Source organism: Nocardioides sp. T2.26MG-1, from assembly GCF_950101795.1.
Classification (GTDB): domain Bacteria; phylum Actinomycetota; class Actinomycetes; order Propionibacteriales; family Nocardioidaceae; genus Nocardioides.
The window spans coordinates 57672-152491 of sequence record NZ_CATNLZ010000002.1; the positions used below are offsets into that span (position 1 = coordinate 57672).

At 72.9% G+C, this 94820-nt stretch carries 88 protein-coding genes, 1 tRNA gene and 1 riboswitch (1 of these 90 only partly in view); of the genes, 60 read left to right on the top strand and 29 right to left on the bottom strand.

Annotated elements, in window-relative coordinates; genetic code table 11:
• Both QQZ14_RS05165 and QQZ14_RS05170 read left to right on the top strand, forming a co-directional pair.
• Window positions 1-140, top strand: the 3' end of a protein-coding gene (locus QQZ14_RS05165) for an NAD(P)/FAD-dependent oxidoreductase (protein ID WP_284533146.1). The gene continues 1330 nt to the left of window position 1, outside the view; the window shows 140 of its 1470 coding nt (coding positions 1331-1470); the start codon falls outside the window, past its left edge; its stop codon occupies window positions 138-140.
• Between the two features lie 5 nt (window positions 141-145).
• Window positions 146-319 (top strand): hypothetical protein, encoded by a 174-nt coding sequence (locus QQZ14_RS05170; protein ID WP_284533147.1) that lies wholly within the window; start codon window positions 146-148, stop codon window positions 317-319.
• On the opposite strand, the gene QQZ14_RS05175 is transcribed toward QQZ14_RS05170, so the two are convergent.
• Both QQZ14_RS05175 and QQZ14_RS05180 read right to left on the bottom strand, forming a co-directional pair.
• A complete protein-coding gene (locus QQZ14_RS05175; protein WP_284533148.1) occupies window positions 309-1322 on the bottom strand; it encodes a TIGR03617 family F420-dependent LLM class oxidoreductase in 1014 nt (337 codons plus the stop codon). The two genes, QQZ14_RS05170 and QQZ14_RS05175, sit on opposite strands and share 11 nt — an antisense overlap.
• 27 nt (window positions 1323-1349) lie before the next feature.
• A complete protein-coding gene (locus QQZ14_RS05180) occupies window positions 1350-2504 on the bottom strand; it encodes an ROK family transcriptional regulator (protein ID WP_284533149.1) in 1155 nt (384 codons plus the stop codon).
• Between the two features lie 167 nt (window positions 2505-2671).
• Between QQZ14_RS05180 and QQZ14_RS05185 the strand changes: the two genes are divergently transcribed.
• The 9 genes from QQZ14_RS05185 to QQZ14_RS05225 are packed head-to-tail and all read left to right on the top strand — an operon-like array spanning window position 2672 to window position 13312.
• Window positions 2672-4081, top strand: a complete 1410-nt coding sequence (locus tag QQZ14_RS05185) for an ABC transporter substrate-binding protein (protein WP_284533150.1) — start codon at window positions 2672-2674, stop codon at window positions 4079-4081.
• A complete protein-coding gene (locus tag QQZ14_RS05190; RefSeq protein ID WP_284533151.1) occupies window positions 4078-5085 on the top strand; it encodes a carbohydrate ABC transporter permease in 1008 nt (335 codons plus the stop codon). The genes QQZ14_RS05185 and QQZ14_RS05190 overlap by 4 nt, the downstream gene beginning before the upstream one ends.
• Window positions 5082-5990, top strand: coding sequence for a carbohydrate ABC transporter permease (locus tag QQZ14_RS05195; RefSeq protein ID WP_284533152.1), 909 nt, complete (start codon window positions 5082-5084; stop codon window positions 5988-5990). Before QQZ14_RS05190 ends, QQZ14_RS05195 begins: the two co-directional genes overlap by 4 nt.
• Window positions 5991-6032: 42 nt before the next feature.
• Window positions 6033-7088: a zinc-dependent alcohol dehydrogenase gene (locus QQZ14_RS05200; RefSeq protein ID WP_284533153.1), complete on the top strand. Its 1056-nt coding sequence runs from the start codon at window positions 6033-6035 to the stop codon at window positions 7086-7088.
• 5 nt (window positions 7089-7093) lie between these two features.
• On the top strand, window positions 7094-8188 hold the full coding sequence (locus QQZ14_RS05205; protein WP_284533154.1) for a Gfo/Idh/MocA family protein: 1095 nt from the start codon (window positions 7094-7096) through the stop codon (window positions 8186-8188).
• Window positions 8185-9528 carry a glycoside hydrolase family 36 protein gene (locus QQZ14_RS05210; protein WP_284533155.1) on the top strand — a complete coding sequence of 448 codons (1344 nt, stop codon included), beginning with the start codon at window positions 8185-8187 and terminating at the stop codon, window positions 9526-9528. Before QQZ14_RS05205 ends, QQZ14_RS05210 begins: the two co-directional genes overlap by 4 nt.
• Window positions 9525-11201, top strand: a complete 1677-nt coding sequence (locus QQZ14_RS05215; RefSeq protein WP_284533156.1) for a sugar phosphorylase — start codon at window positions 9525-9527, stop codon at window positions 11199-11201. Before QQZ14_RS05210 ends, QQZ14_RS05215 begins: the two co-directional genes overlap by 4 nt.
• 4 nt (window positions 11202-11205) lie before the next feature.
• Window positions 11206-12357: a glycerate kinase family protein gene (locus QQZ14_RS05220; protein ID WP_284533157.1), complete on the top strand. Its 1152-nt coding sequence runs from the start codon at window positions 11206-11208 to the stop codon at window positions 12355-12357.
• Window positions 12347-13312, top strand: a complete 966-nt coding sequence (locus QQZ14_RS05225) for a hypothetical protein (RefSeq protein WP_284533158.1) — start codon at window positions 12347-12349, stop codon at window positions 13310-13312. The genes QQZ14_RS05220 and QQZ14_RS05225 overlap by 11 nt, the downstream gene beginning before the upstream one ends.
• A 45-nt stretch (window positions 13313-13357) precedes the next feature.
• On the opposite strand, the gene QQZ14_RS05230 is transcribed toward QQZ14_RS05225, so the two are convergent.
• Window positions 13358-13876 (bottom strand): thioesterase family protein, encoded by a 519-nt coding sequence (locus QQZ14_RS05230; protein ID WP_284533159.1) that lies wholly within the window; start codon window positions 13874-13876, stop codon window positions 13358-13360.
• A 208-nt stretch (window positions 13877-14084) separates the two neighbouring features.
• Entirely contained in the window at window positions 14085-15998 is a 1914-nt protein-coding gene (gene typA / locus QQZ14_RS05235) for a translational GTPase TypA (protein ID WP_284533160.1), read from the bottom strand.
• A gap of 178 nt (window positions 15999-16176) precedes the next feature.
• Here typA and QQZ14_RS05240 point away from each other — a divergent pair, with 178 nt between their 5' ends.
• The 3 genes from QQZ14_RS05240 to QQZ14_RS05250 all read left to right on the top strand — a co-directional run bounded on the left by QQZ14_RS05240 (window position 16177) and on the right by QQZ14_RS05250 (window position 20750).
• On the top strand, window positions 16177-16650 hold the full coding sequence (locus QQZ14_RS05240; RefSeq protein WP_284533161.1) for a PPOX class F420-dependent oxidoreductase: 474 nt from the start codon (window positions 16177-16179) through the stop codon (window positions 16648-16650).
• Between the two features lie 89 nt (window positions 16651-16739).
• Window positions 16740-19460: a hypothetical protein gene (locus tag QQZ14_RS05245; RefSeq protein ID WP_284533162.1), complete on the top strand. Its 2721-nt coding sequence runs from the start codon at window positions 16740-16742 to the stop codon at window positions 19458-19460.
• A gap of 12 nt (window positions 19461-19472) precedes the next feature.
• A complete protein-coding gene (locus QQZ14_RS05250) occupies window positions 19473-20750 on the top strand; it encodes a protealysin inhibitor emfourin (protein WP_284533163.1) in 1278 nt (425 codons plus the stop codon).
• 59 nt (window positions 20751-20809) lie between these two features.
• Here QQZ14_RS05250 and QQZ14_RS05255 read toward each other — a convergent pair whose 3' ends face one another.
• The gene (locus QQZ14_RS05255) at window positions 20810-21499 is read right to left on the bottom strand and encodes an aspartate/glutamate racemase family protein (protein ID WP_284533164.1); all 690 of its coding nucleotides are present in this window, start codon (window positions 21497-21499) and stop codon (window positions 20810-20812) included.
• Between QQZ14_RS05255 and QQZ14_RS05260 the strand changes: the two genes are divergently transcribed.
• Together QQZ14_RS05260 and QQZ14_RS05265 are read left to right on the top strand one after the other, a co-directional pair.
• Window positions 21498-22163 (top strand): DUF6318 family protein, encoded by a 666-nt coding sequence (locus QQZ14_RS05260; protein WP_284533165.1) that lies wholly within the window; start codon window positions 21498-21500, stop codon window positions 22161-22163. The two genes, QQZ14_RS05255 and QQZ14_RS05260, sit on opposite strands and share 2 nt — an antisense overlap.
• 2 nt (window positions 22164-22165) lie before the next feature.
• Window positions 22166-22957, top strand: coding sequence for a hypothetical protein (locus QQZ14_RS05265; protein WP_284533166.1), 792 nt, complete (start codon window positions 22166-22168; stop codon window positions 22955-22957).
• Window positions 22958-23267: 310 nt separating this feature from the next.
• Here QQZ14_RS05265 and QQZ14_RS05270 read toward each other — a convergent pair whose 3' ends face one another.
• Window positions 23268-24014 (bottom strand): SDR family NAD(P)-dependent oxidoreductase, encoded by a 747-nt coding sequence (locus tag QQZ14_RS05270; RefSeq protein WP_284533167.1) that lies wholly within the window; start codon window positions 24012-24014, stop codon window positions 23268-23270.
• A gap of 66 nt (window positions 24015-24080) precedes the next feature.
• Here QQZ14_RS05270 and QQZ14_RS05275 point away from each other — a divergent pair, with 66 nt between their 5' ends.
• The 3 genes from QQZ14_RS05275 to QQZ14_RS05285 all read left to right on the top strand — a co-directional run bounded on the left by QQZ14_RS05275 (window position 24081) and on the right by QQZ14_RS05285 (window position 26362).
• Window positions 24081-24482 (top strand): hypothetical protein, encoded by a 402-nt coding sequence (locus tag QQZ14_RS05275; RefSeq protein ID WP_284533168.1) that lies wholly within the window; start codon window positions 24081-24083, stop codon window positions 24480-24482.
• Window positions 24483-24578: 96 nt separating this feature from the next.
• Window positions 24579-25850: a D-inositol-3-phosphate glycosyltransferase gene (mshA, locus tag QQZ14_RS05280; RefSeq protein WP_446740475.1), complete on the top strand. Its 1272-nt coding sequence runs from the start codon at window positions 24579-24581 to the stop codon at window positions 25848-25850.
• Window positions 25847-26362 carry a YbjN domain-containing protein gene (locus tag QQZ14_RS05285; RefSeq protein WP_284533169.1) on the top strand — a complete coding sequence of 172 codons (516 nt, stop codon included), beginning with the start codon at window positions 25847-25849 and terminating at the stop codon, window positions 26360-26362. Before mshA ends, QQZ14_RS05285 begins: the two co-directional genes overlap by 4 nt.
• Here QQZ14_RS05285 and QQZ14_RS05290 read toward each other — a convergent pair.
• The 4 genes from QQZ14_RS05290 to QQZ14_RS05305 form a co-directional block, all read right to left on the bottom strand.
• Entirely contained in the window at window positions 26344-28017 is a 1674-nt protein-coding gene (locus QQZ14_RS05290; protein WP_284533170.1) for an ABC1 kinase family protein, read from the bottom strand. The genes QQZ14_RS05285 and QQZ14_RS05290 overlap by 19 nt on opposite strands.
• A 66-nt stretch (window positions 28018-28083) precedes the next feature.
• A complete protein-coding gene (locus tag QQZ14_RS05295) occupies window positions 28084-29022 on the bottom strand; it encodes a DMT family transporter (protein WP_284533171.1) in 939 nt (312 codons plus the stop codon).
• 93 nt (window positions 29023-29115) lie between these two features.
• Entirely contained in the window at window positions 29116-29793 is a 678-nt protein-coding gene (locus QQZ14_RS05300; protein WP_284533172.1) for a response regulator transcription factor, read from the bottom strand.
• Window positions 29790-30944 carry a sensor histidine kinase gene (locus QQZ14_RS05305; RefSeq protein ID WP_284533173.1) on the bottom strand — a complete coding sequence of 385 codons (1155 nt, stop codon included), beginning with the start codon at window positions 30942-30944 and terminating at the stop codon, window positions 29790-29792. The genes QQZ14_RS05300 and QQZ14_RS05305 overlap by 4 nt, the downstream gene beginning before the upstream one ends.
• 120 nt (window positions 30945-31064) lie before the next feature.
• Between QQZ14_RS05305 and phoU the strand changes: the two genes are divergently transcribed.
• Window positions 31065-31718 carry a phosphate signaling complex protein PhoU gene (gene phoU / locus QQZ14_RS05310; RefSeq protein WP_284533174.1) on the top strand — a complete coding sequence of 218 codons (654 nt, stop codon included), beginning with the start codon at window positions 31065-31067 and terminating at the stop codon, window positions 31716-31718.
• Window positions 31719-31855: 137 nt separating this feature from the next.
• On the opposite strand, the gene QQZ14_RS05315 is transcribed toward phoU, so the two are convergent.
• From QQZ14_RS05315 to QQZ14_RS05325, 3 genes are all read right to left on the bottom strand, one after another.
• A complete protein-coding gene (locus tag QQZ14_RS05315; protein ID WP_284533175.1) occupies window positions 31856-32596 on the bottom strand; it encodes a phosphoglyceromutase in 741 nt (246 codons plus the stop codon).
• Between the two features lie 28 nt (window positions 32597-32624).
• Window positions 32625-33167: a hypothetical protein gene (locus QQZ14_RS05320; RefSeq protein ID WP_284533176.1), complete on the bottom strand. Its 543-nt coding sequence runs from the start codon at window positions 33165-33167 to the stop codon at window positions 32625-32627.
• An 83-nt stretch (window positions 33168-33250) separates the two neighbouring features.
• The gene (locus QQZ14_RS05325; protein ID WP_284533177.1) at window positions 33251-34117 is read right to left on the bottom strand and encodes a UbiA family prenyltransferase; all 867 of its coding nucleotides are present in this window, start codon (window positions 34115-34117) and stop codon (window positions 33251-33253) included.
• A 211-nt stretch (window positions 34118-34328) separates the two neighbouring features.
• Here QQZ14_RS05325 and QQZ14_RS05330 point away from each other — a divergent pair, with 211 nt between their 5' ends.
• Together QQZ14_RS05330 and QQZ14_RS05335 are read left to right on the top strand one after the other, a co-directional pair.
• On the top strand, window positions 34329-34814 hold the full coding sequence (locus tag QQZ14_RS05330) for a CarD family transcriptional regulator (protein ID WP_011757466.1): 486 nt from the start codon (window positions 34329-34331) through the stop codon (window positions 34812-34814).
• Window positions 34815-34905: 91 nt separating this feature from the next.
• A complete protein-coding gene (locus QQZ14_RS05335; RefSeq protein WP_284533178.1) occupies window positions 34906-35520 on the top strand; it encodes a 2-C-methyl-D-erythritol 4-phosphate cytidylyltransferase in 615 nt (204 codons plus the stop codon).
• Here QQZ14_RS05335 and QQZ14_RS05340 read toward each other — a convergent pair.
• Window positions 35465-36145, bottom strand: coding sequence for an IspD/TarI family cytidylyltransferase (locus tag QQZ14_RS05340; RefSeq protein WP_284533180.1), 681 nt, complete (start codon window positions 36143-36145; stop codon window positions 35465-35467). The two genes, QQZ14_RS05335 and QQZ14_RS05340, sit on opposite strands and share 56 nt — an antisense overlap.
• 281 nt (window positions 36146-36426) lie before the next feature.
• On the opposite strand from QQZ14_RS05340, the gene nirD reads away from it, so the two are divergent.
• A complete protein-coding gene (gene nirD / locus QQZ14_RS05345) occupies window positions 36427-36852 on the top strand; it encodes a nitrite reductase small subunit NirD (protein WP_284533181.1) in 426 nt (141 codons plus the stop codon).
• Here the strand turns inward: nirD and ispF are convergent.
• Window positions 36824-37330, bottom strand: a complete 507-nt coding sequence (ispF, locus tag QQZ14_RS05350; RefSeq protein ID WP_284533183.1) for a 2-C-methyl-D-erythritol 2,4-cyclodiphosphate synthase — start codon at window positions 37328-37330, stop codon at window positions 36824-36826. The genes nirD and ispF overlap by 29 nt on opposite strands.
• Window positions 37331-37356: 26 nt before the next feature.
• Here ispF and QQZ14_RS05355 point away from each other — a divergent pair, with 26 nt between their 5' ends.
• Both QQZ14_RS05355 and QQZ14_RS05360 read left to right on the top strand, forming a co-directional pair.
• Entirely contained in the window at window positions 37357-38931 is a 1575-nt protein-coding gene (locus QQZ14_RS05355; protein ID WP_284533184.1) for a molybdopterin-dependent oxidoreductase, read from the top strand.
• The gene (locus QQZ14_RS05360) at window positions 38928-39707 is read left to right on the top strand and encodes an SDR family NAD(P)-dependent oxidoreductase (RefSeq protein ID WP_284533186.1); all 780 of its coding nucleotides are present in this window, start codon (window positions 38928-38930) and stop codon (window positions 39705-39707) included. Before QQZ14_RS05355 ends, QQZ14_RS05360 begins: the two co-directional genes overlap by 4 nt.
• Before the next feature lie 19 nt (window positions 39708-39726).
• Here QQZ14_RS05360 and QQZ14_RS05365 read toward each other — a convergent pair whose 3' ends face one another.
• Window positions 39727-40923, bottom strand: a complete 1197-nt coding sequence (locus QQZ14_RS05365) for a C39 family peptidase (protein WP_284533187.1) — start codon at window positions 40921-40923, stop codon at window positions 39727-39729.
• A gap of 22 nt (window positions 40924-40945) precedes the next feature.
• Here QQZ14_RS05365 and cysS point away from each other — a divergent pair, with 22 nt between their 5' ends.
• The 10 genes from cysS (at window position 40946) to QQZ14_RS05415 (ending at window position 53810) form a co-directional block, all read left to right on the top strand.
• Entirely contained in the window at window positions 40946-42370 is a 1425-nt protein-coding gene (gene cysS / locus QQZ14_RS05370; protein ID WP_284533188.1) for a cysteine--tRNA ligase, read from the top strand.
• A gap of 66 nt (window positions 42371-42436) precedes the next feature.
• Window positions 42437-43381: a 23S rRNA (guanosine(2251)-2'-O)-methyltransferase RlmB gene (gene rlmB, locus QQZ14_RS05375; protein WP_284533189.1), complete on the top strand. Its 945-nt coding sequence runs from the start codon at window positions 42437-42439 to the stop codon at window positions 43379-43381.
• 56 nt (window positions 43382-43437) lie between these two features.
• Entirely contained in the window at window positions 43438-44925 is a 1488-nt protein-coding gene (locus QQZ14_RS05380; protein ID WP_284533190.1) for a metallophosphoesterase, read from the top strand.
• A gap of 112 nt (window positions 44926-45037) precedes the next feature.
• Window positions 45038-46483, top strand: coding sequence for an ABC transporter substrate-binding protein (locus QQZ14_RS05385; RefSeq protein ID WP_284533191.1), 1446 nt, complete (start codon window positions 45038-45040; stop codon window positions 46481-46483).
• A gap of 89 nt (window positions 46484-46572) precedes the next feature.
• A complete protein-coding gene (locus tag QQZ14_RS05390; RefSeq protein WP_284533192.1) occupies window positions 46573-48027 on the top strand; it encodes an ABC transporter substrate-binding protein in 1455 nt (484 codons plus the stop codon).
• A gap of 4 nt (window positions 48028-48031) precedes the next feature.
• Window positions 48032-50074 (top strand): branched-chain amino acid ABC transporter permease, encoded by a 2043-nt coding sequence (locus QQZ14_RS05395; protein ID WP_284533193.1) that lies wholly within the window; start codon window positions 48032-48034, stop codon window positions 50072-50074.
• On the top strand, window positions 50061-50882 hold the full coding sequence (locus QQZ14_RS05400) for an ABC transporter ATP-binding protein (RefSeq protein WP_284533194.1): 822 nt from the start codon (window positions 50061-50063) through the stop codon (window positions 50880-50882). Before QQZ14_RS05395 ends, QQZ14_RS05400 begins: the two co-directional genes overlap by 14 nt.
• Window positions 50879-51586, top strand: coding sequence for an ABC transporter ATP-binding protein (locus QQZ14_RS05405; protein WP_284533195.1), 708 nt, complete (start codon window positions 50879-50881; stop codon window positions 51584-51586). Before QQZ14_RS05400 ends, QQZ14_RS05405 begins: the two co-directional genes overlap by 4 nt.
• A complete protein-coding gene (locus QQZ14_RS05410) occupies window positions 51583-53229 on the top strand; it encodes a choice-of-anchor P family protein (RefSeq protein ID WP_284533196.1) in 1647 nt (548 codons plus the stop codon). Before QQZ14_RS05405 ends, QQZ14_RS05410 begins: the two co-directional genes overlap by 4 nt.
• 11 nt (window positions 53230-53240) lie before the next feature.
• Complete coding sequence (locus QQZ14_RS05415; RefSeq protein WP_284533197.1) at window positions 53241-53810, top strand: hypothetical protein; 570 nt, start codon at window positions 53241-53243, stop codon at window positions 53808-53810.
• 16 nt (window positions 53811-53826) lie between these two features.
• Here QQZ14_RS05415 and QQZ14_RS05420 read toward each other — a convergent pair whose 3' ends face one another.
• Window positions 53827-55038 (bottom strand): DUF4032 domain-containing protein, encoded by a 1212-nt coding sequence (locus QQZ14_RS05420; RefSeq protein WP_284533198.1) that lies wholly within the window; start codon window positions 55036-55038, stop codon window positions 53827-53829.
• A gap of 62 nt (window positions 55039-55100) precedes the next feature.
• On the opposite strand from QQZ14_RS05420, the gene QQZ14_RS05425 reads away from it, so the two are divergent.
• The 3 genes from QQZ14_RS05425 to QQZ14_RS05435 all read left to right on the top strand — a co-directional run bounded on the left by QQZ14_RS05425 (window position 55101) and on the right by QQZ14_RS05435 (window position 56434).
• Window positions 55101-55550 carry a nuclear transport factor 2 family protein gene (locus tag QQZ14_RS05425; protein ID WP_284533199.1) on the top strand — a complete coding sequence of 150 codons (450 nt, stop codon included), beginning with the start codon at window positions 55101-55103 and terminating at the stop codon, window positions 55548-55550.
• A 33-nt stretch (window positions 55551-55583) separates the two neighbouring features.
• Window positions 55584-56306, top strand: a complete 723-nt coding sequence (locus tag QQZ14_RS05430) for an SDR family NAD(P)-dependent oxidoreductase (protein ID WP_284533200.1) — start codon at window positions 55584-55586, stop codon at window positions 56304-56306.
• Window positions 56307-56361: 55 nt separating this feature from the next.
• Window positions 56362-56434: transfer RNA gene (locus QQZ14_RS05435), tRNA-Thr, on the top strand.
• A 14-nt stretch (window positions 56435-56448) separates the two neighbouring features.
• Here the strand turns inward: QQZ14_RS05435 and QQZ14_RS05440 are convergent.
• Window positions 56449-57096 (bottom strand): DUF305 domain-containing protein, encoded by a 648-nt coding sequence (locus QQZ14_RS05440; RefSeq protein ID WP_284533201.1) that lies wholly within the window; start codon window positions 57094-57096, stop codon window positions 56449-56451.
• 89 nt (window positions 57097-57185) lie between these two features.
• Window positions 57186-58037, bottom strand: a complete 852-nt coding sequence (pdxY, locus tag QQZ14_RS05445; protein WP_284533202.1) for a pyridoxal kinase PdxY — start codon at window positions 58035-58037, stop codon at window positions 57186-57188.
• A 277-nt stretch (window positions 58038-58314) separates the two neighbouring features.
• On the opposite strand from pdxY, the gene QQZ14_RS05450 reads away from it, so the two are divergent.
• Together QQZ14_RS05450 and QQZ14_RS05455 are read left to right on the top strand one after the other, a co-directional pair.
• A complete protein-coding gene (locus QQZ14_RS05450; protein ID WP_284533203.1) occupies window positions 58315-59949 on the top strand; it encodes a GMC family oxidoreductase in 1635 nt (544 codons plus the stop codon).
• A 5-nt stretch (window positions 59950-59954) separates the two neighbouring features.
• Entirely contained in the window at window positions 59955-61514 is a 1560-nt protein-coding gene (locus tag QQZ14_RS05455; protein WP_284533204.1) for a succinic semialdehyde dehydrogenase, read from the top strand.
• Window positions 61515-61640: 126 nt separating this feature from the next.
• Here QQZ14_RS05455 and QQZ14_RS05460 read toward each other — a convergent pair whose 3' ends face one another.
• The 4 genes from QQZ14_RS05460 to QQZ14_RS05475 form a co-directional block, all read right to left on the bottom strand.
• Complete coding sequence (locus tag QQZ14_RS05460) at window positions 61641-62417, bottom strand: dioxygenase family protein (protein ID WP_284533205.1); 777 nt, start codon at window positions 62415-62417, stop codon at window positions 61641-61643.
• A 28-nt stretch (window positions 62418-62445) separates the two neighbouring features.
• The gene (locus QQZ14_RS05465) at window positions 62446-63102 is read right to left on the bottom strand and encodes a uracil-DNA glycosylase (RefSeq protein ID WP_284533237.1); all 657 of its coding nucleotides are present in this window, start codon (window positions 63100-63102) and stop codon (window positions 62446-62448) included.
• Window positions 63103-63179: 77 nt separating this feature from the next.
• Window positions 63180-64211, bottom strand: coding sequence for a hypothetical protein (locus QQZ14_RS05470; protein WP_284533206.1), 1032 nt, complete (start codon window positions 64209-64211; stop codon window positions 63180-63182).
• Window positions 64208-65731: a flavin monoamine oxidase family protein gene (locus QQZ14_RS05475; RefSeq protein WP_284533207.1), complete on the bottom strand. Its 1524-nt coding sequence runs from the start codon at window positions 65729-65731 to the stop codon at window positions 64208-64210. Before QQZ14_RS05475 ends, QQZ14_RS05470 begins: the two co-directional genes overlap by 4 nt.
• A gap of 67 nt (window positions 65732-65798) precedes the next feature.
• On the opposite strand from QQZ14_RS05475, the gene QQZ14_RS05480 reads away from it, so the two are divergent.
• Both QQZ14_RS05480 and QQZ14_RS05485 read left to right on the top strand, forming a co-directional pair.
• A complete protein-coding gene (locus QQZ14_RS05480) occupies window positions 65799-66482 on the top strand; it encodes a TetR/AcrR family transcriptional regulator (protein ID WP_284533208.1) in 684 nt (227 codons plus the stop codon).
• A complete protein-coding gene (locus QQZ14_RS05485; protein WP_284533209.1) occupies window positions 66479-67396 on the top strand; it encodes a carbohydrate kinase family protein in 918 nt (305 codons plus the stop codon). Before QQZ14_RS05480 ends, QQZ14_RS05485 begins: the two co-directional genes overlap by 4 nt.
• 202 nt (window positions 67397-67598) lie before the next feature.
• Here QQZ14_RS05485 and QQZ14_RS05490 read toward each other — a convergent pair whose 3' ends face one another.
• From QQZ14_RS05490 to QQZ14_RS05500, 3 genes are read right to left on the bottom strand one after another with little or no spacing between them, the layout of a single operon-like run.
• Complete coding sequence (locus tag QQZ14_RS05490; protein WP_284533210.1) at window positions 67599-69332, bottom strand: hypothetical protein; 1734 nt, start codon at window positions 69330-69332, stop codon at window positions 67599-67601.
• 32 nt (window positions 69333-69364) lie between these two features.
• Complete coding sequence (locus QQZ14_RS05495; RefSeq protein ID WP_284533211.1) at window positions 69365-70825, bottom strand: pyridoxal phosphate-dependent decarboxylase family protein; 1461 nt, start codon at window positions 70823-70825, stop codon at window positions 69365-69367.
• Window positions 70822-72153, bottom strand: coding sequence for an MFS transporter (locus QQZ14_RS05500; protein ID WP_284533212.1), 1332 nt, complete (start codon window positions 72151-72153; stop codon window positions 70822-70824). The genes QQZ14_RS05495 and QQZ14_RS05500 overlap by 4 nt, the downstream gene beginning before the upstream one ends.
• Before the next feature lie 127 nt (window positions 72154-72280).
• Between QQZ14_RS05500 and QQZ14_RS05505 the strand changes: the two genes are divergently transcribed.
• Genes QQZ14_RS05505 through QQZ14_RS05520 form a run of 4 tightly spaced genes read left to right on the top strand, consistent with a single transcriptional unit; the run spans window position 72281 to window position 74937 of the window.
• Window positions 72281-72577 carry a hypothetical protein gene (locus QQZ14_RS05505; protein ID WP_284533213.1) on the top strand — a complete coding sequence of 99 codons (297 nt, stop codon included), beginning with the start codon at window positions 72281-72283 and terminating at the stop codon, window positions 72575-72577.
• Window positions 72574-73074: a hypothetical protein gene (locus tag QQZ14_RS05510; RefSeq protein WP_284533214.1), complete on the top strand. Its 501-nt coding sequence runs from the start codon at window positions 72574-72576 to the stop codon at window positions 73072-73074. The genes QQZ14_RS05505 and QQZ14_RS05510 overlap by 4 nt, the downstream gene beginning before the upstream one ends.
• Window positions 73075-73111: 37 nt before the next feature.
• A complete protein-coding gene (locus tag QQZ14_RS05515; protein WP_284533215.1) occupies window positions 73112-73807 on the top strand; it encodes a response regulator transcription factor in 696 nt (231 codons plus the stop codon).
• The gene (locus QQZ14_RS05520) at window positions 73804-74937 is read left to right on the top strand and encodes a HAMP domain-containing sensor histidine kinase (protein ID WP_284533216.1); all 1134 of its coding nucleotides are present in this window, start codon (window positions 73804-73806) and stop codon (window positions 74935-74937) included. The genes QQZ14_RS05515 and QQZ14_RS05520 overlap by 4 nt, the downstream gene beginning before the upstream one ends.
• A gap of 17 nt (window positions 74938-74954) precedes the next feature.
• Here QQZ14_RS05520 and QQZ14_RS05525 read toward each other — a convergent pair whose 3' ends face one another.
• Together QQZ14_RS05525 and QQZ14_RS05530 are read right to left on the bottom strand one after the other, a co-directional pair.
• Window positions 74955-76337 carry an alpha/beta fold hydrolase gene (locus tag QQZ14_RS05525; protein WP_284533217.1) on the bottom strand — a complete coding sequence of 461 codons (1383 nt, stop codon included), beginning with the start codon at window positions 76335-76337 and terminating at the stop codon, window positions 74955-74957.
• Window positions 76338-76407: 70 nt separating this feature from the next.
• The gene (locus tag QQZ14_RS05530) at window positions 76408-77847 is read right to left on the bottom strand and encodes an alpha,alpha-trehalose-phosphate synthase (UDP-forming) (protein WP_284533218.1); all 1440 of its coding nucleotides are present in this window, start codon (window positions 77845-77847) and stop codon (window positions 76408-76410) included.
• Between the two features lie 101 nt (window positions 77848-77948).
• On the opposite strand from QQZ14_RS05530, the gene QQZ14_RS05535 reads away from it, so the two are divergent.
• The gene (locus tag QQZ14_RS05535; protein WP_284533219.1) at window positions 77949-79253 is read left to right on the top strand and encodes a sensor histidine kinase; all 1305 of its coding nucleotides are present in this window, start codon (window positions 77949-77951) and stop codon (window positions 79251-79253) included.
• A gap of 10 nt (window positions 79254-79263) precedes the next feature.
• Window positions 79264-79911: a response regulator gene (locus QQZ14_RS05540; RefSeq protein ID WP_284533220.1), complete on the top strand. Its 648-nt coding sequence runs from the start codon at window positions 79264-79266 to the stop codon at window positions 79909-79911.
• Window positions 79912-79935: 24 nt separating this feature from the next.
• Here QQZ14_RS05540 and QQZ14_RS05545 read toward each other — a convergent pair whose 3' ends face one another.
• Window positions 79936-80946 carry a Gfo/Idh/MocA family protein gene (locus tag QQZ14_RS05545; protein WP_284533221.1) on the bottom strand — a complete coding sequence of 337 codons (1011 nt, stop codon included), beginning with the start codon at window positions 80944-80946 and terminating at the stop codon, window positions 79936-79938.
• Window positions 80947-81067: 121 nt separating this feature from the next.
• Between QQZ14_RS05545 and QQZ14_RS05550 the strand changes: the two genes are divergently transcribed.
• The 12 genes from QQZ14_RS05550 to groL all read left to right on the top strand — a co-directional run bounded on the left by QQZ14_RS05550 (window position 81068) and on the right by groL (window position 94775).
• Window positions 81068-81361 carry a DUF3263 domain-containing protein gene (locus tag QQZ14_RS05550; RefSeq protein ID WP_284533222.1) on the top strand — a complete coding sequence of 98 codons (294 nt, stop codon included), beginning with the start codon at window positions 81068-81070 and terminating at the stop codon, window positions 81359-81361.
• A gap of 3 nt (window positions 81362-81364) precedes the next feature.
• Window positions 81365-81865, top strand: a complete 501-nt coding sequence (locus QQZ14_RS05555; protein WP_284533223.1) for a LytR C-terminal domain-containing protein — start codon at window positions 81365-81367, stop codon at window positions 81863-81865.
• Window positions 81866-81946: 81 nt separating this feature from the next.
• Entirely contained in the window at window positions 81947-82792 is an 846-nt protein-coding gene (gene otsB / locus QQZ14_RS05560) for a trehalose-phosphatase (protein WP_284533224.1), read from the top strand.
• A 170-nt stretch (window positions 82793-82962) separates the two neighbouring features.
• Window positions 82963-85284, top strand: coding sequence for an endopeptidase La (lon, locus tag QQZ14_RS05565; protein ID WP_284533225.1), 2322 nt, complete (start codon window positions 82963-82965; stop codon window positions 85282-85284).
• A 141-nt stretch (window positions 85285-85425) separates the two neighbouring features.
• Window positions 85426-85574: riboswitch (SAM riboswitch) on the top strand.
• A gap of 10 nt (window positions 85575-85584) precedes the next feature.
• Entirely contained in the window at window positions 85585-86868 is a 1284-nt protein-coding gene (thrC, locus tag QQZ14_RS05570) for a threonine synthase (RefSeq protein ID WP_284533226.1), read from the top strand.
• Between the two features lie 19 nt (window positions 86869-86887).
• Entirely contained in the window at window positions 86888-87163 is a 276-nt protein-coding gene (locus QQZ14_RS05575; protein ID WP_284533227.1) for a MoaD/ThiS family protein, read from the top strand.
• Window positions 87164-87293: 130 nt separating this feature from the next.
• Window positions 87294-88145, top strand: coding sequence for an SGNH/GDSL hydrolase family protein (locus QQZ14_RS05580; protein ID WP_284533228.1), 852 nt, complete (start codon window positions 87294-87296; stop codon window positions 88143-88145).
• 321 nt (window positions 88146-88466) lie between these two features.
• Entirely contained in the window at window positions 88467-89486 is a 1020-nt protein-coding gene (locus QQZ14_RS05585; protein ID WP_284533229.1) for a LacI family DNA-binding transcriptional regulator, read from the top strand.
• Between the two features lie 53 nt (window positions 89487-89539).
• Window positions 89540-90418, top strand: a complete 879-nt coding sequence (locus QQZ14_RS05590; RefSeq protein ID WP_284533230.1) for an ATP-grasp domain-containing protein — start codon at window positions 89540-89542, stop codon at window positions 90416-90418.
• A gap of 57 nt (window positions 90419-90475) precedes the next feature.
• Window positions 90476-90985: a SigE family RNA polymerase sigma factor gene (locus tag QQZ14_RS05595; RefSeq protein WP_284533231.1), complete on the top strand. Its 510-nt coding sequence runs from the start codon at window positions 90476-90478 to the stop codon at window positions 90983-90985.
• Window positions 90982-92904 carry a hypothetical protein gene (locus QQZ14_RS05600; RefSeq protein ID WP_284533232.1) on the top strand — a complete coding sequence of 641 codons (1923 nt, stop codon included), beginning with the start codon at window positions 90982-90984 and terminating at the stop codon, window positions 92902-92904. Before QQZ14_RS05595 ends, QQZ14_RS05600 begins: the two co-directional genes overlap by 4 nt.
• A 242-nt stretch (window positions 92905-93146) precedes the next feature.
• On the top strand, window positions 93147-94775 hold the full coding sequence (gene groL / locus QQZ14_RS05605; RefSeq protein WP_284533233.1) for a chaperonin GroEL: 1629 nt from the start codon (window positions 93147-93149) through the stop codon (window positions 94773-94775).
• Window positions 94776-94820: the final 45 nt, after the last annotated feature.

A 94820-nucleotide genomic window follows, 5' to 3' on the forward strand; every position in this document is an offset into this window, starting at 1 on the left:
CCCGCTACCCGACCGGCCGCAGCCTGTCGGACACCCGCGGCGAGCTCGGCCTCAGCGGGCACTGGGTCAAGCTGATGCTCCACCACCTGTTCCTCTACAAGGCCAAGGCCCGCCCGGGCTGGCAGCTGATCCCGGAGTGACCGACATGACCGAGCGCACCCCCGACGCCCACTCCGCGGACGAGCCGCAGCCCGTGGCCGACCTGAGCCGGGCACCGCTGCCGACGGCGCGCACCCTGCGCCGCCGGCGGTCGCTCCCCGCCCAGCTGGTCCGCTTCGTGGCCTTCAACCTCCGGATCGTCCGGATGATCAGGCACTGACCGCCAGCGCGGCGGCCAGGTCGGCGACCTGGTCGAGCGGCGCGTCGTACCCCGGGAAGTAGCAGCACACCCGCTCCGCGACGTCGCCGAAGCGACGCTCGATCTCGGCCGCGCACTCCTCGGGAGTGCCGCGGACCGCGAGGGTCTCGAGCATCTCGTCGGTGACCAGCCCGGTCATCGCTGCCCAGTCGCCCTGCTTGGACAGCCGGTTGAGCTCGGGCTGGGCCTCGGCCCAGCCCTCGACCTCGAGCACCGGGAGGTACGCCGGGGTCGAGCCGTAGAACGCCAGCAGTCCGCGCACGCCCGCGGTCGCGGCGGCCAGCTCCTCGTCGGTGCGGCCCATCGCGACGATCGCCTGCGGCAGGATCGTGAGGTCCGCGCGGGTGCGGCCCGCCCGGCCGAGGCCCTCGTCGACCGCGGGCAGGGTCCGCTCACGGAAGTGCCGGTGGCTGTGGAACGGCATCACCAGCAGGCCGTCCGCGACCTCGGCGGCGGTGCGCGTCATCACCGGTCCGAGGGCGCCGAGCAGCACCGGCGGGACGCCGTACGGGTTCGGGCCGGGCACGAACGTCGGGGGCATCAGCGTGTGCTGGGTGAACTCGCCGCGGAAGTCCAGCGGCGTCCCGTCCTGCCAGGACCGCAGGATTGCCTTGACCGCCAGCACCGTCTCGCGCATCCGCGCCGCCGGGCGGCTCCACGTCGCGCCGTAGCGGCGCTCGATGTGCGGGCGGATCTGGGAGCCCAGCCCGAGCCGGAACCGGCCCCGCGACAGCAGCTGCAGGTCGTACGCCGTGTGCGCGAGGTGCATCGGGCTGCGCGGGATCGCGATCGCGACGTTGGTCATCAGGTCGGTCTCGACCGCCCCGGCGGCCACCGCCAGCGGCAGGAACACGTCGTGCGGTCCCTCGAACGTGAACAGCCCCGCCACCCCGGTGTCGGCCAGCTCGCGGGCGCGGTCGGCGGCCAGGTCGGGGCGGGCGTCGAGCTGCACGTCGAGGAGCATGCGGGGGATCCTCGCAGCGGTGCCCGCTCAGCGCGAGAGCCGGGCGTTGACGGCCTCGGCGGAGAACTCCTGGTCGACGACCATCCGGGTGAGGCCGACCACGGGTGCGTCCTCGCCGAGCCGTCCGAGCTGGAGGCTCAGGTGGCGGGTGGCGCGGGGGAGCGAGAGCCGGTAGAGCGTCTCGCGCATCCCCGCCAGGAGCGGAGCCGAGGCGAGCGCGCCGCCCACGACCACGACCTCGGGGTTGAGGACGCACACCACGGTGGCCATCACCTCGCCGATGAGTCGGCCGGCCTCCTGGGTGAGCCGGGCGGCCTCGGGGTTGCCCTGCGCGAGGAGTGCTCCCACGTCGCGGCCCGAGCGGGCGGGGTGGCCCAGTTCGGTGAGCCGTGCCGCGACCGCCCGGCCGCTGGCGACGGCCGCGAGACAGCCGCGGGCGCCGCACTGGCACATGGCGTCGGACTCCTCACGCAGCCGGACGTGGCCGATGTCGCCCGCGCCGCCGTCGGTCCCGCGGTAGGCGGTGCCGTCGATGACGATGCCGGTGCCGATGCCGGTCGACACCTTGACCAGGCAGAGCGCCCGCGAGGTCGGGAAACCGTCGGTGTACTCGCCGAACGCGGCCGCGTCAGCGTCGTTGGCGACGAGGACCGGCACGCCCGGCAGCGCGCCCTGCAGGTGGTCGGTGATCGGGTAGGCGTCCCAGCCGGGCATGATCGGCGGCTGGCTCGGGCGTCCGGTCCCGGGGTCGATCGGGCCGGGCACGCTGATGCCGGTCCCGCACACGCGCGCGAGCGGCACCTCCGCGCGGGCGAGCAGGCCCTGGATGCCGGACACGATCGTGTCGAGCGTCTGGTCCGGACCGGCCTCGACGCTGACCTCGACCTCGTCGTGGTCGAGGATCCGGCCGCTGAGGTCGGTGATCGCCACGCGGGCGTGGGTGGTGTCCATCGTGGCCACGAGGCTCACGGCGTGCTCGGCGTTGAACCGGAGGCTCCGCGGCCGCCGGCCGCCGGTCGCCTCGCCCACGGGGCCCTCCGTGACGAGGCCGCAGGCGAGCAGCGCGTCGATCCGCTGCGCGACGGTCATCCGCGAGAGCCCGGTCGCGTCGAGGACCTCGCCGCGCGTCGTGGCCTCACCGCGGCGGATGAGCTGGAGGACGTCGCCAGGACCGGTGGGCACGGTGGCTCCTTCGGGGATGTGGGCCGAGAGTGACCCTAGTCTAGTCGATGCACACAGGATGCTTGACGAGTAGACAACTTATGTCTAGCCTGTGGACAAATCAGATGACCACCGTCACCCGGAGGAACCATGACCACACTCAGCTCCCGCGCTTCGGACGGCATGCGATGAGGGGCGCCCGTGGGCGGCGTGCGGTAGCCGCGGCCGCGACCCTGCTGTTCGCCGCCGGCACCCTGGCGGCCTGCGGTGACAGCGACAGCGACGGCGGCGGCTCGGGCGACTCCTCGGAGTCCATCACGGTCTGGATCGAGGAGGACCTCCCCGACCGGGTGCAGGCGACCCAGGACATCGTCGACGACTTCACCAAGGCCACCGGCGTGAAGGTCAAGCTCGTGGCCGTCGCCGAGGACCAGTTCAACCAGCTCCTGACGTCCTCGGCCGCCGCCGGCGACCTGCCGGACGTCATGGGCGGCATCCCGCTCGGCCAGATCCAGACCATGGGCTCCAACGACCTCGTCGACACCGACGCCGTGGCCGAGGTCCTGGACGAGCTCGACGCGTCGACGTTCTCCGAGCGGGCCCTCGAGCTCGTCCAGGACGACGGCACCACCCTGGCCGTGCCCAGCGAGTCGTGGGCGCAGCTGCTCTTCTACCGCAAGGACCTCTTCGACCAGGCCGGGCTGTCGGCGCCGTCGACGTACGACGACATCCTCAACGCCGCCCAGACCCTCGACAGCGGCGATGTCGCCGGTTTCGTCGGCGCGACCGCCCCGGGCGACGCGTTCACGGAGCAGACGTTCGAGCACGTCGCGCTCGGCAACGGCTGCGAGCTCGTCGACGACGACGGCAGTGTCACCATCGGCGACCCGGCGTGCGTGGACGCGCTGTCGTTCTACGGCCAGCTGGTCAACGACTACTCGGTGCCGGGCGCGCAGGACGTCGACACCACGCGTGCGTCGTACTTCGCCGGCCAGGCCGCGATGTTCATCTGGTCGACGTTCGTGCTCGACGAGATGGCGGGACTGCGCAACGACGCGATGCCCACCTGCGCGGAGTGCAAGAAGGACCCGGCGTTCCTCGCCAAGAACACCGGCGTCGTGACCACCATCCAGGGCCCGGACAGCGACCAGCCGGCGGTCTTCGGCGAGGTCACCTCCTGGACGATCACCGCGGACTCGGCCACCGACCCCGCGAAGAAGTTCGTCGAGTACATGCTCGGCGACGGGTACGAGCCGTGGGTCGCGATCGCGCCTGAGGGCAAGGTGCCGGTGCGCACCGGGACGCCCGACGACCCGTCCGCGTTCAGCGACGCGTGGGCCGCGATGCCGGTCGGCGTTGACACCAAGGCGCCGTTGTCGGACTTCTACTCCCAGGACGTGCTCGACGCCCTCGCCGCCGGCCCGAGCGAGCTGGCCCGCTGGGGCATCTCGCAGGGACAGGGCGACCTGGTGGGTGCGCTCCAGGGCGAGCAGCCCGTGGCCACCGCGGTCAACGACGTGACCAGCGGCAGCGACCCTGCCGACGTCGCGTCCAAGCTCGCGGACCAGATCACCGACATCCAGGGCACCCTGCCGTGACGGAAGGAGGACGCGGGACGGCCACCGTCCCGGAGCCCACTCGGGAACAGGCCCCGCGACGGCGGCAGCGCCCCGCGTCCTCCCGCGCCCGACAGGACGCACGCACCGGTCTGGCGCTGATCTCGCCGACCTTCGCCATCGTGCTGGTGATGGTCGTGCTGCCGATCCTGTGGACCGTGTCGCTGGCCTTCCAGCAGGTGCGCCTGCTGAACCTGCGGACCACCGGGATCCTCGGCGACTACAGCATCGAGAACTTCCGGGCGGTGCTGACCTCGGACGGGTTCGTGAGCGCGCTCGTCACGACGCTCGAGTACTCCGTGCTCGGCACCGCCGGAGCGATCAGCGTCGGCCTGGTCGCGGCGCTCGCGCTGCGCGCGCCGTTCCGCGGCCGCGGCCTGGTGCGCGCCGCGCTCCTGCTGCCGTACGTCGCCCCGGTGGTCGCCGCCACCTTCGTCTGGTCGACGCTGCTCAACCCGCAGTTCGGCCTGGTCAACGACTGGGGCACCGGCCTGCTCGGCTGGAAGGAGCCGATCGCCTTCCTCAGCTCGCGTGATGAGCCCTCGGTCCTCGGCGTCACGCTGCCGCTGTCGACGAGCCTGCTCACCGTGATCGGGTTCGAGGCCTGGCGGTCGTTCCCCTTCGCGTTCCTGTTCCTGACCGCACGCATGCAGGCGATCCCCGACACCCTCGACGAGGCGGCGCGCCTCGACGGGGCGACGCCGACGCAGCGGTTCCGCTACATCGTCTGGCCGGAGGTGGCGCCGACGATCGCGGTGCTGTCGGTGCTGCGGTTCATCTGGACCTTCAACAACTTCGACGACATCTACCTGCTCACCGGCGGTGGCTCCGGTACCCAGGTCGTGAGCGTGCGGGTGTTCGACTACCTGACCGCCCGCGGCGACATCGGGGCCGCGGCCGCGCAGGCGCTCGTGCTCGCGCTGATCCTCGCCGTCCTCGTGACGACGTACCTGAAGTTCTTCGGCCGACGGGAGGAGCAGGCATGAGCGCCACCCGCACGAGCGCCTCGAGCCCCGCGCGCCGGTCGTTGCGCAACACCGTGGAGGAGCGCAGCCTCGCCGTCCTGCGTCCGCTCGTGATCGCCGCGCTGCTGTTCGCCGCGGTCTTCCCGTTCTACTACATGGTGCTGCTCTCGTTCCGGCCGCTCGACGAGCTGCTGCAGCACCCGGGATCGCTGTGGATCTCGCCCTCGGAGGTGCACCTCGGCACCTACGGCGACGTGCTGAAGTCCGTCGACGACGGCGGTCAGGGCTTCCTGGTCTTCATCCGCAACAGCCTGCTGGTGGCGGTGGCGACCGTGATCGTCACGCTCCTGGTCTCGGTGCCGGGCGCCTACGCCGTGAGCCGCCTCCAGTTCTTCGGCCGCCGCTACATCTCGGGGCTGTTCCTGGCCGTGTACTTCTTCCCCGCGATCCTGCTCGCCGTCCCGCTGTTCGTGTTCTACACGCGGATCGGGATGCGCGGGTCGCTGATCGGCCTGGTGATCGTGTACGTCGCCCAGGTGGCCGCAGTCTCGATCTACATGCTGCGCAACTACTTCGAGACCATCCCCGAGTCGCTCGAGGAGGCGGCCGCGATCGACGGCGCCTCCCGGCTGCAGGTCATGCGCCACATCAGCCTGCCCCTGGCGATGCCCGCGATCATCTCCAACGCGCTGTTCATCTTCATGATCGCGTGGAACGAGTTCCTCTTCGCGCTGCTCTTCCTCGTGGAGAACCGAGACCGCTGGACGGTCTCGCTCGGCCTCTCGCAGCTCTCGGGAAGCATCGAGGTGCCGACCACCACGCTGATGGCGGGCTCCGTGATCCTCACGCTGCCGATCATCGTGCTCTTCTTCCTCAGCGAACGCTGGCTGACCGGCGGCCTCACCGCCGGCGCCGAGAAGGGCTGACCGCTCCACCCGCTCCCCCCGCCCACCCACAGAAGGACTCCCGTGCCCCAGGTCGTCTCGTTCAACGCCCCCCGCGACGTCTCCCTCGTCGAGTGCGACGTCGCTCCGCTCACCCGCGACGGTGTGCGGGTCCGCACGTGGTACTCCGGCATCTCCGCCGGCACCGAGCTGACGGCGTACCGCGGGACGAACCCCTACCTCAACGGCACCTGGGACGCCGAGGCGCGGCTGTTCCGGGCCGGCAGCCCGACCTTCGCCTACCCCGTGGCCGGCTGGGGGTACTCCGAGATGGGCGAGGTCGTCGAGGTCGGCACCGACGTCACGTCCGTGTCGCCCGGCGACCTGGTCCACGGGATCTGGGGACACCGCAGCGAGGCCGTCATCCCGGCCGCCGCCGTCGCCGACCGGACGCTGTCCCGCGCCGCCGACCCGCGCACCGGCACCTTCGCCCGGGTCGGCGCGATCGCCCTGAACGCCGTGCTCGCCTCGGACGCCCGGCTGGGCGACCGGGTCGCGGTCTTCGGGCAGGGCGTGATCGGTCTGCTCGCCACCCGCCTGCTCACGCTCGCCGGCGCCGAGGTGACCGCGGTCGACGCCTACAACGAGCGACTCGCGGTCGCCCGGGAGCTCGGGGCAGCGCACGTGGTGCGCGCCGACCACCCCGACGGAGCCGGGGCCGCGGTGCGCGACCTGACCGGGGGTGCCGGCATGGACGCGGCCATCGAGCTCAGCGGCAGCGACCGTGCCCTGCACGAGGCCACCCGCTGCGTCGTCGTGGACGGGACGGTGGTGGCCTCGGGCTTCTACCAGGGCGGCGCCACCCACCTGCGGCTCGGCGAGGAGTTCCACCACAACCGGGTCCGGATCGTCGCGAGCCAGATCTCCGGCACCCCGCTCGCACTGGGACCCCGGTGGCACCAGCCCCGGCTGGTCCGGGTCTTCATGGACCAGGTCGCCGCCGGCCGGGTCGACGTCGCCCGGCTGGTCACCGACGTCGTCGACGCCGCCGACGTGGCCAGGGCGTTCGAGAGGCTCGACGCCGGCGACCCGGGGACCCTCCAGGTCCTGCTCCGCTTCGACGCCGCCCCGATCGCGTGATCCCCGTGGACAGCGCGATGGACCTCGACCCCCTCCCCGACGAGCGGCCCCGGCTGCCCGACGACCCGGCGCTGCGCGGAGGCGTCGCGATCCTCGGCGCCGGCACCATCGCCCACACGGCACACCTGCCGGCCTACGAGCGGCACGGCATCGGGGTCACCGGGGTGTGGAGCCAGGCCCCCGAGACCACGAGCGACACCCTCGAGCGGTTCCCGTCCGTGGGGCGCGTCTACCCGAGTGCCGAGGACCTGCTCGCGGACCCCGAGGTGCGCGTCGTGGACATCGCGACGCCGACGGCCGGCCGGATGGCCTGGATCGAGCGGGCCGTCGATGCCGGCAAGCACGTGCTCGCCCAGAAGCCCCTGACGACCGACCCCGCCGATCTCGCCGCGCTCCCGGGCCTCCTCGACCGCGCCCGGGAGCGCGGCGTCCGCGTCGCGGTCAACCAGAACGGCCGGTGGGCCCCGGCCTGGCGGCTCGCCACGCTCCTGCTGCGCCAGGGCGCGATCGGCGACGTCGTCGGGGTCACCCACCTCCACGACAAGCCGCTGCCGCCGCTGGTCGGCACGCCGTTCGACGACCTCGACCACATGCTGGTGACCGACTACCTCATGCACTGGATCGACATCACCCGCACCTGGCTCGACCCCGCCGCCGTCGTATCCGTCCACGCCACCGACAGCCGGGTGCCCGGACAGCCGGCCGAGTCGCGGAACCCCTGGTCGGCCACCATCGGGCTCGGCTGCGACACCGGCGCCACCGCCACGCTGCGGATCGTCGGCAACGCCCGGGCCACCCACCCCTCCTGCCCGTTCTGGATCCACGGCACCGAGGGCACGCTGCGCGGCAGCGTGCTGGTCGGCTCGGACCGGCTCGTGCTCGACCGCGACGGCGAGGTCCGCGAGCTGCCGCTGCGGGGCCAGTGGTTCGTCGACGGGTTCGCCGGCACCATGGGTGAGCTCCTGTGCGCGGTCGCCGAGGACCGCGAGCCGGAGAACTCCGCCGCCCACGCGGCCGGGTCCGTGCGGATCATGCTCGCCGCCCGCGACTCCGCGGACCGGGGCGGTGCCGTGATCGGCACCCGGGGCGACCTCCCATGAGCGGGACCCTCACCGAGGTGGTCGTCGACCCCGCGCGGGCCCGGTTCTACGCCGAGGGCTGGCAGAGCTGGAGCCCGACCACCTGGGCAGCGTGGGGGAGCCCGCAGCGGCCGGCCGAGCCCTGGCAGCACACGATGCGCTTCCGGCCGGGCACCCCGCTCCCCGAGGACGACACGATCCAGGGCGAGGGCCTGCTCGTCGTCGACCCCGGCACCGGCGCACCGGCGGTCCGTTGCGCAGTGGCGGAGGCGACCGAGAAGGTCCCCACCCTCCGGGCCTCCCTCGACGGCGACCGGGTGCGGGTGAGCAGCGACGGGGCGGTCGACGTCTCCGAGCACGATGGCCCCGTCGCCGCGCTGACGTCCTTCGGCGACGCCTTCGCCACCGCCGCCGGCGCCGGAGCGCCGCGACCGGCACCACGGGTGTGGTGCAGTTGGTACCGGTACTTCGAGGAGGTCACCGCCCGCGACGTCGTCGAGAACCTCTCGGCCTTCGAGGACGCCGGGCTGGTCGTCGAGGTGGTGCAGATCGACGACGGGTGGAGCGCCGGGCTCGGCGAGCACCTGCGACCGGCAGCCGGCTTCTCCGACCTGCCGGGCCTGGTCGACCGCATCCGGTCCACGGGCCGGCGCGCCGGCATCTGGCTTGCGCCGTTCCTCGTCGGTGCGGACACTGCGCTCGCCCACGAGCACCCCGACTGGCTCGTCGGCGACGCCGGGCGGAACTGGGGCCAGGAGCTGCGCGGCCTGGACCTCACCCACCCCGGGGTCCGCGAGCACCTCGCGACCGTCGTCCGCGACCTCGTCGACCTCGGCGTCGACTACCTCAAGCTCGACTTCCTCTACGCCGGGGCCCTGCCAGGCCGACGTCGCGAGGACGTGTCCCCGGTGGCGGCGTACCGCTCCGGGCTGCAGCTGCTGCGCGAGGCTGCCGGCCCGGGCGCCTACCTGCTCGGCTGCGGGGCGCCGATCCTGCCCAGCGTCGGCCTCCTGGACGCGATGCGGGTCTCGCCCGACACCTTCCACGAGGGCGGCGAGGACGGGTCCACCGGGCTGCGCGGCCGGATGTCGCTGGTCGCGCGGGCCTGGCAGCAGGGGCGGTTCTGGGTCAACGACCCCGACAGCCTGGTCGCTCGCCCCACCTACTCGCAGCGGGAGCGCTGGGCCGAGACCATCGCGATGTACGGCGGCCTGCGGTCCTTCTCCGACCGGGTCGCCGAGCTCGACCCGTGGGGTCTGGACACCACCCGCCGGCTGATGAGCGACGCGCCGGCGCCCGGCCCCTTCGCCGCCGCGGTCGTCGAGCGGTCGCTCGACCCGGCGAGCGAGGAACCCGTGTGAGCCGCCTCCGGAACCGGGTGCTCCCGCTCGCCGAGCAGCTCTACCCCGGCCGCGGCCAGGAGGTCGCCGACCGGCTGCTCGCACTCGTCGACGGCCGCAGCGGACCAGGTCGTGCGCGCCCCGACGAGGGCACGTCGTACCTCATCACCTACGGAGACGCCGTGCGCCGGCCCGGCGAGACCCCGCTGCACACGCTGGCCGAGGTGCTGCGCGACCACGTCGGCGACATCGTCAGCGACGTCCACCTGCTGCCGATGTTCCCGTGGACCAGCGACGACGGGTTCGCGGTCGTCGACCACCGCGAGGTCAATCCGGCGCTCGGCACCTGGGACGACCTCGCCGAGCTGGAGAAGCACCACGGGCTGATGTTCGACTTCGTCGCCAACCACGTCTCCGCGTCGAGCCAGTGGTTCCGCGGCTGGCTCGCCGGCGACCCGGCGTACGACGGGTTCTTCATCGCCCGCGACCCGGCCTTCGACGCCAGCCGGGTGGTGCGACCCCGGGTCTCCCCGCTGTTCCATCCGTTCGAGCGCGGCGACGGCCGCACCGTGGAGGCGTGGACGACCTTCGGCGCGGACCAGGTCGACGTCAACGTCGGCACCGTCGAGGCGCTCCTGGAGCTCACCGACGTGCTCGTCGGCTACGTCGAGCGCGGCGCGTCCGCGGTGCGCCTGGACGCGATCGGGTTCCTCTGGAAGGAGTCCGGCACCACCTGCCTCCACCTGCCGCAGACCCATGCGGTGGTCAAGCTGTGGCGGGCGGTCGTCGACCACGTCGCCCCCGGCACCCAGCTGCTGACGGAGACCAACGTGCCGCACGCTGAGAACGTCGCCTACTTCGGCGACGGCACCGACGAGGCGCACCTGGTCTACCAGTTCGCGCTTCCGCCGCTGGTGCTGCACTCGTTCGTCAGTGGCAGCACGGAGAAGCTGACGGCCTGGGCCAGGGACATCACGGGGCCGGTCGGTGAGAACGCGACCTGGTTCAACTTCCTCGCCAGCCACGACGGCATCGGGCTGCGCCCCACAGAGGGCATCCTCGACGACGAGGAGCGGCAGGCGCTGGTCGCGCGGACGCTCGCCCACGGCGGCGCGGTGTCGATGGCCTCGGTCGACGGGCGGCAGAGCGTCTATGAGCTCAACATCAGCTTCCTCGATGCGCTGGTGACGCCGGAGGACGTGCGTGACGCGGAGGCCGTGGCCGCGCGCGCACTGGCGGCGCACAGCATCCTGCTGTCGTTCATCGGCGTGCCCGCGATCTACTACCACTCGCTGTTCGGTTCCTCGGCCGACCGGGAGGGTATGCGGATCTCCGGCATCAACCGTCGCATCAACCGGGCCGTGCTCGACGCCGACGCCCTCGAGCGCGAGCTGCACGAGGACCCGCGGCGCTCGCTGGTGTTCACCGGCATCGCCGGTCTCATGGCGGCCCGCCGGCAGCACGCCGCGTTCTCGCCGTACGGCGCGCAGCAGGTCGAGGACCACGGCGCAGGGGTGTTCGTGGTCCGCCGCGCCGTGGGCACGGACGACGAGATCGTGTGTGCGACGAACGTCCGTGGCGAGGCGGCGGTGCTGCCCGCGGTATCCGGCACGGACGTCCTCACCGGCCGCCGGCACGACCCGCTGCTGCTGCCACCGTACGGCTACGCCTGGATCCGTCCCGGCCGCGGGTGAGCGCGTGAGGGTGGTCGCGGCGCTCGACTCGTTCAAGGGGTCGCTCGACAGCGCTGCCGCGGGGTGGGCGGTCCGCGACGGTGTCCTGGCGGCCGATCCCACGGCAGCGGTGGTCGTCCACGCCGTCGCCGACGGCGGCGAGGGCACGCTCGCCGCCCTGCTCGGGGGCGGCGGTCGTGAGGTGCCGGTCGACACCGTGGACGCGATAGGCCGGCCAGTCACCGCCGCGATCGGGCTGCTGGATCACGACGGCCGCCGGACCGCGGTGGTCGAGGCGGCCCGCACCATCGGCCTGGCCGGCGTCGGTGTCGTCGACTCCGCCCTGCCGCCGCGCGCCTCGTCGTACGGCGTCGGCCTCCAGGTGCGGGCCGCGCTCGAGCTGGGTGTCGACCGGGTGCTGGTCGCGCTCGGCGGGACCGCCTCCACCGACGGGGGCGCCGGCATGCTCGCGGCGCTCGGCGCCGAGCTGGTCGACGCCACGGGCCGCCGCCTCGACCCCGCCGACGGCAACCCGCTGTGGCACGGCGCGCTGCTGGGGCCGGGGTCGCTGCCCGCGACCGACGCCGAGCTGTGCGTGCTGACCGACGTGCGCAACCCGCTGGCCGGCGTGGATGGCGCGGCCACCGTGTTCGGTCCGCAGAAGGGCGCGACACCGGAGCAGGTGCGCCTCCTCGAAGGGCGGATGACCGCCTGGGCCAGGTCGCTCGGGGACGCCGCACCCGGACCGATCGCCACCGTCCCCGGCGCTGGCGCCGCCGGCGGCCTGGCCGCGGCCCTGCTCGCGCTGGGCGCGCGGCTCGAGCCCGGCTTCGCCCGGGTCGCGGCCGAGACGGACCTGGCGGGCGCGCTCGTGGGTGCCGACCTCGTGGTCACCGGCGAGGGGTCGCTGGATGCGCAGACCGCGTGGGGCAAGACGCCGGCCGGGGTCGCGCGGCTCGCGCGCGCGGCCGGCGCGGTCGTCGTGGCGCTGGGCGGGCGGGTCGAGCGCCCGACGGCCGGCGGCCTCTTCGACGCGGTCCTGCCGATCCACTCCCGGCCACGGCCGCTGTCGGAGGCGATGGACCCCGCCGTCACTGCCGACGAGCTGGCCGCGACCGCCGGAGAGGTCGTGCGACTGGTGACGGCGGCACGCCTAGGGTGGGCCCGTGACCGCTGAGGATCGGGCCAGGCAAGTGCACACGGAGCTGGAGGCGGCGCTCGAGGGGGTCGCCGAGCACGCGCGGGTAACCGCGAGGCTGCAGCGCGCGCGGCAGTCGGAGGAGTCCGCGCGGGGTGCGGCGGTGCAGGCTCGGGCGCAGGCCGCGGCCGAGACCCGGGACGTCCGGGCCCTGGAGTCGTTCAGCCCCACCCGCATCTGGGCGACGCTCCGGGGCAGCCGCGACACCGACCTCGACCGCGAGGAGGCCGAGCGGCAGGCGGCCGAGTACGCCGCCGCCCGGGCCGAGGCCTGGCTGGTCAGCACCCACGACGAGGTACGCCGGGCCGAGGCCGAGCTCGCGGCGCTCGGGGACGTGCACGGGAGGCGGGAGCGCGCGACCGCGGCCAAGGAGCAGTGGGTGGCCGAGGCCGGAGGACCCACGGGGGAGGAGCTCGGCCGGATCGCCGACGAGCTGGCGTCGTCGAGTGCTGCGGCGAAGGAGGTGCGGGAGGCGCTCGCCGCCGGCGAGCAGGCGGCCGCGGCGCTGGCGCGGGCGAGCGAGGTGCTCGGGTCGGCCGGAAGCTGGGCCACCTACGACACCTTCTTCGGCGGCGGTCTGATCACCGACATGGTCAAGTACGACCGGATGGACGAGGCCCAGCGCCTCCTGCACGGCGCCGACCAGGCGCTGCGGCGGCTCTCGGCCGAGCTCGCCGACGTCGGCATGACCGAGGTCGTGCACGGGCTGTCGGTCGACGGGCTGACCCAGGCGTTCGACGTGTGGTTCGACAACATCTTCACCGACTGGTCGGTGAAGTCCCGGATCACCGAGGCGGCCCGGCGTACCGCCGAGGCCGCCGGGGTCGTGCACGAGATCCGCACCCGCCTGGCGGGTCGGCAGCGCGACCTCGACACCCGGGTTGCGGAGCTGACCGCTCAGCGGGAACGGCTGCTGGTCGAGGCGACCGCCTGAGGCCCTGGTGCGGCCTGGGTGCGACCCGGCGTGCTGGGATGGGAGTCAGCGCAGCGCCAGGCACCCCGAGACGGACGGCGCCCACGGCAGCTGCGCGTCCTCGGCGATCCGGCGGTCGAGGTTGGCCGCCACGTCGTCGGGCCACGGCTCGGTGCGCCGGGTGGCCATCGAGATGTGCAGGAAGATCTCCTCCATCACGTAGCTCACCCGCTGGTGGGTGTCGTCCAGCAGGTACACCAGCGCGTGCGCGGCGCGCTCGGAGCGCCCCAGCAGCCGCACCCGGGAGGACATCCGGTCACCGGTGCGCAGCTCGGACAGGTAGTTGAGGTGGTGCTCGGCGGAGAAGCAGGCGTGCCCCAGCGCCGGCCAGTTCTGCGGGATCCCGAGCGGGACCAGCGACTCGTCGAGGCCCTCGCTCGCGATGCCGGTGTAGTGGCGCACGTTCAGGTGGCCGTTGACGTCCTCGAACGCCACCGGCACCGGCTGCTCGGCGTACGCCGGCAGGCCGGCGAGCTGCTCGTACGACGGGTGGGGGACGCGCTCGGCGGAAGGCTGGGTGCTCACGCGGGGCGATGCTACTGCCCGGTCGGCCCGCGTCCGGTCATCGGGTCGGATGCCCGAGCACGCGCCATGGCGCGCTCTCAGGCACCCGACCCGTCAGGCGCTGGCGCTACTTGCTCGCTTTACGCGCTCGGCTCGCGGTCGGCGCTCCTTCGTCGCGCGACAGCTCGCCGAGCAAGCAGAACCCTCCGCTCGTTCCTCGCTCCGGGCCCTACTTGCTCGCCTTACGCGCTCGGCTCGCGGTCTTCGCCCGCTCGTTCTGGTCGAGGACGAGCTTGCGGATGCGCACGGTCTCGGGGGTGACCTCCACGCACTCGTCCTCGCGGCAGAACTCCAGGCACTGCTCGAGCGAGAGCTTGCGCGGCGGCACGAGCTTCTCGAAGTTGTCGGAGGTCGCGGACCGGATGTTGGTCTGCTGCTTCTCCTTGGTGATGTTGACGTCCATGTCGTCGGCGCGGGAGTTCTCGCCGACGATCATGCCCTCGTAGACCTCCGTGGTGGGGTCGACGAACATCACGCCGCGCTCCTGCAGGTTCGTCATCGCGTACGCCGTGGCCGCGCCGGACCGGTCCGCGACCAGCGAGCCGTTCTGGCGCGACTTGATCTCGCCGGCCCAGGGCTCGTAGCCCTCGGAGATGTGGTGGGCGATGCCGGTGCCGCGGGTGTCGGTGAGGAACTCGGTGCGGAAGCCGATCAGGCCGCGGGCCGGGACCAGGAACTCCATGCGCACCCAGCCGGTGCCGTGGTTGGTCATCTGCTCCATGCGGCCCTTGCGGGAGGCGAGCAGCTCGGTGATCGTGCCGAGGTACTCCTCGGGCGCGTCGATCGTCAGCCGCTCCACGGGCTCGTGGATCTTGCCGTTGATCTCCCGGGTGACCACCTGCGGCTTGCCGACGGTCAGCTCGAAGCCCTCACGGCGCATCTGCTCGACCAGGATCGCCAGCGCCAGCTCGCCGCGGCCCTGGACCTCCCACGCGTCGGGGCGCTCGGTGGGGAGGACCTTGAGCGACACGTTGCCGACCAGCTCGGCGTCGAGCCGGTCCTTGACCAGGCGGGCGGTGACCTTGTGGCCCTTGCCGCCCTTGCCGACCAGCGGCGAGGTGTTGGTGCCGATCGTCATGGAGATCGCCGGCTCGTCGACGTGGATCAGCGGCAGCGCCACCGGGTTCTCGGGGTCGGCGAGGGTCTCGCCGATCGTGATCTCGGGGATGCCGGAGACCGCCACGATGTCGCCCGGGCCGGCGGACTCGCCGGACTTGCGCTCGAGGCCCTCGGTGACGAGCAGCTCGGTGATCTTGACGTTCTTGGTGGTGCCGTCGCGCTTCATCCACGCGACCTGCTGGCCCTTGCGCAGCGTGCCCTCGTGGACCCGCACGAGCGCGAGCCGGCCGAGGAACGGCGAGGCGTCGAGGTTGGTGACGTGGGCCTGGAGCGGCGCGCCCTCGGTGTACAGCGGCGCGGGGATCGTCTCGAGGATCGTCTTGAACAGCGGCTCGAGGTCGGGGGAGTCCGGCAGGCCGCCGTTCTCGGGCATCTCCAGCGACGCGCGACCGGCCTTGGCCGAGGCGTACACGACCGGGAAGTCCAGCGCGTCCTGGCTGTGGCTCTCGTCGAGCAGGTCCATGAACAGCTCGTAGGTCTCGTCGACGACCTCGGCGATCCGGGCGTCGCCGCGGTCGACCTTGTTGACCACGAGCACGACCGGCATGTCGGCGTTGAGCGCCTTGCGCAGCACGAACCGGGTCTGCGGCAGCGGGCCCTCGGACGCATCGACCAGCAGCACGATGCCGTCGACCATCGACAGGCCGCGCTCGACCTCGCCGCCGAAGTCGGCGTGGCCGGGGGTGTCGATGATGTTGATCGTCATCGGCTTGCCGCCGCCCGCGGGACCCGCGTAGTGGATCGCGGTGTTCTTCGCGAGGATCGTGATGCCCTTCTCGCGCTCGAGGTCACCGGAGTCCATGACCCGCTCGGCGACACCCTCGGCCTGGTGCTCGGTGAACGCGCCGCCCTGGCGCAGCATCGCGTCGACGAGCGTGGTCTTGCCGTGGTCGACGTGGGCGACGATCGCCACGTTGCGGAGGTCGGTGCGAGCGGTCCGGGGCGAATCAGTGGGGGCAGACATGGAGGTACGGCGTCCGTTCGATGGGGGTGCGCGGCGGCCGCGCGAGACTGGCGGGCCCGGAAAGGGCCTCGTCGAGTCTAGTGGCGGGCGGCGTACCCGCCCACATCGGCGGACCTGGTCCCACCCGCGCGGCCGGCGGTGCACCGGGGAGATCGGGCCCCCCGACTACCGTGGCCGCATGCCCCGGATCGCCACGAAGGACCGCGTCGACCACGACCAGCTGCTCGACTTCGTCCGCACCCGCCACCACCTCGTGCTCGTGACCACCCGGGCGGACGGCCGCCCGCAGCTCTCGCCGGTGTCCGGGGGCGTGGACGCGGACGGGTACGTCGTGATCTCGACGTACCCCGACCGCGCGAAGGCCGTGAACCTGCGCCGCAACCCGGCCGCCAGCGTGCTGGTGCTCTCCGACGAGTGGGACGACGCCTGGGTCCAGGTCGACGGCACCGCCGAGGTGCTCGACATGCCGTCGCCCGAGGCCGAGGACGGGCTGGTCGAGTACTACCGCTGCATCGCCGGCGAGCACCCCGACTGGGATGAGTACCGCACCGCGATGCGCCGTCAGGGCAAGTCGCTGATCCGGATCCGCGTCGACTCCTGGGGGCCGGTCGCCACCGGCGGCTTCCCGCCCGACCGCGCCCCCGCCGGCTGACGCCCGCCGGCTGACGAGGCCGCCCCACCGGTCCAGTCAGGTCGCGGCGAGACGCCGCGTCCGGCCCGGTCCCGCCTAGGCTCACGAACGTGCGCGGCTACGCCCCCCTGGGCCGCATCGTCGGCCTGGCCATGATCGTCGCGGGGCTCGGGACCGCGACCTTGGCGACCGCCGAGCACGCGGTCGCGGCGACCGCGGACAGCCCCACGGCGATCGCCGTCAGCTCCGGGGGGACGTCGTACGTCGGGTTCGCGAACGGCGGCGTGCTGCAGCGGATCTCGGTCGACGGCAAGCGCAAGCCCTCGGTGCCGCTCGATCAGGACGAGGCCGTCGACGGCCTCTTCGTGACCCCGGGGGACGACATCTGGGTCGACTACGAGACCGGGATGTCCTTGCTGGCCCCCGGCGGCCGGGTGATCGCCCACTTCGACCACAGCCCCGTGCGCGACTGCGACCCGAGCGCGTCGCCGCACCGCTACGGCGGCATCACCGCCCACGGCAACCGCATCTACGTGGCCAACCGCTGCGACGACAGCGTCTCGGTCTACGCCCGCAACGGCGACCTCCAGGCGACCGTCGACCTGCCCGGCACGGACCACCCGCGCGGCATCACGTACGGCGGCCCGCAGGCCGGCCGGCCGGCGATGCTGTACGTCGCGGTGCCCGACCGTGGCCAGGTGCTCGCCTACAAGGCCGCGTCGCTGCGCGACTCGTCGAAGCCGTCCCAGACGTTCACGCTGCGTCGGCCGGGTGGCGGCCACCGCCCGGCTCCCGGGGGCATCGCGGTCGACAAGTGGGGCCAGCTGGTCGTCACCGACATGGCCAACAACGCGGTCTACCTGGTCGACACCAACCACGACTTCTCGCTCTACCGCACCCTCGGGCACCCGCCCCGGGCCGGCCGCGCGGCCGGACGGCTCAGCAACCCCACCGCGATCGCCCAGCACGACCAGGACGGCGGGTCGCTGTCCGGTGACCTGTTCATCGCCGACACCGGCAACGGCCGGGCGCAGCGCTGGAACACCAGCGGCTACACCTACTGGGCCACGAACGTCCGGCCCGGCTCCGGTGCGGGCGGTGGCGGCGGCGACGGTGAGGACGGCGACGGTGAGGACAGCGACAGCCCGCCGAGCAACACCGTCCCGCCGGCGGTCACCGGCACGCCTCAGGTGGGTTCCACGCTCAGCTGCTCGAGCGGCTCCTGGTCCGGCGCGTCCTTCGTCGAGCACGCCTGGCTGCGCGACGGCGGCGTCATCGGCGGCGCCACGGGCTCGACGTACCAGCTCACCGCCGCCGACGCCGGTGCCGAGATCGGCTGCCGGGTGCGGGCCGGCAACGACGCGGGCACCAGTGCGTGGGCCTACAGCGACCCGGTCACGGTCTCCGGGTCGGGCAGCGGGGCGGGCCCGGCCAACCTCTCCCCGCCGGCGGTCTCCGGCACGCCCGCGGTCGGCCATTCGCTCACCTGCAGCACCGGCACCTGGTCTGGCGGCGGCAGCGGGCCGTTCGGTGGCGGCGCCGTCAACACCTACGCCTACCAGTGGCGCCGCGACGGCGGCGCGATCGGCGGCGCCACGGCCGCGTCGTACACCGTGGTCGCCGCCGACAGCGGCGCCGTGCTCACCTGCGTCGTGACCGCCACCAACGGCTCCGGCAGCACCCAGCAGGCGTCGGCGCCGGTGACCGTCACCGGGGCCGGCCCGGTGAACCAGTCGCCGCCGGTGATCACCGGGACCCCGGCGGTCGGGCAGACCCTGACCTGCGGCCCCGGCAGCTGGTCGGGCGCGACCGGCTACGCCTTCGCCTGGCGCCGGGACGGCACGCTCATCGGCGGCGCGACCACCGCGACGTACGCCGTCGTGGCCGCCGACAGCGGCCGGGCCCTGACCTGCGTGGTGACCGCGACCAACGGCACGGGCGGCAGCGCTCAGCAGACCTCGAGGCCCGTGACGGTCACCGCGACCGGACCCGCCAACACGGTGCCACCGATCGTCTCCGGGTCCGCCGGAGTCGGGGAGGTGCTCACGTGCCTGCCCGGCGGCTGGAGCGGCACCGGCCTGGGCTTCGCCTACATCTGGAGGCGCGACGGCACCGCGATCGCGCAGGCCACCTGGTCGGCGTACACCGTGCTCTCCCCGGACGTCGGCACCACGCTGACCTGCGCGGTGACCGCCACCAACGGCCAGGGCAGTGCGACCGCGACCTCCGCCGGCGTCGTGATCTCCGGGCCGTCGGGCCATGCACCGAGCAACCTCACCTCGCCGGCCGTGACCGGCACCGCTGCTGCCGGGCAGACCGTCACCTGCGACCCGGGCACCTGGGCCGGGACCCCCGAGCTCGTCCAGACCTACACGTGGCAGCGCAACGGCGCGGACGTGTCCGGCGCCACGGCCGCGACGTACGCCGTGGGCGCCGGCGACGCGGGTGCGAGCCTGCGCTGCGTGGTGGTCGTGGCCAACGGCTACGGCAAGGCGGCGCTGGCCTCGCCCGGGGTGGCGGTCGCCGGCGGGGGCGGGTCGAGCTCGTGCCTCGGGCAGATCGGGGTGAGCGTCAACGGCGGCGCGACCCGGGTGACCAGTCCCGACGTGCTCCTCGGCATCGTGGCCCCGAGCGGAGTCACCTCGGTGACGGTCTCCGACGACCTCGACTTCGCCACCCCGGTGACGATGCCGGTGACGCCGTCGTGCACCTATGCCTGGACGCTGCGGTCCACGCCGGGAGCCTCGACGATGTCGTCGGTGTTCGTGCGGTTCGGCGCCAGCCCGATGGTGTTCGGCTACAGCATCCTGGTGGACCGCACCGGCGGGTGACACCCTGGCGGCATGACGTGCCGCTTCGTGCCGCCGTACCTGCTGCGCCTCGTGGCGCCCGAGAGCCTGCTCGTCGACGAGCGGCTGCGGGCGGGCCGGACGGTGCCCGCCACCCAGCGACGGACGGTCCTGCCCGCCGACGGGCCGGCGTGGACCGTGCACACCGCCGACCACGGCACCACGCTGCCGGGCCGGGTGGTCCGGTCGGCCGGTGAGCCCGAGGCAGGTGACCCGGCCGTCGACGAGGCGGGCGCCGGTGTCGCCGGGGCGCTCGCGCTGTTCGCGGAGGTCTACGGCCGCTCGTCGTACGACGGCCACGGCGCGCCGGTGAGCCTGACCGTCCACTACGGCCGCGACTACGACAACGCGTTCTGGGACGGCACCCAGCTGGTGTTCGGCGACGGCGACGGGAAGGTCTTCGGCCGCTTCACCCGGCCCGTGGACGTGCTCGGCCACGAGCTCACCCACGCGGTCACCGAGCACACCGCGGGGCTGCGCTACGAGGGCCAGTCGGGCGCGCTGAACGAGTCGGTCTCCGACGTGTTCGCCGCCTGCCTCAAGCAGCGGCTGCTCGGCCAGACCGCGGCCGACGCCGACTGGCTGATCGGGGCCGGGATCTTCCTGCCCGGCGTGCGGGCGCGGGCGCTGCGCGACATGGCCGCGCCCGGCACGGCGTACGACGACCCGGCGCTCGGGCGCGACCCGCAGGTCGGTCACTTCCGCGACTACGTCGAGACCACCGACGACAACGGTGGCGTGCACCTCAACTCCGGCATCCCCAACCGGGCCTTCCAGCTCGCGGCGACCGCGATCGGCGGCACGTCGTGGGACGGCGCCGGTCGGGTCTGGTACGCCGCGCTCACGGGCGGGGCGGTCGGGCCGGGCACCGACTTCGCGGGCTTCGCCGCGGCGACGGTCGCGGCCGCGGGGGCGCACGCCGAGGCGGTGCGGTCGGCGTGGGAGCAGGTGGGCGTGTCCGGGGCGGCGCCGTCGTCCGGCTCGGGCGCGGGCGGCGGACCGTCCCGGAAGGTGAGCGTGCGGCGTACCGGCGGCTTCGCCGGGCTGCGCGCCGCCGGCGAGCTGGACCTCGACGGGGACGACCCGCGCGCCCCCGAGGTCGCGGCCCTCCTCGACCGGGTGGATCTCGCCTCGGTCGCCTCCGGCCAGCCGCAACCGGACCGCTACGTCTACTCGTTCGACCTCTGCGGCGACTGCGCGACCGTCCCCGAGCAGCACCTCACCCCCGAGCTGGTGCGGCTGGTCGAGCTGGTCCTGGACGGTAGTCCCTGACGAACGGGCCCTTGGGAGCGATCCCACGGGGCCCGTTCGTCAGGGACTACCCGAAATCGTCAGGCCAGGGCGCGGTCGAGCGCGGCGGCCACGTGGAGCGTGGTGCAGGGGAAGACCGGGATGTCGGCGTCGGCCTGGTGGACGAGCAGCTCGAGCTCGGTGCAGCCGAGGATCACGCCGCCCGCCCCGGCATCCCAGAGCTCGTCGATCATCTCGACGACACTGCGCCGCGAGGCGTCGAGCACCTTGCCGTGCACGAGCTCGTCGTAGATCACCCGGTTGAGGGTCTCGTGGTGGCGGGCGTCCGGCACGTGCACGGTCAGGCCGTGGTCGGCGATCCGGCTGGTGAAGAACGAGCGCGACATCGCGAACGTCGTGCCGAGGAACCCGACCGACTCCAGCCGCTCGGCCTTGCAGGCCTCGGCGACCACGTCGGCGAGGTGCAGCAGCGGGATGTCGACCGCGTCGGCGACCTGGTCGGCCACCCGGTGGAACGTCGTGGTGCACAGCAGCAGGAAGTCGGCCCCGGCGGCCTCGACCCCGCGGGCGGCGCCGGCCAGGATCTCCGCGACGTCGTCCCAGCGCTCCTGCTCCTGCAGCGCGGTGACCTCGGCGAAGTCCACGGACGCCATCACGGTCTTGGCCGAGGACAGCCCGCCGACCCGCTCCTCGACGCCCTGGTTGAGTGCCTCGTAGTAGGCGGCGCTGCTCTCCCAGCTCATCCCGCCGACGAGTCCGATCGTCTGCATGGTCCTGATCCTGTCAGACTCTCCACAGGCGGCGATACGGCGGTTTCACATCGGGCGATCTCGGGGAATGATCGGGCTCGTGAACCGGTCTCGGACGGCCCTCACCGCACTCTCGCTGGTCTCGGTGCTCGCGCTCGGCGCCTGCTCGGGGGATGACCCCGAGCCCAAGTTCGCCGAGCCCTCGCCGTCCAGGTCGTTGCCCTCGTCGCCGTCGACCACCGCGGTATCGGGTCCGGTGGAGCCGACGATGCCTGCTGAGGCGAAGGGGACGGACGCCGCCGCTGCCGAGGCGTTCGTGAGGTTCTACTGGGAGATGGTCAACTACGCCCAGGCGACCGGGGATCTCGACGGTCTACGCGGCCTTGCTGGGCCCGAGTGCAAGCCGTGTGTATCTGGCATACGCGGGTTGGAGCGCCTAGTGGAGCGAAAGGCCGACGTCCACGGTGGTGAGTACGACGTGTCGGACATCTCGAGCGCGTTCTTCGACAATGGCGGGCGGATCACGGTCCGTTACAAGCTCGCTTCTTCACGGCAAGTGATCAGCTATCCGAGCGGCAAACCCTCGACCTATCCGGCGAAACAGGTGGACGCGATGAGCCTCCTTCGCAAGGACGAGGGTCGATGGGCGCTCGAGTATTGGGGTGAGGACCCATCAAAGCGATAGCAATGGCGCGACTTCTGGCGGCCGTCGCGACCGTGCTCCTGCTCTTCCCCGCCACAGGTTGGGCCACGGATACCGGATCAGGACCGGGCTACTTCTGGACGGCTGCGAGCGGCTCGTCGAGTCCAGATCATGGCGCGCCTGAGGCCGAGAACGTCGCCGTGGAGCCAGCGGCCGGTCACTGGGAGACACTCAATGCCTGCGCTCTTGGGATGGCTGGTGCTCGCACCTGTGGCGAGCCCGCCTACTGCTCGGACGGAACGGTCATGACCTTCACGTACTTCGTCACCACGGACGATGTCGGCATCTTCCAGGGCGACAACTGCCCGGAAGACGTGACCCCAGTCGCCCCGCCTCAGGTGACGCCGGGCCGGGTGTTGACCGCGTTCCGGCGGATTCCGTTGCCGGCGTCGGAGTTGGTGGTGCAGCCGCCGGGTGGGCGGACGTTGGTGAACTTCGAGACGAACTTCTATACCGAGCAGGGGGAGTTCACGCGGGTGGTGCGGCTGTTGGGGCGGCGGGTGGAGCTGCGGATCTGGCCGGAGTCGTTCACGTGGCACTACGGGGACGGGTCGAGTGAGCAGACGCGGTCGGCGGGGTCGGCGTACCCGGACCTGGAGATCACCCACCGGTACCTGTCGAAGGGCCGGGTGGGGGTGAGCGTGGACACGACGTATGCGGCGGACTTCCGGGTGGGTGCTGGTGGGTGGCGGCCCGTGGGTGGGACGGTGACGATCCCGGGGGAGGCGGAGTCGTTGGAGGTGGTGACCGCGCGGCCGGTGCTGGTCGGTGGCTGAGCGGATCAGTGCGGTGGCTGGGATGAGCCACGTTCAACCCAGACACCGCGCTATGAGGTGGCGGCCGGAGAGCCGGGCAGCGGCGGCGACCCGACGCGCGCCGTACCCGTCCTTGCTGCCATCGACCGTGACCACGAGTGACCCGCAGGCCGAAGCAGATCTCCCGCTGAGCCGACTGGGTCTCGATCCGCCCCTCGCGACCTCCTTCGTCGGTCGCAGGGCTCGCTCGACCTTCACCGCGTCAGGGCTTCGCGGCTGCGCCGCTCAGGGCTTCGCGGCTGCGCCGCTCAGGGCTTCGCGGCTGCGCCGCTCAGCCCTGGCGGTGGATCTTGTGCTGGGCGGCCTGGGCGCGGGGCTTGATCACCAGCTCGTCGATGTTCACGTGCGGCGGCCGGGTGACCATCCAGCCGATCGCGTCGGCGACGTCCTCGGCGGTGAGCGGCTCGGCGACCCCGGCGTACACCGCGTCGGCCTTCTCACGGTCGCCCTCGAAGCGCACCAGGGCGAACTCGTCGGTCTTCACCATGCCGGGCGCGATCTCCATCACCCGCACCGGCTGGTCCCACAGCTCCAGGCGCAGCGTCTCGGTGACGACCTTGGTGCCGTGCTTCGCCGCCGTGTAGCCCGCCCCGCCCTCGTAGGCGATCCGGCCGGCGGTCGAGCCGACGTTGAGGATCGCGCCCGCGCCGCTGGCGAGCAGGGCCGGCAGCAGCGCCCGGGTCACCTGCATCAGCCCGAGGACGTTCACCTCGTACATCCGTCGCCAGTCGTCGCTGTCCGCGGCCGCGACCGGCGCCGAGCCGAAGGCGCCGCCGGCGTTGTTGACGAGTACGTCGAGCCGGTCGCCGACCGCGGCCGCGAGCCCCGCGACCGAGTCCACGGACGTCACGTCGCACGCGACCGGCGTACCGCCGATCTCGGCGGCGAGCGGCTCGATCCGGTCGCGGCGCCGTGCGGCGCAGAAGACGTGGAACCCCTCGTGGGCCAGACGGCGCGCGGTGGCGGCGCCGATCCCGCTGCTGGCCCCGGTGACGACGGCGGTGCGGAGACTGCTCACCAGGACATTGTGGTGGACGGTCGGCCAGCGGTGGCACACTGACCTGTCGTCGGAAGGGGTTTGTGCATGCGGGTGCCTGCTGCGGTGGCCGGGTCTCTCGGCGGTCTGTGCTGGCTGGCGGCGTACGTCGCCGACCGGGCCGACCTCGGTGGCGGGCTCGTCGACGGGATCACCTGGGCGGGCGTGGCGCTGCTGACGATCGCGGTGCTCGCGGCCGGGGCCAGCCTGGTCAGCAAGGGCGCCACGTGGCTGCGCTTCATCGTGGCGGTGTGCTTCGCGGCGCTGGTCGGCTCGCTGCTCGCCGTGGTGCGTGACGGCGGCGACCCGCTGATCGTGGACGCCGTGTTCGGGGCCGGCGCCCTCGTCGTGTCGGTCGTGGCGCTCAGCCGGGGCGGCCGGGACCGGCCCGCCGAGGCGGTCGCGACCCCGCCGCCGTCGCGTCGCAGCCGCGGCTCGCATGCCCGCTGACCGGCCCGGGCACAGGTAGCAAGGCCGGCCCAGGGGAATCAACACAGGCTCGGGCGTGTTCACCCCGGTTGGACCCGACGAGCAAACGACCCCGAGGTGGCTGTGGAACCGATCCGGCGCGTGGCGATGATCAGCCTGCACACCTCACCCCTCGACCAGCCCGGCACGGGCGACGCCGGCGGCATGAACGTCTACGTCATCGAGCTGTCCAAGCGGCTGGCCGCGCAGGGCATCGCCGTGGACATCTTCACCCGCGCCACCCGCTCGAGCCTGGCGCCCGCCGTACCGGTCGGCGACGGGGTGACCGTGCGGCACATCCACGCCGGGCCGTTCGAGGGCCTCACCAAGGGCGAGCTGCCCGGGCAGCTGTGCGTGTTCGCCCGCGAGGTGCTGCGCGCCGAGGCCGTCCAGCCCGTCGGGCACTACGACGTCGTGCACTCCCACTACTGGCTCTCGGGCCAGGTCGGCGCGCTCGCCCGCGACCGCTGGGGGGTGCCGCTGGTGCACTCGATGCACACGATGGCCAAGGTCAAGAACGACGCGCTCGCCACCGGAGACACCCCCGAGCCGGCCGCGCGGATCATCGGCGAGGAGCAGGTCGTCGAGGCCGCCGACATGCTCGTGGCCAACACCGACCTCGAGGCCAAGCAGCTGATCAACCTGTACGACGCGGACCCCGGCCGGGTCGAGGTGGTGCACCCCGGCGTCGACCTCGAGCTGTTCCGCCCGCAGGACAAGGCGGCCGCCCGGGCCGCCCTCGACCTGCCGTCCGACGCGGCGGTGCTGCTGTTCGCCGGGCGGATCCAGCCCCTCAAGGCCCCCGACGTGCTGCTCCGCGCGGTCGCCGAGCTGCTCGCCCGGACCCCCGGGCTGCGCTCCCGGCTGGTGGTCCCGATCGTCGGCGGCCCCTCCGGCACCGGTCTCGAGCACCCCGAGTCCCTGGCGCAGCTGGCCGGCGAGCTCGGCCTCGACGGGCCCGACGGCGTGGTCCGGTTCGTGCCGCCGGTCTCCCAGCAGGAGCTGGCGCGCTGGTGCGCCGCGGCGACGCTGGTCGCGGTGCCGTCGTACAACGAGTCCTTCGGTCTGGTGGCCGCCGAGGCCCAGGCCACCGGCACCCCGGTCGTCGCCGCCGCCGTCGGCGGGCTCACGACGGTCGTCCGCGACGGGCGCAGCGGCCTCCTGGTCGACGGCCACGACCCCCGGGCCTGGGCCGACGCGCTGGGGCGGGTCGTCGAGGACGACGCGCTGCGGGGCCGCCTCGCCGCCGGAGCCCTCGAGCAGGCCCGGACGTTCTCGTGGGAGCACACCGCCGAGCAGGTGCTCGAGGTCTACGGGCGCGCCCGCACCCAGCTCCGGGAGACCGCGTGACGACCGATCCCCAGCAGGTCGTCCGCGACTACCTGGCCGCCAACGACCTCGAGGTCGAGGAGGTGTCCGACGGGGTCTTCTCGTTCTCGCTGCCCGGTGAGCGCAAGCTGCAGACCGCGGTCCGCCTCGACGTCGGCACCCACGCACTCGGCGTGCACGCGTTCGTGTGCCGCAACCCCGACGAGAACCACGAGGGCGTCTACCGCTGGCTGCTGCAGCGCAACCTGCGGATGTACGGCGTCGCCTTCGCGATCGACCGGCTCGGGGACATCTACCTCGACGGCCGGCTACCGCTGAGCTCGGTCACCCCCGAGGAGCTCGACCGGCTGCTCGGGTCCCTGCTGACCTACGCCGACGAGTCGTTCAACACGATCCTCGAGCTCGGCTTCGCCTCCTCGATCCGCAAGGAGTGGGAGTGGCGCACGCTGCGCGGCGAGCCGACCCACAACCTGGAGGCGTTCCGCGGCTGGCTCGAGTCCGAGGACCCGGCCGGTCAGCCGCCCGGGTCCTGACGACGCTCGCGAGCGACCCGACGATCGGTGAGCAGCACCCAGGCGATCAGGCCGCCGCCGCTCAGCACCGCGAACACGAAGAACGCCATCGCGACCGCGGGGTAGCCGAGCACCCGGTGCTCCGAGGGCACCCGCATCATCATCGCGGCCCCCAGCACGGTCGCGGCGATCACGATCCCGAACGTGAGCCGGTTGGCGACCCGGTGCAGCACGGTGTGCAGCCGCTCCTCGTCGACCGCGTGCACCCGGATGCTCAGCTCGCCCTCGGACAGCGCCTCCAGGATGCGGTTGCCGCGGCGCGGCAGGTTCGCGGTGAACTCCTTGGCCTCCAGCGCCGCGCTCATCACCCCGGCGGCGCTGACGTTGAGCCCGCTGCGCATCAGCGACACCAGACTGTCCCGCACCGCGGCCGCCGGGTCGAAGGTCGGGTCGAGGTGCAAGGTGACCTGATCGAGGTTGAGCAGCGCCTTGCCGACCATCGACATCTCCGCGGGCGGGCGCAGCCCGTGCCGTCCGGAGATCTGGCTCAGCTGCACCAGCGCCGTACCCGCCTGCACGTCCGGCCCGGACGTGGTGGCCTCGGACACCAGCTGTCCGACGTCGGCCCGGAAGGCCGCCGCGTCGAAGTCCTGCAGCGGGTGCCCGAGCCCGGCGAGCACGGCCGCTGCCTCGTCGCCGTCCCCGTCGCCCAGCGAGATCAGCAGCTTGATGACCTGGTCCCGCAGCCGGGGCGCCACGGTCGTGACCATGCCGAGGTCGAGCAGCGCCAGCCGGCCGTCGTCGGTGATCAGCATGTTGCCCGGATGGGGGTCGGCGTGCAGGAAGCCGTGGCGGAGCATCGCGTCCAGGTAGCAGCCGAACAGCTGCTCGACCATCGGGCGGGTGTCCAGGTCGATCAGCCCGAGCGGCCCGACCTCGGTCACCTTGCGTCCGTCGATGCGGTCCATGGTCAGCACCCGTGACGTCGAGAGCTCCTCGACCGGGGCGGGGACCACGAGCAGGTCGTAGTCGGACGTGAGCTCGCGGAACCGGCGCAGGTTGCGCGCCTCCCGGCGGTAGTCCAGCTCGCCGGCCAGCGACCGGCGGAACTCGGCGAGCAGCTGCTCGAAGCCGAAGCGGCGGCCCGCGTCGGTGTGCCGGTCGGCCAGGCCGGCGAGCCGCGCCAGCGTCTCCATGTCCTCGCGTGCCTGGTCGCGGATGCCCGGTCGCTGCACCTTGACCACGACCTCCCGGCCGTTGCGGAGCGTGGCCCGGTGCACCTGCCCGAGCGACGCGGCCGCCAGCGGCTCGGGGTCGAAGGACCCGAACAGGTCGTGGACCGTCCCGCCCAGCTCGGTCTCCACGACCTCGCGGATCGCGTCGAAGTCCTCCGGCTCCGCGTCGTCCTGCAGCCTGGCCAGCGCGGTCGTGTACGCCGGCGGCAGCAGGTCGAAGCGGGTCGAGAGGAGCTGCCCGAGCTTGATGAACGTGGGGCCGAGCTCCTCGAGGTCGATGGCGAACCGCTCCGCGAGCGCCTCGTCGCCCTCGGGTGCCTCGTCGTCGCGGGGGAAGCCGTCCAGGCCCATGCCGGAGAGGAGGTCGCTGCGGCGATGCCGGACCAGCAGGCGCGCCAGCGCGGCGTAACGCAGCAGGGGGGCCTGCGGGGAGGAGGTCATGCCGCCCTGTTCCCCGTCGCGCAGGTCGTCACGCGCGGGCGTGACCCACGCGACCCCGGGACCGGGTCAGGCGGGGGGTGAGACCTCGTCGGCGATCGTGCGCGGCTTGCGGCGGGCGACGGCGACGCCGACCAGGGCGAGCGCGCCGCCGACGTACGCCATGCCGGCCGGGGTCTCGTCGAGCAGCACCAGGCCCATCACGATCGTGATCGGAGGGACCAGGTAGGTCGTCACCCCGAGGCTGCTCGCGGACATGTGGCGCAGCGCGTAGGCGTAGGTGGTGAACGCGATCGCGGTCGGGAACACCCCGAGGTAGACCACCCACAGCACCGAGGACGCGGGCGCGTCGCCCGCCTCGTCGATCAGCTGCCCGAGGAACGGCAGGCACACGACCGCGCCCACCGTGCAGGCCAGCCAGGTCACCTGGATCGCGGGCAGCCGGGCGACGAGCGGCTTCTGCAGGATCAGGCTGATGGAGTAGACGACCGCGGACACCAGGCACAGCAGTACGCCGAGCACGTCGCTGTCGCCGCCCTCGGACGACGCCAGGCTGATCAGCCCGACGCCGCCGAACGCCAGGGCGAGGCCGATGCCGAGGTAGAGCGTGAACCGCTCGTCGAGGAACGCCGCCGCCAGGAACGCGATCAGCACCGGCGACACCTGGATGAGCATCGCGGCCGTGCCGGCGTCGACCCGGTGCTCGCCCTCGTTGAGGGCGACGTTGTAGACGCCGAACCACAGCACCCCGATCAGCGCGATCGAGACCCACTCGCGGCCGCTGGGCCGGGGGAAGCCGCGGCTCAGTGCGACCGCGCCCAGGCAGAGCGCGCCGACCAGCAGCCGGCCCAGCGACAGCGCGCCAGGGGAGAAGTCGTGGCCCAGGTGCCGGATCGCGACGAACGCCGAGGCCCAGAAGACCAGCGTCACGGCCACCGCCGTCACCGGCAGCCAGGGGGCGGGGACGGTGGCTTCCGCCGGGGCTGCCGCGCTCGTCGTACTCGTCACCGGCCCAGACTAGGGAGCGGCACCGACATCGGTAACGCGGTTTTCGGACGCCGTTGCGCGAGATGGCGCCATGGTGCCCGCCTCGCGCGTCGCTCAGACGTCCAGCTTGTAGCCCAGCCCGCGGACGGTGACGAGGTACTTCGGCTCGCCCGGGTCGGGCTCGATCTTGGCGCGCAGCCGCTTGACGTGGACGTCGAGGGTCTTGGTGTCGCCGACGTAGTCGGAGCCCCAGACGCGGTCGATCAGCTGGCCGCGGGTGAGCACCCGGCCGGGGTTGCGCAGGAACATCTCCAGCAGCTCGAACTCCTTGAGCGGCAGCCGCTGCGCCTGGCCGTCGACGGTCACGACGTGCCGCTCGACGTCCATCCGCACCGGGCCGGCCTCGAGGGTCGGCGGCGCGAGGTCGGGCTCCTGGCCGCGGCGGAGCACGGCGCGGATCCGGGCGACCAGCTCCCGCGGGGAGTACGGCTTGGTGACGTAGTCGTCGGCGCCCAGCTCGAGGCCCACCACCTTGTCGACCTCGTCGTCCTTCGCGCTCACCATGATCACCGGCACGCTCGAGGTCTGCCGGATCTGCCGGCACACCTCGGTGCCCGGCAGCCCGGGCAGCATCAGGTCGAGCAGCACGATGTCCGCACCGTTGCGGTCGAACTCCGTGAGCGCGTCGTTGCCGTTGGCAGCGATCGCGACCTCGTAGCCCTCCTTGCGCAGCATGTAGGCGAGAGCGTCGCTGTAGCTCTCTTCGTCCTCGACAACGAGTACGCGGGTCACCGGCCAGCCTCCTGGTTCCAATTTGTCGAACGGGCCGAGAAATATCGGGGGAGGGTCAAGGTGAACGTAGACCCCTGGCCCTCCACGGACCACACGCGGACCTCTCCGCCGTGCGTGGCCGCGACGTGCTTGACGATCGAGAGCCCGAGCCCGGTGCCGCCCGTGGAGCGGTGCCGGGCCGGGTCGACGCGGTAGAACCGCTCGAAGATCCGGTCGATCTCCTGCGGGGGGATGCCGATGCCCTGGTCGACCACCGAGATCTCCACCATGTCGTCGTCGGCCTTCGTCGAGACGAGCACGGTGGCGTCGCAGTCGGAGTAGGACACCGCGTTGGCCACGAGGTTGGCGACCGCCGCGGTCACCTGCTCCTCGCTGCCGAACACCTGTAGGTGCGGGACGCCGCCGGTGACGATCGAGATCCGCTTGGAGTCCGCGTCGATCGCGCTGGTGTCGACGGCGACCTTGATCACCTCGTCGAGCTCGACCGGCATCGGCTGCTCGAGCGGCTCGTCGCCCTGGAGGCGCGACAGCTCGATCACCTGCTGGACGAGCCGGGAGAGCCGGTCGCTCTCGGTGAGCATCCGGTTGGAGAAGCGCTTGATCGCCTCGGGGTCCTCGGCCGCGTCGTGGACCGCCTCGGCCAGCAGCCGGATCGCGCCGACGGGCGTCTTGAGCTCGTGGCTGACGTTGGCGACGAAGTCTCGGCGTACCGCCTCCACGCGCCGCTCCCGGGTGCGGTCCTCGACCAGCGCCAGCACCAGCCGGGAGCCGAGCGGCGCGACCCGGGCGGTGACGTGCCGCGAGGGCATGCCCGGCCGGCTCATCAGCAGCTCGGTCTCACGGATCTGCCCGTCGCGGCGCACCTGGTGCACGAGGTCGGCGAGGTCGGTCGACAGCAGGGAGGTGCCGCGCACCAAACCCATCGCGTACGCCGGCGCGGAGGCCTTCAGGACGACGTCGGCGTCGTCGACGACGACCGCGCTGCTGCGCAGCACCGAGAGCACGGCGGCGACCCCGACCGGGACCACCGGATCCTCGACCGGCTGGGCGTGGTGCTGCTGGCGGTCGCTCAGGTGCCACGCCAGCACCGCGCCGCCGGCGACGACGGCTCCGATGAGCGCGGCGAGGAACGCCTGCGTCGTCGCATCCACACCTGAATCGTACGAGCCATTTCATCGGGCGTTCGCCGACGGAACGCCGGCTTCGAGATATTCACCCCTCGTTCACGTCCCGGCCCCGGCCGTCCACCTGCTGCACCTACTCTGGTCGTCATGCGAGAGGCCTTCCACGAACAGCTCGACGCGATGTTCCGCGATCTGGCGAGCATCTGCGAGAACGTCGAGACCGCCGTCCGGCTGGCGACCGAGGCGCTGCTCTCGGGCGACGCCCGGATCGCCGAGGGTGTGATCAGCGCCGACGCCGAGATCGACCGGGCCCGGGAGCGGGTCGAGGACTCGGCGTTCCTGCTGCTGTCCCTCCAGCAGCCGGTCGCCAGCGACCTGCGCACCGTGGTCGCGGCGCTCCGGATGGTCAGCGAGCTCGAGCGGATGGGCGACCTCTCCGTGCACGTCGCCAAGATCGCGCGGCTCCGGGTGCCCAACCTCGCCGTACCCGACGACGTCTCCCCGACGATCGAGCGGATGGCCCACGTCGCCGAGGACATGGTCCGGCGGGTCTCCAAGATCATCACCGACCGCGACGTCGACGAGGCCCTCGCGCTGGTCCGCGAGGACGAGGAGATGGACCAGCTGCGGCGCAGCACGTTCGCCGAGATGCTCTCCGCCGACTGGAGCCACGGCGTCGAGGCAGCCGTCGACATCGCCCTGCTGGGCCGGTACTACGAGCGGATCGCCGACCACGCCGTCTCGGTCGCCAACCGGGTCGTGTTCGTCGTCACCGGCGAGAACCCCCGGGCTTCCGCCTAGAGGGCGTGGAGCTCGCTTCGCTCGCCGCTCGTTCTGTTCCGCCGACAGGCTCGCTGCGCTCGCGGCCAGAGATGCTCCCTGACGAAAGGGCCCCAGACCCATCGGATCTGGGGCCCTTTCGTCAGGGACTACCGCACTTACCGACCCTGGTTGGCGACGGCGGCAGCAGCGGCCGCGGCGGCCTCGGGGTCAAGGTAGCGGCCGGCACCGGTGGGCCGGAAGTCGTCGTCGAGCTCGTAGACCAGCGGCATGCCGGTGGGGATGTTCAGCCCGGCGATGTCCTCGTCGCTGATCCCGTCGAGGTGCTTGACCAGCGCGCGGAGGCTGTTGCCATGGGCGGCGATCAGCACCGTGTGGCCGGCCTGGAGGTCCGGGATGATGTCGGACTCCCAGTACGGCAGGAACCGTGCGATGACGTCCTTGAGGCACTCGGTGTGGGGCATGTCGGCGCCGAGACCGGCATACTGCGGCAGCCCGAACTGGGAGAACTCGCTGTCCTCCTCGATCGGCGGCGGCGGGACGTCGAAGGAGCGACGCCAGAGCATGAACTGCTCCTCGCCGTACGCCTCGAGGGTCTCCTTCTTGTTCTTGCCCTGCAGGGCGCCGTAGTGGCGCTCGTTGAGGCGCCAGGAGCGCCGCACCGGGATCCAGTGCCGGTCGGCGGCGTCGAGGGCGAGGCATGCGGTGTTGATCGCGCGGCGCTGCACCGAGGTGTGCACGACGTCCGGCAGCACCCCGGCCTCGCGCAGCAGCTCGCCGCCGTGGACCGCCTCCGCGCGGCCCTTCTCGGTGAGGTCGACATCCACCCAGCCCGTGAAGAGGTTCTTCGCGTTCCACTCGCTCTCACCGTGGCGGAGCAGGATGAGCGTGTGGGTCATGGGGTGTTCTCCTTGGCTGGTTGCTGGGTCAGTGCTCTTCGGTGGCCGGGGCCTCGACGTCGCACTCGTAGGCTGCGCTCGAGGAGCCGGTGGACGGGGTGGGGGCGAGGCCCTCGAACTCGTTGCAGGGGGGTACGACGGGGACGGACATCTCGACGGTCTCCCCGTTGTCGAGGCCGATCTTCACGGTCACGACCTTGCCGGGGCCGAAGTCGCCCTGGACCGTGACCGGGCCCTCGGTGGCGAGGTTGACCAGCCCACCGGGGGGGACCTCGACCGGGCTGAAGCCGTCGGCGGTCAGGGTCGAGTCACCCGCACCGGCGATCGACTCGACGGTGACCGCCTCGTGCGGCTCGTTGTTGGCGAACGACGCGACGAACGCGCCCTCGCCGTCCTGGCCCGCGACGACGACGGCGTTGAGCACGTCGACCTTCGCGTCCCGGTTGTTGATCCCGGCGGTCGGGGTGTAGACCCGGTCCGTCGCGTAGTCGAACCCACACGAGGTCAGGGTCGCGGCAAGCGTGAGAGCGCCGACGGTGGAGAGCAGTCGGGCGGACGTGCGAAGCTGCATCTTCTAGGCCTTCACGGGTCTACGGCAGGGTGCGGGGCACAGCCTAGTGGTGACCGGACCCCGGCGCGGCCCCGGAGGGTGGATCAGCGGCTCAGGCCGACGCTGTTGCCGACGACCAGGAGCCCGGCCACGGCGAGCACGACCCAGGCGAGCGCCAGCACCAGCAGCCGGGTCGCCCCGATCCTGAGCGCGACCCGCAGCGCCAGGTGCCGGTAGCCGTCCTCGTGGTCGGGGACCAGCCCGGGCAGCGCGCACAGCACGTGCACGCCGACGCCCAGCGCGGCCGCGAGCGCCACCATGGCGGGCTCGGGCGGGTTGCCGGAGGCCTCGCCGCCCCAGCCGCCGTACGAGAGGAACGCCGGGTAGCCGGCGTACGCCACCGCCCACGGCACCCACGAGAACCAGCCGCGCCGCAGCACGACGTTGCCGACCAGCCCGGCCGCGACCGTGCCGAGGTAGACACTGCCCGCGGTGACGCCGTTCGACACCGACAGCGGCACCAGCAGCAGCACCGCGCAGATCAGCGCGAACCACGCCGTCCCCGGGTCGAGGTAGCCCTCGGCGATCGGCTTCCCGCTCGGCAGCCGCCGCTCGTCGCGGCGCCGGTCGACGAGGTCGTTGTGCCAGCCGAGCACCGCCTGCCCGACGAGCACCGTGACGAGGACCAGCGCGACCTCCCGGCCCGCGCGGCCGCTGAGCGCTGCGGCGATCGCGAGGCCGGCCGCGGTCAGCAGCGCGTGCCGCGGATGGGCGGCCCGGAGGAGGAGCACCGGCGTGCTGTGCGCGAGCGTACGGCGGCGCTCGCCCCGCCGGGTGGGGCCGGTGGGGGCCGCCGGGGTCGTCGTCGGCTCCGGCTCGGGCCCCGACTCGGGGGCCGGATCGGGCGCGGGCGCCTCGTCGGGGGCCGGGACGGCCCCGCGGATCTTGCGGCGGCGCAGGGTCGGCGACATACCCCGCAGTATCAGCCAGAGGCCCGTCCGTGGCGGGAATTCGGGGTTCCTGGTGCGTCCGCCGCGGGCCCGACGCCCGGCCCGGAGCGGGCCGCCACCACACCCACCGCGGATCTGTCAACCCCCGATTGTGCCCCTGACCTGCGCAAACGACCCGGAGAGGTTTCTCAGCCCGTGTTAAGATAGGGGCCTAGGAAGGGGTACCTGACATATGACTTTCACCGTCGGCGAAACGGTTGTTTACCCGAATCACGGAGCCGCAGTCATCGAAGACATCGAGATGCGGAAGATCAAGGGAGAGGACCGGCAGTACCTCGTACTCCGTATCGTCGCCCAGCAGGACCTGGTGGTCCGAGTGCCCGCCTGCAACCTCGACCTCGTCGGGGTCCGCGACGTCGTCGACAAGGAGGGGCTCGACCGGGTGTTCGACGTCCTCCGTGCCGCGCACGTCGAGGAGCCGACCAACTGGTCGCGTCGCTACAAGGCCAACCTGGAGAAGCTGCACAGCGGCGACGTCATGAAGGTCGCCGAGGTCGTCCGCGACCTGTGGCGCCGTGAGCGCGACCGCGGCCTGTCCGCCGGCGAGAAGCGGATGCTCGCGAAGGCCCGGCAGATCCTGGTCTCCGAGCTCGCCCTGGCCGAGCACACCAACGAGGACAAGGCCGAGGCCCTGCTCGACGAGGTGCTCGCTTCCTGACGCTCCACCGAGACGTACGCCGAGGCCCCCGGGTGATCCACCCGGGGGCCTCGTCGCGTCCCGGGTCGGCACGTCCTACGTTGGGGGCGCCATGACCATCGATCCGTACGACGTCCAGGACGACCCGCCGCCGGCCCTCGGCACCGTGCTCACCGACGGGCGCGGCTCGCTGCCGTTCGCGCTGATCCACGGCGAGGCCCTGGTCGCCTGCGCCGCGTGGGCGCTCGGCGAGGCCGGCGTGCTGCCGGTCGACGAGGGCACGCCCTGGGAGGCCGTGGCCACCACCGGCGAGCCGTTCGTGGTGCACGACCCGCTGTGCCCGATGACGCCACCGGAGTTCGTCGCGGCCTGCGTGGCCCGCGCGCTCGAGCACGCGGGCGTCGTGGTCGGGGTCCGGCCGGTCACCGACACCGTCAAGGTCGTCGCCGACGGCGTGGTCGGCGAGACCGTCGACCGGGACGCACTGGTCTCGGTCGCCTCGCCGGTGGTGCTGCCGCCCGAGGTGGTCGCCGACCTGGAGGCGCTGCCCTCGCACGACCTCGTCGAGCTCGTCGCGGCGCTGCGCGGGCGCTATCCGGTGGAGCTGGTCGAGGCCCCGCCGGCCGCGCGCCGGATCGGGTCGGAGGAGGACCTGCGGGTGCTGGAGGCGCTCACCGCAGGCGATCGGCCAGTCGATCAGCCAGGGCCAGGTCCTCGGGGAACGTGACCTTGAGGTTGCGCGGCCCGCTGGGCACCGCCACCACCGGCAGGTCGGTGTAGCGGCTCCAGCACGCCGCGGTGTCGGTGCCGTCGAAACCGTCGGTCTCGGCTCCGGCGTACGCCGCCAGCAGCTCGCGGGCCCGGAACGCCTGCGGGGTCTGCACGCCGTCCAGCTCGGGAAGCGCCCGGCCGTCCAGGGCGAGCAGCCCCCGCAGCGGCAGCACCGGGATCGCGCCCCCACGGGCCCGGGCCGCGTCGATCGTGGCCGCGAACAGCTCGCGACCGGCCAGCGGCCGCGCGCCGTCGTGGATGGCCACCACGTCGATGTCGCCGGCCTCGACCTCGGCGGCGAGCGCACGCAGGGCGTTCCACTCCGAGCCGTGCCGGGTCGCACCACCCTCGACGATGCCGATCTCGGCCGCGCCGAGGTGCGGCGCCAGGGCCGTGGCCACCAGCTCGGCCTCGCCCGGGCGGACCACGACCAGCACCCGGCGTACGTCTGCGAGCGCGAGCGCGTCGCGCACCGACCACGCGAGCAGCGGCCGGTCACCGAGGGGCAGCAGCACCTTGTTGGTCGCCGCGCCCACCCGCGTGCCGGAGCCCGCGGCGAGGATCACGACGGCGGCGGGCACCCGGGCAGTGTAGGGCTCGAACCACGGCGGGCGTCGCGAGGGTTTTCACGGCTGTTACACGGCGAAACAGCCGCTCAACACCCCGGCCCTAGTGTCGCGTCTCGGTAGTTGTTGAACGGTTGGCGTTCTCAGGGTGTGTGCATCGCAAGGCGCTGGCGTGCCGCCATACCCGCTCGTATCGCAAGCGTCGGCAACGCAGCGAGGTGCGTGCCATGTGGGCGCGGAGCGCCCAAGAACCTCTGGACGCGGCACTCGTTCGACGGACCAGGAAGGGGGCCCCGATGACGCCGGGACCGCGGAGCCGCAGCGCGGAGGAGTGGCAGCCCGTCTGCCGCGTCGCCGAGCTCGAGGTCGAGCGTGGGGCCACCGCGCTGGTGCACGGCCAGGCGATCGCGCTGTTCCGGACCCCGGACGACCAGGTCTACGCGCTCGGCAACCACGACCCGTTCGCCAAGGCGTCGGTGATCGCCCGCGGGATCGTGGGGGTGCGCGGCGGCGTGCCGTTCGTCGCCTCGCCCACCCACAAGCACGCCTTCGACCTGCGCAGCGGCAGGTGCCTGGACGACGACCACGTGTCGATCCCGGCCTACGACGTCCACATCATCGAGGGCGTGGTGCTGGTGGGCCACCGCAAGGACACCGTGGCGCCGGGGACGCCGGGGACGCCGGGGACCCCGGTCACGCCCACCCGAGGCGCCCGGGGGTGACCAGCGCGGTGGCGATCGCCGCGACCCCCTCGCCACGGCCGGTGAGGCCCAGCCCGTCGGTGGTCGTGGCCGACACGCTCACCGGGGCGCCGACGGCCGCACCGAGAGCCGCCTCCGCCTGAGCCCGGCGCGCGCCGAGCCGGGGGCGGTCGCCGATCACCTGCACGGAGACGTTGCCGATCGCGAACCCCGCCGCCCGGACCCGCCGGGCGGTCTCGGTGAGCAGCGCGGCCCCGGACGCACCCGCCCACGCGGGGTCCGACGTACCGAAGTTGGAGCCGAGGTCGCCGAGCCCGGCGGCCGACAGCAGCGCGTCGCACGCGGCGTGCGCGGCGACGTCGGCGTCCGAGTGGCCCTCCAGGCCCTGCGGCTCCTCGGGCCAGTGCAGCCCGGCGAGGTGCATCGGGACGCCGTCCGCGAGCCGGTGCACGTCCGTGCCGATGCCGATCCTGGGCGAGTGCTCCACAGGAGGGATCATGCCGGACGGTGCGCAACAATCGCTCGGTGAGCACCTCCCGCGCGTGGTCGGTCGCCGGCCTGGTCGCCGGGTTCGCCGGTCTCGCCGTGAGCTACGGCCTCGCGATGGTGATGACGATCCGGGACTCGCCGCTGGTCGCGGTCGCCGAGCTGGTGGTCCGGCTGACGCCCGGGCCCGTGGTGGAGTTCGTGATCAAGTTCTTCGGCAGCGGGGACAAGGCGTTCCTGCTGGTCGTGCTGGTGGTGCTCAGCGCCGCGATCTTCGCGTGGACGGGCCGGCTCGCGCGGCGCACCCGGTGGGCGCCGGTGATCGTGTACGGCCTGCTGGCCGTGCTCGGGGGCGTCGCCGTCTGGGTCCAGCGCTCCGCGACCGCGCTCGACGCGCTGCCGGTGGCCGCCGGCCTCGCGACCTGGCTGGTCTGCCTCTCGCTCCTCACCGAGCCGCTGCGCCGCCACGAGCGGGCCACGACCACCGAGCCCGGGGACGTCTCCGGGCCGGCGCGCACCGGCCACACCCGCCGTACGTTCCTGGTCCGCGCGGGCGGCATGACCGCCGCCGCGGCCGTGCTCGGCGTCGTCGGCCGGGCCGTCGGCAGCGGCCGCCGCCACGTGGAGGAGACCCGCCGGCTGCTGCGGCTGCCGGGGGTGACCCGGCCGGTGCCGCCCAAGGACTCGCGCGTCGACGTGCCGGAGATGACTCCGTGGATGACGCCGACCGACGACTTCTACCGGATCGACACGGCGTTCGTGGTGCCCGCGATCGAGCCGGACGACTGGCTGCTGCGCATCCACGGGATGGTCGACCGCGAGATCGTGGTGACCTACCAGGACCTCGTCGACGGGGCGACGACCGAGGCCTGGGTGACGCTCAACTGCGTGTCGAACGAGGTCGGCGGCGACCTGATCGGCAACGCCTGGTGGAGCGGGGTCCGGATCGCCGGGCTGCTGCGTGCGGCCGGCGTGCACACGGGCGCGGACGCGGTGCTGCAGACCTCCGAGGACGGCTGGACGTGCGGTACGCCGCTGAGCGTCCTCACCGACGACCGGGACGCGATGCTCGCGGTCGCGATGAACGGCGAGCCGCTCCCCATCGAGCACGGGTTCCCGGTGCGCACGGTCGTGCCCGGGCTCTACGGCTACGTCTCGGCCTGCAAGTGGGTCGTGGACATGAAGGTCACCCGGTTCGCCGACATCGAGGCCTACTGGACCGAGAAGGGCTGGTCCGAGCTCGGCCCGGTCAAGATCTCCTCGCGGATCGACGTGCCCCGCGGCGGCGGCGAGGTGGCGGCCGGCGGCGCCCAGGTCGCCGGCGTCGCCTGGGCCCAGCACACCGGCATCGACGCCGTGGAGATCTCGGTCGACGGCGACGCGTGGACGCCGGCGCGGCTGGCCGGGGTGCCCAGCACCGACACCTGGGTGCAGTGGGTGGCGGCCGTCGACCTCGCCCCCGGCGACCACACGTTGAGCGTGCGGGCCAGGGACGCCGACGGGCTCGTGCAGACCGGGGAGGTGCAGGACGTGCTGCCCGACGGCGCCACCGGCTGGCACACCATCGACCTCACGGCCGTCGAGCCGGGTCAGACCCAGGAGGAGGACGGGTGAGCGACTTCGGCGACCGGACCGGCGCGGCCCTGGTGGTCGGCGGCAGCGGCGGCCTCGGCCTGGCGATCGCCCGGATGCTCGCCAGCCGCGGGTCCGACGTCGCCCTCACCTACCGCTCGCGGCCCGACGCCGGCGTCGCGGCCGCGGACGCGGTGCGGGAGTGGGGACGGCACGCGTCGTCGTACGCCCTCGACCTCGGCGGCGCGCCGGCCACGACCGACGCGGCCGCGGTCGTCGACGCGGTGGTCGCCGCCCACGGCGGGCTGCACACGCTGGTGTACGCCGCCGGCCCGCACGTGCCGATGACGCACCTGTCCGCGGTCGAGCCGGCGGCGATGGCCGCGCAGCTGGCCGCGGACGCGGCCGGGTTCTTCGCGGTCGTCCGTCCCGCGCTGCCGGCGCTGCGGGACGCGCAGGGGTCGGTCGTCGCGGTCACCACCGCCGCGACCGCGCGCTACCCCGTGCGCGACGGGCTCTCGTCCGCGCCGAAGGCGGCCGTCGAGGCGATCGTGCGGGCCCTCGCCGCCGAGGAGGGGCGGTACGGCGTGCGCGTCAACGCCGTCGGACCCGGCATGCTCACCGACGGGATGGCCGCCCGGCTGATCGGCTCCGGTGACCTCGACGACGCGGCGCTCGCCGCCGCCCGCCGCAACATCCCGCTGCGGCGGTTCGGCACCGCCACCGACGTCGCCGAGGCGGTCTGCTTCCTCGCCTCCGACCGCGCCGGCTTCATCTCGGGGCAGAAGCTGGACGTGGACGGCGGGTTCGGCGTCTGAGAGGAGGGCCGCCCCCGGGTCACCAGTTCCCGGGGCTGTTCGCCGGCAGCGGGTGGGCGTCGTCGGTGATCACGTAGACCGTGCCGCCGGAGGCGGGGACCCAGGCGTCCTCGAACTGCCCGCGGTCGTAGGTGCGCCGCACGCCGGCGCGGGTGGCGGCCGCCGGGTCGTTGACGACGACGTCGCCGGAGTCGGTGAAGCCGACGATCACCAGCAGGTGGCCGTCGGAGGACGAGATCGGGGCGCCGCTCAGCTCGCCGCGGCCGAACGCGATCGAGGCGACCAGCGGGATGCCGGCCGCGATGAACCGCTCCGCCTCACGCAGCGAGCGGAGCCGGGTGACGAACGCGTGCCCGGTGAGCGAGGCGGCGTAGGCGGTGTTGAAGGGCCAGTTGCCGGTGCCGTCGTAGTCGTAGTCGTAGGTCATCCGGGCCGCGTGGTCGACCCACGGGTCGACGTGGCCCGCCGGCACCCAGGAGTACGCCGAGGCCGGGGGCAGCGCGTCGTAGTAGCCGAGCACCATCGAGGTCGACGTCGGGGAGCACCAGGCCTCGCCGCCGCCGCCGTACTCCGCGTAGTCGCCGCGGTGCACCATCTGGGAGTAGCGCGGCACGTCGAGGACGACGCCGCGGGCGACCCCGGGGCGCGACGTCGCCACGTCGGAGGCGTCGGGCAGCAGCGAGGACATCGCGCCGACCGAGTCCACGGAGGGGGAGGCGGCCTGGCCCGCGGGCCGCGCGAGCGTCACCCGCAGCTGGTAGGCGGTGACCCCGGCGGGCGCCACCCAGGTGTCGACGTTGACCGACCCGAGGTCGTCGGCCTGGCCGGAGGCGGTGGTACGGCGTACCTTGCGGTCGCCGGCCGCCCACACGGCGAGCGTGTCCCAGCTCGACGACGTGGCGCCGGACCGGCCGCGGACCTCGACGGTGACCCGGCTGGCGCCGGGCGTGCGCGCCGACCACGACGCGATCAGGCGGGTGAGGGAGAACCCGGGCGTCGCCCAGGGCGAGGTCCACCGCCCGGTGTCGGTGTCCGCGACGAGCGCCAGCCGGCCGCGGGCCACCCGCAGCCCGTCGAGGGTCCCGGCCCGCAGCTCGGTGGGCGCGTCCCAGACCGTGTAGTCGATCCGCCGGGCCGGTGCCGCCTGGGCGGGCGACGCCAGCAGCGGGAGCACGAGGGCCGCGGCCAGCAGGATCGGGAATGTCAGTCGCCTCACCGAACAACTCTAGACTTGGCCGGTGACCATCCGGCTGTACGACACTGCGACCCGCGGAGTCCGTGACTTCGTCCCCCTCCAGGAGGGGAAGGCGGGCCTCTACGTCTGCGGTCTGACCGTGCAGTCCGAGCCGCACGTCGGCCACGTGCGCTCGGCCGTCAACTTCGACGTGCTCCAGCGCTGGCTGCGCCACCGTGGCTACGACGTGACGTTCATCCGCAACGTCACCGACATCGACGACAAGATCCTGGCCAAGGCCGCCGAGCGCGGCCTGCCCTGGTACGCCCACGCCGCGCGGATGACCCGCGAGCTCGACCGCGCCTACGCCGCGCTGAACGTCGCACCGCCGACGTACGAGCCGCTCGCGACCGGGCACGTGCCGGAGATGGTCGAGCTGATCACCGAGCTGATCGAGCGCGGCCACGCCTACGCGGCCGAGGACGGCTCCGGCGACGTCTACTTCGACGTGCAGTCGTGGCCGCAGTACGGCGAGCTGACCCGGCAGCGGATCGACGACATGGAGGCTGCCGAGGACGCGGACCCGCGCGGGAAGCGCGACCCCCGCGACTTCGCGCTGTGGAAGGGCCACAAGGAGTCCGAGCCCGCCACCGCCTCCTGGCCGAGCCCCTGGGGCCGCGGCCGTCCCGGCTGGCACATCGAGTGCTCGGCGATGGCCGGCAAGTACCTCGGCAGCGCCTTCGACATCCACGGCGGCGGGGTCGACCTGCGCTTCCCGCACCACGAGAACGAGCTCGCCCAGTCGCGCGCGGCCGGCCACCCGTTCGCGTCGTACTGGATGCACAACGCGTGGATCACCACTGCCGGCGAGAAGATGAGCAAGTCGCTCGGCAACTCGCTGGCGATCCCGGCGGTGCTGGAGACCTACCGCGGGATCGAGCTGCGCTACTACCTCGTGGCCGCCCACTACCGCAGCCACGTCGAGTTCAGCTTCGAGGCGCTCGACGAGGCCGCGGCCGGGTTCCGCCGGATCGAGCACTTCCTCGAGCGGGCCGCCGACGTGGTCGGCGAGATCGGCAGCGCGGGCATGCCCTGCGCCGACTTCGTCAACGCGATGGACGACGACCTCGGCACGCCGGCGGCGGTCGCCGCGATCCACGAGGTGGTCCGCGAGGGCAACCGGCTGCTGGCCGGCGGCGACTCCGCCGCGCTGCGCGGCAACGCCGCGTCGGTCCGCGCGATGCTCGCCGTGCTCGGCCTCGACCCCGCCGACCCGGTCTGGCAGACCGGCGCCAGCGGGCACGAGGAGCAGCTGACCGCGGCGGTCGACGCCCTGGTCTCCGAGCTGCTCGAGCAGCGGGCCGCGGCCCGCGCGACGAAGGACTTCGCGGCCGCCGACGCCATCCGCGACCGGATCAAGTCCGCCGGCATCCTGATCACGGACACCCCCGACGGCCCGACGTGGTCACTGGAAGCAGGAACGAAGTAATGGCTGGGGTCTCGATACGCCCGCTCGTCCCTCACGGGCTACTCGACCACCGAAAAGGACACTGACGTGGCTGGCAATTCCAAGCGCAAGGGCGCGATCAAGAAGACCGGCAAGGGGAACCCCACCGCGGGCTCCGGCGGCCGGGTCAAGCGCGGCCTCGAGGGCAAGGGGCCCACGCCCAAGGCCAAGGACCGCCCCTACCACCAGGCCTACAAGGCCGCGAAGCGTGCCGAGAAGTCCACCGGCGGCCGGCCACGCCGCAAGACCGGCACCGAGGCCGAGTGGGTCGCGGGCCGCAACTCCGTGGTCGAGGCGCTGCGCGCCGGGGTCCCGGTGACCGGCGTGTACGTCGCCGAGGGCGCCGAACGCGACGCCCGGCTGCGCGAGGCGTTCGCGACCGCGGCGGAGCGGGGCCTGAACATCCAGGAGGTCTCGAAGTCCGAGCTCGACCGGATGACCGGCGGGGCCGTCCACCAGGGCCTGGCCGCGCGGATCCCGCCGTACGAGTACGCCCACCCGGACGACCTCCTCGACGCGGCCTCCGCCAGCGGTGTGCCGCCGCTGATCGTCGCCCTCGACTCGGTCACCGACCCGCGCAACCTCGGCGCCGTGGTGCGCAGCGCGTCCGGGTTCGGCGCGCACGGCGTGCTGATCCCCGAGCGCCGCTCCGCGGGCATGACCGCGTCGGCGTGGAAGACCAGCGCCGGCGCGGCCGCACGGCTGCCGGTCGCCCAGACCGTCAACCTCGTGCGCCAGCTCAAGGCCTACCAGGCCGCGGGCTGCATGGTGGTCGGCCTCGCCGCCGACGGCGACGTCAGCCTGCCCGAGCTCGACCTGGCCGACGGGCCGCTCGTCGTCGTGGTCGGCTCGGAGGGCAACGGCCTCTCGCGGCTGGTCAGCGAGACCTGCGACCAGCTCGTGTCGATCCCGATGGCCAACCAGCTCGAGTCGCTCAACGCCGGTGTCGCCGCGTCGGTGGCGCTCTACGCCATCTCGGAGTCGCGTCGCTGACCGTCGGGCGGATCCCACGGGCCCTGGCGTACGTCGGGGTCTGGTCGGCCTGCGCGGTGCTCATCGGGCTGCTGCTGTTCCTCACCAGCAGCCGGTCGGTGGTGCTGGCGAGCCACGACGCGGTGATCCAGCCCAACTTCTCCGGCCACGCGGTGCTGCACACCGGTCCGGTGCTCCCCGACGTCCGGGTCGACCCACCCGGCTTCCTCGGCGTGGACATCCGGCTCGGCAAGACCGACGCCCGGTCGACCGACGAGCTGGTCCAGCGCTACGCCGCCATCGCCGGCCAGCCGGAGGGTCAGGTCGCGAAGGTCACCGGCGCCCTGCGCGACATGGCGATCAGCGCGGCCCTGCGCGGGGGCGTGCTCGCGCTGCCGCCGGTCGTGGGGTGGGTGCTGGTCGGCGCCGCCCGCCGACGTGAGCTGGCCAGCCGGGTGCACCCACCGCACGTGGCGCTCGGCGTCGTGGTCACCGTCCTGATCGGCCTCGCGCTGTGGCAGCCCTGGACCGGTGACGACGACGTCGTCGACGAGCACCGCGAGTGGATGCCGCTGGCGGAGTTCCTGGGGCCGGACGTGCCGCTTCCCGACGAGGCCGACGGCGTCGAGGTGAGCGGGGACGTCACGACCGTGCAGACCCGTCGGCTCATCGAGAGCGCGGTCGACACCTACGACACCAGCAAGTCGTTCTACGCCGACGCGGCCGACGCGGCGGCGGAGCTCGGGCTGCGCACCCCCGTCGAGGGGGACACCGTCGTCGCGTTCGTCTCCGACCGCCACGACAACATCGGCATGGACCCGGTCGCGCGGGCGATCGCCGACGCCGCCGGCGCCACCGCGGTCTTCGACGGCGGCGACGACACCTCCTCCGGCAACACCTGGGAGGCGTTCTCCCTCGACTCCGTCACCGAGGCGTTCGACGGCCTGGACCGCTGGGGCGTGGCCGGCAACCACGACCACGGCGACTTCGTCCACTCCTACCTCGCCGACCACGGCTGGACGATGCTCGACGGCGAGATCGTCGAGGGGCCGGGGGGTACGACGCTGCTCGGCGTCGACGACCCCCGCTCGAGCGGCCTGGGCAACTGGCGCGACGAGACCGGGCTCAGCTTCGAGGAGGTCGGCACCCGGATCACCGACGTCGCCTGCGCCGCCGAGGAGCGGGTCACCACGCTGCTGGTCCACGACGCCAACCTCGGAGACGAGGCGCTCCGCCGCGGCTGCGTCGACCTGGTGATCGGTGGCCACCTGCACGAGCGGAGCGGCCCCGAGCGGATCGTCGGGGAGAACGGCGAGGTCGGCTACAGCTACACGACCGGCACTGCCGGGGGAGCGGCGTACGCGATCGCGCTCGGCAGCAAGCCGCGCCGGCCGGCCCAGGTGAGCCTGGTGACCTACCACGGCGGGGAGCCGGTCGGGATCCAGTGGGTCACGCTGCAGACCGACGGAGACTTCGAGATCGGCAACTACGTGCCGCTGCACCTGCCGGAGAACCAGCCGGACATCGTGGAGGAGACCGACCAACCGGGACGGTCGGGGAACTGAGCCGAAGGGCTTCGGGCGTGCGCGAGCCGCCGGACGTGGCCTGCGTCACCTTCGGGGACATGTGTCGTTGAGCAGAACTGATACGTGTTCTAGAAATTGGTGGAGGGCCCCCTTGCTCCCGTTCCGTCGTGCCGTCGTGGTCCCGCTCTGCGCGCTCGTCGCGCTGGGCCTGGCCGCCTGTGGGTCCCAGCTCGATCCCGACACCGTGGCCCAGGTCAACGGCACGGCGGTGGGCCCGGACGGCCAGGTGGTCGCCGCCGACGGCGGCACGACCGGTCCGGACGGCTCGGTGCCCGATGCCTCGGGCGACACCGGGGGCGACGCGTCCACGACGGGTGGCTCGGACGCCACGACGACGGGCGGGGCGGACGGCGGCACCAAGGGCACCGGCGACAACTCGGCGACCGGCGGCACCAAGGCCGGCAGCTGCGACGGCTTCAAGAACCAGACCGGCATCACCGACGACACGATCACGATCGGCAACTCCTCCGACGTCTCCGGGCCGGTCCCCGGCCTGTTCGAGGCGAGCCAGGACGCGGTGCGCGCCTACGTCGCCTACTACAACGCGACCACGACCCTGTGCGGGCACAAGCTCGTGCTCAAGACCTACGACAGCCGCACCGACGCCGCCGCCGACCAGCAGGCCTACACCAAGGCCTGCGACGAGACCTTCGCGATGGTCGGGTCCATGTCGGCGTTCGACTCCGGCGGCGCCTCGACGGCCCAGGGCTGCGGCCTGCCGGACATCCGCTCCGCGTCGGTGACGTTCGACCGGCAGGCCTGCAAGACCTGCTACGGCGCCCAGTCCACGGTCGCCACCGAGTTCCAGAACGCGGTCCCCGACTTCGTCAAGAAGAACCACCCGGACGCCTCCGCGCACGCCGCGATGCTCTACATCAACGCCGGTGCCGCGTCCGAGAACGCCAAGACCCAGGTCTCCGCGATGGAGAACCGCGGGATGAAGTTCGACTACGTCCAGGGCATCGACATCTCGGAGTTCAACTACTCGCCCTACGTCCAGCAGATGAAGGACAAGGGCATCGAGTACGTCCAGATGATCGGCGCCTCCGCGCAGTTCGTCCGGCTGGCCGACGCCATGCAGCAGCAGGGGTTCAAGCCCGAGGTCTACATGCTCGACCCGACGGCGTACACCACCGAGTTCGTGAAGAACGGCGGCGACGCGGTCGAGGGCACCACGCTGTTCATCAACTTCACGCCGTTCGAGGAGGCCTCGAGCAACAAGGAGCTCCAGCTCTACCTGAGCTGGCTCCAGCAGGTGAAGCCCGGCGCCGAGCCGAGCTTCTTCGGCCTGTTCTCCTGGTCGGCGGCCCGCCTGTTCGTCGAGCGGGCGACCGCCCTCGGCGGCAAGCTCAGCAGGTCCACGCTGCTCGCCGACCTCGCGAAGGTCGACGACTGGACCGCCAACGGCCTGCACTCCCCGCAGCACGTGGGTCCGCGGCACACCGGCGAGTGCTGGCGCTTCATCCAGCTCCAGAAGGGTCGCTGGGTGCCGCTGGGCGGCACCAAGTACCTCTGCAGCGGCACCACCGGCAGCTGACCCGTGTCCCCATGTCGTGTGGCCTGCGTCACCTCGCCGACCGTGGGTCGTTGAGAGATGGAACGTGTTCTGGTCCTGGGAGGGAAACCATGCGTAGCCCGCTCCTCGTGCTCGCGGCCGGTGCGCTCTGCACCGCCCTCGCAGCCTGTGGCTCCCAGCTCGACCCCGACACGGTCGCGCAGGTGAACGGCACCACCTCCGGTGGCATCGCCGGGACCGCCGACGGCGCCACCGGCACCGAGGGCTCGACCGGCGGTGACCTGACCGGCGGCACCGGCGCCGGCACTGACAGTGGCACCGGCGGCAGCTCGGACTCCGGGTCGTCGGGCGGCTCCGGCGGCGGCCGTGACGGCGCCCAGGGCACCGGGGACAACTCCGCGACCGGGGGCACCAAGGCCGGCAGCTGCGACGGCTTCAAGGACCAGACCGGCATCACCGACAAGACGATCACGATCGCGAACGTCTCCGACATCTCGGGCCCGGTCCCCGGCATCTTCGAGTCGGCCCAGCAGGCGACCCGGGCGTACGCCGCCTACTTCAACTCGACCGACGACATCTGCGGCCGCAAGCTCGACGTGCAGCTGCTCGACAGCCGTGCCGACGCCGGGGCCGACCAGCAGGCCTACACCAAGGCGTGCGACGAGGCGTTCGCGGCCGTCGGGTCGATGTCGGCGTTCGACTCCGGCGGCGCCTCCGCGGCGCAGTCGTGCGGACTGCCCGACATCCGCTCCACGACGGTCACCCCGGAGCGACGCGACTGCTCGACCTGCTTCGCCGCCCAGGCGGTCGACCCGGGGCTGGTGCCCAGCGCGATGCCGCGCTACTTCCTCGGCAAGTACAAGGACGCCACCCAGCACGCGGCGCTGCTCTACATCAACGCCGGCGCCTCGCCGGTCAACTCCGCCGCGTTCCGGAGCGCCTGGGACAAGGCGGGCTGGAAGGTCGACTACTTCCAGGGCATCGACGTCTCGGAGTTCAACTACTCGCCCTACGTCCAGCAGATGAAGGACAAAGGCATCAAGCTGGTCGTGTACGTCGGCCCCTACCAGAACACCGTCAAGCTCCTCGACGCGATGAAGCAGCAGGGCTTCGACCCGGACGTGTTCCTCCAGGACTCCACGATCTACGACCAGCGCTTCGTCGACGAGGCCGGCGCCAACGGCGACGGCGTGTTCGCCTACTCCACCACGGGGATGTTCGACGACTTCAGCATCAAGGAGATGCAGCTCTACCGGTCCTGGCTGGACCAGGTGAAGCCCGGCGCGGTGCCCAACTTCTACGGCCTCTACGCGTGGTCGGCGGCCCGGCTGTTCGTCGAGCAGTCGGTGGCGCTCGGCGGCAAGCTCACCCGCGCGTCGCTCGTCGACGCGATGAAGAGCGTCAAGAACTGGACCGGCAACGGGCTGCACTCCCCGCAGCAGGTCGGCTCCAAGACCACGGCCAACTGCCAGTCCGTGCTGCAGCTCGACGGCGGCAAGTGGCGACGGGTCTCCTCCGGCAACTACATGTGCGCCCCGCTCATCGACAGCGGAACAGGGAGCTAGACCAATGTCCTCGATCCTCTCGTTCACGATCCTCGGCCTCTTCACCGGCGCCGCCTACGCGATCGCCGCCAGCGGCCTGGTGCTGACCTACACGACCACCCGCGTCTTCAACATCGCCCACGGTGCGTTCGGCATGGTCATGGCCTTCACGTTCTGGGACTTCAGCCAGCGCCAGCACATGCCCACCTGGCTGGCGCTCGTGCTGGTGCTCGGCGTGGTCGCCCCGGGCACCGGCTGGCTGGTGCAGCGGTTCGTGACCCGCGGCCTGGGCGAGGGCCCGGTCAGCGTCTCGCTGGTGGTCACCGTCGGCCTGTTCGTCGGCCTGATCGGCGTCGCGCAGTACATCTGGCCGCCGGCCCCGCGCACGGTGCCGCCGTTCCTCGCCGACGAGGGGCTGCAGATCGGCGGCACCTACGTCACCGCCCACCAGATCATCACGATCGCGCTGTCGGCGGTGGTCGCCGCCGCGCTCTACGTGCTGCTCAACCGCACCCGCATCGGCACCGCCATGCGCGCCTCCGTCGACAACCCGATGCTGTTGCGGCTCTTCGGCGGCAAGCCCGACCTGGTGGCCTCGCTGTCGTGGGCGATCGGGATCTCGCTGGCCGCGCTCGCCGGCATCCTGCTCACGCCCGTGATCGGCCTGTCCTACTACGACCTCACGCTGCTGGTCATCAACGCGTACGCCGCCGCGATGCTCGGTCGGCTCAAGAGCCTGCCGCTGACGTTCGTCGGGGCGATGGGGCTCGGCATCCTGCAGTCGTTCGCGGTCGCCTACCTCCCCTCCGAGGGCAACCTCGCCGGTCTCCGGGCGGTCGTGCCGGCCCTGTTCCTGTTCGTCGTGATCGTCGCGATGCCCCAGGCCCAGCTGCGCATCGGCCAGGTCAAGGGCATCGTGTCCGCGCCGCTGCCGACGCTCCCCAAGTCCCTGGGCTGGGGCGGCGGCCTGCTCGCCGGCGTCGCGGCCCTCACGGTCACGATGGGTGACGCCGACCTGCTGCTGGTCGGCACCGCCGCGACGTACGCGATGGTGATGCTCTCGCTGGTGCTGCTCACCGGGTACGGCGGCCATGTCTCGCTCGCGCAGTTCACGTTCGCCGGCGTCGGTGCGCTCGCCTACGCCAAGCTCGACGAGCCCAACCTGGTCGGGCTGTTCCTCGCCGCCGGCATCGCGGCGGCGGTCGGTGCGCTGGTCGCGCTGCCGGTGCTCCGCCTCACCGGGCTCTACCTCGCGCTCTCGACGCTCGCGTTCGGCGTGCTCATGGACAAGATGGTCTTCCAGGCCGACTTCGCGTTCGGCTACAACGGCACGCTGCGCGCCCAGCGGCTCTCGGTGCTCGGTCGCGAGTTCTCCTCCACCGGCGGCTACGTCCTGGTGATGACGGTGTTCTTCGTGCTGATGGCGCTGGCGCTGCTCCTGCTGCGCCGCGGCGTGCTCGGGCGGGTGCTGATCGCGATGCGCGACAGCCCGGCCGCGTGCGGCACGCTCGGGCTGGACATGCGGTGGTTCCGGGTCGGGCTGTTCGGCCTCTCCGCGGGCATGGCCGGCCTGGCGGGCGGCCTGTTCGCGGGCCTGCGCGGCACCATCGGCGCAGCCGACTTCCAGCTGTTCAACAGCCTGCCGCTGCTGCTGCTCGCGGTCGTGTGCGGCGTGACGTCGATGACCGGTGCCGCCCTGGGCGGGGTGGGACTGATGCTGCTGCCGGTGCTGCAGAGCTCGCGGCCCGAGCTGGCCGGCCTGGTGTTCGCGGTCCTCGGGTTCGGCGCGGTCGCGCTCGGCCGTGACCCCAACGGGCTGGCCAACCTGGTGTTCGGGCTCGGCCGCCGGCTCGACCGGCGCTTCGGCGACCGGGTCCGCGCCGCCGTGCCGGTGCTGCCGCTGCCGCGTCCGCGGGTCGAGGACGACAGCGCGACCGCCGTACCCCTCGCCGACCCGCTCTCCGGGGTGCTGATCGTGCCCGAGACCGACCCGCCGGCCGGCCACCGAGCCGCCGACGACCCCACCAGCGCCCAGCAGAAGGAGGTGCCCGCCCATGTCGCTCCTTGAGGTGGAGGACGTCGTCGTCCAGTTCGGCGGCGTGACCGCCGTCGACCACGCGAGCTTCGTGGCCGAGGCGGGCCGGATCACCGGCCTGATCGGGCCCAACGGCGCCGGCAAGACCACGTGCTTCAACGTGATCACCGGGCTCCAGCGGCCCAACCAGGGCAAGGTGCGCTTCGAGGGCCGGGCGATCACCCGGCTGCCGGTGCACCGGCGCTCGCGCCGGGGCATTTGCCGCACCTTCCAGCGGCTGGAGGCCTTCGGGTCGCTGACCGTGCGCGACAACGTGCGGGTGGCCCGGGACATCCACCGCGGCGTCGTGGGCCTGGTCCGTCCGGCCTCGGCCGACGTCGACGGGCTGCTCGAGCGGGTCGGCATCGCCGAGTACGCCGCCGAGCGCGCCGACTCGATCCCCACCGGCGTCGCCCGGCTGCTCGAGCTCGCCCGCTGCCTGGCCGCAGAGCCGAAGCTGCTGCTGCTCGACGAGCCCTCCTCGGGCCTCGACGAGTCCGAGACCGACGCGTTCGGCGAGCTGCTCGCCGAGCTCGCCGCCGAGGGCCGCGGCATCCTCATGGTCGAGCACGACATGGACCTGGTGATGTCGGTGTGCGACGACATCCACGTCCTCGACTTCGGCCGGGTGATCGCCTCCGGGTCGCCCACGGAGGTGCGCGCCGACCCGGCGGTGCAGAAGGCCTACCTCGGCTACTCCGACGAGCCGGCCGATCCCGCGCACGCGGCGGACCACACGCACGCCGACCTGCCGGCCGTCGAGCTGACCCAGGAGATCCGCCTGGAAGGAGCCCACAGATGAGCGTCCCGATCCTCGAGGTCGTCGACCTGCACGCGGCGTACGGCCGCATCGAGGTGCTCCGCGGGGTCGACCTGCGGGTGCCCAAGGGTGCCGTGATGGCGCTGCTCGGCCCCAACGGCGGCGGCAAGTCCACGCTGGTCAAGGTCATCAGCGGCCAGAAGCGGCCGACCTCCGGTGACATCCACCTCGGCGGCGTGCACGTGCAGGGCGCCAAGCCGGAGGAGCTGGCCCGGCTCGGGCTGTGCACGGTGCCCGAGGGCCGCTCGGTCTTCCCCAACCTCTCGGTCGAGGAGAACCTCACGCTGATGTCGTACGCCGGGGTCTCCGCGGACGCGGTCCTCGACACGGCGTACTCCTACTTCCCGCGGCTCCACCAGCGACGGCACCAGCTCGCCGGCACGATGTCCGGCGGGGAGCAGCAGATGCTGGCGATGTCGCGGGCGCTGGCCTCCGACCCGGCGCTGCTGCTGCTCGACGAGCTCTCGATGGGGCTGGCGCCCCTGATCGTCGACGAGCTCTACGACACCGTCGCGCAGATCGCCGAGAGCGGGGTGTCGATCCTGTGCATCGAGCAGTTCGCGCGCACCGCGCTGCGGGTGTCCGACTACGCAGCGGTGATGAGCGGCGGCCGGATCGTGGCCAGCGGCGAGCCCGCCGAAGTTCTTTCGACCATGGACGACGTGATCCTCGGAGGCGCAGCATGAACCGCACCCTCATCTCGATCTCGGCCGCAGCGCTCGTCGGCGTCGTTCTGCCGACGTCGGCGAGCGCCCCGGCCGCCGGGGACACCAAGCCCCCGTTCAGCGGCTACAGCTCGACCGCCTGGGCCGCCCCGGTGAAGGTCGAGATCTACGAGCCGACGATCCCGATCCCCGCGACGCCGCAGCTCGAGTTCGAGCTCGGCTACTCCAAGGTCGAGGCCGACTCCGGCAGCTCGCTGGGCCGGGCCAGCTGGCTGTGGCCCGGCGACTCGATCGGCGAGGGCGCCAAGACCGTGATCGAGAACCTCGGCCTGCCCGAGCAGCTCTCTGGACCGCTCGCCGCCCAGGGCTACCCGGTGCAGGTCAACGCCTCCCAGCCCTCCGGCGAGGGGTCGCAGGCCGACGAGCCGTTCCCGGGCACCGTGATGCGCGCCAACGCCGGGTCCAAGACCACGATCGCGCAGGTCGGGTTCTCCCCGGACGGACAGGTCGAGGACGGCTCGGGTGGCGACAAGAGCGGCGGCGCCGAGACACCCGGCATCCCCGGCCTCCCGGACATCCCAGGGCTCCCGGGCCTCCCCGGTGCGCCGGGCGCCGGCGGAGGCGACGTGCTCGAGCAGTTCGGCCAGGCGATCACCGGCTCCGCCGGGACCGGCGCGGCCGCCGACGATCCCGGGGCCGACCCGGGCATGCCCGGACTGCCGCCGGAGCTCGCCGCGCTCGTCGACGTCGAGGGCTACACGTCGTCGAGCAAGAACGTCGTCACCGCGTCGAAGGTCGTCACCACCGCCCGATCGGCCCTCGGTGACGTGTCCCTGCTCGGCGGCACGATCCAGCTCGACGGGGTCGTGGTCACCAGCACGAGCACCAGCAACGGCGCCAAGGGGACCTCGGCGGGCCGGGCGACGCTCGGCGGCATCACGATCGGCGGCCAGGAGTTCTCCTTCGGCCCCGACGGGTTCGAGGCCGCCGGCCAGCACACCGACATTCCCGGGCTGCCGGACGACGGCGCGAAGGCCCTCGAGCAGCTCGGCATCAAGCTCACGCTGCCCAAGCCCGGCCTGGAGAGGAAGGGCGACCAGGCCAGCAGCACGATGGCCGGCCTCGTGGTCGAGATCGACACCTCGCAGCTGCGCTCGCAGCTCGACGCCCTCCCGCTCGACGACATCATCGGCCAGCTCCCCAGCGACCCGCCCGAGCTCAAGAGCCTGCTCCAGGCGCTCGTCGGGCTCTCCCCGCGGATCGTGGTGACGCTCGGCAACGCCTCGACCGAGGTCGACACCGTGCAGGGTCTCGAGATCCCCACGGGCGACATCCCCGACAACGACCCCGGCGGCTCCGGCGCGGCCGGCGGGCCCGGTGGCGGCGGCGGGACCTCCGGTCCCGCGGCGGGTCCGCCGTCGGCCGTCGACCCGGGCGCCTCCGGCGACGCACCGTCCGCCGCCGGCGACCTCGGTGACGCGGAGCTCGCCGGCTCCGGCCTGCCGCCGCTGTACTCCATCCCCGGCGCGATCCTCGCCGGGAGCATCGCCTTGGCCGCCGTCGGCGGCTCCTGGCTCCGCAAGATGGGCGCGATCGCGCTCGGTGGCTCCGGCTCCTGCACGCACGGCCTCGACAGCGGCCTGCCCGACCTCCGAAAGGCCTGACCATGACCACGATGACCCCTCAGATGTCGGCCGGTGCGGACCAGTCCGCGCCCGCCCAGCGGCTCTCGATCGGCCTCCCGCGCGCGGGCAGCCGCACCGGCTCCGGCGCCGCACCGCTCAAGGACAACCACTACCAGCTGCTGCAGCTGATCCTGTTCTGGGCCGGCGCGATCCTGCTCCCGCTCGGCCTGGTGGTGATCGTGCTCGGCTGGTACGGCGCCGCGCACACGCCGTACCAGTACGACCAGCTGTCCTACGTCGTCTCCGGCGGCCTGCTCGGCCTCGGGCTGACGTTCACCGGCGGGTTCCTGTACTTCGGCGCCTGGCTGGCGCGGATCGCCGCCGACGGCAAGGAGTCCTCCAAGCGGCTCGCCGACACGCTGCTCGTGCTCGCCGACGTGACCTCGCGCTCGGCCCACCAGCGTGACGACGGGGTCGACGTCTCGGGGCTGCCGGTGACCGCCGGCGACGGCACCACCATGCACCGCCGCGACTGCGCCCTCATCGCCCACCGCGACGACCTGCATCCCGTGGGGGAGAACAACGGCCACCTCACCCCCTGCCGCATCTGCCGCCCCTGACCGAGGCCGCGTCGGGTCAGTCCGACTCCTCGGCGGCGACCTTCTCCTCGGGCTTCGCGAGCAGGTAGTTCTCGATGTAGTGCCGGGCGCTGTCGAAGATGTTGACCGCGTGGCCGGCGTTCTCGGAGAGGTACCACCGGTGCACGAGCATCTCGTGGAAGATCTCGGCCGGCTCGAGCTTGCCGCGGGCCTCGGGCGGCACCATCGCCATGATCGGCTCGTAGACCTGCTGCATCCACCTGGTGGCGACCAGGCTGCGGTCCTCGCGCCCGAGGTCGAAGTGGGCGGTGAACGACGCGATGTCGTTGAGCATCCGGCGGGCCTGGGCGTCCTCGACGTCGAGCCCCGTGAGCGCCTGCAGCTCCCGGCTGTGGTGACCGAGCTCCACGACCTTGGGCTGGATCCGCACCCGGTCACCGTTCCAGTCGGTGACGATGTCGAGCTCGTCGACGTCGAAGCCGAGGTCGTTGAGCCGCTCCACCCGGCGCTCGATGCGCCACAGCTCGCCGCTCGAGAACTCCTCGGGACGGGTCAGCTCGTCCCAGAGCGCGTGGTAGCGCTCGGTGAGCAGGTCGACGATCGCGTGCGCCTGCACCTCGTGGTCGAGCGACTCGCTGGCCTGGAGGTCGAGCAGCTCGGCGAAGACGTTCTCCACGGCCACGGTGACGTCGTACTCGCGCAGGTTGTCGGACAGGGTCGGCTTGAGCTCGCCGGTCTCGGCGTCGACGAGGTACGCCGCGAACCCGCCGGCGTCGCGACGGAACAGCACGTTCGACAGCGACACGTCGCCCCAGTAGAAGTCGGCCAGGTGCAGCCGGACCAGCAGCACCACCATCGCGTCGATCAGCTCGGGCAGGTTGGCTGCGGTGAGGCCGTGCGCGAACAGGCTGCGGTAGGGGAGCGAGAACTGCAGGTGCTCGGTGAGCAGTGCCGCCGGCAGCTCCTCGCCGTTCTCGTCGACCCGGCCCGTCACCACGCCCTGGGGCGTCACCGACGGCAGGCCGAGGCGCTGGAGGTCGCGCAGCAGGCGGTACTCGCGGAACGCCATCTCCTCCACGGTCTCCTTGACCGCGTAGGTGTTGTCGCCCAGCCGCACGATCCGCACCACGTGCCGCGACAGCCCCCGGGGCAGCGGCACCACGTGCTCGGTCCAGTCCTCGAGGGGCACGGCCCAGGGGAGCTGGAGCAGGGAGGGGTCGGGCCGGTTGGCCACGATGCGGAGAGCCACCCCCCGAGGCTACTGCCCGAGACATGTAGAACGTGTTCTAGTAATGGTGTAGCGTCCGCGCCGTGCAGCTCACCGACGGCGACCGCATCCGCGGCCTGCTCGGGACCTACTGCCGGCTCATCGACGCCGGCGACTTCGCCGGCGTCGGCGCGCTGATGGCCGGCGCGGTGCTGCGCACCGAGGTCGGCACGGTGCTGGCCACGGGTGCCGAGGAGGTCGAGCGGCTGTACGCCGGGCTCGTGCGTCTCCACGACGACGGCACGCCCGGCACCCAGCACCTCGTCTCCAACACCACCTTCGACGAGCCCGCGGCCGACGGCACGGTGACCGCGACCTCGGCGTACCTCGTCTTCCAGGCGACCGCCGCGGTGCCGCTGCAGCCGATCGTCACCGGCACGTACGTCGACACCTTCGCGCCCGACTCCTCGGCGGGCGGCTGGCGCTTCACCGAGCGCCGGTTCGGCATCGGTCGCTCGGGCGTCCTCGAGCACCACCTCACGATCACTCTCTAGCCACCCTGTCGCCACCTCCCGAAAGGCCGGACCATGAACGAGCCAGGCAGCCGCGTCGTCGTCGTCACCGGAGCCGCGTCCGGCATCGGGCACGCCACCGCGGCACTGTTCCGCGACCTCGGCGACACCGTCTTCGGCCTCGACATCCGCCCGAGCGTCCCCGAGGGCGTCACGTACGTCGAGTGCAACGTCGGCGACCGGGCCTCGGTGCTCGCGGCCGTCGGGACGTGCGCCGCCGGCGGCCGCATCGACGTGCTCGCGAACGTCGCCGGGATCGTCCAGTTCGGCCGGATCGAGACCGTGACCGAGGAGGAGTGGGACCGGGTGCACGCGGTCGACCTCAAGGGCCCGTTCATGCTGATCCAGGCCGCGCTGCCGCACCTGCGCGCCTGCGGCGGCAACATCGTCAACGTCTCGTCCGTCGCGGGCAACAAGGCGCAGCCCTACGCCACGGCGTACGCCGCCGCCAAGGGCGGGCTCACCCAGCTCACCCGGGCCCTCGCGCTCGAGCTGGCGCCGGAGGGGATCCGCGTCAACGCGGTCTGCCCCGGCACCGTGGACACCCCGATCGTCGAGCAGGTGTTCCACAAGCTCACCGACGACCTCGACGCCCGGGTCGCCGACCGGCTCATGATGATGCTGCCCGGCGGCGCCATCCGCCCCGACGAGATCGGCTCTGCGATCGTCTACCTCGCCTCGCCGCAGGCGCGGATGATCACCGGCGAGATCCTCGCGTTCGACGGTGGCATGAGCTGAGCCGGGCAGCCGACCCGTAGCATGTGGCACCGCCGCGGCTTCTGGCCGCGGTGCGGCCGCGTTAGCTCAGCTGGTAGAGCATCCGCCTTGTAAGCGGACGGTCAGGAGTTCGACTCTCCTACGCGGCTCCGACCTCAGCCGATCAGTCCTGCAGCAGTGCCTGCATCTCCTCGACCTCGGCCTGCTGGGTGGTGACGACCTCCTCGGCGAGCGCGATCGCCGGCGGGTACTGCCCGTGGGTCAGCTCGTGGCGGGCCATCGAGATCGCCCCCTGGTGGTGGCGGATCATCATCCGCAGCCAGCGACCCTCGAAGGCTGCGGCCCGACACCGGGCGAGGAGGTCGAGGTCGGCGCCGTCCAGCGCCCACGGTCCCATCCGGCTGCGCATCAGCCCCTGCATCGCACCGGTCTTCGACCGGGTCGTCATCGTGTCGTCGTCCATCGGCTCGTCGGGTGCGGGCGGCACCGGGCCGTCCCAGGCCGTCAGCCAGGCCTCCAGCTCCTCGAGGTCGGCGGTCTGCTCGGCGACGATCCGCGTCGTGAGCTCGGTGAACCCGGTGGAGACCTCGCGTTGCCCCGCGAGGTCGACCAGTTGCAGCCCCTGCTCGTGGTGGGGGACCATCTCGGCCGCGAACGCGACGTCGAACTGGTTGTGGCCCGGGTCGGCGGACGCTCGCGCGGTCGTCGGTGCGACGTCCGTCCCGCACCCGGCGAGCACCGTCGCGGCGAGCGCCCCGGCCGCCAGGGCCGTCGCGGCGCGCCGGAGGACGGGCCGGCCGGGTCTGAGCATGCTTCGACCGTAGGTCGCCTACCGCCGGGTAACCCGGGGCGAAGGTCCCGACCCGTGGGACCGGCGACCCGGTACGCCAAGATCGAGGCTCAGCGGAGCCGGCGTACCTCGAACCGCGCCGGGGGATGGGCGATCGCCTCCTGGGCGGCGACCAGCTGGATCTCTCGGGTGCCCGCCGCGAGGGTCTCCTCGAGGATCGCGAACACCGACGACGTGGTCCGGGCGAGCGCGGTCTCGGCCGACCCCGTGCCGCGCAGGTGTGCGAGGTAGAGCGCGGCCGTGACGTCACCGCAGCCGTTCGGCGTGATCGGCAGCAGCGGCGTCTCCACCGCCCAGGCGCCGGCATCGGAGACCGCGACCACGTCGATGCGCCCCTCGGGGACCTCGCCGTGCACGACGCTGGTGACCAGCACGTCGCGCGGCCCGCGCTCGCGGAGCTCGTCGACGGCGTCGACGATCTCGGCCAGCCTGCTCGTCGCCCGGCCCGTGAGGAAGTCCAGCTCGAAGTGGTTGGGCGTCAGGATGTCCGCGCGCGGCACCACGGTGTCGCGGAGGTACTCCGGGATGCCCGGCCGCACGAACATGCCGCGCCCCACGTCGCCCATCACCGGGTCGCAGCAGTAGACCGCGTCCGGGTTGAGCTCCTTGACCCGGGCGACCGCGTCGAGGATCACCGCGCCGACCGCCGGGTCGCCCTGGTAGCCCGACAGCACCGCGTCGATCCCGGCCAGCGCGCCGCGATCGCCGATGCCGGCGATCACCTCGCGCACGTCCACGGGGTCCAGGAGCGGGCCGCGCCAGGCGCCGTACCCGGTGTGGTTGGAGAAGTGCACGGTGTTCACCGGCCACACCTCGTGGCCCAGCCGCTGGAGGGGGAACACCGCCGCCGAGTTGCCGACGTGGCCGTAGGCCACCGAGGACTGGATGGAGAGGATCTGCACCAGGGCATCCTCTCGTACGGCGGGTCTGCGTGGTGGTGTGCGCTTGCCATGGGCACGCGGGTGCTGACCGCTGGTGGGATGACTCGCTCAGCTGCAGAGTTGCTCCGGTCTCGAGACGCCGGTCGCCTCCTCGACCTCCTCGCAGACACAGGGTCTGCGGTCTTGGCGAGCGAGCTCGCAAGGAGCGCAGCCCCTGGCTCGGACAACTAGAACACGTTACAGTGTGGCCGCGCACACATTCCTGCGGTATGCCGCCCTGCTCCAGCGAGGTTGACCCATGGCCAAGACGCCGTACCAGAACGAGGCCGACTACGTGGTGGTCGGCTCCGGCAGCTCGGGCGCCGCGATCGCGGGCCGGCTGGCCCAGTCGGGCGCGAGCGTGATCGTGCTCGAGGCCGGCAAGAGCGACGAGCAGTACCTGGTGAAGAAGCCCGGCATGATCGGCCCGATGCACTCGGTCCCCGAGATCAAGAAGCGGGTCGACTGGGGCTACTACTCCACGCCGCAGAAGCACATCCTGGACCGCAAGATGCCCGTCCCGCGCGGCAAGGTCGTCGGCGGCTCCAGCTCGATCAACGGCATGGTCTACGTCCGCGGCAACCGTGCCAACTACGACGCCTGGGCCGCCGAGGGCTGCACCGGCTGGTCGGCCGACGAGGTCAACGCGGCGTACCAGCGCATGGAGGACTTCGAGGGCGGTGCCAACGACTACCGCGGCGCCGGCGGGCCGATCAAGGTCACCCGCAACGCCGCGCCGCAGGAGGGCTCGCTGCAGTTCATCCAGGCGACCTCCGACGTGCTCGGCGTGAAGGTGCTCGACGACTACAACGCCGAGTCGCAGGAGGGCGTCAGCCGGATGCAGCAGAACGCTGCCGGCGGCCTGCGCTACAGCGCGTCTCGCGGCTACATCCACAACCTCGACGTGCCGACCCTGCAGCTGCAGACCGAGGTGCTGGTCACCAAGGTCGTCGTCGAGAACGGCCGCGCCGCCGGCGTGGAGGTGACCGACCTCGGCAAGGGAGGCGGGAGCCGCCGTACGGTCCGGGCCGGCAAGGAGGTCATCCTCTCGGCCGGGTTCGTCGGCTCGGCGCAGATCCTGATGCTCTCGGGCATCGGCCACGCCCAGCACCTGCGCGACCACGGCATCGACGTGCTCGCCGACCTGCCGGTCGGCGACAACCTGCACGACCACCTCTTCCACGCGCTGACCTTCCACGTGACGACGTCGAAGATGCGCGGCAACGCCTTCTTCTTCGGCAAGGGCGTGCTCAAGGAGGCGCTGCGCCCGGGCAAGACGTTCATGGCCAACTCGGTGTTCGAGGCGGTCGCGTTCCTGCGTACGTCCCAGGCGACCGACGTGCCGGACCTCCAGCTGCACCTGCTGCCGTGGTCGTACGTCTCGCCCAACCAGGACGAGCCGATCCGCCACGACGTCGACCCGCGCACCTCGATCACGCTGCTCTCGACGCTGATCTACCCCCGCAGCCGCGGCACCCTGCGGCTGGCGTCCAGCGACCCGACCGCCGCGCCGCTGATCGACTTCCAGTACCTCGCAGACCCCGGCGACCTCGAGGTGCTGGCCGAGGGCTCGGAGATGGTCCGCGAGATCATGGGCGGCGCGGCGTTCGGCGGGGCGGTGAAGGAGGAGATCCACCCCGGCGCCGGCCTCAAGGGCCAGGCGCTGCGCGACGCGATCCTCAACCGCGCGACGTCGGTCTACCACGGTGTCGGCACCTGCCGGATGGGCGCCGACGAGCTCTCGGTGGTCACCCCCGACCTCAAGGTCCGCGGCATCGAGGGCCTCCGGGTCTGCGACGCCTCGATCATGCCGTCGATCACCGGTGGCAACACCAACGCGCCGTCGATCATGATCGGCGAACGCGGCGCGGACCTCGTGCTCGGGAAGGCGTGAGTGCCATGGCTCTGCAGCGACCGGCGTCGATCACCGACGCGTTCCTCGACAGGCTCGTCTCCCGCGTGCCCTCCACCAGCGGCGGCACCTGGAAGCTCACCGAGGTCTACACCGGCGACGTGCTCGTCGAGCTGCCGCAGTCGACGCCCGCCGACATCGAGGCAGCCTTCGCGACCGCCCGGGAGGCCCAGCGCTCCTGGGCTGCGAGGCCGCTCAAGGAGCGGCTCGCGGTCTTCAAGCGCGCGCACAGCCTCTTCCTCGACAACGCCCAGACCACGACCGACCTGATCCAGGTCGAGAGCGGCAAGAACCGGCGGATGGCGATCGAGGAGACCTGCGACCCGGTGATGGTGATGAGCCACTACCTCAAGCGGGCGCCGCACCTGCTCAAGCCGGTCAGGCGCGGCGGCCCGGTGCCGCTGCTCAGCACGTCCACCGAGATCCGCCAGCCCAAGGGCGTCGTCGGCATCATCGCGCCCTGGAACTTCCCGTTCGCCACCGGCATCTCCGACTCGATCTCGGCGCTGATGGCCGGCAACGCGATCGTGCTCAAGCCCGACAACAAGACCGCGCTGTCGCCGCTCTACGGCATCCAGATGCTCGAGGAGGCCGGCCTCCCGAAGGGCCTGTTCCAGGTCGTCTGCGGCGAGGGTCCGGACGTCGGCCCCACGCTGATCGACAACGCCAACTACGTGATGTTCACCGGGTCCACCGCGACCGGCCGGGTGATCGGCGAGCGGGCGGGGCGCAACCTGATCGGCTGCTGCCTCGAGCTCGGTGGCAAGAACCCGATGATCGTCCTCGAGGACGCGAACCTGGACGAGGTCGTGCAGGGCGCGATCTTCGGCGCGTTCGGCAACACCGGCCAGATCTGCATGCACGTCGAGCGGATGTACCTGCCGGCGTCGCGGTACGACGAGTTCAAGTCCCGGTTCGTGGCCGCGACCGAGGCGCTGACGATCGGGGCGTCGTACGACTTCGGCCCCGACATGGGCTCGCTGGTCTCGCCCGACCACATGGAGCGGGTCAAGGCCCACGTCGACGACGCGGTCGCCAAGGGCGCCACCGTCCTCACCGGCGGCAAGCCACGACCCGACCTCGGGCCGGCGTTCTTCGAGCCGACGATCCTCGAGGGCGTCACCAAGGACATGCTGTGCGGGGTCACCGAGACGTTCGGTCCGGTCGTCGCGCTGCACCGGTACTCGTCGGTCGACGAGGCGGTCGCGCTGGCGAACGACACGGAGTACGGCCTCAACGCCTCGGTGTGGGGCGGCGACCTCGCCACCGCCTGCCAGGTCGGCAAGCGGATCGAGTCGGGCAACGTGAACGTCAACGACATCCTCGCCACGGCGTTCGCCTCGAAGGGCACGCCGTCCGGCGGCGTCAAGCAGTCGGGCGTCGGTGCCCGCCACGGCGACCAGGGCCTGCTGAAGTACACCGACGTCCAGAACCTCGCCGTGCTGAAGAAGCAGGTGATGGGCGCCAAGCCCGGCGCGGACTACGACAAGTACGTCAAGGGGATGCTCAGCGGCCTGCGGATGATGCGCAAGACCCGCATCCGCTGAACGGCACGAGCCCGACTCCGGTCTCACTGGATGTCGACGCGCCATCGCGCCTTCGCAAGCTCAGGCGCGGGGCTTGCTCAATCTGCCTTCGCCCACGCGCTGCGCTCGTGCCTCGCGCAGCGCTGCTCAGGCAACCTGGAGCGAGCGCTTGGAGAGACCCATCCAGAAGCCGTCGATGACCTGGAGGCCCGGGTCGGTGGGGTCGCTGGCCGCGCCCAGGGTGACGAACAGCGGCGTGTAGTGCTCCACGGTCGGGTGGGCGTAGGGCATGCCCGGGGCGTGCGCGCGGTAGTTCGCGAGCTCGTCGACGTCGCCGCGCGTGAGCGCCTCGCCGGCCCACGCGTCGAAGTCCTTGGACCAGCCCGGAGCGGCGGCGTCGATGCGCCAGTCCTTGAGGAACGGCAGGCCGTGGGTCAGGAAGCCCGAGCCGATGATCAGCACGCCCTCGTCGCGCAGCGGGCGCAGCCGCTCGCCGAGCCGCATCAGCCGGACCGGGTCGTGGGTCGGCAGCGACATCTGGAGCACCGGGACGTCGCCGTGCGGGTACATGATCTTGAGCGGCACCCACGCGCCGTGGTCGAGCCCGCGGCTCGCGTGCTGGTGGACCGGCTCGGCGGCCGGCATCATCGCCGCGACCCGCTGGGCGAGCGCGGTGGCGTCGGGGGTCTCGTAGGTCATCCGGTAGTAGCGGGCGTCGAAGCCGCCGAAGTCGTAGACCAGCGGCGCACCGCTCGCGCTGAGGCTGACCGGAGCGGACTCCCAGTGGGCGCTGACGATGAGGATCGCCTGGGGCTTCGGGAGGTCCCGCGCCCACGCCGCGAGCTGGCCCGACCACACCGGGTCGTCGAGCAGCGGCGGGGCACCGTGGCCGATGTAGAGAGCAGGCATGCGCGCGTCGTTCATGACTGCCACAATAGTTGTAGGTTCAACTTTATTCCAGCGGGAGAGACCAGTCCAGGGGTACGGCGCCCTGCTCGACGAGCAGCGCGTTCGCGCGGCTGAAGGGGCGCGACCCGAAGAACCCGCGGTACGCCGACAGCGGGGACGGGTGTGGAGACTCGACGACCGGGACCGCGCCCAGCATCGGCTTGAGGTTGCGGGCGTCGCTGCCCCAGAGGATCGCCACGAGCGGTCCGCCCCGCCGCGCGAGCGCCTCGATCGCGCGCGCCGTGATCGGCTCCCAGCCCTTGCCGCGGTGACTGTTCGAGGCACCGGGCTGCACGGTCAGGCTCCTGTTGAGCAGCATCACGCCCTGGTCGGCCCACGCCGTCAGGTCGCCGTGGCGCGGCGGCATGATCCCGAGGTCGTCGCGCAGCTCGGTGTAGATGTTCACCAGGCTGGGCGGCAGCGGCCACACGTCGCGACGGACCGCGAAGCTGAGCCCGATCGGGTGCTCCGGGTTGGGGTAGGGATCCTGCCCGACGATCAGCACGCGGACGTCCGCGAGCGGGCGCTCGAACGCGCGGAAGACACGCTCGCCCGTGGGCTGGTAGGGCCGGCCCGCCGCGAGCTCCTCGCGCAGGAACCGCCCCATCGCCGCGATCTGCTCGTCCACCGGCGCCAGGGCCTGGGCCCAGTCCGGCGCCATCAGCCCCTTGTCGACCAGCCCTGCCAGTGCGCTCACGTCCGGCAGGCTAGCGGTCGGGCGGCCGGTCCAGGCACGCCTCAGAACCCAGCGCGGCGCGGCAGGTACGGCGCGCGGCCGGGCTCGCCCACGTGCACGTCGAGGATCGCCTGGTGGGTGGCGTCGCCGGCGACGGCGGACTGGTTGGCGACCAGCACGCTCGGCCCCAGGAACGTCGCGCTGCAGGGGGTGTCGAAGGGGATCGGCGAGCCGTTGTCGCCGGTGAGGGCCGTGCCGTAGCGCTGCACCTCGTCGCCGGTGGCGGTCAGCTCGACGAGCTGGTTGGACAGGCCGGCGAGCGCGACGTACACGTGCCCGGACCGGCCGATGCCGAACCCGTCGGGCAGGTCGCCGGGCTGGGACGTCCACAGCGTCTCGATCCGCCCCGGCCGGCCGTGCTCGCCGACCGGCAGCCGGTAGAGCGCTCCGTTGGTGGGCAGCGTCCCGCCGTCGCTGACGGTCTGCTGGGTGATCAGCAGGTCGTGGCGCCCCGGTCGGTAGCGGATGCCCGTCGTGCCGAACTCGGCGACCCCGGTGAGCGCGGGCGAGGCGAACCAGCGCCGCGGCGTCCGCGACCCGTGCGGCACCTTCCAGATCACGCCCTCGGCGTAGTCGGTCACGAACATCGCGCCGCCCGGCCCCCAGGTGACGTAGTTGGGCACCGCGCCGTCGGGGAACCGCACGACCCGGCGCAACCGCCCGGTCCTCACGTCCAGCGTCAGCACCGACGCGGTCGAGGTCTCCAGCAGCACCAGCCGGCCGTCGTGCGTCTGGTTGGCGACCTGGACGCCGTGGTCCTCGCCGAGCCGCTGGCCCGGCACCGTCCAGCTGCGCAGCAGGGTGCCGTCGGCGCGCCACTCGAACACCCGCGAGGGCGCCGAGCTGCCGGAGTCGATGTAGCTGCCGGCGTACACGCGACCGTTGGTGTGGACGTGGACGTACGCCGGCAAGCCGGGCGCCGGCACCAGCGAGAGCACGCGGGTGTCGCCGTCCTCCCGGTTGGCCGCGGCGGCCGGCGACCAGCAGGTGAGCGCCAGGACGCCCGCGGCGAGGGCGGCCGTCAGCCGGCTCACAGTCGCTCCCCGACCTCGAGCGCGGCCCGCTCGCCGGCGCGCACCGCGCCGTCCATGTAGCCGGTCCAGTACGTCGAGGTCTCGGTGCCGGCCCAGTGGACCCGGCCGAACGGCTTCCGGATCGCCGACCCGAACCGCACCATCGTGCCGGGCGCGTAGTTGGCGACCGGGCCGCCCGTGGTCCAGCGCTCCTGCGTCCAGTCCTGCTCGGTGTAGTCGATGGGGTGCAGGGCCTGCTCGCCGAACATCGCCGCGAAGCCCTCGAGCACCGCCTGGCGGCGCTCGGCGAGCGGCAGCACGCCGTACTGCCGCCAGGTCGACCCGCCGACGAAGGCCAGCAGCACGCCCGGCTCGCCCTCCTTCGGGCAGTTGTCGAACACCGCGCGCGCCGCACCGGAGTCGTTGATGCCGAAGCCGGTGAGCCCGGCCTCGCGCCAGAACGGCGTCGGGTAGACCGCGTCGCACTTCATCAGCTGGCCCATGTCGAGGTGGCGGAGCAGCTGGAGTCGGCGGGTCGGCAGCCGCGGGAACCAGTCGATGTCGAGCACCAGGGGCGGGGGAGCGGCCACGACGACGCGCCGCGCGCGGACCGTGCCGCGGGCGCTGTGCACGACCACGTGCCCGTCGCGCTGCTCGATGCGCCGGACCGGTGCACGCAGCGCCACGACGTCGCCGAGCCGGCGGGCCAGCCGCAGCGGCACCAGCTGGGAGCCGCCGACGAACCGGCGCTCCTGGGCGGCGTTCGCGGTGTCGGAGTTGCGCGAGAACGTGCCGACGTTGCGCTCGTTGCCCGAGCAGGCGATGTACCAGAGCACGTAGAGCAGCGAGAGCTCGTTGGGGTCGGCGCCGAACCCGGGCTGGGTCCAGCACTCCATGAGGTTCTCGACGCCGTCGCCGTTGATCGCGTTGGCGCGGATCCACTCGCCGAACGTCGTCGCGTCCCACTCCGCCGCGCTCGGGTGGCTCCACGGCGCGTCGACGGGGATCTCGGCGGCCATGCTGTCGATGCGGCTGAGCAGGATCGCCGCGTCGGGGAGGATCGTGGGGTCGGGCGGCACCGTCCCGGAGTACTCCTGGCGGCCGGTGATCGAGGAGACGTAGACGCTGTTGCCGGTGTTGTACTCCTTGAACGTCGGGACCTTCAGCTCGCGCGCGAGCCGCAGGATGTGGTCCTGGGTCGGTCCGACGAAGGCGCCGCCCGCCTCGATGGTGGCGCCGTGGGTGCCGGGGCCGCTGAGCCGGTGGTTGAGCACCCGCCCGCCGACGCGGCCGCGGGCCTCGAGCAGGAGTACGTCGTGGCCGCGGCGCGCCAGGTCGTGGGCGGCGACCAGGCCCGAGATGCCGCCGCCGACGACGACGGCGTCGACCTTCCGCGGCAGCGAGCCCTGGCGCGAGCCGGCGGCCACTGCGTCGTGCAGCGCGCCGGTGCCGAGCGCGAGGCCGGCCACGGAGGCGGTGCCGAGCAGCAGACGGCGAGAGATCCGGGCCCGGGTCAGGGTGGAGGGCAGGGGCTGGGTCACGGCGGCTCCTGGGGCGTCCAGATGTGAACATGTGTCACATTCGGTTTCGTACCCTACACTCGGCGTCGTGCCTGCCGCGACCCCGACCACAGCCCCGAAGCGACGGGTCCCCCGGCAGGAGCGCAGCCGCCGCCGCGTCGAGGGTCTCCTCGACGCGGCGGCGCGGCTCGTCGTCGAGCACGGCGTCGAGGCGGTGAGCACCCGGGACATCGCGGAGGCGGCCGGCGCTCCGGTCGCCTCGCTGTACCAGTACTTCTCCGACAAGGAGGACGTCATGCTCGCGCTCGCCCAGCGCGACATGGACGAGATGGACGCCCAGGTCGCCGAGGACCTCGCCGCGGTCGAGGTGCTCTCGGTGGCGAGCCTGGTACGGACCACGATGCAGGCGTTCGTGCGGGTCTACCACCGGCGTCCGGCGTTCGTGGAGATCTACCTCCGCGGCCGCACCAACCTCGCCGTGCACCGCTTCGGCCGGGAGCACAACGCCCGGATCGCCGAGACGCTGCAGGCCTTCGCCGTCGAGGCCGGGCTGGCCCGGCCCGACCTGCCGGCGTCGGCAGCGGTGCTGGCCGTCGAGGTCGGCGACCGGGTCTTCCAGCTCGCGTTCGAGCGGTCCCTCGACGGCGACGACGCGATGGTCGAGGAGGGCATCGCCCTGGTGACGGCCTACCTCGAGCGCTACGCCACCCCCGCGGGCCTCGCCGGCGTACGACCGCCGGCCGGCCACGAGACCGACCAGGAGCAGCCATGAAGATCGCCACGATCGGCGTCCACGTCCTCGACACCCACGTGATCGGCATCGAGTCGATCCCCGACGGCTCCGACGGCCAGCTCGTCGAGACCATCCGGGTCTCCCCGGCCGGGACCGCGGGCGGTACGGCGGTCGAGCTGAGCCGGCTCGGTGCGGAGGTGCTGAGCTTCGGTGCGGTCGGCGACGACCCGATCGGCGTCACCCTCCTCGCGCTCCTCGAGCGCGAGGGCGTCGACGTGTCCGGGCTGGTGCGCAAGGCCGACCAGCAGACCTCGGCCTCGGTGATCCCGGTGCGGCCCAACGGCGACCGCCCGGCCTGGCACTGCATCGGCGCCAACGGCGCCTTCACCCTCGACGACCTCGACCTCGCGGCGCTCGACGGCTGCACCCACGTGCACCTGGGCGGGCCGGAGTTCCTCGGCGGCGAGGCGGCGGGGCAGCTGCTGGCGCACGCCCGCTCGCTCGGTGCGACCACCTCGCTCGACCTCCTCGCGCCGGGCGACCCGGACATGCTCGCCTGGGTGGCCGGGGCCCTCCCGCACACCGACTACCTGCTGCCCAACGACGAGCAGGTGCTCGGGTTCACCGGCGCCCCGTCGCTCGCCGAGGGCGCGCGGGCGCTGGTCGAGGCCGGAGTCGGGTGCGTCGCGGTGACCCAGGGCAGCAAGGGCGCGCTCGTGGTCACCGCAGACGCGACGATCGAGGTGCCGGCGTACGCGATCGACGTGGTGGACACGACCGGCTGCGGTGACGCGTTCTCGGCGGGCTTCCTGCGGGCGCTGTCACTGGGGCGGGACCTGGGAGGCGCCGCCCGGCTGGGCTGTGCCACAGCCGCCCAGGTCGCGACGGGGCTGGGCACCGATGCGGGGAGCTACGACCTGGAGAGCGTGGTCGCGTTCGTGAGGGCCCGTTGATCAAGTCCATGGTCGGCTGACCGCCGCCATGCACGCACGCTGGCTGCGTTGCCGCCGCTCGACAGACGACCCGGTATGTCCTCGCGACGGCGCCTACACAACCACCCCACGACATCGCTCGCTTCGCTCCCGATGACGCGGGGACCCCGGGGTCGCACGCGCCTGACGACGCTCAGCTCGACCGAGACTCGATCAACAGGTCCTACGGCGTGAGGTCGACCGCCAGGTCGGTGGTCGTCTGCTCGCCGGGGCGCACCACGAGGGTGCCGTCGATCGCGTGCTGCCCCCACCCCCCGGTGCCGGTCGGCACGCCCGGGTCGTTCCACAGCTCCCACGTGACGCAGTCGCGGTAGGTGCCCGGCTCGAGCTCGCCGACGAAGACGCCGTCCTCGAGCGGCAGCTGCCCGTGGCAGGAGATCGCGGTGATGACGCCGGCCGTCCACAGCCACGGCTGTCCCGTGTCGGGGTCGACGAGCCGCACCCGCGCCGACCCCAGGGCCGGCGGTGGGGGCAGCGTGGCCTCGACCGGCGCGCGGCCGACCCGCACCCGGACCGGGTCGCTCGGCGTGGCGTACTGGTTGCGGGCGACGGTGACGTCGTACTCCCCGGCCGGGAGCCCGGAGACCACCACGTCGCCGCTGGTCGGCACCTCGCGCGTCGAGAACGTCGCGTCGGGCGAGGCGGAGTCGAGACGGACGTAGGAGCCCGGCTCGGCGTGCAGGGTGAGCTCGCCGGGGCCGGTCGGCGGCGCGAGGTGCACCCGGGCGGTGTGGCCCGCGCGGACCCGGACGATCGCGCGATCGGCCCGCCAGTCCTGGGCGTCGGGGAGGTTCTGGGTCCGCCAGGACGCGGTCAGGGCGTACCGCCCCGGCGCGAGCCCGCCGGTCCGGGCGCGGCCGTCGTGCACGATGAGCTTGCCCAGCCCCGGTCCGGACACGCGGCGCAGGCCGACGGCGCTGAAGTCGCCGAGGTCCGCGGTCACGGCGAGCGCGCCGAGTGAGCCTGCCCGCACGGCGACCGACAGGTTGCGCACCTCGCCGGGCTGCAGGGTCAGGTGGTAGACGCGCTTGGGGCCGCTGCCCCGGTCGAGGGAGCCGTCACTCTGCGCCCCCAGCCGCACCGTGAGCTGACGGTCGATCGGCAGCGGTCCGGTCCGGTAGCGGCCCGTGCGGGTGGTGGCGGTGTTGTGGTAGCGATGCACGGTGGACGTCGCGACGGCCACGTGCTCACCGCGGACGGGCCTGCCGCCGACCATGATCCGACCGGTCAGCAGGGGGCGGGGACCGAACCGCAGCGTGGCGCTCTCGCCGGCGGTCACCGTCACCGGCAGGTGCAGCCAGTCGAGCGTGACCTGGTGCGTCCCCGGGGCGAGGACCGGGAAGACGGTGACGTCCTGGTGGATCTCGGGCCACAACCCCGACACCCCGGGGCCGGAGAACGGCGGGACCCAGTGGCCGGTGTCGTCGACCACGGTGAGCGTCGCCGGGCGGACGACGTGGACGTCGCCCACGTCGACGGCCGGGCTGGCCGTCCCGCCGGAGACGTCGGTGGTGAAGTAGCCGTGCAGCGCCGGGAGGGTGAACGCCTGCTCGTCGGGTCCGACGTAGGTCTTGACGATCTCCGTGGCCTGCCAGACGTCGTCGCAGGCCGCGTCGCTCCCGCACACGACCAGCACGAACCGCGCCGGCCGGGCGGACCCCGGCAGCGAGAACGTGCCGTCGTTCGCCGTGGTCGTCGCGGCGGCGGCGTCCCGCTCGCCGTACGCCGTCATCCGGACCACCACCCCGCCCAACGGCCCCCCGCCGGGTCCGAGGACCCGCCCGGTGACGTCACCGGGCGGATCGGCGGCCGCCGTCGGCGGTGCGCCGACGGCGCCGAGGACGAGCGCGGTGAGCAGCGCGCCGAGCGCGGCTGCCAGGAGTGCACGGTGTCGCATGGTTGCCCCCGAGGTGGTCCGGTCTCGGCAGGCTACGCCCGTCGCGTCGGCCGTGACAGCCTGTCGAGGAACGCCACCAGCAGGGCCTCGCGCATCGCGGGCGAGGCGAGGTCGAGCATCGCGTTGACCTCGGCCATCCGATCGGGGAGCGCCAGACCGTCGGCGGCGTCGCCGCCCACCAGCCCGGCGGCCACCAGCAGCCCGTCGAAGTCCTCGTCGGTGAGGGCGGTGGGATCGAGGGCCGCGACGAACTCCGCGATGCCGGGGTCGACCGCCACCGGTCCGGCCGCGACCGCCGCGGCCACCGACTCCGTCAGGGCGGTGAGGAGCTCGTCGACGTGGGCGAGGGTGGCTGCGCTGACGGAGAGGTGGACGTTCGGCGGCTGCCCGGCGTACGACATCTGCGGTTGCACGTACCAGTCGCGGGCCGCCATCTCGTCGCAGATCGTGAACGCGTCGCACGTGCCGTCGGTGACCAGCGCGACGAGCGTGGAGTCGGGCACGCACACCAGGTCGATCTCGGGGATCGCGTCGACGCCGGCGACGATCCGGTCGACCGCCTCGAAGACCTCGCGGGTCAGCTGCTCGTAGCCCGCGTCGCCCAGCGACTGCACGACCGCCCACGCGCCGGCGAGCGGGCCGCCGGACTTCGTCGACTGGATCGTCGAGTTGAGCATGGTGTAGCCCGGCCAGTCGGCATGCGCGAAGTACTGCGGGCGCCGGTGCGCCGGCGAGCGGTGCAGCAGGACGGACGTGCCCTTGGGGGCGTAGGCGTACTTGTGCGTGTCGACCGAGATCGAGGTGACGCCGTCGACCGCGAACGTCCACGGCGGCACGTCGCGGCCGATCCGCGCGGCGTACGGCAGCACCCAGCCGCCGATGCAGCCGTCCACGTGGCAGCGGATGCCCCGCTCGGCGGCGGCCGCCGCCACCGGCGGGACCGGGTCGACGACGCCGTGGGCGTACGACGGGGCGGAGACGACCACGAGCACGGTGCGCTCGGCCGCCTCGTCGATCGCCGCCACCATGGCGGCCGGGTCGGCGCGGAAGTCGGCGCCGACCGGCACCACGACCGCCTCGACGCCGAAGTAGTGGGCGGCCTTGAGGAACGCCGCGTGCACGGTCGAGGGCACGACCATCCGCGGCCGCTCGACGTCGGGGCGGCTGTCGCGCGCGCCCTGGACGGTCAGCAGGCACGACTCGGTGCCGCCGGAGGTCACCGTGCCGACGGCATCGGGCGGGGCATCGAGCAGGTCGGCGGTGAACCCGACGAGCTCGTTCTCCATCTGCAGCAGGCTGGGGAACGCCGTGGGGTCGAGCCCGTTGGAGCCGGCGTACGCCGCGACCGCCTCGCGGCCGATCCGGTCCACGTCGGGGAGGCCGGAGTCGTAGACGTAGGCCAGCGTCCGGCCGCCGTGGACGGGCAGGTCCGCGGCCTGCATGGCCCGCAGCCGGGCGAGGGCGTCCCGGGGGTCGGGGGTCCCGGCGCTCATGCGGCCACCGCCGCGTCGACCTGGGCGGCGTCGAGCGAGTAGCGGCGCAGCCACAGCAGGCTCAGGGCCGTGAGCACCGCGGGCAGCACGGAGAAGCCGAGCACGATCGCGGTCAGCGCGGAGTCCGGCTGGACGACGTCGCCGTCGGTGGAGGAGCGGTAGCCGCCGATCGCCAGCACCAGCGCGAACACGCCCGGGCCGAGCGCGAGGCCGAGCGTCTCGCCGGCGGTCCACACGCCGGTGTAGACACCGGCCCGGTTGGTGCCGGTGCGCTGCGCGTCGACCGCGGCGGCGTCGGGCAGCATCGCCATCGGGAACACCTGGCAGCCGGCGTACCCGACCCCGACCAGCGCGACCGCGAGGTAGACGAACGCCGGGGGAGCACTGCGGGCGGTGGCGGCGAGCAGCGCACCGGCGCCGAGGATGACCGACGAGGCGAGGTAGCCGCGCTTCTTGCCCAGCGCGGTGCCGATCGCCGACCACGCCGGGGTGAGCAGCAGGGCCGGGCCGACGAAGCAGATGAACAGGATCGTCGCCGCGCCGTCCTTGCCGAGCACGTCCGAGGCCAGGTAGTCCACGCCCGCGAGCATGCAGCCGGTCGCGAGCGCCTGCACCACGAAGCAGGTTAGCAGCCAGCGGAAGTCGCGCGCGGTCGCGACGATGCGCAGCTGGTCGCGCAGGCCGCCGGCGCCGGGCTGCGGCGCGGCGAACCGGGCGCGGCCGGTGCCGGCGTACGCGCTCACCACCCCGACCAGGATGATCACCGCCATCGCGACGCCCATCACCCGGTAGCCCTCCCGGCCGCCGACCGCGTCGCGGATCGCCGGCGCGCTCGCGCCCGCGAGCATGATCGTGAACGCCAGGATCGCCACCCGCCAGGTCATCAGGCGCGTGCGCTCGTGGTACGACGAGGTCATCTCGGCGGGCATCGCGACGTAAGGGACCTGGAAGAACGCGTACGCCGTCGCGCACGCCAGGAACAGCACCAGCACCCAGGCGGCCTCGGCCACCGTGCCCATCTCCGGCGCCGCGAACAGCAGCCCGAACCCGACCGCCAGCGCGATGCCCGCCCGCAGCAGCCACGGCCGCCGCGGACCGCGCTCGTCGACGGTGCGGTCGCTGATCCGGCCCGCGATCGGGTTGAGCACCACGTCCCAGGCCTTGGGCAGGAACACGATGAACCCGGCGATGATCGCGCTGATCCCGAGGCTGTCGGTGAGGTACGGCAGGAGCATCAGACCCGGCACGGTCCCGAACGCGCCCGTCGCCACGGACCCCGACCCGTACCCGACCCGGACCCCGCGGGTCAGGCTGTCGCTGGCTGGCATGCGGGGAGGCTAGCGTGCAGACGCCCCGGGCGACGTCAACGAAACCTTCACGACTTCGCGGGTACGCCGGCAACGCACGCCGCCCAGACTGGGAGCAGAGCGCAGGCGAGACGAGGGGAGCGGGGCCATGATGCGAGGCTGGCACGACGGGATGATGAACGGCGGGTTCGGTGCCGTGTGGTTGTTCATGGGGCTCTTCTGGGTGCTGCTGCTGGGCCTGATCGTGGTGCTGGTCGTCCGGCTCCTGCCCGCCGGCGACGCCAGGTCGACCCGGGGCGCCGAGCCGCCCGCCGGTGGGCTGCCGGCCGGGTCGACGGAGTCGCCGGAGCAGACCCTCGACCGCCTGTTCGCGGTCGGGGAGATCGACGAGCAGACCTACCGCAGCCGCCGTACCGCGCTGGCCGAGATGAGGCGAGAGCAGTGACGGGCCGGACCGCCCAGCTGGTCGCCTTGGTCGCCGCGGTGGTGCTGCTGGTCGGGTCGGTGGTCGGCATGGTCGCCTGGACCGCTGCCCGCGACGACGACGGGGGCGGCTTCCGGCTCAGCGACAGCCGGGACCGGTGGCGCTGGGACGGCGACGGCTCCGTCGACGAACGCGGCCCGGGCTCGATGATGCGCGGCCGGATGATGGACGGCCCGCGCGCCGACTGGATGATGGGCTGGGACGACGGGTGGCGCGGCTCCACCCGGACCGTGACCGGCGACGGACCCGTCGACGAGCAGGGCGCCCAGGCGGCCGCGCAGACGTGGGTGGACACCTACGCCGCGGGCGCCGACCTGGGCGAGGCCGGCACGATGCCCATGGGCTACTGGTTCCGCGCCACCGAGGACGGGGACGTGATCGCTGTCATCATGGTCGACGACGACACCGGCACTGTGACGGGCCACCTGCTCGGCACGTGGGCGCCGGCGGGCAGCTGACGTCGCGGCGGGCCGCGGCTCGGAAGAGGTGAGGCGGGTGGCCGCAGGCGGCGTGCGGGCGCTCGTGGTCGACGACGAGGCCGACCTGCGTCGCGTCGTGGCGGCCTACCTGGCCGACGACGGGTTCGAGGTCTGGGAGGCCGCGGACGGCACGACGGCCCTCGAGCTGGCGCGCGCGCACCAGCCGCAGCTCGTCGTCCTCGACCTGAAGCTGCCCGACATCGACGGCATCGAGGTCTGCCGGCGGCTGCGCACGTTCACCGACGCCTACGTCGTGATGCTGACCGCCCGCGCGGAGGAGGTCGACACCCTGATCGGGCTCTCGGTCGGCGCCGACGACTACCTCACCAAGCCGTTCAGCCCGCGCATCCTGCTCGCCCGCATCCACACCGTGCTGCGCCGCCCCCGGTCCGGGACCGGGGAGCCGGGCGACCACGCCCGCGACGTCGGCGACCTCAGGCTCGACCCCGACGCGCACCAGGTCAGCGTCGCCGGAGAGCCGGTCGACCTGACCCCCACCGAGTTCGACATCCTGGCGACGCTCTCGTCCCGGAGCCGGCAGGTCTGGTCGCGGCGCCAGCTCCTCGAGGCCGTGTGGGGCCCCGGCTGGGTCGGCGACGAGCGGATCGTCGACGTGCACGTCGCCCACCTCCGCGCCAAGCTCGGGCCGGACGCCGCCACCCGGTACGTCGTCACCGTCCGCGGCGTCGGGTTCCGGATGGGTCCGGGATGAGCGCGGGCGCCACGGCGCACCCGGCCGACGGGCCGAGCCTGGCCGTCCGGGTGCTGATCGCGATCGGCCTGGTCGTGCTCGCCGGCGCGGTCACGCTGCTCGTGGTCGCCCTGCTGGTCGGCCCCACCGCGTTCCACCGCCACCTCGACGCCGCCGGTGTCGAGCTCGACGGCGCCACGCTCGACCACGTCAACGACGGGTTCCAGTGGGCGATGGCGACCGCGATCGCGGCCGGCGTCACGGCGGCCACCGCGGTCGCGGTCGCCGTCGCGACCTTCGTGGCGCGCCGCGTCAGCCGGCCGGTGAGCCAGGCCGCCGCCGCGGCGACCCGGCTGGCCGACGGCGACTACGCCGCCCGGGTGGCCGAGCCGGGCGTCGGCCCCGAGCTCGGAGGCCTCTCCCGCGCGATCAACCGGCTCGCGGACCGGCTCGAGACCAGCGAGGCACACCGCGAGGCCCTGCTCACCGACATCGCGCACGAGCTGCGGACCCCGCTCAGCGCCGTCGAGGCCACCGTCGAGGCGATCGCCGACGGGGTGCTGCCCGCCGACGAGGAGACCCTCACCGCACTGCGCGCCCAGACCCAGCGGCTGCTCAGCCTCACCCGCGACCTGGCCGCGTTGTCCCGCAGCGACGAACACGCGTTCCGCGTCGACCGGCGCCCCCTCGACCTCGCGGCGGTCGCCAGGTCCGCGGTCGCCGCCCACGCCGCGCGGTACGCCGCCGGCGGGGTCACGCTGGCCCTCGAGGTGCCCGCGACCCCGTGCCCCGCCCACGGCGACGCCGGCCGGGTCGGCGAGGTGGTCGACCAGCTGCTCGACAACGCCCTGCGGCAGTGCCGCCCCGGAGACACGGTGACGGTGCGCGCACGGACGGCGGCCGGCGGCCCGGGCGAGGGCGCCGAGATCGCCGTGGCCGACACGGGAGCCGGGTTCCCACCCGAGCTGGCCGAGCAGCTCTTCGAGCGCTTCTACCGGCTCGCACCCGCGTCCTCGGGCGGCTCCGGCGTGGGCCTCACGATCGCCCGCGCGCTCGTCGAGGCCCAAGGCGGCACGCTGAGCGCGGCCAGCGCCGGACCCGGCCGGGGTGCGGTCCTCACGCTCCGGCTGCCGGACGACCGCCCGGGCTGAGCCCGCCCGGCGCCGGGTCAGCGAGACAGTGCGCGCGAGCCGCCCGACCCATAGCGGCGCCGGGGGTTGGAGCCGATGGTCTCGGTGGACGCCACCTTCTTCACGGCGGTCTTCTTGGCGGGAGCCTTCGCCGCCGGGGTCTTCGTCGCCGGGGTCTTCGTGGCCGTGGGGGCCTTCTTGGCGGGGGCCTTCTTGGCGGGGGCCTTCTTCGCGGGGGCCTTCGTGGCGGGGGCCTTCTTCGCCGGGGTCTTCGTGGCCGGGGCCTTCTTGGCGGGGGCCTTCCGGGTGACGGCCTTCCCGGTCGACTTGGGCGAGACGGGCTGCGGGGCCTCGGCGCCCGACCACTGCGCGATCCACTCGTCGAGCACCCGCCAGGTGGTGCCCCGCGCCGCCCGGCCGGTGAGCATGCCGAGGTGGCCGCCGGGCACGATCTCGAAGCGCACGTCCTGCGCCCCCGAGAGCAGCGGGAGGACGGCGCGCACCGCCTCGACCGGCGCGATCCCGTCGGTCGCGCCCGCGAACACCAGCACCGGGGCGGTGATCGCGGCCAGCGACACCTCGTGGTCGCCGATCTCGACCGAGCCGGTCGCCATCGCGTTGCCCTTGGCGAAGCGGTGGTAGAGCTGCCCGAAGCTCCGGCCCGGGTAGGCCGTCATCTTCGAGGTGAACCGGTCGACCGCCTCGACCTGCGCGAGGAAGTCGGTGTCGTCCAGGTGCGTGGCGATCGCCAGCGGCTTGGTCACCAGCTTCTGGAACGACGAGAGCTGGAACGCCCACCGCACCAGCGGGGTCGGCGCGCCGCCCGCGGCCCGGTAGGCGCGGGTGACCAGACCGTGCCCGCCGGTCAGGTCGAGCAGCGGGCGCAGCGGCGCGACCAGCGGGACCCGCGAGACGTCGACCGGCGAGCCGACGACCGACAGCGACGCGATCGGCAGGTCCGGGCCGTCGGCCGCGGCGAGCATCGCGAAGATCCCGCCCAGGCTCCAGCCGACCACGTGCACCGGACGGCCGCCGGCGTGCGCGGAGACCTCGCGGACCGCGGCCGGCACGACCTCCTCGACCCAGTGCTCGAGGCCCAGGTTGCGGTCGCGGAACGAGACGTTGCCGTACTCCACGAGGTACGTCGGACGCCCGCCGGTGACGAAGTGCTCGACCAGCGAGCAGCCCCGGCGCAGGTCGAAGCAGATCGCGGGTGCGGCCAGCGGGGTCACCAACAGCACCGGGTCGCCCTGCTCGCGCACGCCGACGACGGGCCGGTAGTGGTAGACCTCCCGCAGCATCCCGTCGTCGATCAGCGTGCGCGGCATCGGGCGCAGGTCCGCGAGTCCGCCGTAGAGCAGCAGGTGCGCGACGTTGCCGGCCGCGGACGCCACCTGGTCGGGCTTCGGCACGAGGTCCATGCCGGGCAAACTACTCCCCCTCGCCGAGGTCACGAGCCCGGTCGAGTGAGGTCGCTGACACCGCCGTCGTTCAGGACCGGTTCGGAGGTCGCACCGACTTGCCGTGCGAGGGCCGCCCGGCCTCGAGCTCCGTCAGGAAGCTCTCCGCCCAGGCGGCGACGTCGTTCTGCTTGACGGTCTTGCGCATCGCCTTCATCCGCCGCGTCACCTCCTTGTCGTCGGCGCGGTAGGCCTCCAGGAACGCCGACTTCATGCCGTTGATGTCGTGCGGATTGACCAGCCACGCCTGGCGCAGCTCCTCGGCGGCGCCGGCGAACTCCGAGAGCACCAGCGCGCCGTCGTTGTCGAAGCGGCAGGCGACGTACTCCTTCGCCACCAGGTTCATCCCGTCGCGGAGCGGGGTGACCGCCATGATGTCGGCGGCGCGGTAGAACGCGGCCATCTCCTCGGGCGGGTAGGAGGAGTGGAGGTAGTGGATGACGGGGCGGCCGATCTTGCCGAGGTCGCCGTTCACCCGTCCGACGAGGCGGTCGATGTCGTCGCGCAGGATGCGGTACTGCTCGACCTGCTCCCGGGACGGGGTCGCGACCTGGATGAACACCGCGTCCTCCACGTTGAGCTCTCCCTCGACCACGAGCTCGCTGTAGGCGCGCAGCCGTGCGTAGATGCCCTTGGTGTAGTCGAGACGGTCGACGCCGAGGAAGATGCGCCGCGGGTTGCCGACCGCCTCGCGGATCTCCTTGGCCCGTTGGCTGACCTCCTCGGAGCGGGCGAGGTCCTCGAAGCCCTGGGCGTCGATCGAGATGGGGAACGCCGCGGCCCGCACGGTGCGGCCGTCGGGCAGGTAGACCAGGTCGCGGTGGGTCTTGTGCCCGACCCGCTGGCGGACCAGGCGAACGAAGTTCTGCGCGGCGCCGGCGAGCTGGAACCCCACCAGGTCGGCGCCCAGCAGCCCCTCGAGCAGCTGGCGGCGCCACGGGAGCTGCTGGAACAGCTCCGCCGGCGGGAACGGGATGTGCAGGTAGAAGCCGATGCGCAGGTCGGGGCGCAGCTCGCGGAGCATCTGCGGCACCAGCTGGAGCTGGTAGTCGTGGACCCACACCGTCGCGTCCTTGGCGGCGACCGCGGCCGCCTCCTCGGCGAACCGCCGGTTGACCGCGACGTAGGCGTCCCACCACTCGCGGTGGAACTCCGGCTTCGCCACGACGTCGTGGTAGAGCGGCCACAGGGTCGCGTTGGCGAAGCCCTCGTAGAAGTCCTCGACCTCCTGCTGCGTCAACGTGATCGGCACCAGGTCGAGACCCTCGTCCTCGAACGGCTCCAGGTCGGTCTCGGTGCCGCCCGGCCACCCGATCCAGGTGCCGTCGTTGGCGCGCATCACCGGCTCGATCGCGCTGACCAGCCCGCCCGGCGAGCGGCGCCACTCCGTGCTGCCGTCGGGGAGTGTCACCCGGTCGACGGGCAGCCGGTTCGCGACGATGACCAGATCAGCCGAGCCAGAAGGAGCCACGCTCTCACCCTAGTGCGACGTCGAGGTGTCGGGCTGGCCCGACAACGGCTGTCGGGCTGGCAGGATCGTGCGCGACCCCGCGGATTCCTAGCGTTTCTCCTATGACGGACCCGAGCATGACGACGACGTACCCCCTCCCGATGGCGCGGCAACCCCACGGCGTGCGCCGGGTGCTGCTCGACACCGGCTACAGCGTCTCGGCGTTCCCGGTCGCGCTGGCCGCGTTCGTGCTCGTGGTCGTCGACCTGGCTCTCGGGATCGGCCTGTCGGTGCTGATCGGCGGCGTGCTCGTGCTGTCGCTCGGGGTGCTGATCGCCCGCGGGGTCGCCCGCCTGGAGCGGATCCGGATCCAGGCGATGCTGGGTCGCGAGGCGACCACGCCGGCGTACCTCCGGGCCCGCCCGGACGACGGCTTCTGGCGCCGGCAGCTGACCCCGCTGCGCGACCCGCAGTCCTGGCTCGACGTGGTCTGGTCGCTGGTCGGCCTGGTCACCGGCACGATCGCGTTCGCGCTGACCGTGGCCTGGTGGGCGGCGGCCGGGGCCGGGCTCACCTACTGGTTCTGGCTGCGGTTCCTGCCCGAGCGGGAGCCCGGCGACCACGAGCTGGCCTACTACCTGGGCCTCGGTGACAGCGACACGGCGGCCAGCCTGGTCCAGCTCGCGCTCGGGATCGTCGCGCTGGTGACACTGCCGTGGGTGGTGCGGTTCGCCGCGCTGCTGCACTCGAGCCTGGCGACCGTGCTGCTGAGCAGCCGGGCCGAGCTGCAGCAGGAGGTGGCCCGGGTCGAGGGCGGACGGGACGCCGCCCGGATGGCCGAGGCGGAGTCGCTGCGCCGGCTCGAGCGCGACATCCACGACGGACCGCAGCAACGGCTGGTCCGGTTGACCATGGACCTCGGGCGTGCCAAGCGCCAGATGGACCAGGACCCCGAGCGGGCGGCCTCCACCATCGACGAGGCGCTGTCGCAGGCCCGCGAGACCGTGGCCGAGCTGCGCTCGCTCTCCCGGGGCATCGCCCCGCCGCTGTTGGTCGACCGCGGCCTGGCGGCCGCGCTGGAGGAGATGCTCGCCCAGAGCGTGGTGCCGGTCGAGTCGCGGATCGACGTACCGCCCCAGCTGCCGCCGCACGTCGAGACCGCGGTCTACTTCGTGGTGGCCGAGGCGCTGACCAACGTCGCCAAGCACAGCGGTGCGGCGAGCGCGTCGGTGTCGGTGACCGCCGACGGGACGCAGGGGGGCTGGGTCGAGGTGCGGGTCGAGGACGACGGCGTGGGCGGCGCCCACCCCGCGAAGGGCCTGGGGCTCGCCGGCCTGCGGCAGCGGCTCACCGCGGTCGACGGGACGCTCGAGGTCAGCTCGCCCGAGGGCGGTCCGACCGTGCTGCTCGCGAGGATCCCGCGGTGAGGGGCCGGCCGTGAGAGTCGTCATCGCCGACGACTCGCTGCTGCTGCGCGAGGGGCTGCACCTGCTGCTGGAGGAGGCCGGGCACGAGGTCGTGGCGTCGGTCGGCGACGGACCGGCCTTCGCCGCCGCGATGCTCGAGCAGCGGCCCGACCTCGGCATCGTCGACGTGCGGATGCCGCCAAGCCACACCGACGAGGGCCTGCGGGCGGCGGTCGACGTACGCCGGTCCTGGTCGGAGGCGCGGATCATGGTGCTCTCGCAGTACGTCGAGGTCTCGTACGCCGACGACCTGCTGGCCACCGGCGACGGCGGCGTGGGCTACCTGCTCAAGGACCGGGTCAGCGACCTCGACGACTTCCTCGGCGCGGTCGCGGCCGTGGCCGGCGGCGGCACCGCGCTCGACCCCCTCGTGGTGCGCCAGCTGATGGGCCGCAACCGCGACCCGCTCGTCGACCTCACCCCGCGCGAGCGGGAGGTGCTGTCGCTGATGGCCGAGGGTCGCTCCAACGCCGCGATCGCCGAGGCGCTGTCGGTCTCGCTCGCCGGGGTCGAGAAGCACACCCAGCGGATCTTCGCGAAGCTCGGGCTGCTGCCCGACGACGACACCGCCCACCGGCGGGTGGCGGCGGTGCTGCGGTTCCTCCGGTCGGCCGGCTGACAGCCGAACCCCGCAAGCGCCCGCTCAGCCCGGGAACGTCACCCCCACCTGCGCCCGCAGCTCGTCCATCTGCCGCAGCAGCGTGAGCGTCTGGTCGTGGGGGACCAGCGGGCTCTCGCGCAGGCTCTCGCGCAGGCAGCGGCCGACCTCGGCGATCTCGTTGCCGTAGCCCTGGCCGATGATCGGCTCCTCGCCGACGACCACGACCGGCTCGCCCGGCTCGACGACCCAGCTGCCCGGACCCGGCGCGTGCGGGGTGAACACGGCCTCGGTCGGGTGGTGGAAGTCGTCGAAGCGGATCCGGCCCTGGTCGGTGGCGATCTCGCAGGCGCGGGAGGAGTACGACGTCATCGAGGCCGTCATCGTCGCGAGCGCACCCCCGGCGTACCGCCCGACCACCGCGATGTCGAGGTCGATGCCGCGGTCGGACAGGTCGCCGGCCGCGGTCAGCTGCTGCGCCGGGCCGAGCAGCAGGTGGGCGATCGTCAGGGGATAGATGCCCATGTCGAGCAGCGCGGAGGCGCCGAGCTCGGGGTTCAGCATCCGGTCCTCGGGCGGGGCGTCGACGCGGAAGCCCAGCTCGGCGTGCAGGTGGCGCGGGGTCCCGAACTCACCGGCCCGCAGCCGCTCGCGCAGCGCCCGGACCACCGGGTGGCACGCGGTCCACATCGCCTCCATGAGGAACCGGTCGTGGACACCCGCGAGCCGCACCATCTCCTCCGCGTCGGCCGTCGCGAGCGTGAGCGGCTTCTCGCACAGCACGTGCTTGCCCGCCTCGAACGCCAGCCGCGCGTTGTCCAGGTGCAGGGCGTGGGGCGTCGCGATGTAGACGACGTCGACGGCCGGGTCGGCGACCAGGTCCTCGTAGGATCCGTGTGCCGCGGCGGCGCCGTACTCCTCGGCGAACGCCTGGGCGCTCGAGAGCCGGCGGGAGCCGACCGCCGCCAGGTGGGCCCCGGGCGTCAGTGCCAGGTCGCGGGCGAACGCGTGGGCGATCTTGCCGGTCGCCAGGATGCCCCAGCCGATGGATTCCATGCTCGGGAGGCTAGCGGTCACGATGGCCCGGGCGAGTTGCGGCAGGTCGAATGACATCGTTGTGGTTCGTCGCCTACAGTGATCCTCACCAGTCGTGTCTGAGAGTGCGGGGAGAGATCTCATGGATGCCGCGAACGCCTTCGAGGCCGACGCCGGGGTCGTGCTGACCCTCAGTGACCGCGACCGCGAGATCCTGGACTTCGAGCGCCAGTGGTGGAAGTACGCCGGAGCCAAGGAGACCGCGGTCCGGGAGAAGTTCGACATGTCCTCGACCCGCTACTACCAGGTCCTCAACGCGCTGATCGACCGCCCCGAGGCCCTCGAGGCCGACCCGCTGCTCGTCCGCCGGCTGCGGCGGCTGCGCTCGGCGCGCCAGCGGCAGCGCTCGGCCCGACGCCTCGGCTTCGAGGTCTGACCCGTGCGCGCGCGCAACCAGCGGGGCGTGGTCACCCCGTCCCCGGTGGTGATGCTCAGCGTGATCGCGGTCGCGATGGCCGGCATCGCGTTCGTCGCGACCCGCGGCGGTGAGCCCACCGAGCGCGAGGTCGCCACGGTCGCCCGGCAGGACCCGAGCACGTCACCGTCGCCGAGCAGCACGCCCACGAAGGAGACCAAGCCCAAGCCCAAGCCCGAGCCCACGGTCAAGCGCGGCAAGGTCTACGTCGAGGTCTACAACAACTCCGGCATCACCGGGCTCGCGGGCCAGGTGTCCGAGCGCGCGAGCGGCATCGGCTGGCAGGTGGTCGGCTCCGACAACTGGTACGGCACGATCCCGGCCAGCACCGTCTACTACCCGCCCAAGCTCAAGCTCGCGGCCAAGACGCTCGCGCTCGACCTCGGCATCCGGCGTACGGCCCCCGCGGTCGACCCGATGCGCCTCGACCGGCTCACGGTCATCCTCACCGGCCCGCTGCGCTAGACGAGGCTTCACCCCCCGTTTCGCCCCGCTTTCGGTCCCGGGGCGTGCCGGCAGCCCGGTCGGGATGATTGGGTGGGGTGCATGGAGTTCACCTCGACCGAGGGCGAGCAGAGGTACGACGCCCTGGTGCGCGCCGCCGCCCACGCCGTGGTCGGCCTCGACTTCGACGGCACGCTGTCGCCGATCGTGGACGACCCGGAGCGCGCGCGGATCCACCCCGAGGCCAGCGAGGTGCTCGTCGACCTCGCCGCCGAGGTCGCCGCGATCGCGGTGATCACCGGGCGCCCGGCCCGCCAGGCGCTCGACCTCGGCGGTCTCGAGGAGGTCGGCGACGCGGTGGCCGCGGCCGGCAAGGAGCTGTACCTGTTCGGCCAGTACGGCAACGAGCGGTGGAGCTCCACCCGTCGCCGGATCATCTCCCCGCGCCCGCCGCACGGGCTGGCGACGTTCCTGCGCGACCTGCCCCGCACGCTGCGCAACGCCGACGCGGCCGACGCCTACGTCGAGGACAAGGGCCTGGCGTACGGCGTGCACACCCGGCGGCTGCCCGACCCCGATGCCGCGTTCGAGCGGCTGCTCCCGCCGCTGCGCGAGCTCGCGGGCCGCAACGGGCTGGTCCTCGAGCCGGGCCGGCACGTGATCGAGGTCCGGGCGCCGGGCATGGACAAGGGCAAGGCCGTCGACACCCTCGTCGAGGAGGTGGGCGCCGGCGCGTTCCTCTTCGCCGGGGACGACCTCGGCGACGTCGAGGCCTTCGACGCGGTCGGCAAGCTCGCGAAGGAGGGCCTGCCCACACTGCTGGTCTGCTCCGCCTCGGTCGAGCAGAGCACACTGGTCGCCCTCTCCGACGTGGTCGTCCACGGCCCCGAGGGGGTCCTCGACCTGCTCCGTCAACTCACCACCGACGCCCGCGCCGCCCGGTCCTGACGAACCTGTGGGGTAGTCCCTGACGATCGGGCCCCGTGGGAGCGTTCCCACGGGGCCCGATCGTCAGGGACTACCGCTCGAGGCGCCCTCCGGGTGAGTTCCCGCGTTCGTCATCAGCGAACAGGAGGCGCTCTCCGGAACACCGGCGCGGTCTCGGGAGTTGAGTCGGCATGTCCCTCAAGCTCCCCGTCCTCTTCGTCTCGGATCTCGTCGTCCTCCCGGGCATGGTGGTGCCCCTCGAGCTGGACGACGCCGCCCGCGCCGCGATCGACGCTGCGCGCGCCGGCAGTGACAGTCAGGTGCTGGTCGCCCCGCGCCTGGACGACCGCTACGCGTCGTACGGCGTGATCGCGACCATCGAGCGTGTCGGCCGCTTCTCGGGCGGCAGCCCCGCCGCCGTCCTCAAGGCCGGCACCCGCGCCCGCATCGGCAGCGGCGTCACCGGTCCCGGCGCGGCGCTCTGGGTCGAGGTCGACCCGGTGGAGGACTATGTCGACGGCCAGATCACCGACCGGGCCCGTGAGCTCGCCGAGGAGTACAAGCGGCTGGTCGTCGCGGTCCTCCAGCGCCGCGAGGCCTGGCAGGTCATCGACTCCGTCCACCAGATGAGCGACCCCAGCGCGATCGCCGACGCCGCGGGCTACGCGCCGTACCTCTCCATCGACCGCAAGCGCGAGCTGCTCGAGAACCCCGACGTCGAGTCGCGGCTCGAGACGCTGATCGGCTGGACCCGCGACCACCTCGCCGAGGCCGAGCTCACCGACAAGATCGGCGAGGACGTCCGCGAGGGCATGGAGAAGACCCAGCGGGAGTACTTCCTGCGCCAGCAGCTCGCCGCGATCCGCAAGGAGCTCGGCGAGGACGAGCCCGACGGCGCTGACGACTACCGTGCCCGCGTCGAGGCCGCCGACGTGCCCGACGCCGTGCGCGAGGCGCTGCTGCGCGAGGTCGGCAAGCTCGAGCGCTCCAGCGACCAGAGCCCCGAGACCGCGTGGATCCGCACCTGGCTCGACACCGTGCTCGAGCTGCCCTGGACGGTCACCACCGAGGACTCCAACGACGTCGTCGCGGCCCGGGCCGTCCTCGACGCCGACCACCACGGCCTCGATGAGGTCAAGGAGCGGATCGTGGAGTACCTCGCGGTCCGGTCCCGTCGCGCCGAGCGCGGCCTGCAGGTCGTCGGCGGCCGCGGCTCCGGCGCGGTGATCCTGCTCGCCGGGCCTCCCGGCGTCGGCAAGACCTCGCTCGGCGAGTCCGTCGCCCGGGCCCTGGGCCGCAACTTCGTCCGCGTCGCCCTGGGCGGCGTGCGCGACGAGGCCGAGATCCGCGGGCACCGGCGGACGTACGTCGGCGCACTCCCGGGCCGGATCGTCCGCGCGATCAAGGAGGCCGGCTCGATGAACCCGGTCGTGCTGCTCGACGAGGTCGACAAGGTCGGCGCCGACTACCGGGGCGACCCGACCGCGGCGCTGCTCGAGGTGCTCGACCCGGCGCAGAACCACACGTTCCGCGACCACTACCTCGAGCTCGACCTGGACCTCTCCGACGTGCTGTTCATCGCCACCGCCAACGTGGTCGAGCAGATCCCGAGCGCGCTGCTGGACCGCATGGAGCTGGTGACCCTCGATGGCTACACCGAGGACGACAAGGTCGCGATCGCCCGCGACTTCCTGCTGCCCCGCCAGCTCGAGCGGGCCGCCCTGACCGCCGACGAGGTGAGCGTGACCGACGCGGCGCTGCGTGAGATGGCCGCGAACTACACCCGCGAGGCGGGCGTGCGGCAGATGGAGCGGCTGCTCGCCAAGGCGCTGCGCAAGGCGGCCACCCGGCTCGCCACCGGCGCGGCGCACGTCGACGTCGACGTGCCCGACCTCAAGGAGCTCGTCGGCCGGCCGCGGTTCACCCCCGAGGCACCGGAGCGTACGGCGGTGCCGGGCGTGGCGACCGGTCTGGCGGTGACCGGGCTGGGTGGCGACGTGCTGTTCATCGAGGCGGCGGCCTCGGAGGGCAAGGCGGGTCTCACCCTGACCGGCCAGCTCGGGGACGTGATGAAGGAGTCGGCGCAGATCGCGCTGTCGTTCGTCCGTGCCCACGCGGCCGAGCTCGGCGTGGACCCGTCGTTCTTCGAGAAGTCGATCCACGTGCATGTGCCGGCCGGTGCCACGCCCAAGGACGGCCCGTCCGCCGGCATCACCATGGTCACCGCGCTCACCTCGCTCGCCACCGGCCGCCCGGTGCGCTCCGAGGTCGGCATGACCGGCGAGGTCACCCTCAACGGGCGGGTGCTGCCGATCGGCGGTCTGAAGCAGAAGCTGCTCGCCGCCCAGCGCAACGGCCTCACCGAGGTCTTCGTGCCGCTGCGCAACGAGCCCGACCTCGACGACGTACCGGCCGACGTGCTCGAGACCGTCACCGTGCACCCGGTCAGCGACGTCCTCGACGTGGTCCGCGGCGCCCTCGCCACCCCCGACGCGGCGACGGTCGCGGCCTGACGTCTCGGATACTCCCTGACGAACGGGCCCCGATTCCGCCTCAGGAGGGGCCCGTTCGTCAGGGACTACCGCAGCGGAGCGGTCGTCCAGCATGTGGATGCGATGTGCACATGCTGAGACGGCCGTCGTACTGTTGTCCGCAGCTCATCAAGAGGGACTGAGGGATACGGCCCAGTGAAGTCCCGGCAACCGCCACGATCCTCCGCCGCCCGGCAACCAGCCGGGGAGCGGTTCGTGGAAACGGTGCCAATTCCGCCCGGGGCGACCGTCGCACCCGGGGAAGATGAGAAGGAGGACTTCATGAGCGCTCTTGTCACCGAGGCACCCGCCCGCACCGCCGGGACGACGATCCGCGAGGGCGCGTTCGGCAACGCCGTGGCGCTCGCCTGTCGCGAGTGCGGGCACCGGGTCGAGCTCGGCCCGCACTACGCCTGTCCGGAGTGCTTCGGCCCGCTGGAGATCGCCTACGAGTTCCCGCGGGTCACCCGCGAGGAGATCGAGGCCGGCCCGCGCAACATCTGGCGCTACAAGGCGCTGCTGCCGGTCCCGACCGACATCGAGCAGAGCCCCAACACCGAGCCGGGTTTCACCCGCCTCCTCAGGGCCAACAACCTGGCCACCGAGCTCGGCATCACGAACCTGTGGGTCAAGGACGACTCGACCAACCCCACCAACTCCTTCAAGGACCGCGTGGTCGCCTGCGCGCTGAGCGCCGCTCGCGAGTTCGGCTCCAAGGTCTTCGCGTGCCCCTCCACGGGCAACCTCGCCAACGCGGTCGCCGCCGCGGGCGCCCGCGCCGGCATCAAGACCGTGGTGTTCATCCCGAGCAACCTCGAGCAGCCCAAGCAGGTCAACTCCGCGGTCTTCACCGACTCGCTGGTCGCGGTCAACGGCAACTACGACGACGTCAACAAGCTCGCCTCCGAGATCGCCGGCGAGGAGGAGGGCTGGGCGTTCGTCAACGTCAACGTCCGCCCCTACTACGCCGAGGGCTCCAAGACGCTCGGCTACGAGATCGCCGAGCAGCTCGGCTGGCGGCTGCCCGACCAGGTCGTGATCCCGGTCGCCAGCGGCTCGCAGCTGACCAAGGTGCACAAGGCCTTCCAGGAGCTGATCGCGCTCGGCCTCGTCGAGGACAAGCCCTACCGCGTGTACGGCGCGCAGGCGGCCGGCTGCTCGCCGGTCTCGGTCGCCTACAAGGCCGGCGTCGACGCGATCCGCCCGGTCAAGCCCGACACGATCGCCAAGAGCCTGGCGATCGGCAACCCCGCCGACGGCATCTACGTGCTCGACATCTGCCGGCAGACCGGTGGCGCGGTCGAGGACGTCACCGACGACGAGGTCCGCGCCGGCATCGTGCTGCTCGCCCGCACCGAGGGGATCTTCACCGAGACCGCCGGCGGCACCACGGTCGCGGTGCTCAAGAAGCTCGTCGACACCGGCCAGCTCGACCCCGAGCTCGAGACCGTGGTGATCAACACCGGCCACGGGCTGAAGACCCTCGACGCCGTGGCCGGTCACGTGGCCCCGGCCGCGACCATCGACCCGTCGTACGCCGCCTTCGCCGCCACCGGCCTGGCCTGACCCCGAGGAACCCCCCACCATGAGCGTCTCCGTCCGGATCCCGACCATCCTGCGCACCTACACCGGCGGCGAGTCCGAGGTCACCGCCTCGGGGGCGACCCTGGCCGAGGTGCTCGACGACCTCGACGGCAGCTACAGCGGGATCAAGGGCCGGATCCTCGACGAGGCCGGCTCGCTGCGCCGCTTCGTGAACGTGTACGTCGGCAACGAGGACGTCCGCTTCCTCGACAACCTGGACACCCCCACCCCGGACGGCGCCCAGATCTCGGTGATCCCCGCGGTCGCCGGCGGCTGACCCCGGGCCCGCCCCCACGCTTGTAACGCTCCTCTATTGCCCCTGCCCGGGGCTGGTTCAGGCGTGGCCCCAGGGCGATAACCCCGCGTTACAACGGCGGGGTCGCGGGGGACATGAGCCGTTCACCCCGGTGTGGTTCAACGGACGGGTGACCCGCGCCCGCACCCGCTTCGCCGTCCTCGCGGCCGCCAGCCTGGCCGGCGGCGCGGCCGGGGTGGCGCTGGCCGGGCGCGGGCTGCTGCACCGCCAGGCCGCGGCCGCGCGGCGGGTGATCGGCAAGCCGCTGGGCGAGCAGGCGATCGACGCCGACCGGGTCTGGAAGAAGAAGTACGGCGCGCCGCTCGACCTGCTGCTCCTCGGCGACTCGATCGCCGCCGGCCTGGGCGCCGAGCGGCCCAAGGAGACCTTGGGCGGCCGGCTGGCGCGGGCGCTGGCGAAGGAGACCGGCCGCGCGGTCCGGCTGCGGACCGCGGCCCGGGTCGGGTCGGAGTCCTCGATGCTGGGCGCCCAGCTGGACGGGCTGCCCCCGACGTACCGCCCCGACGTCGCGGTGATCGTCGTGGGCGGCAACGACGTCACCCACCGGGTGCCGGTGGCCGACTCCGTCAAGCACCTCGAGGAGGCGGTGGCGGCGCTGCGCGAGCGCGGCGCCGGCGTGGTCGTCGGCACCTGCCCCGACCTCGGGGCGCTGCGGCCGGTGCCGCAGCCGCTGCGCGCCCTGGGCTCGCGCGCCTCGCGCCAGCTCGCGCTCGCCCAGGAGTCCGCCGCGGTCGCCGCCGGCGCGCACGCGGTGTCGCTGGCCCACGTGGTCGGGCCGTTCTTCATCACCAACCCCGACGAGATGTTCAGCCTGGACCGGTTCCACCCGAGCGCGCTGGGCTATCACCGGACCGCCAAGGCGATGCTCCCGTCGGTGCTGGCCGCGCTCGGGCTGCGCGAGGACCTGCCGTTCGGCCACCGCGGGCCCGGCGACAGGCGCTGACCGCACCACCCTTGACACCGGGCCGGGAGGGGCGGCAGAGTAGCCGTGGGAACGCTCCCACTCCCGGGTCGCCGGCGAGGGGTGGACCGCGATGGCCTCGCCGAGACCGATGGGAGCGCCCGCCGCCGACGGCGGTCGGCAGGCGGACCCCACCGTACGGCGGGCCCGGGAACACCTCGACGTCCCGGGCCCGCCGTTCGCCTCCCCGACCCTGGCCCAGGCCCCGACTCCGGCCCGACTCCGGCCCGACTCCGGCCGCGGTTCCGAAGCACGCCTTCGAACCGGGTCTCGAAGCCGCCCCGGCAACGGCATACTGACGCCATGGCCCGTCGCCCCCGCACTCGACCCACGCTCGAGGAGGTCGCTGCGCTGGCCGGTGTCGGCCGCGGCACCGCGTCCCGGGTGATCAACGGCGGCGCGAAGGTCTCCGACCGGGCCCGGCAGGCCGTCGAGGACGCGATCGCCGAGCTCGGCTACGTGCCGAACGCCGCGGCCCGCGCGCTGGTGACCCGGCGCACCGACGCCGTGGCCCTGGTGATCGCGGAGTCCGAGGAGCGGGTGTTCGGCGAGCCGTTCTTCGCGGGGGTCGTGCGCGGCATCGGCGCCGCGCTGGCCTCGGCGGACCGCCAGCTGGTGCTGATCCTCGCCGACGCGCGCCGGCGCGGCAGCCTCGAGCACTACCTCACCCGCCAGCACGTCGACGGCGTGCTGCTGCTCTCGCTGCACGGGGACGACACCCTGCCCGACCGGATCCGAGGGCACGGGCTGCCGGTCGTGGTGGGCGGCCGCCCCAACGCCGGCGTCAAGACCGGGTTCATCGACGTCGACAACGTCCAGGGCGCCGGCCTCGCCGTCGCCCACCTCGCCGACCGGGGCCGCACTCGCATCGCCACCATCGCCGGCCCGTCCGACATGGTGGCCGGCAGCTCCCGCTTCGAGGGGTACGTCGAGGCGCTCACCGCGGCCGACCGGCCCTTCGACGAGCGCCTCGTGGTCCGGGGCGACTTCAGCCTCGAGAGCGGCGCCCGCGGGATGCGCACACTCCTGCAGCGCGATCCCGCGGTCGACGCGGTCTTCTGCGCCAACGACCTGATGGCGGTCGGCGCGCTCCAGACGCTGCGCGACGCCGGACGCCGGGTCCCCGAGGACGTGGCGGTCGTGGGCTTCGAGGACGCGCCGGTCTCCCGGTCCACGGTGCCGCCGCTGACCACCGTCCACCAGTCGCCCGGGGCGATGGGCCGCGAGATGGTGGCGCTGCTGCTCGACACGATGGCGACCGGCGACATGCTGCTGCCGGGCCGGATGCTGCCCACGCGGCTGGTCGTGCGCCAGAGCAGCTGACCCGGTCTGGATCGGCTCCGCACGCCACCCCGGTGGTGACCTAGGGTTCGGTTGTGAACGGGGACCGGCCGCCGACGACCCCGCTGGTGCTGCTCGTGACCTGCGCGGCCTGGCCCGAGGGCGAGCCGGGGCACGCTGCCCTCGACGCCGCGCTCGAGGCGCGCGGGCTGACCGGCCAGTGGGTGCTGTGGGACGACCTCGGCGTCGACTGGGGCGCCGCCGACGTGGTCGCGGTGCGCTCGGCCTGGGACTACACCGCTCGGCTGGGCGAGTTCCTCGGCTGGGCATCCGGTGTCGGTCCGGCCCTCCTCAACGGTGCCGACGTGTTCCGGTGGAACACCGACAAGCGCTACCTCGTCGACCTGCAGCAGTCCGGCCTGCCGGTGGTGCCGACGGTGGCCGCCGACACGGTGTTCGACGTGCGCGCCGCGGCGGACACGTTCGGCCTGTCCGTCGTCAAGCCCCGGGTCGGGGCCGGTGGCCGCGGTCTCGAGGTCGTCTCCGACGGGCGGATCTGGCTGCCCAGCCCCGACGGGCACCAGGGCCCGTGGGTCGTGCAGCCGCTGGTGGAGTCCATCCACCACGACGGCGAGACGTCGGTGTTCATGATCGCCGGCCACCCCGTCAGCCAGGTCGAGAAGCTGCCGAGCACGACCGACATCCGGGTGCACGAGCGGTACGGCGGCACCATGCGCTCGGTCGAGGTCTCGCGCGAGGCCGCGCTGCTGGCCGCGAAGGCGATCGCGACCGTCGTGGACCTGCTCGGCGACGAGGTCGTCTACGGCCGCGTCGACATGATGCGCCACCAGGGCCGGCTCGTGGTCAGCGAGATCGAGCTGACCGAACCCGGCCTCTACCTCGACGTACTCCCGCTCAACGCGCTGTCGTTCGCCGACGCGGTCGCCGTGCGGGCGCTGCCACGCACCTGGTGAGACATCGGTGACGGGGCCGCTCCCAACCTTTCGGGCGCCTGGCGCGTTCTGACCGTCATGAGCGCCGACGAGCAGGCCTTCAGCCGGTGGGCCGGCGAGCGCCAGCTCGCGCTGCTGCGCACCGCGGTGCTGCTCACCGGCGACCGGCACCGCGCGGAGGACCTGGTGCAGGAGGCCCTGACCCAGGTGGCGCTGCGTTGGCGCCGCCTGCGCGACGGCAGCCCGGAGGCCTACGCCCGCCAGGTGATCGTGCGCGGCAACATCTCGTGGTGGCGCAAACACCGCCACGAGGTCGTGCTCGAGGTGTACGACGACGCCTCGTCGACGACCGCCGACACGGTCGGTGCCGAGCGCCGGATCGTGCTCGACCGGGCCCTGGCCACGCTGACCCCGCGGCAGCGGGCGACCGTGGTGCTCCGCTACTACGACGACCTGTCCGAGCGCGAGACCGCCGAGGCGCTCGGCGTCACCGTCGGCACCGTCAAGAGCCAGGCCCACCTCGCCCTGCGCCGGCTGCGCGAGGCGTCGCCCGAGCTCGCCGAGCTGATCGGAGAGGACCAGCGATGACCGACCAGGACCTGCGGGACCTGCTCCACGAGCGGGTCGCCGACCTGACCACCACCGACCTCGCCGCGAGCGCCTGGCGCGACGCCTCGCGCCAGCGGACCCGGCGCCGGGCCGGTGCGATCGCGGCGCTGACCGCCGGCGTGCTCGTGGTCGCCGGCGTGACCGCCGTCCTCGACAGCACGCACGAGCAGCGCGGTGACGGCGCGCCCGCCACCACCTCGCCCGGCCCGGACCGGCCGGACGCGACCGTCGACGGCGCGCCGGTCTACTGGAGCCCGGATCCGGCGGCCGAGGGGGAGCTCGACCCGGTCGAGGGCAGCCCGCTGCCCGCGGTCATCGACCTCGCGGCCCAGGCGCCGCCGCTGAGCACGGCACCGGTCGACCGGGCGACCGCGGTCTTCGGCCTGTACGGCGGCGGGCGGGTGGACCGGCTGCTGCTGCTCGTCGCCGACGGCTACCGCTCGTTGCCCCTGACCGAGCCCGTGGCGCTGGCGAATCTCGAGCTCGCCCCCGACGGCACCGCGATCCACCTCTCCACCGAGGACGGCGTCGCGATGACCTACGCCTTCGCCCAGGGCCGCTGGCGGGGCGACCGGCACGGCGACGCGGTGCACCAGGAGCCCCCGCCGCAGGTGGGCGACGCGACGGCGTACGGGCCGGTCGTCCCGGATCCTGGCGGCGAGCGGCTGGCGCAGGCGTACGACTACGGCTCGGACGTCCCCCCGGCGCCGGGTGCGGTCGACCGGCCCGAGACGATCGTCGTGACGCCCGCCGTGGGTCCGGCGACGATCCTGGCGATCAACGCGCCCGCCGGCGACCTCGGCGGCCGGTGGAAGCGGTGCTGCCCCGTGGCGGGCTGGCTCGACGACGACACCGTCGTCTACGAGTCGCGCAGCGCCGAGCCGCGGCTGGTCGGCTGGGAGGTCGGCACCCACCACTTCGCGCTGGTCTCGACGATCGCCGGTCTCGGCGACGGGGAGAGCTACGTCGCGAGCTTCGCCCGGTTCGCCGACGGGGGTGGGACGGCGGGCGAGGAGGGCTTCGCCGACGCCGTGAGCCAGGGGGTGCCCGTCTGGTGGAGCCCCGACCTGGGGGAGGAGCTGCTGCTGCCGTGGCTCGACGACTCGCCGCTGCCGCGCGAGGTCGACGCCCCGGCCGACGCGCCCGACCAGGCCGAGCGCCCGCTCGACCGGGCGGTCGCCGCCCTGGGCGTCGGCGACAGTGCCGTCCGGCTCCTGGGTCCCGCGGGCGAGCAGCGGCTGCTCGCCACACCGGGCCTGGTCGCGACGACCTCGACGCTCTCGCCCGACGGTCGCCGCCTGGTCTTCGGCGACGGGCACCTGCTGCGGGTCTACACCCTCGCCACCGACACGTGGAGCGAGGTCGACGCCGGCGACGCGGAGACGGCGTACGTCGCCTGGGCCGATGAGTCCACCCTGTGGCTCCCTCCGGAGCAGTACCGCGGGCGTGGCCCGCTGCTGGACCTCGCCGGCGACCGGGTCGGCACCGCCGACCTGGGCGCGCCCGCGAACGCCTTCGACGTCCGTCCGGCCATGGACAACCCGGTCGGGCCGTGGAAGGAGAACGGCGCCGGGCTGGTCGCGCAGAGCTGGGGGATGGGCGGACCGATGCTGCCGGTGCGCGACCCGGGGCGCGACATCGCGGGGCCGGCGTACCTCGCGGTCACCGGCCGGGGCGAGACCAGGGCCCTGGCGTTCATGACCGAGAGCGACGACGTCCGGTGGATGGACGCCCCCGTCGTCGCCGGGTGGCTCGACGACGACACGGTGCTCTACGAGTCCGTGACCCAGAACCGCGACCTGCTCGTGGCCTGGGACGTGGGGACGCACGTCTTCCACCGGGTCCTCTCGATCCGGCCGGGCGGTGCGACCAGCCTCGCCCGGCTCGTCGGGCGGTGAACTCTCCTTGCACTCTCCGGGGTCGAGTGCTAAACATGAGGCTGGCACTCTCCCTGGGAGAGTGACAACACCGGATCGGCGACGTTGAGGTCCTCCTGCCCGGCGAGAAAGGGTTCGCCGGAGCCAGGGTGCCGTCCGTCGCGGGCAGCCCGCCGACCCGGATCCATGAACCTAGGCGGCAGTGTGACGGCCCAACCGGCACGCTCGCCCGTTCTATACAGCAATGCGAAGGATCGCCAGGTATGTCGAAGCTCATTGCTTTCAACGAGGAGGCCCGGCGCGGCCTCGAGCGTGGCATGAACACGCTCGCCGACGCCGTCAAGGTCACGCTCGGTCCCAAGGGTCGCAACGTCGTCCTCGAGAAGAAGTGGGGCGCTCCCACGATCACCAACGATGGTGTGTCCATCGCGAAGGAGATCGAGCTCGAGGACCCCTACGAGAAGATCGGTGCCGAGCTCGTCAAGGAGGTCGCCAAGAAGACCGACGACGTGGCTGGTGACGGCACCACCACCGCCACGGTCCTCGCCCAGGCGATGGTCCGCGAGGGCCTGCGCAACGTGGCCGCGGGTGCCAACCCGATGGGTCTCAAGCGCGGCATCGAGGCCGCCGTCGCCGCCGTGTCCGAGCAGCTGCTCAACATGGCCAAGGACGTCGAGACCAAGGAGCAGATCGCGTCGACCGCGAGCATCTCCGCCGCCGACACCACCGTCGGCGAGATCATCGCCGAGGCGATGGACAAGGTCGGCAAGGAAGGCGTCATCACCGTCGAGGAGTCGAACACCTTCGGGCTCGACCTCGAGCTCACCGAGGGCATGCGGTTCGACAAGGGCTACATCTCGGCCTACTTCGTCACCGACCCCGAGCGGATGGAGACGGTCCTCGAGGACCCCTACATCCTGATCGCCAACCAGAAGATCTCGTCGGTCAAGGACCTCCTGCCGCTGCTGGAGAAGGTCATGCAGTCGGGCAAGCCGCTGCTGATCCTGGCCGAGGACGTCGACGGCGAGGCCCTGTCCACGCTGGTCGTGAACAAGATCCGCGGCACGTTCAAGTCCGTGGCCGTCAAGGCTCCGGGCTTCGGCGACCGCCGCAAGGCCATGCTGCAGGACATCGCGATCCTCACCGGCGGCCAGGTCATCTCCGAGGAGGTCGGCCTCAAGCTGGAGTCGACCGGCATCGAGCTGCTCGGCCAGGCCCGCAAGGTCGTCATCACCAAGGACGAGACCACCATCGTCGAGGGTGCGGGCGACGCGGACCAGATCGCCGGCCGGGTCAACCAGATCCGCGCGGAGATCGAGAAGTCGGACTCCGACTACGACCGCGAGAAGCTCCAGGAGCGCCTCGCCAAGCTGGCCGGCGGCGTGGCCGTCATCAAGGTCGGCGCGGCCACCGAGGTCGAGCTCAAGGAGCGCAAGCACCGCATCGAGGACGCCGTTCGCAACGCGAAGGCGGCCGTCGAGGAGGGCATCGTCGCCGGCGGTGGCGTGGCGCTCGTCCAGGCTGCCAACGCCGCGTTCGACAAGCTCGAGCTCACCGGTGACGAGGCCGTGGGTGCGCAGATCGTGCGCTTCGCGACCGACGCCCCGCTCAAGCAGATCGCGATCAACGCCGGCCTCGAGGGCGGCGTCGTGGCGGAGAAGGTGCGCAACCTGGAGGCCGGTCACGGTCTCAACGCGGCCACCGGCGAGTACGTCGACATGATCGCCGAGGGCATCATCGACCCCGCCAAGGTGACCCGCAGCGCGCTGCAGAACGCCGCCTCCATCGCGGCGCTCTTCCTCACCACCGAGGCCGTCGTGGCCGACAAGCCGGAGAAGGCCGCCCCCATGGGTGGCGACCCGTCCGGCGGCATGGGCGGCATGGACTTCTGAGCACCCCTCGTGCGGGCGCGCCCGCGCGTGGTCGGGGGGGGGCGG

Excerpts from the sequence above, each read along its gene's own strand:
- QQZ14_RS05170 (WP_284533147.1), top strand. The coding sequence starts at position 146 with ATGACCGAGCGCACCCCCGACGCCCACTCCGCGGACGAGCCGCAGCCC.
- QQZ14_RS05175 (WP_284533148.1), bottom strand. The coding sequence starts at position 1,322 with ATGCTCCTCGACGTGCAGCTCGACGCCCGCCCCGACCTGGCCGCCGAC.
- QQZ14_RS05185 (WP_284533150.1), top strand. The coding sequence starts at position 2,672 with ATGAGGGGCGCCCGTGGGCGGCGTGCGGTAGCCGCGGCCGCGACCCTG.
- QQZ14_RS05195 (WP_284533152.1), top strand. The coding sequence starts at position 5,082 with ATGAGCGCCACCCGCACGAGCGCCTCGAGCCCCGCGCGCCGGTCGTTG.
- QQZ14_RS05210 (WP_284533155.1), top strand. The coding sequence starts at position 8,185 with ATGAGCGGGACCCTCACCGAGGTGGTCGTCGACCCCGCGCGGGCCCGG.
- typA (WP_284533160.1), bottom strand. The coding sequence starts at position 15,998 with ATGTCTGCCCCCACTGATTCGCCCCGGACCGCTCGCACCGACCTCCGC.
- QQZ14_RS05240 (WP_284533161.1), top strand. The coding sequence starts at position 16,177 with ATGCCCCGGATCGCCACGAAGGACCGCGTCGACCACGACCAGCTGCTC.
- QQZ14_RS05250 (WP_284533163.1), top strand. The coding sequence starts at position 19,473 with ATGACGTGCCGCTTCGTGCCGCCGTACCTGCTGCGCCTCGTGGCGCCC.
- QQZ14_RS05260 (WP_284533165.1), top strand. The coding sequence starts at position 21,498 with ATGGTCCTGATCCTGTCAGACTCTCCACAGGCGGCGATACGGCGGTTT.
- QQZ14_RS05255 (WP_284533164.1), bottom strand. The coding sequence starts at position 21,499 with ATGCAGACGATCGGACTCGTCGGCGGGATGAGCTGGGAGAGCAGCGCC.
- QQZ14_RS05265 (WP_284533166.1), top strand. The coding sequence starts at position 22,166 with ATGGCGCGACTTCTGGCGGCCGTCGCGACCGTGCTCCTGCTCTTCCCC.
- QQZ14_RS05275 (WP_284533168.1), top strand. The coding sequence starts at position 24,081 with ATGCGGGTGCCTGCTGCGGTGGCCGGGTCTCTCGGCGGTCTGTGCTGG.
- QQZ14_RS05290 (WP_284533170.1), bottom strand. The coding sequence starts at position 28,017 with ATGACCTCCTCCCCGCAGGCCCCCCTGCTGCGTTACGCCGCGCTGGCG.
- phoU (WP_284533174.1), top strand. The coding sequence starts at position 31,065 with ATGCGAGAGGCCTTCCACGAACAGCTCGACGCGATGTTCCGCGATCTG.
- QQZ14_RS05315 (WP_284533175.1), bottom strand. The coding sequence starts at position 32,596 with ATGACCCACACGCTCATCCTGCTCCGCCACGGTGAGAGCGAGTGGAAC.
- QQZ14_RS05320 (WP_284533176.1), bottom strand. The coding sequence starts at position 33,167 with ATGCAGCTTCGCACGTCCGCCCGACTGCTCTCCACCGTCGGCGCTCTC.
- QQZ14_RS05325 (WP_284533177.1), bottom strand. The coding sequence starts at position 34,117 with ATGTCGCCGACCCTGCGCCGCCGCAAGATCCGCGGGGCCGTCCCGGCC.
- QQZ14_RS05330 (WP_011757466.1), top strand. The coding sequence starts at position 34,329 with ATGACTTTCACCGTCGGCGAAACGGTTGTTTACCCGAATCACGGAGCC.
- QQZ14_RS05335 (WP_284533178.1), top strand. The coding sequence starts at position 34,906 with ATGACCATCGATCCGTACGACGTCCAGGACGACCCGCCGCCGGCCCTC.
- nirD (WP_284533181.1), top strand. The coding sequence starts at position 36,427 with ATGACGCCGGGACCGCGGAGCCGCAGCGCGGAGGAGTGGCAGCCCGTC.
- ispF (WP_284533183.1), bottom strand. The coding sequence starts at position 37,330 with ATGATCCCTCCTGTGGAGCACTCGCCCAGGATCGGCATCGGCACGGAC.
- QQZ14_RS05390 (WP_284533192.1), top strand. The coding sequence starts at position 46,573 with ATGCGTAGCCCGCTCCTCGTGCTCGCGGCCGGTGCGCTCTGCACCGCC.
- QQZ14_RS05395 (WP_284533193.1), top strand. The coding sequence starts at position 48,032 with ATGTCCTCGATCCTCTCGTTCACGATCCTCGGCCTCTTCACCGGCGCC.
- QQZ14_RS05400 (WP_284533194.1), top strand. The coding sequence starts at position 50,061 with ATGTCGCTCCTTGAGGTGGAGGACGTCGTCGTCCAGTTCGGCGGCGTG.
- QQZ14_RS05405 (WP_284533195.1), top strand. The coding sequence starts at position 50,879 with ATGAGCGTCCCGATCCTCGAGGTCGTCGACCTGCACGCGGCGTACGGC.
- QQZ14_RS05410 (WP_284533196.1), top strand. The coding sequence starts at position 51,583 with ATGAACCGCACCCTCATCTCGATCTCGGCCGCAGCGCTCGTCGGCGTC.
- QQZ14_RS05415 (WP_284533197.1), top strand. The coding sequence starts at position 53,241 with ATGACCCCTCAGATGTCGGCCGGTGCGGACCAGTCCGCGCCCGCCCAG.
- QQZ14_RS05430 (WP_284533200.1), top strand. The coding sequence starts at position 55,584 with ATGAACGAGCCAGGCAGCCGCGTCGTCGTCGTCACCGGAGCCGCGTCC.
- QQZ14_RS05440 (WP_284533201.1), bottom strand. The coding sequence starts at position 57,096 with ATGCTCAGACCCGGCCGGCCCGTCCTCCGGCGCGCCGCGACGGCCCTG.
- QQZ14_RS05450 (WP_284533203.1), top strand. The coding sequence starts at position 58,315 with ATGGCCAAGACGCCGTACCAGAACGAGGCCGACTACGTGGTGGTCGGC.
- QQZ14_RS05455 (WP_284533204.1), top strand. The coding sequence starts at position 59,955 with ATGGCTCTGCAGCGACCGGCGTCGATCACCGACGCGTTCCTCGACAGG.
- QQZ14_RS05460 (WP_284533205.1), bottom strand. The coding sequence starts at position 62,417 with ATGAACGACGCGCGCATGCCTGCTCTCTACATCGGCCACGGTGCCCCG.
- QQZ14_RS05465 (WP_284533237.1), bottom strand. The coding sequence starts at position 63,102 with ATGGCGCCGGACTGGGCCCAGGCCCTGGCGCCGGTGGACGAGCAGATC.
- QQZ14_RS05485 (WP_284533209.1), top strand. The coding sequence starts at position 66,479 with ATGAAGATCGCCACGATCGGCGTCCACGTCCTCGACACCCACGTGATC.
- QQZ14_RS05490 (WP_284533210.1), bottom strand. The coding sequence starts at position 69,332 with ATGCGACACCGTGCACTCCTGGCAGCCGCGCTCGGCGCGCTGCTCACC.
- QQZ14_RS05495 (WP_284533211.1), bottom strand. The coding sequence starts at position 70,825 with ATGAGCGCCGGGACCCCCGACCCCCGGGACGCCCTCGCCCGGCTGCGG.
- QQZ14_RS05500 (WP_284533212.1), bottom strand. The coding sequence starts at position 72,153 with ATGCCAGCCAGCGACAGCCTGACCCGCGGGGTCCGGGTCGGGTACGGG.
- QQZ14_RS05505 (WP_284533213.1), top strand. The coding sequence starts at position 72,281 with ATGATGCGAGGCTGGCACGACGGGATGATGAACGGCGGGTTCGGTGCC.
- QQZ14_RS05520 (WP_284533216.1), top strand. The coding sequence starts at position 73,804 with ATGAGCGCGGGCGCCACGGCGCACCCGGCCGACGGGCCGAGCCTGGCC.
- QQZ14_RS05525 (WP_284533217.1), bottom strand. The coding sequence starts at position 76,337 with ATGGACCTCGTGCCGAAGCCCGACCAGGTGGCGTCCGCGGCCGGCAAC.
- QQZ14_RS05535 (WP_284533219.1), top strand. The coding sequence starts at position 77,949 with ATGACGGACCCGAGCATGACGACGACGTACCCCCTCCCGATGGCGCGG.
- QQZ14_RS05545 (WP_284533221.1), bottom strand. The coding sequence starts at position 80,946 with ATGGAATCCATCGGCTGGGGCATCCTGGCGACCGGCAAGATCGCCCAC.
- QQZ14_RS05550 (WP_284533222.1), top strand. The coding sequence starts at position 81,068 with ATGGATGCCGCGAACGCCTTCGAGGCCGACGCCGGGGTCGTGCTGACC.
- otsB (WP_284533224.1), top strand. The coding sequence starts at position 81,947 with ATGGAGTTCACCTCGACCGAGGGCGAGCAGAGGTACGACGCCCTGGTG.
- lon (WP_284533225.1), top strand. The coding sequence starts at position 82,963 with ATGTCCCTCAAGCTCCCCGTCCTCTTCGTCTCGGATCTCGTCGTCCTC.
- thrC (WP_284533226.1), top strand. The coding sequence starts at position 85,585 with ATGAGCGCTCTTGTCACCGAGGCACCCGCCCGCACCGCCGGGACGACG.
- QQZ14_RS05575 (WP_284533227.1), top strand. The coding sequence starts at position 86,888 with ATGAGCGTCTCCGTCCGGATCCCGACCATCCTGCGCACCTACACCGGC.
- QQZ14_RS05585 (WP_284533229.1), top strand. The coding sequence starts at position 88,467 with ATGGCCCGTCGCCCCCGCACTCGACCCACGCTCGAGGAGGTCGCTGCG.
- QQZ14_RS05595 (WP_284533231.1), top strand. The coding sequence starts at position 90,476 with ATGAGCGCCGACGAGCAGGCCTTCAGCCGGTGGGCCGGCGAGCGCCAG.
- QQZ14_RS05600 (WP_284533232.1), top strand. The coding sequence starts at position 90,982 with ATGACCGACCAGGACCTGCGGGACCTGCTCCACGAGCGGGTCGCCGAC.
- groL (WP_284533233.1), top strand. The coding sequence starts at position 93,147 with ATGTCGAAGCTCATTGCTTTCAACGAGGAGGCCCGGCGCGGCCTCGAG.